111 protein-coding genes and 1 pseudogene (1 of these 112 running past the window's edge) are annotated in these 115343 nt (G+C 64.3%); 60 read left to right on the forward strand and 52 right to left on the reverse strand.

The genetic code is table 11. The annotated features are described in order from the left end of the window. Window positions 1-276 (forward strand): annotated as a pseudogene (locus H290_RS31670) (IS3 family transposase); the annotation flags it as partial. Between the two features lie 54 nt (window positions 277-330). On the opposite strand, the gene disA reads toward H290_RS31670, so the two are convergent. After that, window positions 331-1413: a DNA integrity scanning diadenylate cyclase DisA gene (gene disA, locus H290_RS0115670; RefSeq protein ID WP_020107764.1), complete on the reverse strand. Its 1083-nt coding sequence runs from the start codon at window positions 1411-1413 to the stop codon at window positions 331-333. A 47-nt stretch (window positions 1414-1460) separates the two neighbouring features. Between disA and H290_RS0115675 the strand changes: the two genes are divergently transcribed. Next, on the forward strand, window positions 1461-2027 hold the full coding sequence (locus H290_RS0115675) for a PaaI family thioesterase (RefSeq protein WP_028463254.1): 567 nt from the start codon (window positions 1461-1463) through the stop codon (window positions 2025-2027). Window positions 2028-2036: 9 nt separating this feature from the next. Here H290_RS0115675 and radA read toward each other — a convergent pair whose 3' ends face one another. Both radA and H290_RS28710 read right to left on the reverse strand, forming a co-directional pair. Next, window positions 2037-3434 carry a DNA repair protein RadA gene (radA, locus tag H290_RS0115680; RefSeq protein WP_028463255.1) on the reverse strand — a complete coding sequence of 466 codons (1398 nt, stop codon included), beginning with the start codon at window positions 3432-3434 and terminating at the stop codon, window positions 2037-2039. Between the two features lie 88 nt (window positions 3435-3522). Then, window positions 3523-4206 (reverse strand): hypothetical protein, encoded by a 684-nt coding sequence (locus H290_RS28710; RefSeq protein ID WP_231373712.1) that lies wholly within the window; start codon window positions 4204-4206, stop codon window positions 3523-3525. A 195-nt stretch (window positions 4207-4401) separates the two neighbouring features. On the opposite strand from H290_RS28710, the gene H290_RS0115690 reads away from it, so the two are divergent. The 6 genes from H290_RS0115690 to rlmB all read left to right on the forward strand — a co-directional run bounded on the left by H290_RS0115690 (window position 4402) and on the right by rlmB (window position 9655). Then, window positions 4402-5319 (forward strand): hypothetical protein, encoded by a 918-nt coding sequence (locus H290_RS0115690; protein WP_231373713.1) that lies wholly within the window; start codon window positions 4402-4404, stop codon window positions 5317-5319. Window positions 5320-5563: 244 nt separating this feature from the next. Beyond that, window positions 5564-6052 (forward strand): CarD family transcriptional regulator, encoded by a 489-nt coding sequence (locus H290_RS0115695; RefSeq protein ID WP_020107769.1) that lies wholly within the window; start codon window positions 5564-5566, stop codon window positions 6050-6052. Between the two features lie 19 nt (window positions 6053-6071). Beyond that, the gene (gene ispD / locus H290_RS0115700) at window positions 6072-6740 is read left to right on the forward strand and encodes a 2-C-methyl-D-erythritol 4-phosphate cytidylyltransferase (protein WP_028463256.1); all 669 of its coding nucleotides are present in this window, start codon (window positions 6072-6074) and stop codon (window positions 6738-6740) included. After that, window positions 6737-7201 (forward strand): 2-C-methyl-D-erythritol 2,4-cyclodiphosphate synthase, encoded by a 465-nt coding sequence (gene ispF / locus H290_RS0115705; RefSeq protein WP_028463257.1) that lies wholly within the window; start codon window positions 6737-6739, stop codon window positions 7199-7201. Before ispD ends, ispF begins: the two co-directional genes overlap by 4 nt. Window positions 7202-7212: 11 nt before the next feature. Then, window positions 7213-8625: a cysteine--tRNA ligase gene (cysS, locus tag H290_RS28715; RefSeq protein ID WP_020107772.1), complete on the forward strand. Its 1413-nt coding sequence runs from the start codon at window positions 7213-7215 to the stop codon at window positions 8623-8625. Window positions 8626-8689: 64 nt separating this feature from the next. Then, window positions 8690-9655, forward strand: coding sequence for a 23S rRNA (guanosine(2251)-2'-O)-methyltransferase RlmB (gene rlmB / locus H290_RS0115715; RefSeq protein WP_028463258.1), 966 nt, complete (start codon window positions 8690-8692; stop codon window positions 9653-9655). A gap of 83 nt (window positions 9656-9738) precedes the next feature. Here the strand turns inward: rlmB and H290_RS0115720 are convergent, their stop codons facing one another. After that, window positions 9739-10509 (reverse strand): alpha/beta fold hydrolase, encoded by a 771-nt coding sequence (locus tag H290_RS0115720; protein WP_020107774.1) that lies wholly within the window; start codon window positions 10507-10509, stop codon window positions 9739-9741. A 91-nt stretch (window positions 10510-10600) separates the two neighbouring features. Here H290_RS0115720 and H290_RS0115725 point away from each other — a divergent pair, with 91 nt between their 5' ends. Genes H290_RS0115725 through H290_RS28720 form a run of 3 tightly spaced genes read left to right on the forward strand, consistent with a single transcriptional unit; the run spans window position 10601 to window position 13148 of the window. Further along, window positions 10601-12163, forward strand: a complete 1563-nt coding sequence (locus H290_RS0115725) for a carboxylesterase/lipase family protein (RefSeq protein ID WP_028463259.1) — start codon at window positions 10601-10603, stop codon at window positions 12161-12163. Then, window positions 12160-12618 carry a MaoC family dehydratase gene (locus H290_RS0115730; RefSeq protein WP_020107776.1) on the forward strand — a complete coding sequence of 153 codons (459 nt, stop codon included), beginning with the start codon at window positions 12160-12162 and terminating at the stop codon, window positions 12616-12618. The genes H290_RS0115725 and H290_RS0115730 overlap by 4 nt, the downstream gene beginning before the upstream one ends. After that, window positions 12615-13148 carry a DUF2599 domain-containing protein gene (locus H290_RS28720; protein WP_231373714.1) on the forward strand — a complete coding sequence of 178 codons (534 nt, stop codon included), beginning with the start codon at window positions 12615-12617 and terminating at the stop codon, window positions 13146-13148. Before H290_RS0115730 ends, H290_RS28720 begins: the two co-directional genes overlap by 4 nt. A 19-nt stretch (window positions 13149-13167) precedes the next feature. Here the strand turns inward: H290_RS28720 and H290_RS0115740 are convergent, their stop codons facing one another. The 7 genes from H290_RS0115740 to H290_RS0115770 all read right to left on the reverse strand — a co-directional run bounded on the left by H290_RS0115740 (window position 13168) and on the right by H290_RS0115770 (window position 23071). Then, entirely contained in the window at window positions 13168-14559 is a 1392-nt protein-coding gene (locus H290_RS0115740) for an FAD-binding oxidoreductase (protein WP_020107778.1), read from the reverse strand. A 138-nt stretch (window positions 14560-14697) separates the two neighbouring features. Further along, complete coding sequence (locus tag H290_RS0115745; RefSeq protein ID WP_020107779.1) at window positions 14698-18147, reverse strand: BTAD domain-containing putative transcriptional regulator; 3450 nt, start codon at window positions 18145-18147, stop codon at window positions 14698-14700. A 141-nt stretch (window positions 18148-18288) separates the two neighbouring features. Then, window positions 18289-19182 carry a metal ABC transporter permease gene (locus H290_RS0115750; RefSeq protein ID WP_020107780.1) on the reverse strand — a complete coding sequence of 298 codons (894 nt, stop codon included), beginning with the start codon at window positions 19180-19182 and terminating at the stop codon, window positions 18289-18291. Continuing rightward, window positions 19179-20090, reverse strand: coding sequence for a metal ABC transporter ATP-binding protein (locus tag H290_RS28725; protein WP_020107781.1), 912 nt, complete (start codon window positions 20088-20090; stop codon window positions 19179-19181). The genes H290_RS0115750 and H290_RS28725 overlap by 4 nt, the downstream gene beginning before the upstream one ends. Before the next feature lie 16 nt (window positions 20091-20106). Then, window positions 20107-21129 carry a metal ABC transporter solute-binding protein, Zn/Mn family gene (locus H290_RS0115760; RefSeq protein ID WP_020107782.1) on the reverse strand — a complete coding sequence of 341 codons (1023 nt, stop codon included), beginning with the start codon at window positions 21127-21129 and terminating at the stop codon, window positions 20107-20109. Between the two features lie 104 nt (window positions 21130-21233). Further along, entirely contained in the window at window positions 21234-21848 is a 615-nt protein-coding gene (locus tag H290_RS28730) for a TetR/AcrR family transcriptional regulator (RefSeq protein WP_020107783.1), read from the reverse strand. Beyond that, on the reverse strand, window positions 21845-23071 hold the full coding sequence (locus H290_RS0115770) for a cytochrome P450 (RefSeq protein ID WP_020107784.1): 1227 nt from the start codon (window positions 23069-23071) through the stop codon (window positions 21845-21847). The genes H290_RS28730 and H290_RS0115770 overlap by 4 nt, the downstream gene beginning before the upstream one ends. A gap of 391 nt (window positions 23072-23462) precedes the next feature. Between H290_RS0115770 and H290_RS0115775 the strand changes: the two genes are divergently transcribed. Beyond that, complete coding sequence (locus H290_RS0115775) at window positions 23463-24518, forward strand: DUF222 domain-containing protein (RefSeq protein ID WP_020107785.1); 1056 nt, start codon at window positions 23463-23465, stop codon at window positions 24516-24518. A 154-nt stretch (window positions 24519-24672) separates the two neighbouring features. On the opposite strand, the gene H290_RS0115780 is transcribed toward H290_RS0115775, so the two are convergent. Further along, window positions 24673-25968 carry an aspartate aminotransferase family protein gene (locus tag H290_RS0115780; protein ID WP_020107786.1) on the reverse strand — a complete coding sequence of 432 codons (1296 nt, stop codon included), beginning with the start codon at window positions 25966-25968 and terminating at the stop codon, window positions 24673-24675. A gap of 55 nt (window positions 25969-26023) precedes the next feature. Then, a complete protein-coding gene (locus tag H290_RS0115785; protein ID WP_020107787.1) occupies window positions 26024-27007 on the reverse strand; it encodes a pirin family protein in 984 nt (327 codons plus the stop codon). A 214-nt stretch (window positions 27008-27221) separates the two neighbouring features. Here H290_RS0115785 and H290_RS0115790 point away from each other — a divergent pair, with 214 nt between their 5' ends. Genes H290_RS0115790 through H290_RS0115805 form a run of 4 tightly spaced genes read left to right on the forward strand, consistent with a single transcriptional unit; the run spans window position 27222 to window position 31721 of the window. Then, window positions 27222-28088: an alpha/beta fold hydrolase gene (locus H290_RS0115790; RefSeq protein ID WP_020107788.1), complete on the forward strand. Its 867-nt coding sequence runs from the start codon at window positions 27222-27224 to the stop codon at window positions 28086-28088. Further along, window positions 28085-29455: a D-inositol-3-phosphate glycosyltransferase gene (mshA, locus tag H290_RS0115795; protein WP_020107789.1), complete on the forward strand. Its 1371-nt coding sequence runs from the start codon at window positions 28085-28087 to the stop codon at window positions 29453-29455. The genes H290_RS0115790 and mshA overlap by 4 nt, the downstream gene beginning before the upstream one ends. Then, window positions 29452-30066: a YbjN domain-containing protein gene (locus H290_RS0115800; protein ID WP_020107790.1), complete on the forward strand. Its 615-nt coding sequence runs from the start codon at window positions 29452-29454 to the stop codon at window positions 30064-30066. Before mshA ends, H290_RS0115800 begins: the two co-directional genes overlap by 4 nt. 56 nt (window positions 30067-30122) lie before the next feature. Further along, window positions 30123-31721 carry an AMP-binding protein gene (locus H290_RS0115805; RefSeq protein WP_028463261.1) on the forward strand — a complete coding sequence of 533 codons (1599 nt, stop codon included), beginning with the start codon at window positions 30123-30125 and terminating at the stop codon, window positions 31719-31721. 63 nt (window positions 31722-31784) lie between these two features. Here the strand turns inward: H290_RS0115805 and H290_RS0115810 are convergent, their stop codons facing one another. The 7 genes from H290_RS0115810 to H290_RS0115840 all read right to left on the reverse strand — a co-directional run bounded on the left by H290_RS0115810 (window position 31785) and on the right by H290_RS0115840 (window position 37470). Beyond that, window positions 31785-32324 (reverse strand): hypothetical protein, encoded by a 540-nt coding sequence (locus H290_RS0115810; protein WP_020107792.1) that lies wholly within the window; start codon window positions 32322-32324, stop codon window positions 31785-31787. A gap of 89 nt (window positions 32325-32413) precedes the next feature. Next, window positions 32414-33169, reverse strand: a complete 756-nt coding sequence (locus H290_RS0115815; protein WP_020107793.1) for an SDR family NAD(P)-dependent oxidoreductase — start codon at window positions 33167-33169, stop codon at window positions 32414-32416. Between the two features lie 42 nt (window positions 33170-33211). Next, window positions 33212-33412: a ferredoxin gene (locus tag H290_RS0115820; RefSeq protein ID WP_020107794.1), complete on the reverse strand. Its 201-nt coding sequence runs from the start codon at window positions 33410-33412 to the stop codon at window positions 33212-33214. Beyond that, entirely contained in the window at window positions 33409-34701 is a 1293-nt protein-coding gene (locus H290_RS0115825) for a cytochrome P450 (protein WP_020107795.1), read from the reverse strand. The genes H290_RS0115820 and H290_RS0115825 overlap by 4 nt, the downstream gene beginning before the upstream one ends. Continuing rightward, window positions 34698-35171 carry a hypothetical protein gene (locus tag H290_RS0115830; RefSeq protein ID WP_020107796.1) on the reverse strand — a complete coding sequence of 158 codons (474 nt, stop codon included), beginning with the start codon at window positions 35169-35171 and terminating at the stop codon, window positions 34698-34700. Before H290_RS0115830 ends, H290_RS0115825 begins: the two co-directional genes overlap by 4 nt. Before the next feature lie 35 nt (window positions 35172-35206). Next, entirely contained in the window at window positions 35207-36553 is a 1347-nt protein-coding gene (locus H290_RS0115835; protein WP_028463262.1) for an SRPBCC family protein, read from the reverse strand. Window positions 36554-36858: 305 nt separating this feature from the next. Then, window positions 36859-37470: a TetR/AcrR family transcriptional regulator gene (locus H290_RS0115840; protein WP_020107798.1), complete on the reverse strand. Its 612-nt coding sequence runs from the start codon at window positions 37468-37470 to the stop codon at window positions 36859-36861. A gap of 290 nt (window positions 37471-37760) precedes the next feature. On the opposite strand from H290_RS0115840, the gene H290_RS0115845 reads away from it, so the two are divergent. Further along, window positions 37761-39134 carry an ABC transporter substrate-binding protein gene (locus H290_RS0115845; protein WP_231373715.1) on the forward strand — a complete coding sequence of 458 codons (1374 nt, stop codon included), beginning with the start codon at window positions 37761-37763 and terminating at the stop codon, window positions 39132-39134. Between the two features lie 47 nt (window positions 39135-39181). Here H290_RS0115845 and H290_RS0115850 read toward each other — a convergent pair whose 3' ends face one another. Together H290_RS0115850 and H290_RS0115855 are read right to left on the reverse strand one after the other, a co-directional pair. Next, complete coding sequence (locus tag H290_RS0115850) at window positions 39182-40642, reverse strand: MFS transporter (protein WP_020107800.1); 1461 nt, start codon at window positions 40640-40642, stop codon at window positions 39182-39184. Between the two features lie 81 nt (window positions 40643-40723). Continuing rightward, entirely contained in the window at window positions 40724-41494 is a 771-nt protein-coding gene (locus tag H290_RS0115855; protein WP_155976869.1) for a tyrosine-protein phosphatase, read from the reverse strand. A 53-nt stretch (window positions 41495-41547) separates the two neighbouring features. Here H290_RS0115855 and H290_RS0115860 point away from each other — a divergent pair, with 53 nt between their 5' ends. The 4 genes from H290_RS0115860 (at window position 41548) to H290_RS0115875 (ending at window position 44872) form a co-directional block, all read left to right on the forward strand. After that, window positions 41548-42294, forward strand: coding sequence for a phosphoglyceromutase (locus tag H290_RS0115860; RefSeq protein WP_020107802.1), 747 nt, complete (start codon window positions 41548-41550; stop codon window positions 42292-42294). A 124-nt stretch (window positions 42295-42418) separates the two neighbouring features. After that, window positions 42419-42718 (forward strand): GNAT family N-acetyltransferase, encoded by a 300-nt coding sequence (locus H290_RS0115865; RefSeq protein ID WP_028463264.1) that lies wholly within the window; start codon window positions 42419-42421, stop codon window positions 42716-42718. A 151-nt stretch (window positions 42719-42869) separates the two neighbouring features. Further along, entirely contained in the window at window positions 42870-44186 is a 1317-nt protein-coding gene (locus tag H290_RS28735) for a sensor histidine kinase (RefSeq protein ID WP_369758826.1), read from the forward strand. After that, window positions 44183-44872 carry a response regulator transcription factor gene (locus tag H290_RS0115875; RefSeq protein WP_028463265.1) on the forward strand — a complete coding sequence of 230 codons (690 nt, stop codon included), beginning with the start codon at window positions 44183-44185 and terminating at the stop codon, window positions 44870-44872. The genes H290_RS28735 and H290_RS0115875 overlap by 4 nt, the downstream gene beginning before the upstream one ends. A 48-nt stretch (window positions 44873-44920) precedes the next feature. Here the strand turns inward: H290_RS0115875 and H290_RS0115880 are convergent, their stop codons facing one another. Beyond that, window positions 44921-45796 carry a hypothetical protein gene (locus tag H290_RS0115880; protein ID WP_020107806.1) on the reverse strand — a complete coding sequence of 292 codons (876 nt, stop codon included), beginning with the start codon at window positions 45794-45796 and terminating at the stop codon, window positions 44921-44923. Window positions 45797-45809: 13 nt separating this feature from the next. On the opposite strand from H290_RS0115880, the gene H290_RS0115885 reads away from it, so the two are divergent. The 9 genes from H290_RS0115885 (at window position 45810) to H290_RS0115920 (ending at window position 54250) form a co-directional block, all read left to right on the forward strand. Next, window positions 45810-46766, forward strand: a complete 957-nt coding sequence (locus H290_RS0115885) for a Ppx/GppA phosphatase family protein (protein ID WP_028463267.1) — start codon at window positions 45810-45812, stop codon at window positions 46764-46766. Window positions 46767-46783: 17 nt separating this feature from the next. Then, window positions 46784-48298 carry a hypothetical protein gene (locus H290_RS0115890; RefSeq protein ID WP_155976870.1) on the forward strand — a complete coding sequence of 505 codons (1515 nt, stop codon included), beginning with the start codon at window positions 46784-46786 and terminating at the stop codon, window positions 48296-48298. 6 nt (window positions 48299-48304) lie between these two features. Then, the gene (locus tag H290_RS0115895; RefSeq protein ID WP_020107809.1) at window positions 48305-49174 is read left to right on the forward strand and encodes a sugar phosphate isomerase/epimerase; all 870 of its coding nucleotides are present in this window, start codon (window positions 48305-48307) and stop codon (window positions 49172-49174) included. Window positions 49175-49199: 25 nt separating this feature from the next. Further along, the gene (locus tag H290_RS0115900) at window positions 49200-50042 is read left to right on the forward strand and encodes a thioesterase family protein (protein ID WP_020107810.1); all 843 of its coding nucleotides are present in this window, start codon (window positions 49200-49202) and stop codon (window positions 50040-50042) included. Window positions 50043-50082: 40 nt separating this feature from the next. After that, the gene (proC, locus tag H290_RS0115905) at window positions 50083-50919 is read left to right on the forward strand and encodes a pyrroline-5-carboxylate reductase (RefSeq protein WP_020107811.1); all 837 of its coding nucleotides are present in this window, start codon (window positions 50083-50085) and stop codon (window positions 50917-50919) included. Between the two features lie 246 nt (window positions 50920-51165). Beyond that, window positions 51166-51381, forward strand: coding sequence for a helix-turn-helix domain-containing protein (locus tag H290_RS0115910; RefSeq protein WP_020107812.1), 216 nt, complete (start codon window positions 51166-51168; stop codon window positions 51379-51381). A 257-nt stretch (window positions 51382-51638) separates the two neighbouring features. Continuing rightward, complete coding sequence (locus tag H290_RS30695) at window positions 51639-51740, forward strand: 30S ribosomal protein bS22 (RefSeq protein WP_003402602.1); 102 nt, start codon at window positions 51639-51641, stop codon at window positions 51738-51740. A 155-nt stretch (window positions 51741-51895) separates the two neighbouring features. Continuing rightward, on the forward strand, window positions 51896-52957 hold the full coding sequence (locus H290_RS0115915) for an NAD-dependent epimerase/dehydratase family protein (RefSeq protein WP_020107813.1): 1062 nt from the start codon (window positions 51896-51898) through the stop codon (window positions 52955-52957). 138 nt (window positions 52958-53095) lie between these two features. After that, on the forward strand, window positions 53096-54250 hold the full coding sequence (locus tag H290_RS0115920; protein ID WP_028463269.1) for a lysophospholipid acyltransferase family protein: 1155 nt from the start codon (window positions 53096-53098) through the stop codon (window positions 54248-54250). Between the two features lie 100 nt (window positions 54251-54350). Here H290_RS0115920 and H290_RS0115925 read toward each other — a convergent pair whose 3' ends face one another. The 5 genes from H290_RS0115925 to H290_RS0115945 all read right to left on the reverse strand — a co-directional run bounded on the left by H290_RS0115925 (window position 54351) and on the right by H290_RS0115945 (window position 58877). Further along, entirely contained in the window at window positions 54351-54668 is a 318-nt protein-coding gene (locus H290_RS0115925; protein WP_020107815.1) for a hypothetical protein, read from the reverse strand. Window positions 54669-54738: 70 nt separating this feature from the next. Further along, on the reverse strand, window positions 54739-56430 hold the full coding sequence (locus H290_RS0115930) for an alpha/beta hydrolase (protein ID WP_020107816.1): 1692 nt from the start codon (window positions 56428-56430) through the stop codon (window positions 54739-54741). Further along, on the reverse strand, window positions 56423-56899 hold the full coding sequence (locus tag H290_RS0115935; protein ID WP_028463271.1) for a MaoC family dehydratase: 477 nt from the start codon (window positions 56897-56899) through the stop codon (window positions 56423-56425). The genes H290_RS0115930 and H290_RS0115935 overlap by 8 nt, the downstream gene beginning before the upstream one ends. 284 nt (window positions 56900-57183) lie before the next feature. After that, window positions 57184-57603, reverse strand: coding sequence for a helix-turn-helix domain-containing protein (locus tag H290_RS0115940; protein ID WP_020107818.1), 420 nt, complete (start codon window positions 57601-57603; stop codon window positions 57184-57186). 86 nt (window positions 57604-57689) lie between these two features. Next, complete coding sequence (locus H290_RS0115945; protein ID WP_020107819.1) at window positions 57690-58877, reverse strand: HAD family phosphatase; 1188 nt, start codon at window positions 58875-58877, stop codon at window positions 57690-57692. 62 nt (window positions 58878-58939) lie between these two features. Here H290_RS0115945 and H290_RS28740 point away from each other — a divergent pair, with 62 nt between their 5' ends. The 10 genes from H290_RS28740 (at window position 58940) to H290_RS28755 (ending at window position 67424) form a co-directional block, all read left to right on the forward strand. Further along, window positions 58940-59197, forward strand: coding sequence for a glutaredoxin family protein (locus tag H290_RS28740; protein ID WP_020107820.1), 258 nt, complete (start codon window positions 58940-58942; stop codon window positions 59195-59197). A 164-nt stretch (window positions 59198-59361) separates the two neighbouring features. Next, on the forward strand, window positions 59362-60132 hold the full coding sequence (locus H290_RS0115955; RefSeq protein ID WP_020107821.1) for a redox-sensing transcriptional repressor Rex: 771 nt from the start codon (window positions 59362-59364) through the stop codon (window positions 60130-60132). Further along, window positions 60129-61475: a glutamyl-tRNA reductase gene (locus H290_RS0115960; RefSeq protein ID WP_020107822.1), complete on the forward strand. Its 1347-nt coding sequence runs from the start codon at window positions 60129-60131 to the stop codon at window positions 61473-61475. Before H290_RS0115955 ends, H290_RS0115960 begins: the two co-directional genes overlap by 4 nt. Before the next feature lie 4 nt (window positions 61476-61479). Then, window positions 61480-62418, forward strand: a complete 939-nt coding sequence (hemC, locus tag H290_RS0115965) for a hydroxymethylbilane synthase (RefSeq protein ID WP_020107823.1) — start codon at window positions 61480-61482, stop codon at window positions 62416-62418. Window positions 62419-62465: 47 nt separating this feature from the next. Continuing rightward, on the forward strand, window positions 62466-64157 hold the full coding sequence (locus H290_RS0115970) for a bifunctional uroporphyrinogen-III C-methyltransferase/uroporphyrinogen-III synthase (RefSeq protein WP_020107824.1): 1692 nt from the start codon (window positions 62466-62468) through the stop codon (window positions 64155-64157). A 10-nt stretch (window positions 64158-64167) separates the two neighbouring features. Then, entirely contained in the window at window positions 64168-65148 is a 981-nt protein-coding gene (hemB, locus tag H290_RS0115975; RefSeq protein ID WP_020107825.1) for a porphobilinogen synthase, read from the forward strand. Between the two features lie 73 nt (window positions 65149-65221). Further along, window positions 65222-65776, forward strand: a complete 555-nt coding sequence (locus tag H290_RS0115980; RefSeq protein ID WP_155976871.1) for a hypothetical protein — start codon at window positions 65222-65224, stop codon at window positions 65774-65776. Between the two features lie 24 nt (window positions 65777-65800). Further along, entirely contained in the window at window positions 65801-66511 is a 711-nt protein-coding gene (locus tag H290_RS28745) for a DUF308 domain-containing protein (RefSeq protein WP_020107827.1), read from the forward strand. After that, entirely contained in the window at window positions 66508-66900 is a 393-nt protein-coding gene (locus tag H290_RS28750) for a hypothetical protein (protein WP_020107828.1), read from the forward strand. The genes H290_RS28745 and H290_RS28750 overlap by 4 nt, the downstream gene beginning before the upstream one ends. Then, window positions 66897-67424, forward strand: a complete 528-nt coding sequence (locus tag H290_RS28755) for a hypothetical protein (RefSeq protein ID WP_020107829.1) — start codon at window positions 66897-66899, stop codon at window positions 67422-67424. Before H290_RS28750 ends, H290_RS28755 begins: the two co-directional genes overlap by 4 nt. A 206-nt stretch (window positions 67425-67630) precedes the next feature. Here H290_RS28755 and H290_RS0116005 read toward each other — a convergent pair whose 3' ends face one another. The 3 genes from H290_RS0116005 to H290_RS0116015 form a co-directional block, all read right to left on the reverse strand. After that, the gene (locus tag H290_RS0116005) at window positions 67631-69631 is read right to left on the reverse strand and encodes an acyl-CoA dehydrogenase (RefSeq protein WP_020107831.1); all 2001 of its coding nucleotides are present in this window, start codon (window positions 69629-69631) and stop codon (window positions 67631-67633) included. A 94-nt stretch (window positions 69632-69725) separates the two neighbouring features. Next, the gene (locus tag H290_RS0116010; RefSeq protein WP_028463273.1) at window positions 69726-70703 is read right to left on the reverse strand and encodes an isopenicillin N synthase family oxygenase; all 978 of its coding nucleotides are present in this window, start codon (window positions 70701-70703) and stop codon (window positions 69726-69728) included. Continuing rightward, complete coding sequence (locus H290_RS0116015; protein ID WP_020107833.1) at window positions 70700-71167, reverse strand: nucleoside deaminase; 468 nt, start codon at window positions 71165-71167, stop codon at window positions 70700-70702. The genes H290_RS0116010 and H290_RS0116015 overlap by 4 nt, the downstream gene beginning before the upstream one ends. 116 nt (window positions 71168-71283) lie before the next feature. Here H290_RS0116015 and H290_RS0116020 point away from each other — a divergent pair, with 116 nt between their 5' ends. Further along, on the forward strand, window positions 71284-72813 hold the full coding sequence (locus H290_RS0116020) for a PucR family transcriptional regulator (protein ID WP_020107834.1): 1530 nt from the start codon (window positions 71284-71286) through the stop codon (window positions 72811-72813). Here the strand turns inward: H290_RS0116020 and H290_RS0116025 are convergent, their stop codons facing one another. From H290_RS0116025 to H290_RS0116050, 6 genes are all read right to left on the reverse strand, one after another. Continuing rightward, window positions 72814-74229, reverse strand: a complete 1416-nt coding sequence (locus H290_RS0116025; RefSeq protein ID WP_020107835.1) for a cytosine permease — start codon at window positions 74227-74229, stop codon at window positions 72814-72816. A 139-nt stretch (window positions 74230-74368) separates the two neighbouring features. Then, complete coding sequence (locus H290_RS0116030) at window positions 74369-75382, reverse strand: agmatine/peptidylarginine deiminase (protein WP_020107836.1); 1014 nt, start codon at window positions 75380-75382, stop codon at window positions 74369-74371. A gap of 81 nt (window positions 75383-75463) precedes the next feature. Further along, window positions 75464-76936, reverse strand: a complete 1473-nt coding sequence (locus tag H290_RS0116035; RefSeq protein ID WP_020107837.1) for an NAD-dependent succinate-semialdehyde dehydrogenase — start codon at window positions 76934-76936, stop codon at window positions 75464-75466. Beyond that, complete coding sequence (locus tag H290_RS0116040; RefSeq protein WP_020107838.1) at window positions 76923-78884, reverse strand: primary-amine oxidase; 1962 nt, start codon at window positions 78882-78884, stop codon at window positions 76923-76925. The genes H290_RS0116035 and H290_RS0116040 overlap by 14 nt, the downstream gene beginning before the upstream one ends. Continuing rightward, window positions 78881-80254: a 4-aminobutyrate--2-oxoglutarate transaminase gene (gabT, locus tag H290_RS0116045; protein WP_020107839.1), complete on the reverse strand. Its 1374-nt coding sequence runs from the start codon at window positions 80252-80254 to the stop codon at window positions 78881-78883. The genes H290_RS0116040 and gabT overlap by 4 nt, the downstream gene beginning before the upstream one ends. A gap of 2 nt (window positions 80255-80256) precedes the next feature. Further along, window positions 80257-81657 (reverse strand): aminobutyraldehyde dehydrogenase, encoded by a 1401-nt coding sequence (locus H290_RS0116050; protein WP_020107840.1) that lies wholly within the window; start codon window positions 81655-81657, stop codon window positions 80257-80259. Window positions 81658-81845: 188 nt separating this feature from the next. On the opposite strand from H290_RS0116050, the gene H290_RS0116055 reads away from it, so the two are divergent. Then, window positions 81846-83345, forward strand: coding sequence for a PucR family transcriptional regulator (locus H290_RS0116055; protein ID WP_028463275.1), 1500 nt, complete (start codon window positions 81846-81848; stop codon window positions 83343-83345). Between the two features lie 21 nt (window positions 83346-83366). Here H290_RS0116055 and H290_RS0116060 read toward each other — a convergent pair whose 3' ends face one another. After that, window positions 83367-84329: a triacylglycerol lipase gene (locus tag H290_RS0116060; protein ID WP_020107842.1), complete on the reverse strand. Its 963-nt coding sequence runs from the start codon at window positions 84327-84329 to the stop codon at window positions 83367-83369. 109 nt (window positions 84330-84438) lie between these two features. Here H290_RS0116060 and hemL point away from each other — a divergent pair, with 109 nt between their 5' ends. The 6 genes from hemL (at window position 84439) to ccsB (ending at window position 90560) form a co-directional block, all read left to right on the forward strand. Beyond that, on the forward strand, window positions 84439-85755 hold the full coding sequence (gene hemL, locus H290_RS0116065) for a glutamate-1-semialdehyde 2,1-aminomutase (protein ID WP_028463277.1): 1317 nt from the start codon (window positions 84439-84441) through the stop codon (window positions 85753-85755). Then, window positions 85755-86381, forward strand: coding sequence for a histidine phosphatase family protein (locus tag H290_RS0116070; RefSeq protein WP_020107844.1), 627 nt, complete (start codon window positions 85755-85757; stop codon window positions 86379-86381). Before hemL ends, H290_RS0116070 begins: the two co-directional genes overlap by 1 nt. Before the next feature lie 72 nt (window positions 86382-86453). Continuing rightward, window positions 86454-87050, forward strand: coding sequence for a TlpA disulfide reductase family protein (locus H290_RS0116075; RefSeq protein ID WP_020107845.1), 597 nt, complete (start codon window positions 86454-86456; stop codon window positions 87048-87050). After that, complete coding sequence (locus tag H290_RS0116080) at window positions 87047-87865, forward strand: cytochrome c biogenesis CcdA family protein (RefSeq protein WP_020107846.1); 819 nt, start codon at window positions 87047-87049, stop codon at window positions 87863-87865. The genes H290_RS0116075 and H290_RS0116080 overlap by 4 nt, the downstream gene beginning before the upstream one ends. Then, window positions 87862-89589, forward strand: coding sequence for a cytochrome c biogenesis protein ResB (locus H290_RS28760; protein ID WP_020107847.1), 1728 nt, complete (start codon window positions 87862-87864; stop codon window positions 89587-89589). The genes H290_RS0116080 and H290_RS28760 overlap by 4 nt, the downstream gene beginning before the upstream one ends. After that, on the forward strand, window positions 89589-90560 hold the full coding sequence (gene ccsB / locus H290_RS0116090) for a c-type cytochrome biogenesis protein CcsB (protein WP_020107848.1): 972 nt from the start codon (window positions 89589-89591) through the stop codon (window positions 90558-90560). Before H290_RS28760 ends, ccsB begins: the two co-directional genes overlap by 1 nt. A gap of 64 nt (window positions 90561-90624) precedes the next feature. On the opposite strand, the gene H290_RS0116095 is transcribed toward ccsB, so the two are convergent. From H290_RS0116095 to H290_RS0116105, 3 genes are all read right to left on the reverse strand, one after another. After that, the gene (locus H290_RS0116095) at window positions 90625-91047 is read right to left on the reverse strand and encodes a helix-turn-helix transcriptional regulator (protein WP_020107849.1); all 423 of its coding nucleotides are present in this window, start codon (window positions 91045-91047) and stop codon (window positions 90625-90627) included. A gap of 217 nt (window positions 91048-91264) precedes the next feature. Beyond that, on the reverse strand, window positions 91265-91510 hold the full coding sequence (locus tag H290_RS0116100; RefSeq protein WP_020107850.1) for a hypothetical protein: 246 nt from the start codon (window positions 91508-91510) through the stop codon (window positions 91265-91267). Window positions 91511-91656: 146 nt separating this feature from the next. After that, complete coding sequence (locus tag H290_RS0116105) at window positions 91657-91923, reverse strand: BldC family transcriptional regulator (protein WP_051122075.1); 267 nt, start codon at window positions 91921-91923, stop codon at window positions 91657-91659. Between the two features lie 212 nt (window positions 91924-92135). Here H290_RS0116105 and H290_RS0116110 point away from each other — a divergent pair, with 212 nt between their 5' ends. The 8 genes from H290_RS0116110 (at window position 92136) to H290_RS0116140 (ending at window position 99084) form a co-directional block, all read left to right on the forward strand. Next, a complete protein-coding gene (locus H290_RS0116110; protein ID WP_028463278.1) occupies window positions 92136-92507 on the forward strand; it encodes a DUF4229 domain-containing protein in 372 nt (123 codons plus the stop codon). 2 nt (window positions 92508-92509) lie between these two features. Next, entirely contained in the window at window positions 92510-93667 is a 1158-nt protein-coding gene (locus H290_RS0116115; RefSeq protein WP_028463279.1) for a PLP-dependent cysteine synthase family protein, read from the forward strand. Between the two features lie 82 nt (window positions 93668-93749). Further along, on the forward strand, window positions 93750-94382 hold the full coding sequence (locus H290_RS0116120; protein WP_051122085.1) for an ABC transporter ATP-binding protein: 633 nt from the start codon (window positions 93750-93752) through the stop codon (window positions 94380-94382). Beyond that, the gene (locus tag H290_RS0116125) at window positions 94379-96919 is read left to right on the forward strand and encodes an ABC transporter permease (protein WP_020107855.1); all 2541 of its coding nucleotides are present in this window, start codon (window positions 94379-94381) and stop codon (window positions 96917-96919) included. Before H290_RS0116120 ends, H290_RS0116125 begins: the two co-directional genes overlap by 4 nt. Before the next feature lie 135 nt (window positions 96920-97054). Continuing rightward, window positions 97055-97519 (forward strand): hypothetical protein, encoded by a 465-nt coding sequence (locus tag H290_RS31675; protein WP_020107856.1) that lies wholly within the window; start codon window positions 97055-97057, stop codon window positions 97517-97519. Then, window positions 97509-97934, forward strand: a complete 426-nt coding sequence (locus H290_RS31680; protein WP_231373717.1) for an endonuclease domain-containing protein — start codon at window positions 97509-97511, stop codon at window positions 97932-97934. Before H290_RS31675 ends, H290_RS31680 begins: the two co-directional genes overlap by 11 nt. A gap of 101 nt (window positions 97935-98035) precedes the next feature. Beyond that, window positions 98036-98251 (forward strand): hypothetical protein, encoded by a 216-nt coding sequence (locus tag H290_RS0116135; RefSeq protein ID WP_020107858.1) that lies wholly within the window; start codon window positions 98036-98038, stop codon window positions 98249-98251. A gap of 62 nt (window positions 98252-98313) precedes the next feature. Further along, a complete protein-coding gene (locus H290_RS0116140) occupies window positions 98314-99084 on the forward strand; it encodes a Clp protease N-terminal domain-containing protein (protein ID WP_369758827.1) in 771 nt (256 codons plus the stop codon). An 82-nt stretch (window positions 99085-99166) separates the two neighbouring features. On the opposite strand, the gene H290_RS0116145 is transcribed toward H290_RS0116140, so the two are convergent. Further along, complete coding sequence (locus tag H290_RS0116145; protein ID WP_020107860.1) at window positions 99167-100036, reverse strand: 1,4-dihydroxy-2-naphthoate polyprenyltransferase; 870 nt, start codon at window positions 100034-100036, stop codon at window positions 99167-99169. Window positions 100037-100185: 149 nt separating this feature from the next. Here H290_RS0116145 and H290_RS0116150 point away from each other — a divergent pair, with 149 nt between their 5' ends. Continuing rightward, window positions 100186-103419 carry a BTAD domain-containing putative transcriptional regulator gene (locus tag H290_RS0116150; RefSeq protein ID WP_020107861.1) on the forward strand — a complete coding sequence of 1078 codons (3234 nt, stop codon included), beginning with the start codon at window positions 100186-100188 and terminating at the stop codon, window positions 103417-103419. Between the two features lies 1 nt (window position 103420). Here H290_RS0116150 and H290_RS0116155 read toward each other — a convergent pair whose 3' ends face one another. Together H290_RS0116155 and H290_RS0116160 are read right to left on the reverse strand one after the other, a co-directional pair. Beyond that, a complete protein-coding gene (locus H290_RS0116155) occupies window positions 103421-104245 on the reverse strand; it encodes an ABC transporter permease (RefSeq protein ID WP_020107862.1) in 825 nt (274 codons plus the stop codon). After that, the gene (locus H290_RS0116160; RefSeq protein ID WP_020107863.1) at window positions 104242-105240 is read right to left on the reverse strand and encodes a daunorubicin resistance protein DrrA family ABC transporter ATP-binding protein; all 999 of its coding nucleotides are present in this window, start codon (window positions 105238-105240) and stop codon (window positions 104242-104244) included. The genes H290_RS0116155 and H290_RS0116160 overlap by 4 nt, the downstream gene beginning before the upstream one ends. 229 nt (window positions 105241-105469) lie before the next feature. Between H290_RS0116160 and H290_RS0116165 the strand changes: the two genes are divergently transcribed. Then, window positions 105470-106384, forward strand: coding sequence for a hypothetical protein (locus tag H290_RS0116165; protein WP_020107864.1), 915 nt, complete (start codon window positions 105470-105472; stop codon window positions 106382-106384). 104 nt (window positions 106385-106488) lie between these two features. Here H290_RS0116165 and H290_RS0116170 read toward each other — a convergent pair whose 3' ends face one another. The 6 genes from H290_RS0116170 to H290_RS0116195 form a co-directional block, all read right to left on the reverse strand. Continuing rightward, on the reverse strand, window positions 106489-107157 hold the full coding sequence (locus H290_RS0116170; protein WP_020107865.1) for a DNA-binding response regulator: 669 nt from the start codon (window positions 107155-107157) through the stop codon (window positions 106489-106491). Window positions 107158-107321: 164 nt separating this feature from the next. After that, a complete protein-coding gene (locus tag H290_RS0116175) occupies window positions 107322-107645 on the reverse strand; it encodes a hypothetical protein (RefSeq protein ID WP_020107866.1) in 324 nt (107 codons plus the stop codon). 123 nt (window positions 107646-107768) lie between these two features. After that, on the reverse strand, window positions 107769-108917 hold the full coding sequence (gene menE, locus H290_RS0116180) for an o-succinylbenzoate--CoA ligase (protein ID WP_020107867.1): 1149 nt from the start codon (window positions 108915-108917) through the stop codon (window positions 107769-107771). Beyond that, window positions 108910-109260: a DUF3349 domain-containing protein gene (locus H290_RS0116185; RefSeq protein ID WP_020107868.1), complete on the reverse strand. Its 351-nt coding sequence runs from the start codon at window positions 109258-109260 to the stop codon at window positions 108910-108912. The genes menE and H290_RS0116185 overlap by 8 nt, the downstream gene beginning before the upstream one ends. A gap of 99 nt (window positions 109261-109359) precedes the next feature. Next, complete coding sequence (locus tag H290_RS0116190) at window positions 109360-109641, reverse strand: hypothetical protein (RefSeq protein ID WP_020107869.1); 282 nt, start codon at window positions 109639-109641, stop codon at window positions 109360-109362. Further along, window positions 109638-110987 carry an inorganic phosphate transporter gene (locus H290_RS0116195; protein WP_020107870.1) on the reverse strand — a complete coding sequence of 450 codons (1350 nt, stop codon included), beginning with the start codon at window positions 110985-110987 and terminating at the stop codon, window positions 109638-109640. Before H290_RS0116195 ends, H290_RS0116190 begins: the two co-directional genes overlap by 4 nt. Window positions 110988-111199: 212 nt before the next feature. Here H290_RS0116195 and H290_RS0116200 point away from each other — a divergent pair, with 212 nt between their 5' ends. Next, window positions 111200-112252 carry an LLM class F420-dependent oxidoreductase gene (locus H290_RS0116200; protein ID WP_020107871.1) on the forward strand — a complete coding sequence of 351 codons (1053 nt, stop codon included), beginning with the start codon at window positions 111200-111202 and terminating at the stop codon, window positions 112250-112252. A gap of 74 nt (window positions 112253-112326) precedes the next feature. Here the strand turns inward: H290_RS0116200 and H290_RS0116205 are convergent, their stop codons facing one another. Further along, complete coding sequence (locus tag H290_RS0116205) at window positions 112327-113256, reverse strand: hypothetical protein (protein ID WP_028463280.1); 930 nt, start codon at window positions 113254-113256, stop codon at window positions 112327-112329. A gap of 231 nt (window positions 113257-113487) precedes the next feature. Here H290_RS0116205 and H290_RS0116210 point away from each other — a divergent pair, with 231 nt between their 5' ends. Beyond that, complete coding sequence (locus H290_RS0116210) at window positions 113488-114519, forward strand: alpha/beta hydrolase family protein (protein WP_155976873.1); 1032 nt, start codon at window positions 113488-113490, stop codon at window positions 114517-114519. A 94-nt stretch (window positions 114520-114613) separates the two neighbouring features. Here the strand turns inward: H290_RS0116210 and H290_RS0116215 are convergent, their stop codons facing one another. Next, window positions 114614-115343: the 3' portion of a 1,4-dihydroxy-2-naphthoyl-CoA synthase gene (locus H290_RS0116215; RefSeq protein WP_020107874.1), read on the reverse strand. 206 nt of this gene lie beyond the right edge of the window; only the last 730 of its 936 coding nucleotides appear in the window; the start codon falls outside the window, past its right edge; the stop codon is at window positions 114614-114616.

Here is a 115343-nt window from a genome sequence, read left to right on the forward strand (position 1 = left end):
CTGTCATGCCCCGATCGATTCGACACCATCGACCATGCTCGCACCTGGACAGCGCACTTCCTAGGCGCCTACGCCACCGAGCACCGCCACAGCGGCCTGAACTACTACACCCCAGAACAGGTCCACACCGGCAGCGCTGCCGCTACCCACAAGCAACGACAGCGCCACCTCGCCAACTACTACAACGAACATCCCGAACGGTTCCGGCAACCACCGAAACCACCACCACTACCGACAACCGCCGGTATCAACCCACACCTGTCTCAGACAGGTTGACAACTACCGTGCAACGTGTGGATTTGGCTGGAACGGGTGGTTTTATGTCGGGAGTCAGTCGAAGCGTTCGATGCTGGATTCGGCCAGCCGGGACAGGCCCTCGCGGATGTGGCGGGCCCAGATGCTGCCGATGCCCTCGACGGCCTGCAGGTCGGCGGCGGTTGCGGCGAGGAGCGCCTGCAGGGTGCCGTAGCTGCGGACGAGTCGATCGATGTGGGCGAACTGCAGGCGGGGGATCCGGGCCAGCAGCCGGTATCCGCGGGGGCTCATCGCGGTGTCCTGTGCGTCAACGGTATTCGGGTAGCCGAATGCACGGGCCAGTGCCGTCAGGTCGAGAAGGTCTGCGTCGGTGAGTTTTTCGATGGCGGCCAGGGCCTGCTCGACCTCCTGGGTGCTCGCGGGCTCGGGACTTGCGAAGTAGTCGCGGACCACCAGTTCGCGCGCAGAGTCGTTGTCGCCCACGAGTTCTTCGAGCTGCAGGCTGAGCTGGCGGCCGTTCACACCGAGTTCGACTACGTAGTACTCGATCTCCTCGGAGACGCGTCGGACCATTTCCAGGCGCTGGGCCACCGTCATCGCATCGCGCAGCGTGACGTAATCCTCGATCTCCGAACGGGACAGCTGTGTGCTGACCTCGTCCAGTCGGGTCTTGTACCGCTCGAGTGTTGCCACCGCCAGGTTCGCGCGCGAGAGGATGGCGTCCGAACCCTCGACCACATAGCGGATTCCGTCGACGTATGCGGACACGATCGACATCGACGCACTCACCGAGATCACGGGGTATCCGGTCTGGATGGCGGTGCGCTCGGCGCTACGGTGCCGGGTACCCGATTCCTCCGTCGGGATCGACGGATCGGGAACCAGCTGCACATTGGCCCGGACGATCCGCGCGCCGTCGGTCGAAAGAACAACCGCACCGTCCATCTTCGACAGCTCACGCAGCCGGGTCGGCGCAAATGCCACGTCCAGATCGAAGCCACCCGCACAGATGCTCTCGACCTCGGGATCGTGCCCGATGACGATGAGAGCGCCGGTCCGGCCACGCAGGATGCGTTCCAGGCCATCTCGAAGGGGTGTGCCGGGTGCGAGCCGGGCGATCGTGGTGCGGAGCAGATCGGAGGCCGGAACCTCTGGCATGAGGCGCCTTTCTGTAGTAACGCAAGTGGTGACTAGATTAGCTGTCTGTGAAAACCTCCTTTGTTTTGCCCGACGAGCTCGTCCCGGCAGTCCGGTCGCCCAAGGCTCCACCGCCCGGGGAAAGCGTGCGCGCGCACAATCCGATGTGCTTCGGATGCGGGGAGCAGTCCGAGGGTGGACTCCACGTGGTCGCGATCGCGGGCGAGGGCACGAACGCCACGGTCCGCATGCAGGTCGACAAACGTTTCGAGGGTGGTCCGGGCACGATCCACGGCGGCATTCTCTCGACCGCATTCGACGAGGCGATGGGTCTGACCCACTACATCGTGGGCCAGGTCGCAGTGACCGCGCATCTCGAGATCGACTTCGCCAAACCGATCCCACTCGGTTCGGAACTGCGGATCGAGGCCGAGACAGTCGGGACGGTCCGGCGCAAGCTGTACTCCCGTGCAGTCGCGTATCTCGGCGACAGCACTGAAGCGGTTGCCGCGGCGCATGCGATCTTTGTCATCATCAAACCGCTCGAGCACTACAGGGACAGCTATGCCGTCAGCGGTGCCGCAGAGTTCTACTCCGAAGCCATCGCACGCAAGGAGCGCAGCGGCGGCGTCTAGCGCCGCGAGTCAGAATGAGAAGGGGCCCGCGGGGCCTTTGAGTGCGGCGCGCATCGCCGTCTGAAGGTCGGCGACCTGGGTGATCTTGATGCCCGATGGCAGGTCCAGCGATCCGGCCGGAACGATTGCGTGCTTGAACCCCAAGCGCTTTGCCTCGGCGACCCGGCGGCCGACCCCGGCCACCCGGCGGACCTCTCCGGCGAGTCCGATCTCGCCGATGGCCACCATCGACCCCGGCAGCGATCGCTGGGCGAGGATGGAACTGAGCGCCAGTGCCACCGAGAGGTCGGCGGCGGGTTCGCTGATCTTCATGCCGCCGACGGTGGCGACGTAGACGTCCTGATCGTGGGTGGGCAGGTTCGCCCGGGCTGCGCAGACGGCCAGAATCATTGCCACCCTTGCCGAATCGAGCCCGACCACCGCGCGACGGGGGTTTGCCAGACTCGATTTCGAGACCAGCGCCTGGACTTCGCCGAGGAGTGGACGTTTACCGTCCAGCGCCACGGTGATGGCGGTGCCGGCAACCCCGATGTCGCGGTGGTGCAAGAAGAGTTCGGAGGGGTCGGTGACTTCGTGGATGCCGTCTTCGCGCTGTTCGAAGCAACCGACCTCGTCGGCAGACCCGAAGCGGTTCTTGATCCCGCGGACCATGCGCAGGGGTGAATGCTTGTCGCCTTCGAACGACAGGACGACGTCCACCAGGTGTTCCAGCGAGCGTGGGCCGGCAACGGTGCCGTCCTTGGTGACGTGGCCGACGAGGATGACGGCGATCCCGGCGTTCTTGGCCAGGGAGGTCAATGCTGTTGTCACCGCGCGGATCTGGGTGACGCCGCCGTTCACGCCATCGACGTTCTGGGCGATCATCGTCTGTACCGAGTCGACCACCATCAGCGATGGCATGACTGCTTCGGCGTGGCCGAGGACCGCGCCCAGGTCGGATTCGGCGGCGAGGTAGATCTCGTCGTGGACGGCTCCGGTGCGTTCGGCACGGAGCCGGACCTGACCGGCCGACTCTTCGCCCGTGACGTAGAGGGCCCGACGGCCTTGCAGCGCCCATTGTTTGACGGCCTCGAGCAACAGGGTGGACTTGCCGACACCTGGTTCGCCGGCGAGGAGCATGACCGAGCCGGGGACTATGCCCTTGCCCAGTACCCGGTCGAATTCGCCGATGCCGGTGGGGAAGGCGGCGGCGTTGGTTGCATCGATCTGCGTCATCGGACGCGCCGGCCGGCTGGGAATCGTTGCGACGGTGGCGGATTTGCCCCCGCCGATTCCGGATCCGCCCACGGTTGCCAGGGCGGCTTCGGTCACCGAGCCCCATTCACCGCATTCCGGGCAGCGGCCAACCCATTTCGCGACTTGATATGCGCAGGCACTGCACCGGTACGTCGACTTCTGTTTGGCCACTGGATGACTCTAGCCAGCGGGTCTGACAGCGAAGTGCCGGCAGCGCCGCGAGGGGTGGGTTCCGGCGTCGGCCAGAACCCACCGGCGACTAGTGGTGCTCTTCGACGTGGTCCGCGTCGACGCCGCGGGGCTTGTCCTGACGGGGCAGGACTGTGCCGGCGTCGATCGGGACATCGACGGTGGTCTCGCCGGCGTTCTCGAACGAGAAGACCATCGGGACGGTCAGGCCGGGTGTGAGCTTGTTCGGTGCATTCGTCACGGTCACGGTGATTCGCTCTTCGACCGGATCCGGGGTGTGCTCGACGTCGACTTCCAGCAACCCGGAAGGCTCACCCGCATGCAGCGCCCGGGCGGGGCCGATCGTGGTGTCACCGTCGATCGTCACGGTGCCCTTGCCGTCGGCGAAGGCGATGCTCTTGAGCTTGTCGCCCGTGTCGGGCGACGTGTTGGCGATCACGAACCCCATTTCGAGCGGCCCGCCGTTGACGAACTCTTCGGTGCTGCCGTCCTTCGGGAACATGATCTGCACGTTGCGCAGAGCCAGGGCTCCGGCGTCGATCTCGGTTCCGTTGATGGCCGGTGCCTGGTTGGCGGTCTGGCTGATCTGGCCGGCGCCGCACGCGGTGGTGCCGATCAGCAGGCCTGAGGCGATGGCTGCGGCGGCGAGGGTCGATGCGACTCGACTTCGCCGGACGGTCCGCGCCGACGAAAAGGCCTTCGGCCGGGCCGGCCCGAAGCCCGTGGGCTGGGCCGATTCTTTCTGCACTGACACCGGTTTTCCTCCGAGGTAGGTCCTGATGCGACGACGCGCGCGCCGTGTCGTCGGGCGGCGCAGGTACTCGACCAGCGCACACCGGACACACAATGCGTGCACTACGCAGCGTAGTGGGCGACCCTCGGGAATTCCCGATGGGGTCGCGAAAACAATCTGTTTCGCATCCACCGGCCAGCTGGCATGATGATTCTCATGAGTGAGAATCTGATTTCCGCCGCACCTCCTGTTCAGGTGGGCGGTCGGCCGGGAATGGTCCTGCCGGGTCCCGTGTCGTTTGCATCGGACTTCGGGCTGACGTCATTTCAGCCGACGCCGCAGCGTTCGGTGATGACGGCGATGCTGACCGACAAACTCCGGGACTCCGGTGGGGCGGCCGCGACAGGGGTTCTCATGACGGTGGTCGACATCGTGGCCTCGGATCCGGCGCTGGTCGCCGCGGCGCCCGACTGGACCGCAACCCAGGATCTGTCGCTGTATGCCGCCGATCCGATCACCCGCGGGCCGATTGTCGCCGACGCCAAGCTCATCCGGGCAGGCAAAAAGGTGGTGGTCATCTCCGTTGATGTCTATGACGGAAATGGTGCGACCGACCTCCGGGCGCTGGCCGATGCCATCGACTCCGGAGCCCACGGCCTGACCCGGGCCGGTCGGGCCCTGGTGGTGTTCGCCCGCATCCCGCGGACCGCGGCCGTCGACGCCGATCTGTATTCGCCGGCGAAGACGGTGGGGACGATCCAGGAGCGTAAGCCGACTCCTGTCGACGGGACGGTGTACTCCCGACTCGCCATGCGCGTGATCGATCCGGACGCCGGCGTGCTCGAACTCGACCTTTCCCCGTTTGTCGTCAACCAGATAGGCACCATCCTGGGCGGTGCGCAGGCGGTGCTCGCCGAGTCGGCCGCCTGCGCCATGCGCCCGGGAATGGTGGCCTGTGACATGCAGATCCACTACCTCTCGCAGGTCCGGGTCGGTCCGGCGCGGGCGAGCGGAGTGGTCGTCCGGGATGCCGGTGACCACAGTGTTGTGGATGTCCAGTTGGTCGACGCCGGTACCGGCGACACCGTGCTCGCCCTGACGACCGTGACCCTGCGGCGCGAGGTGACGGCCTAGCGGTGGTCGCGGCGGTCCGGGCCGCATGCCATCTGGTGGACAGTTGTCTGAACCGGTGCCCACAATCTGCCCGTGGCGGGGGGCCTCGAGTGCTCGGGCCTTCGGACTTCGGGCGCTGTGCCAGCACACATTTCAGTTGCCGTCAAGGTTTCGGATCCGGTCGCTATGCCGCTGACCTGCGCCGTTGGCTGATGACGCGGAATGCCCCGTGCTAGACTGGAGAAATCGAAAGGGGCATGGAACATTGAATTTCAAAGTTGGTGACACCGTTGTCTACCCCCATCACGGTGCCGCACTGGTCGAAGACATTGTGACCCGGACCATCAAGGGCGAGGCAGTAGAGTACCTCGTTCTCAAGGTGGCTGATGGTGACATGACAGTTCAGATTCCATCGACAAAGCTCGAATATGTAGGAGTCCGCGACGTAGTCGGGGAAGAGGGTTTGGGCAAGGTTTTCGACGTCCTCCGGGCGCCGCACACCGAAGAGCCCACCAACTGGGCTCGCCGCTTCAAGGCAAACCAGGAGAAGTTGATCTCCGGGGACATCATCAAGGTCGCCGAAATCGTTCGCGACCTCTGGCGTCGTGAGCAGGATCGTGGTCTGTCCGCAGGCGAGAAGCGGATGCTGACCCGCGCCCGCCGTGTCCTGGTCGACGAGCTCTCGCTGGCGCAGAACACCAACGACGAGAAGGCTTCGATCATTCTCGACGAGGTTCTCGCCGCAGCTTCCTGAGCACGCCGGCTCGATTCTGGTGTCTACGGTCGCATTGATCCCGGCTGCAGGTCGTGGAGAGCGACTCGGCATGGGTTTACCAAAAGCGTTTGTCGACCTCGCAGGTCAGAGCATGTTGCACCATTGTGTGCAGGGTGTTCTGTCCAGCGGGGTCGTCGACCGTGTCGTCATCTCGGTACCTGTAGATCTGGTTGACCAGGTCCGGTCCGAGTTCCCCGAGTCCACTGTGGTGGCCGGTGGTTCCAATCGTTCGGATTCGGTGAAGGCCGCCTTGCTGGCGGCGCCGTCCGACTCCGAGGTGGTGCTGGTGCACGACGCCGCCCGCTGTCTCACTCCCGCATCGTTGTTCGCCGATGTGGTCGACGCTGTCCGATCGGGCGCGTCCGCGGTTGTTCCCGCACTGCCGGTGGTGGACACCATCAAATCCGTCGACCCCACCGGCATCGTCACCGGAACCGTCGATCGCGCGTCGCTACGTGCGGTGCAGACCCCGCAAGGATTCGACTACTCCGTGCTCAAAGCCGCCTATGCTGCCGCCGCCACCGATTTCACGGACGACGCCGGTCTCATCGAATCCCAGGGGATCGATGTGCAGACGATCCCGGGCGACCCGATGGCCTTCAAGATCACCACAGCGTGGGATCTGAACCTGGCCACGTGGCTGCTCACGGATCGGGCTCACGCATGAGGGTGGGTATCGGTACCGACGTTCATCCCATCGAGAGCGGCCGGCCGTGCTGGATGGCCGGGCTGCTCTTTGCCGACGCCGACGGCTGCGCGGGGCACTCGGACGGTGATGTGGCCGTTCACGCGCTCTGTGACGCGCTCCTGTCGGCAGCGGGCCTCGGTGATCTCGGGTCGGTGTTCGGTACCGGGCAACCACAATGGGAGGGCGTCAGCGGCGCCCGGATGCTCGCGCACGTGCGCGAACTGTACGAAGCACAAGGATTTGTCATCGGCAACGCCGCAGTGCAGGTGATCGGCAACCGGCCCAAGATCGGCCCTCGCCGTACCGAAGCGCAGGGGGTCCTCAGTGCCCTTCTCGGAGGGCCGGTCTCGGTCTCCGCCACCACCACCGACGGTCTCGGATTGACCGGACGAGGCGAGGGCATTGCTGCCGTGGCCACTGCACTGTTACTTGACCAGTAAGATTGCCGATCGTGACCCTGCGCCTTTACGACACCGCCGCCCGAGAGCTGCGTGATTTCACGCCGATCCGACCCGGACATGCCTCGGTGTACCTGTGTGGCGCCACCGTCCAGGGAATTCCGCACATCGGGCACGTCCGCAGCGGTATCGCCTTCGACATTCTCCGTCGCTGGCTGACGCACAAGGGCCTCGATGTGGCATTTGTGCGCAATGTGACCGACATCGAAGACAAGATCTTGCGCAAGGCGGCCGATGCCGGCCGCCCCTGGTGGGAATGGGCAGCCACCCACGAACGTGCGTTCACCAAGGCATACGACCAGCTCGGGGTGCTGCCGCCGTCGGCCGAGCCGCGCGCCACCGGGTTCATCACTCAGATGGTGGAGTACATGGAGCGTCTGGTCGAACGTGGCCACGCCTATGCCGCCGACGGCAACGTGTACTTCGATGTCCAGAGCCTGCCCGACTACGGATCGTTGTCGGGACATCGCCTCGACGACGTCCATCAGGGCGAGAGCGCCGGGACCGGCAAACGCGACCCCCGCGACTTCACCTTGTGGAAGAGCGCCAAACCCGGTGAACCGTCCTGGCCGACCCCGTGGGGTCGCGGTCGTCCCGGTTGGCATCTGGAATGCTCGGCCATGGTCACCTCGCTCCTCGGTCCCGAGTTCGACATCCATTGCGGCGGAATGGATTTGATCTTTCCCCACCACGAAAACGAGCAGGCGCAGAGCCACGGCGCCGGCGACCCGTTCGCCCGGTACTGGATGCACAACGGCTGGGTCACCATGGGTGGCGAGAAGATGTCGAAGTCGCTCGGCAATGTCGTCGCGATCCCGGCGATGCTGCAGCGGGTCCGGGCCGTGGAGCTCCGTTACTACCTGGGCAGCGCCCATTACCGATCGATGCTCGAGTACACCGAAGGTGCCCTCCAAGATGCCGCCGAAGGCTATCGACGGGTGGAATCCTTTGTGCAGCGGACGGTTTCGCGTGCCGGAGCGGTTCCGGTCGGCGAGATCACAGCCGAGTTCGCCGCCGCCCTCGACGACGACCTGGGCGTCCCGGCCGCACTCGCCGAGATCCATGGTGCGGTGCGGATCGGCAACACGGCACTGGAGTCGGGCGATCACCAGGCGGCAGTCGCCGCGGCCGCCACGGTGCGCGCGATGATGGGTGTGCTCGGCGTCGATCCGCTGGCCGAGAACTGGGCGGATTCCGCTTCCGATTCCGACACCACCGCCGCGCTCGACGTACTGGTGCGGGCCGAGTTGCAGCGCCGGACCACTGCACGGGCCGAGAAGGACTGGGCCACCGCAGACGAGGTTCGTGATCGGTTGGCACGCGCCGGGATCGAAGTCACAGATACTCCGGACGGCCCGCAGTGGTCGATGTCCGAACCAAAAGAAACCGTAGAGACGGACCGATGAACGCGATGCCGGGTGTCCCGGCGATCGAAGATTACAGCGCATTTCGCGTAAGGTGGGTGGCCTGATGGCCGGCAATTCAAAACGTAAGGGTGCAGTTCGCAAGGGCAGCACCAAGAAGGGCCAGACCGTGGGTTCGGGCGGACAACGCCGTCGCGGACTCGAGGCCCGGGGTGCGACCCCGAAAGCAACGGAGCGTACGTACCACGCGGCGCACAAGCGTGCCAAGGCGGCGGCCAAGAGTTCAGGTGGACCCTCCGGCGGACGTCCGCAGCGCGGCAAACCGACAACCGATGGTCCGGAATACGTACTCGGCCGCAATCCCGTCGTCGAATGCCTGCGCGCCAAGGTGCCGGCCACCGCGCTCTACGTGGTCCTCGGAGGTGAGGCCGACGAGCGGGTGACCGAGTCCGTGCAGCTCGCCGCCAACGCCGGTATCTCGATCCTCGAGGTGCAGCGTCCCGAACTCGACCGGATGAGCGCCAACGGCATGCACCAGGGCGTGGCCCTGCAGGTGCCGCCATACCGCTACGCCCATCCCAGCGACCTGATGCAGCTGGCGATCGACAGTGGTCGTCCGCCGCTGCTGGTGGCCCTCGACAACATCACCGATCCCCGCAACCTCGGTGCCGTGATCCGCTCGGTGGCCGCGTTCGGTGGCCACGGTGTGGTGATCCCGGCCCGGCGCAGCGCTTCGGTCACCGCGGTCGCATGGCGGACCAGTGCCGGTGCGGCAGCGCGTCTGCCTGTCGCCCAGGCCACGAATCTGACTCGGACACTGAAGGATTGGGCCGAGTCCGGCGTCCAGCTGGTTGGTCTCGACGCCGATGGTGACGTGACCCTCGACAACTACGACGGCTCCGGACCCACGGTCATCGTGGTCGGATCCGAGGGCAAGGGCCTGTCACGTCTGGTCCGTGAATCGTGTGACTCGATCCTGTCGATCCCGATGGCCGGTGACGTCGAAAGCCTCAACGCCTCGGTCGCCGCCGGTGTGGTGCTCGCCGAGTTCGCTCGCCAGCGCCGTTCCTAACTCACCCCCCAACCCCGATGGTGTGGCCTTTTGGCGAACAAAACCCCAGGTGGGGCCGCCAAAACGGCACATCATCGGGTGAGTCAGGCGGGGTCGCCCTCGAGGAAATTGATGATCACCGGATTCACCACCGCGGGTGTCTCGATCGGGATGAGATGGGTTCCGGGCAGCACCGCCAAACGTCCGTTCGGCAGCTGATCGACGATCGCCAGGCTGTGCTCGACGAGCACTTCGTCGTGGTCGCCCTGCATCACCAGAGTCGGCGCGGTCACGGCTGTCAGATCGGTGAGATCCATTTCGGGCTCGCTCGCGACCATGGCGTTGGTCTTCTCGAACACCACCGGGAAGTGGTCGTCTCCGTCCGGTGAGGCCGAGGCGTAGTCGGCCCGGAGGAACTGCACGATGTCGGAGTCGATGTCGCCGATGTCGTCGAGGATTCCGCCCGGCGCCCGGCCCGACGAATTCAGATACTGGCCCAGGACGACCATGCGGTCGACCAGGTCCGGTCGTTTGAGGGCGACGAGGAAGGCGATGACCGCACCATCGCTCCATCCGACGATGTGGGCCCGGCCGCCGACGACCTCGTCGAGATAGACGATGGTCTCGTCGGCCATCGTTTCGTAGTGGAACTCCTCGGTCACGTCTGCGCTGTGCCCGTGTCCGTGGCGCTCCGGGACATAGACCCGGAAACCGGCGTCGACAAACGGCTGGAACTGACCGCCCCAGTCCGCGGCGCTCGAGAACGCGCCGTGAAGCAGGACCACCGGGGTGCCCGCGCCGGCCACCTGATGCCAGATCTTTGTGCTTGGCACGGGATGGCTGATCTCGACGTATCCACTGAAGTCGGTGGTCATGGCCTCGAGGATTCCAGATCGTGGCCTGCCCGGCGCGGTGAATCGTCCGATGGCGGGCAAGCGCCCGCTAAGTGCCGCTAGGGTCGGGTGCATGGCCATAGCAAGCACACGAGTGACACTGTCCGACGGTGTTGTCGCCGGCGTCCGCGACGGCGACATCGTCCGCTGGCGGGGAATCCCTTTTGCCGCACCGCCGGTGGGCGACCTCAGGTTGCGCGCCCCGCAGCCCGCCATCCCATGGACCGGGGTGCTGGAGGCGAACAGTTTCGGTAACGCATCGCCGCAGCACCCCAGGTACGCGATCGCCGAGCGTGGCAAGAAGCAGCCGGTCAGTGAGGATTCGCTGATCCTGAACGTGGTGGCGCCGGCGAAGGCGTCGACCGAGCCCCGCCCGGTGATGGTGTTCATCCACGGCGGTGCCTACATCCTCGGCTCGACGGCCACCCCGCTCTACTACGGTCACGATCTCGTCCGGCGCGGGGATGTGATCTTCGTGTCGATGAACTACCGCCTCGGCCCGCTGGGATACGGCGATTTCACCGCACTGTCCACACCCGAGCGGCCGTTCGAATCCAACCTCGGACTGCGTGATCAGGTTGCCGCACTGCAGTGGGTGCAGGACAACATCGCCGAGTTCGGCGGAGACCCCGGCAACGTCACCCTCTTCGGCGAGAGTGCCGGCGGGAATGCCGTGACGACGCTGATGGCCACGCCCGCGGCCGCGGGTCTTTTCCACCGTGCGATCGCCGAGAGCTCGGCGCCGATCCTGACGCTGCACCAGCATTTTGCCCGGAAGTGGGCGGGCAAGCTCACCGAACTCCTATGCGCCGACATGGGTGTGGATGATCCGGCCGAAGCGCTGGTAAACGCCTCGCTCGCCGAGATCGGCCGGGCCGGACACCGGCTGGCCCGCTGGGTCACGGAGGACACCCCTGGACTCCTGCCCTTTGGTCCGGTCGTCGACGGCGACTATCTGCCGGAGTCACCACTGGACGCGTTCGCGGACGGGACGGCACATCGGGTTCCGATGATCATCGGCACAAACCGCAACGAGGGAACACTGTTCAAACGGTTGCCTCAGGGCATGTTGTCGACGGAGGAGTCGATCACGGCGATGTTCGCCGCCACCGATCCCGATGCGCAGGACCGCATTGTCGGCGCCTATGGCGGGTTCCCGAAGCCGAGGTCGATGGTGAAGTTCGGCGGGGACTACATCTTCTGGGTCGGCACGATCGCCGCAACCGAAGGCCATTCGCAGCACGCGCCCACCTACGCCTACCGGTACGACTACGCCCCCCGACTGCTGAAGTGGCTGGGGCTGGGCGCCACGCACGCGACGGAATTGTTCGCTGTCTTCGGAATCTACCGGGGTAAAGCGGGCCGTTTGCTCGCCCGGGGGAGCGATCGGCGCAAAGCGCTGGAGGTCACGTCCGAGGTCCAGGATCAGTGGTTGGCGTTCGCCAAAACCGGCGAGCCGCTGGAATCCTGGCCGCGATACACTCCGAAGGTCCGCGCCACCAGGATCTTCGACAAACACTCCTATGTGGAAATCGACCCCTATCGCGCCCGTCGCGAGGCGTGGGCGGGATTCGGCGATTATGTGGCCGCGATTTCGGGACTCGAACCGGCCACGGAGACATTGGAGAACATATGACGCGCGTATTCACATCGGCCGCTGAAGCCCTGGCGGCGGTGGGTTCTGAACTCGGTAAGAGCGATTGGCTGGAGATCACGCAGGAGCGGGTCAATCTGTTCGCCGATGCCACCGGTGACCACCAATGGATCCACGTCGATGTCGAGCGTGCCAAGTCGAGCCCCTTCGGTGGGACGATCGCACACGGCTTCCTGTCGTTGTCGCTCCTCCCGATGCTCGGCGCCCAGATCTACGGCTTCGAGAACGTGAAGATGGCGCTGAACTACGGCAGTAACAAGGTTCGCTTCCCGTCTCCGGTGCTGGTCGGATCGAAAGTCCAGCTGACCACCACCCTCGCCGAGGCGACCGAGTTGCCCGACGGCGCCGTTCAGCTTGTCTTCGGCCACAGTCTGGCCATCGAGGGCGGCACCAAGCCGGCTCTGGTCTCGGAGATGGTAGTCCGGGTTCTTTTTTGACGCTCACCCGTCACGTCAGTTCACTGTGCCGCGGGTCAGCAGCAATGCTGCTGGCCGCGGCACTGCTGGTCGGTTGCGGCGATTCCGCCGATGGGGCCTCGGACGACGACGGCGTTGCCATCACGACGTCGCCGACCACAACTCAGGTGATGTCCACCGCGTCGAGCACATCGGGGCGATCGCCGGTTTTGGGGTCCGCGGCGCCGGTCTATCTGCCGCCGTTCATCAGCGAGGCGGCGTGGGCGCAGACGGATCAGGGCCCGAGCTTGCAGGTGTTTCCCACCGAATCGGGCCGATACACGCCCGGTGGCAGTGAACTGGATGCGGCCTGGTCCGAAGTTGTTGCCATGGACCTGACCGCAGATACCCCTGGTATGCGCGACCAATTCGCCTGCCATTGGCGGTTTGCCCGGATCGTGGCGCCCGAGAAGACCAGCTGGAACCTCGAGCCCTGGCGACCGGTGGTCTCCGAGGCCCAGATGATCGCCGCCCAGTGCAACCCCGGCGCGCCGGAGGAACAGATTCCCTAGTGCGCCAAGTGATGCGGTGTCAGACCGGGGTGGTTGTCCGAACGACCTGGCCGACCCGCAGCACACCTTCGGGATCATGCCGCTCGGCGAGCGCACTGAGCCAGGCCAGGGTGTCTTCGTCGTAGCTGCCGGCAATCCGGCCGGCCGTGGTGCCCGGATTGAAGTTCGGTAGTTCGCCGATCGCCCATGGTGCCATCGCGCCCATGATCGAGGCGGCGTGGGGTGCCACGTGTTCGGCGACAGGCGGTGCCAGTACGCCGACGGTGAACAGGTGGTAGCCCGCATCCCGGTGGCAGAACGCGCTTCGATGGGTGGCCGGGCGGGCCATCGCGCCACCGAATCGGCGGACTTCGACTACCACCTGCGGTGACTGCGAACCGGGACCGGCGAGCGCGAGCAGGGTGTCCAGAACGGTGTCGTTGAACTCGCTGAGCAGGGTGGCGCTTTCGAAACTCGGCATCGGATCAACCGGGTCCGCATGGATCGCACCCATTGCGGCATAAGGCATTACCGCGACCGCATCGATTATCGGGGTGGCAACGGCGCGCAGCGGGGCGATGAGCGCCTCGGCGGTTTCGGGGTCGGCGAGGGATGCGTAACGGACCGCCACCGTGAGCTTGCCGGCCAGCGGCGGTGGTACCTCCGGAAGCGGGGGCAGCTGGAGCAGCGCGATCGAGGTGTTGGCGTGCTCGGGCAGATCGAGGCTCCAGTCGCGCCAGGCGAGGAAGACCGCGGCCGCGTCAGCTCCGTCGAAGTAGAGCGCACCGCCGTAGAACTCGGAGATGGGCAGGAGATCGATCTCCACCGATGTGACGATACCGAGGGTGGCTTTGCCACCGCGCAATCCCCAGAACAGTTCGGCATGGCTCGCGGGTGTGACGTGAAGGATGTCGCCCTGGCCGGTGACCAGTTCGAATGAACGCACGTGATCGGAGGACAGACCGAGGGTGCGAACGAATGGTCCGATGCCGCATCCGGTGAGGAATCCGACGACTCCGGCGTCGGGTGCGGAACCGCCCAGCCCGGCCAGTCCGTGCGGCGCGGCGGCCTCGATGACCCGTTGCCACTTCACCCCTGCGCCGACCTTCGCGGTACGGGCCTGCGGGTCGATCTCGAGTCCGTCCAGCGCGCTGGTGTGTACGAGGATGGTGCCCTGATCGAGCGGCAGTGCGCCATGGCCGGTGGCGTTGACGCCGACGGTGAATCCGTGTCGTGCCGCGATGCGCAGGGTGGCCGCGACATCGGCTGCGGACTCCACGAACACCGCTGCATAGGGGTCGGTCGGGACCGCAACGTTCCACGGGATCGCCCGTTCGAAGCCAGGCTCTCCCGGTCGGACAACCACGCCGGCGACGGCTGCCCGGAGATCCGTGAGCGGATCGGTACCTGTACTGGGGGTGATGACGGTCATCGTGATGGTTCCTTCGATAGAAGTCCGGAGTTGATGGCGTCAGCATGCGCGCGAGTACTTGGGAGGTTCTTGGTGCCGGCGTTCAAGAATGTTTCAAGGAGCCCCGGGCGGGGGTCGGATCCGGGGAGAACTGGCTGATCAGCGCGCGGTGCGCAAGCAGCGAACCTCGCTGAGCACACCGGCCATCCCGAGCTTCTCGGCCTGACGTTCGAGGTCGAGCTCGGTGGCCAACAGGCCGCCGGCAGGGCGTAGCCGCATTTCGAGAACTCGGCACCGCAGGAGCGTGGGAAGTCCACCGGTTCGTTCGGCGATGCCCGCTGCCACCGCGACCGATTCCTTTGCCGCGGTGAGATTGCCGGTGAGCAGGTACAGCCGGCTCAGCGCCAGGGCCACCGGGCCGACGTTGCCGAGTTGCCCGATCAGGCCGATGTGGTCGCTGAAGGGTTCGAGTTCGGTGATGAATTCTTCTGCGTACTCGGTTAATTCGAAGTCGGCGACCACGTGGGCGAGGGCCACGGCGTGACCGAGCGTGTGCCACACATGTGCACCGCAGGTGGCCTGCCGTTGCGCGACCAGCGCCGCTGCGAGCGCGCGGTCCACCGGTGCGCCGGGTATACCCGCCGTTCCGGCGGCGATCACCCCGAGCATGTTGGTGTCCTCGGTGCTGGTTGCCACACCGGTGATCGTCTCCAGGGCCCGGTCTGCACCGATTTCGGCGATACTTCCGAGCTCGCGGCTCAGTGACATCAGCGACATGTCGGCTTGCCCGGTCACATACAACTCGGTCTGTTCGTGAACGCGTTTGGCGATCGCCTGATGTTGTTGTGCCCGTTCGAAATCACCGATCCACACCGCGACAACGACTTCCATCCAACGCAATTGGGCGCGCAGGATCGGCAAGTTCAGTTCTTCGCTGCCCGCGATGGCCAGCTGCAGATGACTGCGGGCGGCCGCGACGTCTCCCAGGGTGAAGGTGGCCATCGTCCCGATCGAGTGGGCAATGACCGCATCGAAGCGGGCCTGGCGATGATTGAGCGCCAGGAGGCTGTTGATCAGCGCGACCGATTCACGCGCATGCGTGGCGACTCCGGAGAATGTGATCAGCCGGGCCATCATCACCTCGGCGATGATATCGGGGTCGTGGGAGAACTCTGCGAATCCTTCTGCCCGCCGGATCAATTCCGGGGCGATCGTCGGATCGGGGTCGTAGCTGTGCCCGACGCTCAATGCGCCCAGAACCTGTGCACGCTCGCCGGGATCATCGGCGACGGTTTCCTCGGTCCGGGCCAGCAGTGCCAGCAGTGATGCGGGATCCTCTGCGGGTGACACCCATGGCCATCCACCCCCCGACCGCAGCAGCGAACCGGCAAGTTTGCCGATAGTGGAAGACTTTTCGGCCTGGACAGCGGTCGTGAGCGCGGCCTCCACCGTCTGCATGACGGTCTGTCCCTTGCCGGCCCGAGACAGCGACTCGAGCAACAGCACGGTCAGTTCATCGCGTCGTTCGTCGACCTGTTCGGCCATCGGAAGCAGGGCATAGGCGATCATCGCCTGCTGCCACCAGTGTGCGGCGACCTCTGAATGCCACTGTGCCGCAGATGCTTCCGCCGCTGCCATGCAAGCGTCGACCGCCAGCTCCGGATCGACGAGGGGAAGTGCGGCCATCAGATGTTGTGCTCGTCTGCCGAGGGCGTCGGATCCCTCTGCATCGGCGAGGATCTCGGCGACCTTCGCATGCGCACGCTTGCGCCGCAGTGCCGGTATCTGGACCAGGACCTCTTCCCGGAGCAGGCCATGGGCAAACGCGTAGCTGTCACTGCCCGGTGTGGCGGTGACGATGCGGTCATCGGCGGCGGCATCAAGCTGGTCGGCGAGTGTGTCGATGTCGAGTCCGGTGGCCCGTGACAGCAGCGCGATGTCGATGGTGTCGCCGATGACCGCTGCCATCCGGAGGACCTGCAACACAGCGGGATCCAGCCCGGCAAGGCGCAGTCCGAGTACCGACCGTACGGCCACCGGGAGTTCGCCGGTACTGCGTTCGCCGGCCGGCAGCCGGGCGTATTCGGAGACGAACAGCGGATTGCCGCCGGTCCGCTTGGCCAGTCCGGCGACCTCGTCGGCGGTCAGCTCTTCGGTGGCGATCTCGTTGGCAAGTGCGCCGACCTCGGCTTCGTCGAGTACCGGGACGACGATCTGCCGGTTGCCGGTACCGCGCGCGACCGCGCTGAGCAGTCGGGCTATCGCGGGATTGTGTTCGCCCTCGCGCAGTGTGATCACAAATGCGATCGGGTGCCGGTGCACTGCGGTTGCCATCGAGGCGAGAGCGCCGACCGACATCGAATCCGCCCACTGGGCGTCGTCGACGATCACTGCGAGTGGGCTTGTCTCACTTGACTGTTCGATGATTCGCTGCACCCGATCGTAAACAGTGAACCGGGCGGTGTCCGCATCGACGGCTCCGGTGGTGAGGAATACCTCGCCGGGGTTGGAGCCGAGGGATTCGACCAACTGCCGCGCCGGCCACCACGACGGTGCACCTTCTTCCGGGTTGCGTGCCCAGACGGCCCGCCCACCCGCCGAATGCATGAGGTGGGCCACCTCGTCGGCGAGCCTGGTCTTGCCGATTCCGGGCGGGCCGATGAAGATCAGCCAGCGCGTATCGCCGGCCAGGACGTCCTGCAGCACCGCGGCGATGTGGTCGAGTTCGCGAACCCGTCCGATCAGCCCACGGTGCGTGGGGATCTCGGCGTCGGTGGAAACCTGAGCGGGCGGGTTGTCGGGCACACGGAGTTCGCCGGCACCGGACCAGATCGGTTTGCGTGGCCAGGCGATCAGTTCGGGGTCATGGCGGAGGACGGCGCCTTGCAGATCGCGGAGTTCGGTGCTCGGCTCCAGGCCGAGATCGGTGTCGAGCCGGCGGGTGTGGTCGCCGAAGACGTCGAGCGCCTCGGCGGACCGGCCGGCGCGGTGCAGCGCGAGCATGTGCAGCCAGCAGCTGTGGTCGCGGTACGGTTGCCGGTTTCGCAGCGCGACAACGTCGGCCAGGGCCTCCGGCAGCCGGTTCAGCGCAAGCAATGCGGTGATCCGGTTCTCCATACCGCCGCTGCGGATCTCCTCGAGTCCGGCCGCCTCGGTGCGCACCCAGTTCTCATCACCCTGCCCGTCGAGCAGCGGCCCGCGCCACAAGGCCAGTGCGCGATCCGCGGAATCGAGCGCAAGCGCCCATTCTTCGTTGTCTGCATGCTGCTGGGCGTCGCCCGCGTGGGCGAGAAACTCGCTGACGTCCACATCGCCGTCGGCGACGTCGAGGATGTAGCCGGTGGACTGTCGCCGGATCGGAGATGTTCCCGCATCATTTCGGAGTGCGCGGCGCAGATTGGAGATGTATGCCTGCAGGCTCGACGTGGCACTCGGTGGTGCCTCGTCGCCCCACAATGCGTCGCACAGCCGGTCCGTGGACACCACTTTGCCGCGGTGGATCAGCAGTATTGCCAGAATGATCCGCTGTTTGGGGGAGCCCAGGTCGATCCTGGTTGCACTGCCGTCGTTCCGGAGTACTTCGAGCGGCCCGAGTATCTGATAGCGCATACCCGTCCTTCGCCGCTCGTCGAACACACACCGATTCCGCTCGGTGTGAACCCGGCCCGGGTCATGAGCGGTTGAACCAGAGCTTAGGTGACTGGTGCGTTCGAAGGGTACGTCCGATCAGTCTAATTTTTTCCGATTGCCCTAATTCTTGACGAGCGTCCTGTCCGCGTCCGCATGCGAAGTCCGCCGGCCGGCGTTGCGGGAACGCCGGGTGCCGATCACTCGGCACACCATGTAGATCGCAAATGATATGGACGTGACGAACACCGACGGCGGCAAACCCGGTGCCAAGGACAGGATGATCCCGGCTATTGCGGCTATCTCCGCGAACAGGATCGACAGCGCGAGCACGGTGGTCGGATTCGACGACACCCGCATCGCTGCGGCGGCGGGTGTGATGATCAGCGACATCACCAGCAGCGCGCCGATGATCTGGACGCTCTGTGCCACGGCCGCACCGAGTAGGACGGCGAAGACGACGGACAGCAGCTGCATCGGGACACCGCGCGCCTCGGCCACCCGTGGATCGGTACTGGCGAAGAGCAGCGGACGGTAGATGATCGCCATCACGACAACCACCACGACGGTCGTGACGACCACGGCCCCGACACCCTGCGCTCCGGCGTTCACGACCTGGCCGGTGAGCAGGTTGAAGCCGGCGCCGGTGCGTCCGTACAGGGCGATGAACAGCACACCCAATCCGAGGCCGAAGGCCATGACCACACCGATGACCGAATCACGTTCGCGCACGCGGTTTCCCAGCAGACCGAAGATCACCGAGGCGATGACCGCGCCGATCAGACCGCCGAGATTCACGCTGATCCCCAGCAACAGCGCGGCGGCAGCACCGGTGAATGTCAGTTCGGCGGTGCCGTGCACGGCAAATGCCATCTGCCGGCTGACCACCATCGGTCCGAGGATCCCACCGAGAATGCCGAGCAGTGCGGTGGCGAGCAGCGCCTGTTGCACAAAGCCGTAGGAGAGGAGATCGGCGGTCTCGGCGAAGTCGAAGAAGTCGGACCAGCTGCGGTTCACTCGGTTACCTCGATTGACGGTGTGAACGAATGGTCACCGTGGCAGGCCGATTCGTCGGCGCCGACGACCACGAGCCGGTCCTGGACCCGCAGCACATCGACACGGGTCTGATACAGCTCGCTCAGCGTTTCCGATGTCATGACGTCCGCGGGTGTGCCGATCCGGAAGCGGCCGTCGACGAGGTACACGACCCGGTCGACGTACGGCAGGATCGGATTGATCTCGTGGGTGACGAACAAGACGGCTGTGCCGTGATCGCGGCGGCGACGGTCGATGAGTGCGGCGACGCGACTCTGGTTGGCCGGATCCAGGCTCAGCAACGGCTCGTCGCAGAGCAATACCGCGGGGTTGCCGGACAGCGCCTGCGCGACCCGAAGACGTTGCTGTTCACCACCACTGAGCAGACCCAGTGGTGCGTCGGCGAAGTCGCGGGCATCGACCTGCGCGATGGCATCGTCGACAAGTGCGTTGCGACGCTTGCGATTCCGGAATCCCAGGCCCCAGGCCTGGCCGTCGACTCCGAGACCGACGAGGTCACGGCCACGTAGTGGCACGCCCTCGTCGTGGGTCTCCTGCTGCGGGATGTATCCGACGTTGCTGTCACCGCTGCGCAGTCCGCGGCCCTCGACGGTGACAGTGCCGGAGTCCAAAGTGTATTTGCCCAGAAGGGTTTTCAGCAGCGACGTCTTGCCCGAGCCGTTGGGACCGAGGACGGCGATGAACTCGCCGCGCGCGACGGTGAGGTCGAAGTGATCCCACAGGACCCTGCGGCCGAACGACAATCGGGCGCCCACGATTGTGATCGCGGCTCCCCGGCCTGCGGTTTGGTGCACGGTTTTCAGACCGTCGGCAGCTTGGTGGTCAGCTGTTTTCGACGGTGGCGCTGTTGCCGGTTCGGGCTGGGTCATGTGGTGGATTGCCTCATCAACGAGTGCTGTTTGCGCTGGCCGCCAGGGCAGACGTCAGCGCCTCAACATTAGCCCGCTGCCAGTCGATATAGTTCGTGACGCCGTTCGATGGTCCAGCTCCGCCTTCGGCTCCGTGTCCTGCCGGGAATGTTTCGGTGAGATTTACTACAGGCACACCGGCTTTGTCGGCGATCGCGAGTAGGGCTTTTGTGCCGTCGTCCACGGCCTGGGTGTTGTAGATCAACGCCCGCACCCCGCGGCCCGAGATCAGTTCCTGTGTCGCGGCGACGTCGCGCGCCGACGGCGACTGTCCGGCCTCGACCGCATCCTGCAGTCCGGCGGGTGTGACGTCGTCGAGCCCGGCCTCGGCCAGGAGGTAACCCGCCAGCGGTTCGGTCTGGGCAACTGTTGCGCCCGGGTTTGCCGCCTTGATCGCGGCCAGCTCCGCGTGCAGTTCGTTGATCTGGTCGTTGAACGCCCCGGCGTTGTCGCGGAAGTACTGTTCGTTGGCGGGGTCCTTCTCGGACAATGCATTTGCGATTCTGTTCGCGACCTCGCCGACAGCGGTCAGGTTGTAGAAGACGTGCTCGTTGACCGCGCCGGGGGCGTGGCTGTGGTCGCCTTCCTCGTGGTCGCTGTCGTGATCGTGGCTGTCGTGGTCATCGCTGTGTTCGTCACCTTCCATGATCTCGTAGGCGTTGATCACGATCGCGTCCGAGTTCTTCGGAGCGGATTCCATGTACGCGTCATAGTGACCGCCGTTGAGGACGACAACACCGGCGTCGGCGACCTTGGCGGTGTCCTTGGCGTTGGCCTCGAACTCGTGCGGATCGCCGTCCGCCGAGGTGTAGAGCGCGCTCACGTCGGCGTGTTCACCGCCGACGGCCCCGGCCACCGAAGCCCAGACATTGGTTGATGCGACCACGGCGACCTTGCCGTCCGAGGTCATCCCGCTGTCATCGGAGGAACACCCGGCGGCCACGCCGATGGCCAGGGTCAGGGCTGTGGTGACCCCAAGAAGCCGGGACCAGGTTGCCATTACAGGACCTTTCGCATCAAAGGATGGTGTGTCCGCGCGGGGCTGAATCGCGAGGAACCATCTAACAGATGCTAATGATAACCGTTACCGACAACTTGTGAAAATCAATATCGCTGCAGGATCGCAGGCGTGACGAATCGGGTCACGATCTCTCGTTCTTCGGCCGCATCGGAGCCGGGCGTCATCAGCAGCGATATGACCATGCGGACGATGAACCGGGCTTCGAGGGTGAGCTCGGCCTCAGGGGCGGTGGTCTCGCCGGTGATCAATGCGATGGCGGCTTTGTTGACCGATTCCGACGTTGTACCCATGGCACCCGCCAATCCGGCTGCTTCCGGACTGAACCAGCTGCGCATCACCGGATCGGAGCGGACGCCGGCCACCGCCGTCAGGATCGACTCGGTGATGCGTTCGCCGGGATCAGTCATATCCGCGGTGGCCGCACTGACCGCGGTCGACAGCCGGCGCGCCTGCCGTTCCACGTAGGCCAGGTGCAGTTCGGAGCGCGACGCGAAATATCGATAGAGGGTGGCCCGAGAACATCCGGCCGCGGTCGCTATCTGATTCATGTTCACCGCGGTGACCCCGTGGGTGACGAACAGGTCGCCGGCGACATCGAGGATGCGGGAGGCCGCGGACTCGGGCCGATTGGTGCCGAGCCAATCCGGGGCTTGCGTGGTCCCGGAGTGTCCGGTGGTTGCCGGAGACCGGCGGCTCATGGGCCGACAGTCAGGTGCATGGTGGTCGGCCGGCGCACATAGTTGCCCGGTGCGTAGGTGATCGATTCCGGATCGACGGTGAACTCGGGGCAGCGGGCCAACAGTTCGGTGAGTACGACCCGCGTTTGCATCCGCGCCGCGGCGGCGCCGAGACAGTAGTGGGCGCCGCGACTGAACGTCAGGATCTGCCGTGGGCGACGGGTGATGTCCAGGCGGTCGGCATCGTCACCGAATGCTCGCGGATCCCGGTTGGCCGAGCCATAGCTGAGCAAGACTTTGCGTCCCGCCGGAATGGTGTGATCGCCGAACGTGGCCTCGACAGTGGTGGTCCGGGCGAGACCCTGGACCGGTGAGGTGAGCCGCAGGAACTCGTCGACCGCGTCGTCGACGAGTTCCGGATCCTCGACCAGCGCCGCCCGTTGCTCCGGATACTCACCCAGCAATTCGGTCGCACCGCCGAGTACCCCGGTGGTGGTGTCGTTGCCACCGGCAACCATGGTGAAGGTGAAGGCGAGGAGCGACAGCATCCCCTCAGTGCTGTCGTCCTCGCCCACGCCTGCCTTCACCAGGTGGGAGATCGTGTCGTCTCCCGGGTGTGTGCGCCGGTACTCGATGAGCGTGCCGAAGTAGGCCATCATCTCGAGTACTGCGGCGGTGGCGGTGTCGCCGGCCTTGCTCAGGTCGGACGTGTCCGCGCCGACTATCGCCTCGGTCCATCCGTCGAATGCCATCCGATCTGATTCGGGGACACCGAGGTAGTGAGCAACAACCATGGATGGCAACGGCTTATAGAGCTCGGTCACGATGTCACCGGCACCGGCCTCGACCAGCGCGGCGATCCTCGCACGGACGAATTCTCGAACGGCGGGTTCGACCTCGGTCACCTGCTTGGGTGTGAATCCGCGGGACACCAGCTTTCGAAAATGGGTGTGTACCGGCGGATCCTGCATCACCATCGGCGGGTTGTCGGCCAGCCCGATGCTTTCCAGCTCGCCATAGGTGGTGGTGAGTCCCTGCGACGACGTGAACGTGCGCCAGTCGTCGGCGGCGTGCGATACGTCGGCGTGCCTGGTCAGAACCCAGAAGTCGTGGTCGGGATTGTCCGATCGAACACGGTGAACCGGGTCGTGGTCACGCAGATCTTCATACATCTGCCACGGATCGCGCCAAGTGTCGCCTGATCGCAGCTCGTATGCTGCTCCGTGCGACACTTTCGTTGACATGTCTCAATCGTGAGACATAAGTCGACTTGTGTCAACCATCAATTGACAGGTTGCCTATTTGGCGGCCCCAGCTGCGGTCAACGCAGTTCGCGTGGTCAGCGCAATTCGCACCGTCGGGGCAGTCCCAGGCAGTGCATGATCAAACTCGCCGGACACCACCCGCCCGTGCTGAAGAGCATCACGTTCAGTCCCACACACGCGGTCAGCAGCAACCCCCCGGGGCCGCATCGAGAGTCGCGGTAGGTCTTCACCCGTGATTAGTTCCCTTGTCGGACCGCCTTGGTAGCCTGAGTGGTTTGCCTCCCTCCTTCTGGTGAAAAGGATTGCAGCACAACAGAAACAGCCCTCTCGAACACTTGTGCGGATCAGGATTTGCGGGTACCTTGGAGTCATGGACTTCGGGGGAATGTTCGCCAGACTTTCTGATCTGGTCGGGGATGCGGCTCTGGTCGCGGGTGATGACGCTGAGTTGTCGTCGCGGGTTGTGATGGTACTTCGTCTCAATCATGTTGTGGAACAGATACTTTTCCGGCTGGTCGGCGAAGCTGAGACACGTGGAATCGCCAAGAAATCGGGCGAGAGATCAATGGTGACGTTGCTGCGGCAGGCGGGGATGGCGCCGGCGGTGGCGCACCGCTACGTGCGGGTCGGTACCGCGCTGGACGATATTCCGTCCGTCGCGTCGTACGCGGTCGACGGTGCTTTGTCAGGCGAACATATGGATTCGATTGTGAAGGGCCTCAACCACATAGCGCGGCGCAATCCGGATCTGCCAGAGGATGACCGTACGGACTGTGTGCGCGGCCTATTGGCGGAAGCATTGACAGCCACGCCATCCTCGGTATCTGCTCGGGCACGGCATATGGCACTGGTGTTGTCGCCGCCGGACAAGCCGATACCCGACGCCGAGAACCACGAGCTCAACGAGTTCTCTCTCGGGACCGGTGACGACGGACGCAGTCACGGCACGTTGGATCTGGACAACTTGCTGGGTGAGAAACTGCGGGTGGCGCTCGATCCGTTGTCGAAGCCGGTGCCTGAACCTGATGGGTCTCCGGATCGTCGTTCCAATGCGCAGGTTCGCGCCGACGCGCTCGAGCAACTATTGGATTCCTATCTCGATCAGGAAGACCGACCCACGCGTGGTGGCGCGAAACCGCATGTGGTCATGACGCTTTCACCTGAGGGCCTGCAGGCCTTCCAGCTACGCGGCCTGAGCGGCGTCACGCCGCCGGCGTTGGCTGCCTCGTTTGAATGGACCGGCCCGGCCTCCGCATCGACCGCGCAGATGGTGGCCTGCGATTCGGTGATCACGAAGATCTTGGTCGACAACAACATGGTCGGTCTCGATGGACATCCCTGGTTCATCAATCCTGACGACGCAATGCAAACACCTGTGCGGTCTCACGCCCGCAGGACCATGACTTCCGACCTCGCCGCCGCATAACCAGGCGAAGCCGGAACCGCAAGACCAGAAAACTACGACGACATATTCCAAGTTACCCCAAGCAACACAGCAAATGCTGTGTACTGCAAGACCTTTGAGAACTTAATAGTGTGAGTCGGCCGGTACCTGGACTTCAGGGTGATGCTCGTGCGGGCTACGTGGTCTCCGTCAAGGCGGTGTCGAGGATGTCCATTCCGCGGTCGAGGTCGGCGTCGCTGATGGTCAGTGGCGGAGCGAGCCGGAAGATCCCACCCATGCCGGGAAGCTGCACGATGTTCATGTGCAAGCCGTGTGACAGGCAGGCGTCGGTGACGGCCTGGCCGAGTTGGTCGGCAGGTGCTTTGGTGGCACGGTCGGCGACCAGTTCGATGCCGCAGAACAGGCCGCGGCCGCGGACGTCGCCGATGACCTCGTGTCGCGACTGCAGTTCGAGGAGGTGGTCACGCAGGCGCTTGCCGGCGGCGGAGGCCCGCGAGACCAGATCATCGCGGAGCACGATGTTCAGGACGGTACCGGCGACGGCGGCAGCCAGTGGATCTGACACGTGGGTGGTGAAGAAGAGGAATCCGCGTTCGTGGCAACGGGATTCGATCCTCTCGGACGTGACCACAGCTGCCACGGGTAATCCGGCGCCGAGAGTCTTCGACAGGGTCAGGATGTCGGGCACGGCGCCGTCTCGCTCGAAGGCGTACATCGTGCCGGTGCGACCGAGCCCGGTCTGTGCCTCGTCGGCAATGAGGAGCATGTCCCGTTCGAGGCACTTGGCCTTCAGCGCGGTGAGATAGCCGACGGGTAGATCGATGAGCCCGCCGGAGGAGACGATCGGCTCGACGATGCAGGCGGCGAGGCTACCGGTGGACTGCTGGTCGATGAGGTCGAAGCCGTAGTCGAGTTCGGTCCGCCAGTCGTGCTCGCCCGATTCCGTGCGGAAGATGGAGCGGTAGGCGTTGGGGGTCGGCAGGGTGAAGTTGCCGGGTATCGACGGGCCATAGCCTTTGCGGCCGGCCGAGTAGGTGGCCGCGGCCGCGCCGGAGGTCATCCCGTGCCAAGACCGGTCGAACGAGACGATCTCGTACTTGCCGGTGTAGAGCTTGGCGATCTTCAGTGCCGCCTCGTTCGACTCTGCGCCGGTGGACAGGAGCATCACCTTGTCCAGGCCGCTGGGCAGAGTGTCCGACAGCGCCCGGGCGAACTCGACCACCGGACGGCTGAGCATTCCGCTGAACAGGTGATCGAGGCCGGTCATCGACGCGGCAACAGTGGCTGCGACCTCCGGGTGGCAATGTCCCAGAACGGAACTCATCTGCCCGGAGGTGAAGTCGAGGATGGCGTTGCCATCGCTGTCGTAGACGTAGCTGCCACTGGCCCGCTCGATGATCCGGGGTGTGAACGCCCCGCCGTAGCGGATCAGATGCTTGTCGACGGTGGGCCAGAACGCGGCGTCGTGCACTTGATTGCCTCCCAGAGATCGTGGAACTGGTTGGTTCCACGATCTCATCAAGGTCTCAGTTCTGTTGGGTTACCGACGTGTGGGGCATCAGGGCGCCGGGTGGTATCTGACCGAACTTGCCGGCGTTGAAGTCGTCCATCGCCTCGATCAGCTGCGCCTTGGTGTTCATCACGAACGGCCCGTACTGGAACACCGGTTCACGGATCGGCCGTCCGCCGAGGAGCAACACCTCGAATGCGGGCCGGTTCGAATCCTGATGTGCCGCTGCGGAGAGCGAGATCCGGTCGCCGGGTCCGAGGACGGCCAGTTGGCCTTGCTGAATCGGGTTGTCGACCGGGCCGACGGTGCCGCGCCCGGACAACACGTACACCAGCGCGTTGAAGTCGCGGTTCCACGGCAGGTCGAGCTCGGCACCCGGTTGGAGGGTGGCGTGCGCCAGGGTGATCGGGGTGCGTGTCGACCCGGGGCCGGCATGCCCGTCGATGTCACCCGCGATGATGCGCACCAGCGCGCCGCCGTCCGAGGAACTGAGCAGTGTGGCCTCGGTGCCCTCGATCGACTGGTAGGCCGGGTCGGTCATCTTCTCGGCAGCGGGCAGATTCACCCACAGCTGGACGCCGTGGAACAAGCCGCCGCTCTCGACCAGCTCGGCCGGCGGGGTCTCGATGTGCAGGATGCCCGATCCGGCGGTCATCCACTGGGTGGCGCCGTCGGAGATCAGGCCGCCTCCGCCATGCGAATCCTGATGCTGGAAGCGTCCGTCGATCATGTAGGTGACGGTTTCGAACCCGCGGTGAGGGTGCCAGTTGGTTCCGCGCGGCTCACCGGGCTGGTACTCGACTTCGCCCATCTGGTCCATGTGGACAAACGGATCGAGGTCGGCCTTGGTTGCGCCGGCAAACGCCCGGACAACCGGGAAGCCCTCGCCCTCGTATCCACGGGGTCCGGTGGTCACCGACCGAACCGGACGTTCGGTGTCGGTGGCGGTGGGTCCGGCGATGCGGGGCAGGGTCAAGGTATCTGCGGTCACGGCTGTCATGACTGGCTCCTTCGAAGCTGGTGGGCGATACAATTGACATAACCGGACCGCGGTCCGAATAATTCCCGAAGGTGAAGTTCCGCGTGAGTCATTGTCCCACCGGTTGTTCACTTTCAAATCCCTGATGGCCGAACGTGCCGGTGGGAGTGGCGGGCAGGCCCGCGAGCGAGTCGGCGGGCGGAACCCGGTAGGACCGCACGATTAGTGTGGACCCATGGGTACTTCCACGGGCCACGTCCTTGCAGGCGACGGCACCCAGATCAGCTACCGCACGACTGAGTCTCCCGGTGACAATTCCCCGGTTGTCGTGCTGATCCACGGTTGGGCGCAATCGTCGCGATCGTGGGGCGATGTGCTGGTCGACGAACTGTCCAAAGACTTCCGCGTCATCGCGATCGACCTGCGTGGTCACGGAGATTCCTCGGTGCCGCCCGAAGGTCACCTGACCGGCGGCGACTTCGGTGGCGACATCGCCGCGGTGCTGTCGGCCGAGGTCACCGGAGAACAGCCGGTCTTCCTGCTCGGCTGGTCGTATGGCGGACTGGTGATCGGTGATTACCTGAAGTACCGCGCAGAAGGCGCCTCGCCGGCTGCGGGGAATCTGGCCGGGCTGATCCTGGTCGATGCGATCACCTCGATGGGACGTGGTGAGGCCGGTGGCCGGGTCGGGCCGGCCATGCGGGCGGCACTGCCCGCCGCCTATTCCGACGATCCCGCCGTCGCCACTGCGGCACTGCAGTCGTTTGCCGACGCGTTGGTCCCGGCGCAACAGGGGCCCCTCGCGCAGCAATTCCTCGGAACGTCACTGACCGTCCCGCCCGCGGTCCGGGCCGGACTGTTCAGACGCACCGCCTCCTACGACGACCTGTTCGCCGGGTTCGGTGGTGCGGTGATGGTCATCCACGGAACCTCGGACACGGTGGTCGACATCTCCTGCGCGCAGCACGTCGAGACGCTGGTCCCGAACGCCCTCACCCGATACTGGGATGGCGCCGGCCACGCACCCTTTGTCGAAGACCCGCCCCGGTTCGCCGCCCAGGTGCGCGAGTTCGTGAGCGCCACCGCAGGAGCGTTACGGTGAACGCGGCCAACGACTTACCCGTCCCGCACCGGGTGGCACTGATCTCGGTGCACACCTCGCCGCTGGCCCAGCCGGGGGTCGGCGACGCCGGTGGGATGAACGTCTACGTCTGGCAGACGGCCAAACGCCTCGCGCAACGCGGTGTCGAGGTCGAGATATTCACGCGTGCAACATCATCGACCGATGAGCCGATGCTCACGGCCGCACCCGGCGTGACCGTCCGCAACGTGGTGGCCGGGCCGTTCGAAGGGCTCGACAAGCGGGATCTACCCACTCAGCTGTGTGCATTCACAGCCGGGGTGCTGCGAGCCGAGGCCGGCCGCCCCGCCGGGTACTACGACCTGGTGCATTCGCACTACTGGTTGTCCGGGCAGGTGGGCTGGCTGGCCCGCGACCGGTGGGCGGTGCCGCTGGTACACACCGCGCACACCCTGGCCGCGGTGAAGAACGCCGCGCTCGCCGAGGGGGACACACCCGAGCCCCCGATGCGTCAGATCGGTGAGCAGCAGGTGGTCGACGAAGCCGACCGCCTGATCGTCAACACCGAAACCGAAGCGCAGCAACTTGTTTCGATCCATCACGCGGACCGCTCGCGCATCGATGTGGTGACGCCGGGCGCGGATCTGGACTGCTACACCCCGGGATCGCGGACCGAGGCGAGGTTGTCGCTCGGCATCGATCCCGACGAGGTGGTCGTGACCTTCGTCGGTCGCATCCAGCCTCTCAAGGCGCCGGACATCCTGGTGCGGGCGGCCGCGCCACTGATCCGTCGCGGACTGACCGGCGGCCGCAAACTCCGTGTCCTGATCGCCGGGGGTCCGTCGGGTTCGGGCCTCGAGCGCCCGACCTCGCTCATCGAATTGGCCCGCGACCTGGGTGTGGAATCATCGGTGACCTTCATTCCGCCGCAATCGCCTGAGCGACTCGCCGGGGTGTACCGCGCATCGGATCTGGTTGCGGTGCCGAGCTATTCGGAGAGCTTCGGTCTCGTCGCGATCGAGGCGCAGGCGGTCGGTGTGCCGGTGATCGCCGCCGACGTCGGTGGTCTGGGGGTGGCGGTGGACAACGGTGTCACCGGAGTTCTGGTGTCCGGTCACGACGTCGATCACTGGAGCGCCGAACTCGGGCGTCTGCTCGATGATCCGGACCTGTTGGCCACGATGGGCGCGGCCGCGCGGATCCATGCCCGCGACTTCTCCTGGGACCACACCGCGGACCAGTTGCTCGACAGCTACAGCCGGGCCATCGGGACCTTCCACGGGCATTACCCGTTGACACCACACCCAGACGTGGCAGAAGCCGACACCAGGCCACTGTCCCGGATCGCCAGACGTTTTGCCGGACGACGAAATGGAGTACGTGCGTGACCACCGAAGCTGTTTCCCACCTGGGTGTTGTGGTTGACGAGTTCCTGAGCAGTCGCGAGTTCACGTATGGCCGTAAGGATTCCGGCGGCAGCGACGTCGAGCATTTTGTGGTCGAACTGCCGGGGGAGAAGAAGCTCAAGACCGGGGTGCTGCTGACGGCCGGGACACACGGGCTCCGGTTGGAGGCGTTCGTCTGCCGCCAGCCCGACGAAAACCACGAGGGCGTCTACCGGTGGATCCTCAAACGCAATCGCCGCCTGTACGGGATGGCATACACCTTGGACAATTCCGGCGACATCTATCTCGTCGGTAGGCATTCGGCCGAATCGATCAACGCGGACGAACTGGACCGGTTGCTCGGTCAGGCGCTCGAAGCCGCGGACGGTGACTTCAATGTGCTGTTGGAGATCGGGTTCGCAACCTCGATCCGGCGCGAGTGGGCCTGGCGGGTGTCGCGGGGCGAATCGCTGAACAATCTGAAGGTTTTTGAACATCTCATCCGCGAGGAAGACCTGTCCGGCGATGGCGCGGCCGGTGACAGTCAGGGTGGCGAACTGGCGAATATCGCTGAACCGACCGATCGCGAACTATTTGGATCCATCGAGGGCTGAGTCGAATCATTGGTAGGTTGTTCACCGCCAGGTAACACACTGTGGAGGTCGCACACATGAGTTTCAAAAGCCCTTACCCGCCTGTCGAGATCTCAGATACGTCTGTCTACGACACGCTGTTCGGATCGATCAGCGAAGAGGACCTCGATCGGGTTGCCGCAATCGATGCCGGTGCCACCGAGGGCACCACCTACCGCGAATTGATCGCCCGCATCGACGGTTTCGCCGGTGCCCTGGCTGCCCGCGGAATCGGTGTCGGCGATGTTGTGGGGCTGCTCTCGGCCAACACGTCGGCGTTTGCCTTTGTGTTCCACGGCATCCTGCGTGCCGGTGCGACCGCGACCACCATCAACGCGCTGTTCACGGCCAAGGACATCGCGAAGCAGCTGACCGATTCCGGCGCGAAAATGATTGTCACCATCACGCAACTCGAAGAGCAGGCAAAGATTGCCGCCGCCGAGGTCGGCATCCCCGAGAGCGCGGTGATCATCCTCAACGGGCCCGGTGAGAAGGCCGGCCCCAACCCCAACGCGATCGACCTGCTGGCCGCCGGTCTCCCGGCCCCGGATGTCAGCTTTGATCCGGCGACCCATCTCGCGGTGCTGCCGTACAGTTCCGGCACGACGGGCAACCCGAAGGGTGTGATGCTCACGCATCGCAACCTCGCGGCGAACATCGCGCAGATCAGGCCGTTGCTCGAGATGAAGGCCAGCGATGCGATTCTCGCGGTGCTCCCGTTCTTCCACATCTACGGAATGACGGTGCTGCTCAACGCCGCTCTGCTAAACCGGGCAAAGCTTGTCGTGATGCCCCGCTTCGACCTCGAGCAGTTCCTGTCGTCGATTCAGAACTACAAGTGCAGCTATATCTTCATCGCGCCGCCGGTGGCTGTGGCTTTGGCCAAGCATCCGATGGTCGACGAATACGACCTCTCATCGGTCAACACCATCATGTCGGGTGCGGCGCCGCTGGACGAGCAGCTCGGAAACGCCGTCGCGAAACGTCTTGGCACGCAGGTGATCCAGGGCTACGGCATGAGTGAGCTCAGCCCGGTCAGCCATGTCATCCCGGTCGACAACCGTGGGGGTCCGCAGGCGCCGCTCAACTCTTGTGGATGGCCCATTCCCAACACGGTCAACAAGATCGTCGACCCGGTGACGGGTGAGGACATCGAGATCCCCGCCGAGGGTATGAGCGAAGCGGGTGAACTGTGGGTGTCCGGTCCCAACGTGATGGTCGGATATCTGAACAACGACGCCGCGACCGCGGAGACCATCGACGCCGACGGGTTCTTGCACACCGGTGATATGGCGACCGTCGACTCACATGGATTCGTGTACATCGTCGACCGGCTCAAGGAACTGATCAAGTACAAGGGCTATCAGGTGCCGCCCGCCGAACTCGAGGCGCTGCTGCTGACACACGCCGACGTCGACGACGTCGCCGTCGTCGGTGTCATCGAAGAGGAGACCGGCGAGGAGATCCCCAAGGCGTTTGTCGTCAAGCGCGAGGGCAGCGACCTCACCGGTGAACAGGTCATCGAGTTCGTCGCTTCGCAGGTGTCCCCGCACAAGAAGGTCCGTGCGGTCGAGTTCATCGAAGCGATCCCGAAGAGTGCTGCCGGGAAGATCCTGCGCAAGGATCTGCGTAAGTAGTCCTCTCGCCTCGCACCGCACCACCAACCGTCACGACGCTGACGGTTGGTGGTGCGGGTGTGATCAGGCGGTGACGCTCGCCTTGTCCAGGCGCCGGTGGAGGGCATCGAGGTACTCGGTAGTGCCCTGGAAGGGCCCGCTCACGCCGATCGCGACCTCGAGAAAGCGACTGTATTCGTCGTTGCAGTGGGTTTCCCAACGGGTGACGTCGCCGTCCTCATTCGTGTTGACGAAGCTGTACGAGTAGAAACCCATCCCCGTGCCGTCGACGGTGTGGCCCTGCCATCGGGTCATCATCACGAAACCATCACCTGCGGACCAGTACTTGAAACTCTCTGGCTTCCAGTCGGGAAAGGTCAGCGAATACACTTTCGCTTCCAGCGTCGCGGAATTAGCTGTGTCGGTGGGGAAATCGCTCATCAGGAACTCTTGATCGCCGGTGAAGTACGGCGACATATACACGGCATCGGCCGCGAACTTCCACGCCTCATGCCCTTCGTCATCGGTGTATTGTTCGCCGTCCTTCACCCCTTGACGCAGGTATGCGTTCCGGTAGCTTTCGGCCATCTGGCGGTGATGGGCAATGCGTTCTTCGAGATTCATGCGAGTGGTCTCCTTCGTGGGACTTGGTCTCTCATCTACAAGGTGCTGAACGCGCTGGTGTTTGATCACCTTTCTGTTTAATTGGTCCGTCAGGTCCGGCGTCCACCGTTGACGCCGATGACTTGCCCTGTGATGTACGAGGATTCGTCCTGGCACAGGAAGACCGTCGCGTTGGCGATGTCCTCGGGACGGCCGGCTCGTTTGACCGGGGTGATCTTGGCGAAGTGTTCAAGGGAAGCGGTGAAACGACCCTCGGCGATGGCCTTCTCCAGCAAGGGGGTCACCACCATTCCCGGCGGAACAGTGTTGACGGTGATCCCGTACCGGCCGAGCTCGAGAGCCAAACTCTTTGTGAGGCCGATCAATCCGGACTTCGAGCTAACGTAGGCCGCCATCTGGGACTGCCCGCCCTGCGCACTCGACGACGATATGTTGACGATCCGGCCCCACTGTGCGGCCTTCATGTCCGGCAATGCTTCCTGCGTGCAGATGAACGGCCCACGGAGGTTGATCGCCATGACGCGATCCCAGAACTCGTCCGAGATCTCATCGAACTTTCCGAACTGCTCAATTCCGGCGTTGTTGATCAGGATGAGCACCGGGCCGAAGTCGAATCGCACGTGCGCCATTGCACTTCGGACCTGTGCACGATCGGAGACGTCGACCACGTAGCCGTTGACCACTGCGCCATCGGCCCGCAATCGTTTCACCTCGAGTTCGAGCTGTTCGGCATGGATGTCGAAGATGGCGACCTGAGTGCCACGTGCGATCAGTCCTTCGGCGATGGCCAGGCCGAGTCCTGACGCGCCACCGGTGACAACCGCGGTTGTTTTCTCAAAGGGCATGACGGTGTCCTCTCACAGGAGTGGATAGGTTGGTACTGGCCGCTATTCCGCGGGATCCGCGGTGCGGATGGCCTGTTCGGGGCAGTGACGGATGGATTGGTCGACAAATCCGGCGAGGTCGTCGGGAACGGTGGCCACCAGCACTTCGGCAAATCCGTCGTCGGTGAACCCGAATACCGCCGGGCAGGTTGCGACGCAGGCCCCGTGTCCGGCGCAGCGATCGGGGTCGACGAACAGACTCACCCATCGCTCCCCGACAAACTGAATCCGATGTGCAGCTTCGTCAGCCCCCGTAAGACGAAGGTCGGCAGGTATTGGTATCGCCGGTTGTCGACCGGACCGTGCTTCTGCTCGTCGATCCAGATGTCAGTGGTTCGATCCAGGAGCAGTTGCAGGCTGATCAGGGCTTCGGCTCGCGCCAGGGGCGCGCCGGGGCAGCTGTGCACACCTCGGCCGAATGCCACGTGACTCCTGGCGTTCGGCCTATCGATGTCAAAAACATCGGGTTCGGCAAACTTTCGCGGATCCCGATTGAGCGCGGCATTGATCAGCATCACCGTCGTCCCGGCCGGCAGATCCACATCACCGACTGTGACCGGGACCTTGGAGAGCCGGAAGTCGCCACGCACGGGACTCTCGAAACGAAGGGTCTCCTCGATGAATGCCGGGAGCAGGCTTCGATCGGCGCGAAGTCTAGCCTGGAGTTCGGGGTCCTCTGCGATGTGTTTCACCGCAAAACTCAGGAGCCGAACCGTTGTTTCCTGACCGGCCGCAAACAGATTCGCGGCCACCGCAACTGCGTCCGACACCGCCGGGATACTCCCATCCGGAAAGGTTGCCGAAGCGACACCCGTCAGGACGTCACCACGCGGGGTGCGCCGGCGATCCTCGATGTACTCGGCGAACTTCGCATAGAGATATCCCAGGGGTGAATGGTCCATCGCCGCACCACTGCTACTGCCGATATCGGTGCCGCTCAACAGCGCGGTGCGGAACTCCTCATGTGACGACTCCGGCACGCCGAGGAGGTCGGCGATGACCAGCATGGCAAAGGGTGTCGCGAACTCGCCGTTGAACTCGCACCGATCGCCGGTCAGTATCGCGTCGAGCTGCTGATCGGCCAGACGCCACATGAATGTCTCATTGTCTTTCAGGCGCTTGGGCGTGATCATCCGCAACAACAGTGCTCTGTGAGCGGTGTGCATCGGTGGATCCATCGTCGGCAGTTGATCATTCATGATCAGTTCACTGCGATGCTGCTCGATCAGCTCGGAGATGTCGTCGCCCTCGAGAGGGACAGGGAACCCGGGGAATGGACCTCCCACCGAAATACACGATGAGAACTTCGCTGGATCGTTGTAGATCGCAAGGGCCTCATCGTATCCCGTGATCATCACGACATCATGGTGGCTTTCGCGCCGGACCGGGCATTCACCGCGTAGCGTGGCGAGGTACTCGTAGGGGTCGGCGAGCACGTCGTTGTCGATGAAGAAGTCGACCTCGTCGACGTTCACCTTCTCTGGTGCACTCATCCTGAGATCGTCACTCCCTCATAGCTACCGAACATGTCCCCCTCCGGCATGGCCATCTGCAGGTACACGTCGACATGGCGTACCTTGCCGGCTTCGGTGAATTCGTACACCGATACCGAATTGACCACGCTGTTGAAGTCTCCGACGGTGCTGCGCTCCTCGAGTTCGAGAAATACCGTATTGCCACCCTCGGTGACCCTTTTGAACGAGCAGTCCCACGTTGCCGAACTCGCCCATGCGGTGAGGAATCCGACGTACTCCGACCAGTTCATGACCTCTTTGAAATTGCCGATGCGCTCGAATTCTTCAACAGCGATCAGTTCTGCCAAGGGAGCCCAACTTGCGGCCGAAAACCCGGGCGCCTTGGCAGGCCCTTCCACAATGCTCTTTGTGACGAGGCCGTATTGCAGAGCTTTTCGCGAAAGTCCGGTGTAGTTGTCGAGAACTTCGTCGAGCGGCTTGAGTGACATTTGTCGATTCTCCATCTGATCGTTTCGGTGTGAGTTCACAGTCCGGCGATGTGCTTGTTGAGGACATGGTGGAAATGCGAGACGACGATTTCCTCTTTCACCAGCGACATGTACTTGAGCCCGGTGTTGCGGAGCCCGCGCTGCTGGCGCGGCATCTGCTCGTAATCCTGTTGCAGCGCAAGGAAATACTTGTAGCTTCCCGGCTCATCGACCTCGACCAGGTCGGCCTTGTACACATCCCGCAATTCCTCTGGAAGCCACATGAAGCTCGCCACATGCCAGATGCACCGGTTGGGGTCGCCATCGGGGTCGGGCACCGCCATCACGATGTGCGCCTCGCCGGCGCGGATGGTCATGAAGAGGTTGGGGAACAACACCCAGCCGTGGTTGTCGCTCATCTGCGCATCCGTCAGTCCGCTGACATCGAGCCCCATCCCGGTGAGGGTGTCGCGGGTCGCCTGCTGCAAGATCGTTCGTCCGGTCACACCGTCGGGGAACGCGACTCGTCCGTCGTCGGTCTGGTACTCGCTCACCAGCTCGTCAAAACGTGGCATGACCGCAGCAGTGCCCGGGAACGTCTCAGGGAGCGCCTTGATGCCCAGGATCTCGTCTTCGGGGGAGAGCGAGTTCGCAACATCGAAGGGCGCGCAGGCCACACTGTGGTTGTCGAAGAACTGAAACTTGCTGGTGGTCGGATCCAGCGCGATCACATTGAGCAACTCTGGATGGATCCCCGAGATGTGGTATCCCTCTTCGAAGGCATCCATCACAACTTTCCAGTTGCATGCGATGTTCTCCCGGACATTCATGACCGTGGTCATTTCCTCGAGTCGATAGGGCGCCAACAGTCGGTTGACATCCTCGCCGAGATAGACGGACAGCGGTTGCGCATCTGGGTCTGGATTGAGAAATATGAAGCCGCCGAAAGTGTCCACTGGCACCGGGATCAGCGAGAGATCATCCTTGTCGAGATCGCCTTGCGCCTTTTCACGTAGCATTCCGAGCAATTTCCCCTCGAGATCGTACGACCACAAGTGGTATTGGCAGAGAAATCCGCGTTTGGCAGTACCGCTGCCCTGGCACAGCACATTTCCGCGATGCCGGCAGGCGTTCACGAATCCGCGAATCGTGCCGTCCTTGCCCCGGACGATGATGTAGGTCTGGTCAAGGATCTTGTACTCCTTCCAGTCGCCGGGACCGGGGACTTCGCTCTCGCGACCGGCGAACTGCCAGACTTTGTTCCAAATACGTTCTCGCTCAAGCTGTTGGAACTCGTGAGACGTGTATTCGGAGTTCGGGATCTGCGTCGGAAATCCTTGTTGTTGATACTCGTCGAGTCCTCGGGCTTCCTCGACCCACTCTCCGGTACGTGCTGTTTCCATCGGGTTCACACTCTCTTTGTAGGCGGCAGGATCGGATCGATAGGGCCCATGGATCTCCCTCGGGGCCGACCATGCGGGCCGTTGGTTACCGGGAGCGGGGGGCAGTGGTCGAGGCCAAACAAGGGGTGACCTGTTCCCAGGATCGACGGGGCTGTGATCCATGCCACTAGTGTACAACAATGTACATTAAGTGCAAGGATGTACTTTAGATGTTGTTTCTGCAGGTAAGCGCGATAAACATAGAAAAACACCACCGACGGGAAGCCCGTTGGTGGCGCTGGCGGATCTCATGATCGAGCGGTCGATCAGCCCTCGCGTGGCACGATGCTCGACACGATCAGCTGGAGGAAGGGGCTGTAGAGGTCTTCGTCGTCGAGGTGGCAGTTGAGGGTGACCGCATCATTGGTGGCGATGATGACGTGTGCCAATGCGTCGGCCGGGATCGTCAGGGTGGCGCCGATGCGGGCCACATCGTTGGTGATGTACTCGCCGAGCCGGCGAATGGCCTCGGCCCGTTGGGCTCTGACCCGCTCGCGCGCCTCCGGGTTGCGCAGTAGGAACAACGTGAACTCGTATCCCAGTGCGGCGCGATCAGGCCCGGCTTCCCGCATGCTCAGTTCGCGCCAACGATCCGCGAGAACATCGAGTTCTAGGTCGTCGAGGCTTCGTAGGGAGGCGACGAGATCGGTGAATCCGCCGAGGAAACGTTCCCGGCTACGTTCGATGACGGCCAGGAACAACTCGGATTTGGTGCCGAAGTGGGAGTAGATGGCACTGCGGGTGTAGCCCGCGGCCTCGGCGATCTCTTCTAGGGGCGTTGCTCCAAAGCCGTTGCGGGCAAATGATTCCTCCGCTGCGTCCAAGAGGAGTCCGCGAGTGTGCTCCAGTCTTCGCTCACGTGTCCACCGTTCGGCCATCCGCCCATCTTTGCACATGGCTGCCATCGTTCGATTGCGCACGTTGGCGTCGATTTTGGGTACACCCTTGATCTTTATGTACAAACTTGTACAGTTAGCGAGATCACACAGCGCGCCGCGAATTGCGTATGTCAATCGTTGGATTGGTGGACCGCCTGCCTTCGGGTGCGCATGCGACGACCAAACGGAGTCGCTTGTGCGAGAGCGCTATTCGCATGAGATCTGGCCAAGAATAGCGATATCCCCGTCCCGTGATGTCGGGCGGAGGCCACGAAAAGAGGGGCAGGAACTTGAAACCACAACGTTTGCTCATCGCTCTGACGGCGATCGTGCTGGTTGTTGCCGGCTGTGGTGACCGCGGAGGAGGTGGCGACGAAGGTGGCGGCGGCTCGACATCGGCGGAATCAGCCTCGAGTTCCTTTGGCGACCTGACCGACGTCTGTCAGTCGGGTGATGCGAAAGGATCTCCTACGCAAGGGGTTACGGATGGCGAGGTCCGGGTCGGTGTGTTCTCTGATGTGGGGTTCAACAAGAACTCGGAGTTCATCGATGCGGCGAAGGTCTTCACCTCATGGTGCAACGAACTCGGCGGCATCAACGGGCGCAAGATTGTCGCGAACACCCGCGATGCGAAGCTGATGGAAACGCGTCAACAGATGATCGCCGCGTGCCGTGAGGATTTCGCGCTGGTCGGTGGTGGTAGTGGTTTGGACGGGCTGGGTGTCAAGGAACGCCTCGGTTGCACGTTGCCCAACTTTGTGGCGCAGACGGTGCAGCCGGCATCGACGGGCTCCGACTTGCAGATAGCTGCTTCGCCGGCCTCGACTGCCGGCTATGACCCGTTCTTCGGCTTCCGGAGTTGGCTGATGAATGAGGCCTATCCGGACTCTCGGAATGCGGTGGGAATCATCAATGGAGATTCACCGCTGACCAAGTCCATCGGTAAGCAGGCCGTCGAGGCCACCGAGGCGGCCGGCGGGACGTTTGTTTACAACGATGTGTACCCGGCGATGGGCATCTCGGATTGGACTCCGTATGCACAGGCCCTGAAGAACGAGGGGGTCAAGGGCCTGATCTTCTACGGCCAGTTCCAGCAGCTGGCCAAACTCGAGAGTGTGCTGAGCGGTATGGATTACAAGCTCGACTGGATCGATTCGAACAACAATGCGTACGGACAACAGTTCATCGAGTTGTTGGGTACCTCCGCCGACTCCCAGAACAACTACGTCGACCTCGGCGGGGTGAGCCCCATCAGCAGCACGGAACCGGCGATGAAGGATCTGACTGCGCTGTACGCCGAGTACGCTCCCGATGCCGACATCACACTGCCGGCGATCCGCGCGATATCGTCGTGGTTGTTGTTCGCCAAGTCAGCTGCGAGTTGCGGTGATGACCTGACGCGGACGTGCCTCTACAACGCAGGCAAAGCTGAAACTGCTTGGACCGGAGGTGGATTGACGGCACCGCAGAATCTTGCCGCGCCCGCTCCACCATCACCGTGCTTCAACGTGCAGAAGGCGACCTCAAACGGCTGGGAGGACACCGACTTCCGACCCGACAACGGTCAATACCGTTGCGACAGCCCGCCGTACAAGTACACCGGTGACTATGGTGCCCCGATGACCCTCGCCGACGTCGGAAAGAGCATGAACGATGTGAAGTAACCCGGCGGTTCGATTCGACTCGCCATCGAGGCCGGGAGCGGGCGTGACTAGACCTTTGCGGCGATCGTGTTGGACTCGATCACGCCGCTGCCGGCGCTCTGACGGACGAACTTGTACGGGATGCTCAGCGCGATCAGCGCTGCCAGCAGCGCCGCGCCACTGCCGATGATGAACACCAGCTGGAAGGCCGATTCGGTCGGGACGTGGTGGCCGCCACCGAGATCGATCACCGAACTGGCGAGAATTGTGGCGAGAAGCGCGGACGCGATCGCGGTACCGATCGACCGCATCAACGAGTTGAGGCTGTTGGCCGCCGCCATCTGATGCAGCGGTGCGGCCGACATGATGAGGGCCGGCATGGCCGAGTAGCCGATACCGACACCGATACTGACGACGATGTTGCAGACGAAGATCTGCCACGGCTCCGTCATCATGAAGACCGACATCACATAGCCCAGGGTGATGACCACGCCACCGATCAGCAGCGTGATCTTGGGGCCGATCTTGATGTTCATGCGCGCCGAGACCGGCGAGAAGAACATCATCATCAGCCCACCGGGTGCGAGGATCAGACCGGTCGCCAGGATGGTCTGCCCCATCCCGTAATCGACGACCCCAGGGATGTTCGGGATCTGCAGTAGCTGAGGCGCCGCCAGTCCGATGGCCATCAGCGAGAAACCGAACAGGACCGACGCGGCGTTGGTCAGCACGATGACGGGTTGCCGCGAGGTGCGCAGGTCGACGAGCGGTGTCTTGATACGGAGCTCGAACCAGCCCCACGCGGTGAGTGTGACCAGTCCAAAAGTGGCCAGGCCCACGGTCAGGGCACTGGCCCAGCCCCAGGTCGACCCCTTGGACAACGCGAGCAACAGGCTCACGAGCGCCGCGGTGAGTCCGGTAGCACCGACGAAGTCGAAGGTGCCGGGCGAACGCGCGTCGGATTCGCTGACCAGGGTGAAGACGAGAGCGAAGGTGAACACGGCGAGTCCGGCGGCAACCCAGAAGATCACGTGCCAGTCGAAGGTCTGGGTGATCCAGGCCGCCACGGGCAGACCGATCGCGCCACCCACACCGAGGGTCGCGGACATGGTGGCGATGGCGCCGGGGATCCGCGCCGGATCCAGCTTGTCGCGCAGCAGGCTGATGCCACAGGGGATTACTCCCATGGCCAGGCCCTGGGTGCCGCGCCCGATGATCATCGGGACGACCATGCTGGTCATCGCGCAGATGATCGAACCGATGATCATCGCGCCGATGCAGGCGAGGATGATCCGGCGCTTGCCGAACATGTCGGCGAGCCGGCCGGCGATGGGCATTGCCACAGCTGCCGTCAACAGGGTGGCTGTGATCACCCAGGAGGCGTTGTCGGATGTGGTGTCGAGATACGCCGGCAGTCGGCCCACGATGGGGATCACCAGGGTCTGCATGAACGATGCAAGCAGGCCGCCGAAGCACAAGACCGCGATCAGTACCCGCGGTTTGACCGGCTTGGCTTCTAAAGTTTTCATTACTTGCATCATGCATGCATGTGGGGGCTACAAACAAGTCGGGCGGCGGGCCGGATTATCCTGCCAGACGACAACGGGACCTCAGACGAGTAGGCGGTCCCGCAACACCTCGAGTTGGGCTTCGCCGACCTGGCATGCCGTCAGGTAGTCGGCGATCGAGCCGAAGCCGTCGGTCATCGCTCGGTAGGAGACGTCCAGGTACTCCTCGCGGACACCGAGAAGGTCGGTCGAGATCTCGAATGGTTTCCCGTCCGTGGCGGCTGCGCCGTAGACCTTCATCAAATGCGTCCGAAGCGCTTCGACATCGTTGTTGCTGGCCAGGTAGTCGGCGACGATCTCGTCGCGACGCACGCCGAGGGCATCGAGGACGACGGCGGTCACCCAGCCGGTGCGGTCTTTACCGGCCGCACAGTGGGTGAGCAGGCGCCGATCGGGATCAGTCAAAACCTCGATGGCCGATCTGACGGCGCTCATCGCGCCCGGAAGTGCCGGCATCCGCTCGTAGACGTCGAGCATGTAATGGCCGCGGTGGGCCTCGTATTCCTCGGCCGTCATCTCGTGCGGTGCCTTGCCACCACCCTGGCTCAGGCCGAAGGGAAACGAGTGAACCGTGACGTCGCCCGGAACCCGATCGGATCCGCTGCGCTCGACCTCGGTCGGATCACGAAGGTCGAATACGTCGGTCACACCCAGTTCGGAGAGTTTCTGGGCCCCGGCGTCCTCGAGGCCGCTGAGTTCGGAGCTTCGGAACAGCAAACCTGCACCGACGTAACGCCCTTCGTAGGTTTTGAGGTCGGATACATCGCGGAAGTTCCAGGCGCCGGGGAGCATGGCGTCAGTGTAAATGGTCACTGCCGCAAGGTGATGACTGTGTGACCACCGGAGCTGTGGAAAACTATTGCCTCATGAGCAACGGAACCCTGATCCTGATGCGCCACGGCGAGAGCACCTGGAACGCCTCCAACCAGTTCACCGGTTGGGTCGATGTGGCCTTGACCGAGAAGGGCGAGGCCGAGGCCGTCCGCGGCGGAGAGCTGCTCGTCGAGCACGATCTACTGCCCGACGTGCTGTATACCTCGCTGCTGCGGCGCGCGATCTCCACGGCTCAGATCGCACTCGATGCGGCCGACCGCCACTGGATCCCGGTGGTCCGGGACTGGCGCCTCAACGAGCGGCACTACGGCGCGCTGCAGGGTCTCAACAAGGCCGAGACCAAAGAGAAGTTCGGCAACGACCAGTTCATGCTGTGGCGCCGGAGCTACGACACCCCGCCGCCGGCCATCGAAAAGGACAGCGAGTACAGCCAGGACGCGGATGTCCGGTACGCAGAACTTCCGGAGGTCCCGCTGACCGAATGCCTCAAAGATGTTGTGGTGCGGCTGATCCCGTACTTCGAGGAGACCATTGCCGCAGACCTGCGAGCCGGAAAGACGGTGCTCGTGGCCGCACACGGCAACTCGCTGCGGGCCCTGGTCAAGTACCTCGACGGCATCTCGGACGAGGACATCGCCGGACTCAACATCCCCACCGGCAACCCGCTGCGGTATGACCTCGACGAGAACCTCAAGCCGCTCAATCCGGGTGGAACCTACCTCGATCCCGAAGCCGCCGCTGCCGGTGCGGCAGCGGTTGCGGCGCAGGGCAACAAATAGCCGATGCCGGGAGGCGATGACCGCATTGAATTTCATGCGGTTGTCGCAACTCGGACGGATCCGACGATGCGCGGTCTACTCTGGTTCCATGGTGGGCAAAAACACATCAAAGATGGGGGCAGAAATGCGTACGCCCAAAATCAGAGTGTCGCATTCGGTGCCTCAGGAGCGTTACGAAATCTACGTCGACGAGCTATACGTCGGCTATCTCGACTACGTCAACGAAACCGAACAGGTTGTGTTGACCCATACCGTGGTGCACGACCAATACAGCGGCCACGGATACGCTGCGCACCTGGTCAAGTACGTTCTGGACGACATAGCAAAGACCGGAAAAGACGTGGTTCCACTCTGCTCCTATGTCGGCTATTACATCGAACAGCACCCCGAATACGCGGCGATGGCCACAGAAGTCACCCGTTGACTGTTCCGACCTGAAACGAGCTCCGCGGGTGAGGGGCTCGCACGAAGTTCCGGTGAACAGCGCCCGAACACTCGCGTACCGGCTTGTTATCCGGGGTAGATGCCGCGCATCCTGCAGAGGTGGAGTACTGCGCTGCCCGTAAGATTTCCCTGTGACCGTAATCGTTGTCGCAGGGGTGGCTTTGCTCGCGCTTCTCATCGGCGGGCTGGCCGGATGGTTCCTCCGCGCTCACCGATCAGGTGTGCGTGTCCTGCCGTCGGCGACGGTCGTGCATTCGCAGTCACCACCGGAATCGTTGGTGCTGCTGTCGAACACCGACCGTCTCCCCATGACCCGCGCGACCCTGCTCGACCTCATCGTCGAGGGCGGTGAAACAGGACTGGCAGTGGTCGACGTGGTGCGCGACGTCGTGTTCTACAACGAGCGCGCGGTCTATCTCGGAATGGTCCGCGATCATCTGCTCGACGACGACGTCTGGGAACATGCTCAGTCCACCTTGGAGACCGGCGGCGTCGAACGATTCAGGTTCGTCCCGACGCAGAGTGCCGGTGCCTTCGTGTCCACCGGAATCAGCCCCGGACGTAAAGTCCTTGCCGTGTCCTGCCGCACTGGTCTGGTCACCGACGGCATCGAACGCTACGCGGTGGTCTACGGCCAGGACGACACCGAAAACGCCCGCGTCGAGGAAACCCGGCGCGACTTCGTGGCGAACGTGTCCCACGAACTCAAGACTCCGGTCGCCGCGATCGGATTGCTGGCCGAAGCACTGATGGAATCGTCGGACGATCCCTACTCCGTCGAGCATTTCGGAGAGCGCGTCCGCATCGAGTCCCAGCGGATGGGCGCCATGGTCTCCGAACTGATCGCACTGTCACGTTTGCAGGGTGCCGAACGCCTGCCGGATTTCGAGGACGTCGAGGTCGATCCGCTGATCGATGAGGTCATCGACCGGGCGCACATAAACGCCGAGGCCGCCGGGATCAACTTGACTGCCGATGACAATTCCGGGCTCCATGTCCTCGGCGACCACACGTTGCTGCTGACCGCATTGAACAACTTGGTCGCCAATGCCATTGCGTATTCACCCAGCGGTACCGCGGTGTCGGTGAGCCGTCGGACGACGGACGTCGGTGATCAGAAGATGGTGGCGATCGCGGTGACCGATCGTGGCATCGGAATCGCGCCGGAGCACCAGAAGCGGGTCTTCGAGCGATTCTTCCGCGTCGACAAGGCTCGATCCCGCACAACCGGTGGTACCGGGCTCGGACTCGCGATCGTCAAACACGTCGCCTCCAACCACGGTGGCTCCATCAATCTGTGGAGTGCGCCGGGTACCGGCTCCACCTTCACTCTCACCATTCCGCTGGCCGGCGAAACGCCGCCGGCGGGCCGCCATGCCGTTTCCACAGCCACCAAGGCCGAACCGACCGCCGTCGCGGTCTTTGAAGAGAGAGAACTGAGCCGTTGACACATGTGCTGATCGTCGAGGATGAGATGTCCTTGGCGGACCCGCTTGCATTCTTGCTCCGAAAGGAAGGGTTCGACACCACGATCGTCACCGACGGGGCCAGCGCGCTACCGGAGTTCGAGCGCGTCGGACCCGACATCGTGCTGCTCGACGTGATGCTCCCGGGCCTCTCGGGTATCGAGGTGTGCAAGTCGATTCGCGCGCGTTCGTCTGTGCCGGTGATCATGGTGACCGCCCGCGACGGTGAGATCGACAAGGTGGTCGGTCTCGAACTCGGCGCCGACGACTACGTCACCAAGCCGTATTCGGCGCGTGAACTGATCGCCCGGATCCGTGCCGTGCTCCGGCGCGGTGCGGTCGAGGGCGACACCGACATATACGACAGCGGATTGATCGAGGCCGGACCGGTCTCGATGGATGTCGAGCGCCACACGGTGACCGCGAGCGGTGATCCGATCACGTTGCCGCTCAAGGAGTTCGATCTCCTGGAGTATCTGCTGCGCAACTCCGGGCGGGTCCTGACCCGGGGCCAGCTGATCGACCGGGTCTGGGGCGCCGATTACGTCGGCGACACCAAGACCCTCGATGTCCACGTCAAGCGGTTGCGGTCGAAGATCGAATCAGACCCGGGCAATCCGAAGCATCTCGTCACGGTCCGCGGCCTGGGCTACAAGTTCGAGCCCTGATCGCACCCGGCGCGGCTCCGAAGTCCGGAGCCGCGCACAGCAGATCGTTCAGGCGTGCTCTTCGGGATGCTGCGCGTACTTGATGTCGCCTTCGGTGCGTTTGGTGGCGGCAGCAGTGGCCGGATGCACCGCGATGAGTCCGAGCGCGCCACGTCGCTTACAGATCTTGGCCAGTTCGTCGTACGCGGGCTCACCGATCAGTGCGATCAGCTCGGGTCGATATGACTCCCACACCTGCTTTGCGCCGATGTGCGCATCAGGTGATCCCGAGCAGTACCACTTGAGGTCGGCGCCGCCCGAACCCCAGCCGCGCCGATCGAACTCGGTGATCGTGGTCTTCAGGATCTGTTCACCGTCCGGACGCTCGACCCACTGCTGTTCCCGCCGCACCGGTAGCTGCCAGCACACCTCCGGCTTCACCTCGAGCGGCTCGATGCCCTTGCGCAGTGCCATCGAGTGCAGCGCGCAACCCTGACCGCCCGCAAAATCGGGACGGTTGAGGAAGATGCAGGCACCCTTGTACTTGCGTGTCTTGAGCGCGGGCTCACCGTCGAGGTCGTCTTCTTCGAGATAACCGCGTTTGCCCAAAGGGTTTCTGCCCGAACCCTTTTCATAGAACTGCCAGTCGTCCGGCGTGAGCATGGCCATGCCCTTGGCCAGGATCTCGCGGTCCTCGTCGTCGGAGAGATAGGCGCCGTGGCTGCAGCACCCGTCGTCCTCGCGGCCCTCGATGATGCCCTGGCAGGCGGGGGTGCCGAAGACGCAGGTCCAGTGCGACAACAGCCACGTCAGGTCGGCATTGATGAGGTGCTCTGGGTTCGTTGGGTCGACGAACTCGTACCACTCACGTGGGAAGTCGAGAGGAACTTCAGGTTTCGGCGCGATTTTGGAGGCTGCGTGCACAAACGCCAACGGTAGACGCATTAGGTTGTAGAGCGTGCGTTTAGGAGTGCTAGATGTCGGCAGCAACACAGTCCACCTATTGGTGGTCGATGCTCATCGTGGCGGTCACCCGACCCCGATGAGTTCGACCAAGTCGACCTTGCGACTTGCCGAGCAGATCGATGGCGACGGCAAGTTGACGCCGTACGGCGCCGACACGCTGGTCGAGGCGGTCGACGAGTTCACCAAGATCGCCTACACCTCGGGCTGCAAACAGGTCATGGCGTTTGCCACCTCAGCGGTGCGGGACGCGACCAATTCTGACGAGGTGCTCGATCGGGTGGAGTCCGAGACAGGTGTTCGTGTCACGGTGCTCTCCGGTGTCGACGAAGCCCGTCTGACGTCGCTGGCGGTCCGTCGCTGGTACGGCTGGGGTGCGGGCCGGATCCTCGCCCTCGACATCGGTGGTGGCTCCCTGGAGCTCTCCAATGGCGTGGATGAGGAACCTGATGCGGCGTTGTCGCTGCCGCTGGGCGCAGGCCGGCTCACCCGGGAGTGGTTGTCGGAGGAACCGCCCGGTCGCCGGCGGGTTGCTGTGCTGCGGGATTGGCTCGACGCGGAACTGGTGGTCCCATCCAAACAGCTCCTCTCACCGGGACGACCGGACATGGCCGTGGGCACCTCGAAGACCTTCCGTTCGCTGGCGCGACTCACCGGAGCGGCGCCTTCCAGCGCAGGACCCCGTGTCAAGAGGACACTGACCAGTAACGGTTTACGACAGTTGATCGCGTTCATCTCACGGATGACCGCATCGGACAGGGCCGAGCTGGAGGGAGTGAGTGTGGACCGGGCTGGACAGCTGGTGGCCGGCGCACTCGTGGCCGAGTCCACCATGCGCGCTCTGGGCGTCGATACCTTGGAGATATGCCCCTGGGCCCTGCGTGAAGGTGTGATCCTGCGCAGACTGGATCTCGAGTCCAGTGATGCCGAATTGCCGGCAGGTCAACGCTAAGGATGGTGAAGTAACTCATGGCCAGAGGAATGGATCCCGAATCGCGTCCCATCTCGGTTGCCGAGTTGTTGGCTCGTGCGAAGGAGCAGGGAGCCGACGATGTGGCCGGGGCGGTCGGCAGTTCGCCTGCGGCGACCGGACGTCGCCGTCGCGGTGGCAAGGACGGGGTGTCGGTTGCGGAGCTGACCGGTGAGATGCCGCGGGTGACCGCCCAGCCGAAGGCTGACGAGACATCCGAGCCGAAGGCTGACGACGCGCCCCAGCCGAAGGCTGACGACGCGCCCCAGCCGAAGGCTGACGAAGCACATGAGCCGAAGGCTGACGAAGCATCCGAGCCGAAGGCTGACCAGAAGGCTGACGAAGCGCAGCAGTCGAAGGACAAGCCCGCAGAGGCCGAGGTGAAGGCGGCCCCGACGACACCGCCCTCGACGACACCGCCACCGACCCGGGACTTCAGCAGCGCGTCGGTGTCGAAGCGCACGACAGCGGAAGCCGAGCCCGCAGTCAAGCCGACACCAGGTGCGCCCGATAGGCCGGCTCCCTTCGGGGCGAAGCCGGCGGCGGCCGAACCGCCATCCGATTCCGCCGATGCGCCGGCCGACCCGGACGAGGAGACGACCGGGGTCATCCCGTCGATGCAGGCCTACTCGCAGGTGGACTCCGCCGGTGACGACGATCATCGGGTCCTCAGTGCCGCCGAGCGGGAACGAGATTTCGAGCGCTACCGAAACTTCGAAGACGTCGAGACCGAGGGCGATGCCGCGACGGGCACCAAGAAGAAGAAGAAGCGCGGTCTGTTCGGATTCGGTCGCAAAACAGAAGAAGCGTCGACGCCGGATGCCGGTGGTGATCCCGGCGAAAACTCGGATCACACTGCGACACAGTTCATCCCGAAGGTTGCCGACGATGCTCGGGCGCCCGAAATCTCGGCACCGGCGGAACCGGAACCCGCATCCGAGCCGAAAACCACACCGGCACCCCCGCCGGTGCCGGCCCCGCGGGAGCAGGCCGGCGTAGTGGCCGCGGCGACCGACCGGTACCTCCGGTTCGATCTGGACGACGACGCCGACACCGAAACCGCAAAGTCGGTTGAGGTCGCGGACGAGTCCCCGACGTCGCAGCTCGGAAGGGTTCGCGACACCGACGCACCGGATGCGCCGGTGGTCGACCTCGACAAGAACACCGGCGATGCCCCGATCTCGCTCTCCAAACCGGTCGCCGGCTCCTCGGATTCGGGGCGCGACACGGGCACCGAGGGGGAGCAGTCCCCGACGGTGCAATGGCTGCTGCTCATCGGTCAGGTGCTCGCCGGGCTGGCCGTCGGCGTGGCCCTGTTCTGGGGTTTCACCGAGTTGTGGCGCTGGAATGTCCTGTTTGCGCTGGTTCTCTCGGTGGCGGTGATCTTCGGTCTGGTGACGCTGGTCCACGTCGTACGTCGCAGCAATGACCTGATCAGCACGTTGTTGGCGCTGGGCGTGGGATTGCTGGTGACGATCGGTCCGCTGGTCCTACTTCTGATTGCCGGGGACTGACCCGAGGTGTCGACGGGTCCGGAACTTCCACCGGGTGAGATAGCGATCGGGCTCTCGACGGCCTCGGTTTATCCACAGAACACAGAGGCGGCGTTCCAGTACGCCCTCGAATTGGGGTACGACGGCATCGAATTGATGGTGTGGGCAGACACCGTCAGCCAGGACATCACCCGTGTCGCGCGTCTGTCGGAGCGCTACCACCTGCCGGTCCTGTCTGTGCATGCGCCGTGTTTGCTGATCTCGCAACGGGTTTGGGGTCGAGATCCGGCAGCGAAGCTGGCTCGTTCGGTGGCCGCCGCCGAGGATCTCGGTGCCAAGACCGTGGTGGTGCATCCCCCGTTTCGGTGGCAGCGAAAGTACGCGAACGGTTTTCGGGATCTGGTGGAAATCCTGGAGGACGACTCAGACGTCGACATCGCGGTCGAGAACATGTTCCCGATTCGTACCGATCGGTTCTTCGGCAAGTACGACGAGGCGGCGGGCCGGATGCTGCGTCGCGGTGGGGGCCCGGGCACAGCGGTGTCGGCCTTTGCGACCTCGATCGATCCGACCGACGACGGTTTTGCGCACTACACCCTTGATCTGTCCCATACGTCGACCGCGGGAGTCGACGCGATGGGCATGCTGGATCGGATGGGGTCGGGTCTGCGCCACCTTCATCTGGCGGATGGATCGGGCGCCGCAGTTGACGAACACTTGGTCCCCGGTGAAGGTTCTCAACCCTGTGTGGAAGTCTGTAGGCGACTGGCCGACACCGATTTCTCCGGTTCGGTCATTTTGGAAGTCAGCAGCAGTGCGGTGAACACCAAATCTGAGCGCCGCGAAATCCTTTCCCGCTCACTGGATTTCGCAAGAGAAAACCTAGAGCGAGCGTAACCACAGGAGTATTTGTACGTTGTCTGTGCCCAGCCTTGACGTTGTCAACACCCTGCAGCAGGTCGGAACCGGGGAATCGGACCGGATCGAGTACACCGCCCAGATCGACCCCGTCTTCACCATCGGTCCCAAGGTTCATGGCGGCACCCTGCAGATGCTCACCGCCAACGCGGCGCTGGCCGGGTTCCTCGCGACCGCACCAGCTGACAAGCCTGCCGCCGAGGGGCTCGCGCCGATTGCCGTCGCCACGAATTTCCTGGGTGCACCGGACCCCGCCGAGATCACCCTGCAGGTCTGGGTCCGCAAGCGTGGACGCCGGGTCTCGCTCGTGGACGTCGAGGTCCATCAGAACGGGCGCAATCTGGTCCATTCGACGATCACCATCGGCACCCCCGACATCGAGAGCCACTATTCGGCGCCCTCGTCGCTGACCGAGCTGCCGGCCGAACCCAGCGGCGACGTGGTCTACATCGAGAACAGCCCGATGGGCGACATCATGCACCTCGGCGCCATCCTCGACATCGCCATCGAGGAGAAGTCCATAGCGTTCGCCCGCGGTCAGAAAGGTGACCCGGTCTTCCGGATGTGGGTGCGCCCGAAGACCACCACACCCGACGGCCTCTTCGCGATACTCGCCGGTGACATCAGCGCTCCGGTCGTGATGAATCTGGGACTGTTCGGCTGGGCGCCGACCATGCAGTTGACCACCTACCTGCGCCGCAATCCGGCTCCGGGCTGGCTGCGGATCGAATCCTCGAGCACCGAGGTCGGCCACGGCTGGTTCGAAGAAGACCATGTCGTCGTCGACTCGACCGGCAATGTTGTTGTGCAGTCCCGTCAGCTGGCGCTGATCCCCGACGCCAGCTGACGCACCCCTCCATCGATCTCAGCGTGAGAAAGTGACTTCCATGACCCAGCGAATCGCAATCGTCGGCGGCGGCAACATCGGGGAATCCCTGTTGGCCGGTCTGATCCGGACCGGCAAGCCGATCAAGGACCTCGTCGTGGCCGAGAAATTCGCCGCCCGGGCCAAAGAACTCTCCGACGACTACGGGGTCCGCGTCACAGACATCGCTGACGCCGTGGAAAGTGCCGCGATCGTGATCCTGGCCATCAAGCCGGGTGACGTCGACGACGTGCTGTCGGTGATCGCCGAGGTCGAGGACCAGGGCGATCAGGAGCGCCTGACCGTCACCCTCGTCAGCGGGCTGCCGACCGCGAAGTACGAGAACGCGCTGCCCGCCGGCACCCCGGTTGTGAGGGTGATGCCCAACACCCCGATGCTCGTCGGCGAGGCGATGTGCGGTGTGTCCGGCGGACGTTATGCCACCGACGAGCATGTGGCGACCGTGGTGTCGCTGCTCGAGACCGTCGGCAAGGTCGTGGTCGTTCCGGAAAAGCAGATGGACGCCATCACCGCGCTGTCCGGGTCCGGTCCTGCCTACTTGTTCCTGATGGCCGAGGCGATGGCAGATGCCGGTGTCAGCCTTGGGCTGACCCGGGCGATGGCAAGCGAACTCGCCGCCCAGACGATCCGCGGCGCCGGTGTGCTGCTCACCGATTCCGGGGTTTCGCCGGTGGATCTGCGGGCCGCGGTCACCTCGCCGGCCGGCACGACGGCAGCCGCACTGCGCGAGTTCGAGCGGTACGGATTCCGGCATGCGGTCTCCGAGGCCGTCCTCGCCAGCTCGGCCAAGAGCGAAGAAATAGGCAAAGCCGTGCTCTCGGCGATCGAATCCGACTGATCCGGAGCCCCGCACAGACCCGACACGCGGGCGGCGGCCGCAACCGAAGCGAATGCTTTGGACGGTCACCGCCCGTTTTTTGTTGGGAGAATGGCCATTTTCGGGCCATCGATTGGAAACAATTGCCCACTCACGTCGCATTAACCCCACCCGCCACGCTAAGCTGCGTGAAGCACGTGCGTGTCTGGAGTCCGCAGGAGGGGAAGCCTGCGGCCGCGACGCGTGCACCGGAGGTATGAAATTTTCATGGCATCTGCAAACAAGCCAGGTGACAACGCCGGTGGTGGAACCCAGTTCCTCACCGTCGCCGAGGTCGCAACATTGATGCGGGTCTCCAAGATGACGGTGTACCGCTTGGTGCACAACGGTGAGTTGCCTGCAGTTCGTGTGGGTCGCTCATTCCGCGTGCACGCAAAAGCGGTTCACGACTATCTCGAGACGTCGTACTTCGACGCCGGTTAGGCCCCGGCCGCAGTAATCGCCAGGTACGGTCGCGGAGAACATCTGCGGTCCGTAGAGTGCTGACCTGCCAACATGCGCACCAACCACTGGTTCGCGGATCGAAGGATCCGGGTGGATTTCGTCACCGGTCGCTCTGGCGGTAAGGTTTGCAGGCGACCCGTTCGCCGGTGTTCTGGCGCACGAAAGTAAGTGAGCCAGCCTGTGTGGACGGCCAAAACCTGTAGGACCATCAGGTCAGATCGTGAGGAAGTTCCCAGATGGGTTCAGTAATCAAGAAGCGCCGCAAGCGTATGTCGAAGAAGAAGCACCGCAAGTTGCTGCGTCGCACGCGAGTGCAGCGCAGGAAACTTGGTAAGTGAGTTTTCTCGCTCTTTACAAAACCCGCCGCATTGTCGGCGGGTTTTGTCATTTCTGAGGTCGTGACAGTGACAATCTGAACTTTTGGTTCAGATTATCGAGATGTTAAGGCTTTGTACCCTGTCCGGTCCGGAAGCAACTTCCGTACGCTGGGCGCATGGTGGAGCGTGAAGGCGGGGTGGAGTCGGCACCGAAGGTGGTGCTGGTGACCGGGGCATCGACGTTTCTGGGTGGCTATCTCATCACCCGCCTGGCCCAGAACCCGGCCATCGACCGAGTTATCGCGGTCGATTCCCTCGTTCCGTCCAAGGACATGCAGCGGCGATTCGGCCGGGCCGAGTTCATTCGCACCGATATCCGCCGGTCGAGCATCGCCAAGATCATCGATCAGGCCGGGGTCGACACGATCGTGCACGCCGCGACCTCTGTGATGGACACCGTCGGGCATTCGGCCGCGATCAAGGAGTTCAACGTCATCGGCTCGATGCAGCTGTGCGCGGCCGCGCAGCGCAGCCCCACGGTCAAGAGGTTCATCGTCCGGTCGTCCGGGATCGTCTACGGGGCCAGTTCCGCGGACCCGGCGCATTTCTCGGAAGAGACATCCGCGCGCGTGGAACCCACCAAGGGGTACGACCGCGACCTCATCGACGTCGAAGCGTACGTCCGCGGGCTGGGCCGTCGCCGCCCCGACATGACCGTCACCATTCTGCGGTTGTCGGCGGTGCTCGGTCCGAAGATCTCGACCCGGATGAGCAAGTACTTCTCGTCGGCGGTGATCCCGGTGGTGATCGGGCATGAGCCGCGGTTGCAGTTCCTGCACGAGGAGGACGCGTTGTCCGCTCTCGAGCACGCCACACTCGCCGCTCGTCCCGGGATCTTCAACGTCGCCGCGGATGGGGTGCTGACCCTCACCCAGGCGGTGCGTCGGGCCGGCCGGATCGGACTCCCGGTACCGGCCGCGATGCTCGGCACCGTGGCGGGTGTGTACCGGGGGTTGCGGGTGTCGTCGATGCAGTTCGATCAGGCCGACTATGTGACCTTCGGCCGGGTTCTCGACACGACGCGGATGCGGACCGAACTCGGGTTCGTCCCGGCGTACACAAGCATCGAGACGTTTGATGATTTTCTGTCGCGAAAACCGCTGGAACCGGTGATCTCGCCGGACGCCTGGTACCGCTTGGAACGGCGGGTTCGGAAGGCCGCACTCCAGTTGACATGAGTTCGCTCCGGATTTGGTATCACCGAACTTTCCCGTCGACTGGCGCATAACAGGTCGAGGCGGGGACAATCAAAGATGTTGTGTATTGAATGCGACATCCAGGGGTGGGAATCCTTAGCTTGAGGGAGGTGTGTGCTGTTGTCGGGTCGGGACCGAACGTCTGATGCGCGGACGGCAAAGGTGATCCAGCTGTATTCGAGTTCACCGGGGCCTAATGGTCGCGAGCGCCGCCGACATCCATCGCAGGCGACTGCGAGCGGGATCAAACCCAAACCGGCGCAACAGAATTCGAAGACCAACGGCCACTCCGTCAACGGGCATCCCAATACTGACGACTTCCATCAGGCGCCGGTCACGCCGATCAGCGCCGATGTCGGTGCGAAGCTGGCGGCGGGGGAGTTCGACGACCAGGACCAGTCGTCGTCGCTGCTGAGCTTCGACGGCGTGCGCGGCGCGGTGGCCGACACGATCACCGGTGCGGCCGGATATGTCCGGCAGCGCGTCACCGGCGACTACGAGGTGGACGACTTCGGGTTCGATCCGCACTTCACCGAATCGGTCTGGCTGCCCGCCTTGCGCGTGCTCTTCGACAAGTGGTTCCGCGTCGACGTCAGCGGCATCGAAAACCTTCCGATGGACGGTGGGGGACTGCTGGTCGCGAACCATGCCGGGACCATCCCCATCGACGCCCTGATGACCTCGGTCGCCGTGCACGATCATCACCCGGCCAAGCGGCATCTGAAGGTGCTGGCCGCCGACCTGGTCTTCGACACCCCGTTCATCAGCGAGATCGCCCGCCGTACCGGGTCGACCCTGGCCTGCACCGCCGACGCCCAGCGTTTGCTGCGCGGCGGCGAACTCACCGCGGTGTGGCCCGAGGGATTCAAGGGCATCGGCAAGCTCTACAAGGACCGCTACAAGCTGCAGCGGTTCGGGCGCGGCGGGTTCGTCACCACCGCACTGCGGGCGGGTGTCCCGATCATCCCGGTGTCGATCGTCGGCTCCGAGGAGATCTACCCGATGCTCAGCGACCTCAAGCCGCTGGCCCGGCTCCTGGGTCTGCCGTATCTCCCGGTCACCCCGACGTTCCCGCTGCTCGGCCCGTTGGGACTGGTGCCGCTGCCGTCGAAGTGGAAGATCCACTTCGGGACACCGATCGAGACCGGTCACTACGACGAGCAGGCCGCGGACGATCCGATGGTCGTCTTCGACCTCACCGATCACGTCCGTGAAGAGATCCAGCAGACCCTCTTCAAGATGCTCAGCCGCCGCGGCAGCATCTACTTCGGCTGAACTCCCCTAACCCAATAATGTGCCCTTTTGGCGCATCCCACCTGGGGTTTTGTTCGCCAAAAGGGCACATCATCGGGGTGCGGGCACCCGTCGGTCAGATCTACTTCAGAACGTCGCGCGCTGCCGACGTCCACGCGCTGCTGAGCCCGGTGACGAAAGATGCGTGAGCCTTGGTCAAGGTTCCGACCCACTCGAGCTTGGTGGCGGCGCCGACCTTCTCTTCGAAGTCCGCGACACTGCTCAAAGTCTGCTCGTATGTGTCGAGCGAGAGGTTTCCGGTCTGCTTCACGGCGCCGACCAGCTTCTCGTTGAGGGACTGGATCCGCTCGCTGGTGCCGTCGAATGCGTTGCTCAGACTTGCGGTAGCGGCGGTTGCCGCATCGGTCGCGGCGTCGGTGGCGGTTTTTGCTGTTGTCATTTTGGCTCCTTCGAGTGAATTGCACACCTCATGTGTCTGTTAGCAAGTTAGCACGATCATTGCTAACAGGCTACTGCAGGACGTAGGTCCCCGGAGCGTCGCAGACGACGGCGTGCTTGTTGCTGCCGACTGCCGGTGGTGCGATCAGGTCGCCGGCACGCGCGTTCGACCAGGCCGCCCAGTCTTCCCACCACGAACCCGACTGCTTCTCCGCCTTCGCGCGCCACACTTCTGGATCAGACGGCAGGGTCGGACTCTTCCGCGACTGGGGTGCGCCGACGGAATGGAAGTAACTCCTGGGATTGGGCGGGTTGACCGCACCCGCGATGTGTCCGCCGTTCGAGAGGACGAAGCGGACGTCGCCGCCGAGCAGGTGCACGCTCTTGTACGAGGCCGCCCACGGCACGATGTGGTCGTTCACGGCGCCGACGATGTAGGTGTCGCAGGTGATGGCGCCGAGATCGAGTTGCTGACCGGCCAGGACGTACTCTCCGCGAGCGAGTTCGTCGCGGCCGTAGAGCGAGCGCAGGTATTGCGAATGCATCTTCGCGGGCATCCTGGTGTTGTCCTCGTTCCAGGCGAGGATGTCGAAGGTGTCGGGCTTCTCGCCCTTCATCCAGCGCGACACCCAGTAGTTGAAGATGAGGTCCTTGGCCCGGATCACATCGAATGTGTCTGCCATCTCGGCCCCGGACAGGAACCCATGCTTCTGCATGCGGATCTCGACGCGGTCGAGGGTGTCGGGGTCGACCAGCAACCCCAACTCGCCGACCTCGCTGTAGTCGAGCAGCGTGTTGAGCATCGTCAGCGCGCTGACGCGTTCGTCTTGTGTGGCCGCCAACCGTGCCGCCGACATCGCCGCGATCGCGCCGCCGAGGCAGATCGAGAGCACCTCGATCTTGGGCGACCCGGTGATCTCTTCGACGACGTCCATGGCGGTACCGAAGCCCTCGACGAAGTAGTCATCCATGGTGACGTCCTTCATGGATTCGTCGGGATTGCGATACGAGATGACGAATACCGTGCGACTGTGCTTGACCGCCCACTCGATCAGGCTGCGGTCGGGTGCGAGATCGAGAATGTAGTACTTGTTGATCCACGGCGGCGAGACGAGGATCGGGATTGCATGGACGGTCGGGGTCTGCGGCTCGTACTGGATGATCTCGATCAGGTCGTTGCGGAAGACGACCTTGCCTGGTGTGGCAGCCAGATTGACGCCCACTGTGAAGGCGTCCCGATCCACTTTCACCGGTTGCCCCTTGCGTTTGACGATGTCGTGCGCGAGAAATCGCGCGCCACGCAGCAGGCTTGCACCGCCCGTATCGAAGGCTCTGGTGATCACGCCCGGGTTGGTGAAAGGGAAGTTGGTGGGCGCCACGGCGTCCATGAGCAAGTTGAGGAATTGCCGAGTCTTCGCATCTTGCAACTGGTCTCCGGCACCCGCCGCGGTCAGGTCGTCGACGAGTGCTCGCGTGGCGAAGTAGCTCTGGCACAGGGCGAAAAACGCCGCGTTCTCGCGCCACGCCGGATCGGCGAACCGCTTGTCGCGGAGATCAATCGGCAACGGTGGATTCGGATCGTCGTCGTTGAACACACGCGCTGCAGCAAGGGGAATACGTGCGAGGCGGCCGGCGTAGGTCGTTGATGCCGTGGCCAGCGCCTTTGGATTTTTTACTGCGCGGCCGGCGACAGATGCGGTGGCGGGACCCCAGCCGATCGGATCGACCGTGGACGCGAACTTCTTCTGTACGTTCTCAAGCACCGGTGGCCCCCAGGAAGCGAATGATGATGTCGGCGACGCACGCGGGTCGTTCGGACCCGTCGACGATGAAGGTCAGGGCCGAGGTCAATTGATATCCGCCCTTGCACGGTTCCACCGTGGTGATCTCGGCAGACAGGCGTACCAGGGATCCGACGGGAACGGGAGCCGTGAACCGCGCCCCGCCGATGCCGCAGTTGATCACCTGGTCGGTGCCGGTGACGTCCAAGAGCTGCCAGAACAGGCCCGGTGCCAGCGACAGGGTGAGGAAACCGTGGGCGATCGTCGTCCCGAACGGTCCCTCCTTCGCGCGTTCGGGGTCTACGTGAATCCACTGGTGATCGTTGGTCGCATCGGCGAACTGATCGATTTGGTGCTGGGTGATCTGTAAGGGCTCGGAAGTGCCGAGCGCGGTGCCGGCAAGCCGGGGGAGATCCTTGAGGCTGACGATATGGGAGGCGGTCTGTGTCATGAGTGCGGTTTCCTCGACCAGAAAGGTCATTTTTCGTTCGGGGAATCCGCCTGGCCGTGGTGCGCGGACTCCTGTGCGAGTGGCCGGGACGAACGCTAAGACACCAAGAATTGATTTTTCACCTTACCGAGGGGTACCTCGGTCATCCGATTTCTGGAAGCCGCGTGCAGTTTCGTGCTATGCTCCGCGCTCTACCAGCAAATACGCTGAGTTACATATACGCTTTGCCACTGTTATGTGACTTGAGACACATGCGGGTGCCGAACCTGAAACACGTCACGTGATCAGATGACGCGATCGTCATTCGGATCGTCATTCGGATCGTCCGTCGGACCGTCATTTCGTGGTCGCTTACGCCTCGCGATCGTGACTTCCCGGAATGCCTCATACATTTCCTCAACGGCTTTGCGTTGCGAATTGGTGAGATCCGGATCTTCGCGGATTGCCTTCGTCACGGCAGAGAGTCCTTCACTCTGTGACCGCGAGGACTCGGTGAGGAGTGCGTCTGCCGACAGGTGGAGTTGGTCGGCGATGGCATTCAGAACCCGATCGCTCGGCTCACGCAGATTACGTTCGATCTGGGAGAGGTACGGATTCGAGATTCCTACCAGCGTGGCCAGCTGGCGCATCGGCAGCTCGGCGAGCTCCCGCTGGCGCCTGATCAGCTCACCCAGGGTCAGGCGGCTCGATTCGTCCTTATCCATGTGTCAAATATAATTGCCGACCCATACCGGGCCGGGCTGTCGGCGACAGACGTGCCGATGCCCGGGTGCTTGGAGCTGAGAGGGCGTCAGCGGCGCATGTGTTTGACCGCGGCCACGGCGCCACCGCCGGCGGCGCCGAGGACCACTGCGGTCGGCAACCCGATTTTCGCGGCCTTGCGGGCCGTGCGGTAGTCCCGGATCTCCCAGCCGCGGACCCGGGCGACGTCCCGTAGGTCGGCGTCGGGGTTGATGGCCACGGCGGTGCCACAGAGCGACAGCATCGGCACATCGTTGTGTGAATCCGAATACGCGGTACATCGCTTGAGGTTGAGGCCCTCGCGGATCGCCAGGGTCCGCACCGCATGGGCCTTACCGAGTCCGTGCAGGATGTCGCCGACGAGCCGTCCGGTGAAGACACCGTCAACGCTTTCGGCCACGGTCCCCAGCGCCCCGGTCAGCCCCAGGCGGTCGGCAATCGTCTGAGCCAGCTCCACCGGGGTCGCGGTGACGAGCCAGACCTGTTGTCCGGCGTCGAGGTGCATCTGGGCCAGCGAGGCGGTACCCGGCCAGATCTTGTCGACGATGTACTCGTCGAAGATCTCCTCGCCGAGCCGGACGAGCTCGTCGGTGGGACGACCGGCGATGAACGACAGTGCCTTCTCGCGGCCCTGGGCGACATCTTCGGAACTCTCGCGGCCGGTGATGCGGAACTTCGCCTGGGCCCAGACGAACTCCATGACGTCGCGGTAGCTGAAGTAGTCGCGGGCGGCGAGGCCGCGGGCGAAGTGGATCATCGAGGCACCCTGCACCAGGGTGTTGTCGACGTCGAAGAACGCGGCGGCGGTCAGGTCCGGCGGTACGTCGGTGGGTACACCCGGTTCGTCGACCTCGACGGTGGCGACGATTCCCTCGTCCGGGACGCGCAGTGATCGTTCCCGGAGGTTCGAGTAGGCGGCGTGCGCGCTCGCCTCGCCTGCCAGCGACTGGCGCAGCTCGGCGGCGGACTGCCGGAAGCGTCCGACCCGGCTGGTCAGCGGTGACAGCGGCCCCGACGGGGTGGCCGGCTTCCCGGGGAAGTCGTTGTCGGCAGAGTTGTCCTCGTCCTCGTCGCCGTTGTCGGGCCCGAGATCGTGGAGGGCGCCGTCATGGCGCGTTCCTCCGCGGGCGGGCTCCGTTCCGCTGACCTCGTGGGTGTCGTCGCCGTTGCTCTCGTCGTGGGGGGCGGTCGCTGAATCCTCGTCGCCGGTGTACCCGTCGCCTGGAATTTGAGTCACTCCTTCGCCTCCCTGATCGGTCCGCTTCAAGCGTAGTCGGTGCGCGGTGCAACACTGGTTGTGTGACGATCACGCTGCTCTCCCGGGCGGGTTGTGCCGCCTGCGCCCGTGCTTTGGCCGATCTGCAACCGCTCCTCGACGAGTTCGGTGCCGAGTTCGAAGAAATCGACGTCGACGCGGCCTCGGCCACCGATCCCTCACTTCGTGCCGAATACGGCGATCGCCTGCCGGTGATCCTGCTCGACGGTCGTGAGCACAGCTATTGGGATGTCGATATCCCCAGGTTGGAAGTGGATTTACGGTCCCTTGCTGGACAGTAGTCCAGACTCGTGGCCAGAATTCCGGCAGCCAAGTTTGTGAATCGATTCACAAGCGGTACCGTGGACCGTCGAGTGGTTACGTTCGCGTAACCGAAGGTTTCGGGGGCCGGGCTTCGGTCCGTGATGCCCCGAACAACGCAGCCCAGATCAGAAAGACGGTCGGCATGGCAAAAAGTCCCACGTTGGGGCAGCCCGACATCCCGGGTGCCTCGGTGGCCCGGCTTGCCACCTATCTGCACGTCCTGCGCTCGATCAGCGAAAGCGGCGACCTCGTCGTCTCGTCGAACCAGCTCGCGGCCGCGGCCGGCGTGAACCCCGCAATCCTTCGCAAAGACCTCTCCCATGTGGGATCGAGCGGCGTGCGCGGTGTGGGTTACGACGTGAGCCGTCTGATCGCGCGGATCGCACTGACCCTCGGCGTCGAGCACAACCACAACGTGGTGCTCGCCGGCGCCGGACATCTCGGCCGGGCGCTGGTCAGCCGCGCCGGGTTCGACCGCCGCGGTATCAAGATCGTCGCGCTGGTCGACGCCGATCCCGAACTGGTCGGGACCAAGGTCGCGGGCAACGAAAGTGAGATGGTGGTCGGCGACCTCGCAGAGATCGCCCAGATCTGTGTGGAACACGGCGTCAAGATCGCGGTGCTCGCCACCGCGGATGCCGACGCCCAGGTCACCTGTGACGCGTTTGTGGCTGCCGGGGTGCAGCAAATCCTGAACTTCACCGCCGTCACCCCGCAGGTTCCCGAGCACGTGTTCGTGCGTCCGGTTGATCTGGCCCTCGAACTACAGGTGATGGCTTTCAACGCGGCGCGTCGGCACAGTGCCGAGAATGGAAGCGGCGCCGAAAGTGAAGTGGCGCAACCAAATGAGTTGCAGCGCGGACGGGCTCAGGGGCCCCGGACGCAATCGAACAAGAGGTCGGTGGGCGTGTGAGTATCTTCCTGTTCGGCGTATCGCATCGCAGTGCACCGGTATCGATCCTGGAGCAACTGACGGTCACCGAATACGACCGGCCCAAGCTCATCGACGAGCTCCTCGAGAGCTCGCAGATCAGTGAGGCCATGATCGTCTCGACCTGCAACCGGGTCGAGATCTACGCCGTTGTCGACGCCTTCCACCCGGCTCTCGAAGCCGTCGGTGAGGTGATGGGCCGGCATTCGGGCATGTCGGTGAACGAGATGACCCGCTACGCCTACGTCCGCTACTCCGAGGCCGTGGTCGAGCACCTCTTCTCGGTGGCGGCCGGACTCGACTCGATGGTGGTCGGCGAACAGCAGATCCTCGGTCAGATCCGCTCGTCGTATGCCAGCGCCGACGCCAACCGTTCGGCGGGGCGCGTTCTGCACGAGTTCGCCCAGCAGGCGCTGCGGGTGGGCAAACGGGTCCACAGCGAGACCGGACTCGACCGGGCCGGTGCCTCGGTGGTGTCGGTGTCCCTCGATCGGGCGCGTGCTGTCCTCGGCCGCGACATCGAGTCGGCGGTGGTGCTCGGTGCCGGTGCGATGGGCGCTCTGGCCGCCGCACACCTGGCCCGCGCGGGTGTTTCCGACCTCGCGCTGGTCAACCGGACGCACGAAAAGGCCCAGCATCTGGCCGGCAACGTCATCAAGAATCACGGGGTCGATGCGCGTGCGGTTCCGATGGACGATCTGACCGACGCACTCGCGGATGCCGATGTCCTGGTCACCTGTACCGGCACGATCGGCGCGGTGGTGGGAGTCGGGCAGGTGCACTCGGCACTGGCCAAGCGGACCGCTCGGAGCCCGCTGGTCATCTGTGATCTTGGTCTCCCCCGCAACGTCGATCCGGCGGCCGGGCGTCTGCCGAATGTGCACATCATCGACATCGAGGGTTTGCGCGGCGACGAGGCGACCAAGGCCGCCGACGCCGACGAAACGGCTGCCCGCGAGATCGTGCTGGCGGAGCTGGCCGACTACATGACGAATCAGCGTCAGGCCGAGGTCACGCCCACGGTGACGGCGCTGCGCCAGCGTGCGGCCGAGGTCGTCGAAGCGGAGATCCTGCGGCTGGAAAGCCGGTTGCCGGGCCTGGACGATCCGCAGCGCGACGAGGTCGCGAAGACGGTCCGCCGCGTTGTCGACAAACTTCTGCACGCGCCAACAGTGCGCGTCAAGCAACTTGCGAGCACTCCGCAGGGTGATCAGTACGCCGAGGCGCTGCGTGAGCTGTTCGAGCTCAAACCTGGTGCAGCAGAATCGGTTTCCATCCCCGAAGTTGGTCTTGGTGAGACCGACGCCCCCCGAAAGGGTCACTGAGAAATTGAGTTCTGACAAGCGCCGAGATCCGATCCGGATCGGCACCCGTGGTTCCCTGCTGGCCACCACCCAGGCGGGGACCGTTCGCGATGCGCTGATCGCCGCCGGGCATCCGGCCGAGCTGGTCATCATCAAAACCCTCGGTGACCTGTCGGCCGCGCCGGTGCAGGAGATCGGGGTCGGGGTGTTCACCACCGCGATCCGCCAGTCGTTGTCGGCCGGCGAAGTGGACGTCGCGATCCACTCCTACAAAGACCTCCCGACCGCGCCCGAACCGGGCTTGGTCATCGCCGCGATCCCGCCCCGTGAAGATCCCCGCGATGCGCTGGTCGCAGCGGGTGGCAAGGTGCTCGGAGAGCTTCTTCCCGGTGCCACCGTCGGTACCTCGGCGCCGCGGCGGGCCGCGCAGCTTAGGGCATTGGGTCTCGGTTTGGAAATCCGCCCCCTTCGAGGCAATCTAGATTCTCGGTTGGGCAAAGTCGCCAGCGGTGAACTCGACGCGGTGGTGGTAGCCCGGGCCGGACTCGTACGAATAGGACGGACCGATGAGGTCACCGAAGCGTTGGATCCGGTTCAGATGCTGCCGGCGCCTGCACAGGGCGCCTTGGCCGTGGAGTGTCGCGAAGACGATGCCCAACTGGTGAGCATTCTCGCCGAGTTGGACGATCCGTCCACCCGTGCGGCGATTGACGCCGAACGTGCGGTGCTTGCGGCCCTGGAGGCCGGATGCACGGCACCGATCGGTGCGATGGCCGAGGTGGTCGAGTCGATCGACGAAAGCGGGCGCATTTTCACCGAGCTGTCGCTCCGCGCGACGGTGGTGGCCGAGGACGGATCTGATTCCGTCCGGGCCTCGGTGGTGGGCCCGGTCTCGCGAGCGACCGAACTCGGCCGAGAACTTGCCGCAGAACTGCTGGAACTGGGAGCGAAAACGCTCCTCTAGGACCGGCGGGCCGAGCTACAGCCCCGAGCGGGGCAGGAGAGCTGAACATGAGCCGAACCAAAAAGGTCATCACGCCCGGACGAATCCTCTTCGTCGGGGCAGGACCCGGAGACCCCGGGTTGCTGACCGTCCGCGCACGCGCCGCGATCGAGAACGCCGTCACGGTGTTCATCGATCCTGACGTGCCGTCCGCGGTCGTCGAGCAGATCGGTGCCGGATCCGGTGCATCGACTTCGTCGAAGACGGGATCGTCGCGTTCAGGTGCCGCCAAACCGAGCAAGCAAGACATTAGCGCCGGGGTCGAGGGTGCGGATCAGCAGGGTGGGCAACAGCCTGACGCCGATGCTGCCGACGACGACAACACCCAGGTCAACAACGTTCGGCCGGCTCTGGGTGACCCCAACGAGGTCGCCAAGACGTTGGTCGCCACCGCGCGGGAGGGTCACGATGTGGTCCGCCTGGTCGCCGGTGATCCGCTGACCACCGACTCGGTCCTGGCCGAGGTCAACGCCGTGGCCCGCACGCAGGTCACGTTCGAGGTCATCCCGGGATTGCCCGCCACGGCCGCTGTGCCGAGCTATGCGGGTATGCCCCTGGGATCGGGCCATGCCGTGGCCGATGTCCGCGGAGTGGTCGACTGGGCGGCTCTGGCCGCTGCTCCCGGTCCGCTGGTGCTGCACGCGACGTCGGGTCACCTCGCCGAGACCGCCAGCGCCCTGACCGAGAACGGACTGGCCCCGCAGACGCCGGCCGCGATCACCGTCAACGGCACCACCTGCCAGCAGCGCACCATCGAGGCCACGCTGGCCACCCTGAACGAGAGCGGCAGCGCCCTGACCGGGTCGCTGATCGTCACCGTCGGCAAGGTTGTCTCCCAGCGCGCCAAGCTGAACTGGTGGGAGTCGCGGTCGCTGTACGGCTGGACCGTCCTGGTTCCGCGTACCAAGGATCAGGCCGGCGACATGTCGGAACGGCTCGTGACACACGGTGCCATCCCGATGGAGGTCCCGACGATCGCGGTCGAGCCGCCCCGCAGCCCCGCTCAGATGGAGCGTGCGGTCAAGGGTCTGGTCGACGGCCGCTACCAGTGGGTGGTGTTCACCTCCACCAACGCGGTGCGTGCAGTATGGGACAAGTTCGCCGAATTCGGTTTGGATGCAAGAGCTTTCAGCGGCGTGAAGATCGCCTGTGTGGGTGAGGCTACCGCTGACAAGGTTCGTGGTTTCGGCATCAACCCCGAACTGCTGCCCTCGGGCGAGCAGTCGTCGCTGGGGTTGCTCGAAGACTTTCCGCCGTACGACGACGTCTTCGATCCGGTGAACCGCATCCTGTTGCCGCGTGCCGACATCGCCACCGAGACCCTGTCCGAGGGCCTGCGTGGCCGCGGCTGGGAGATCGACGACGTGACCGCGTACCGCACCGTTCGGGCAGCGCCGCCCCCCGCCGAGACCCGCGAGATGATCAAGACCGGCGGTTTCGACGCGGTCTGCTTCACCTCGAGTTCCACCGTCCGCAACCTGGTCGGTATCGCCGGCAAGCCGCATGCGCGCACCATCGTCGCCTGCATCGGCCCGAAGACCGCGGAAACCGCAACCGAGTTCGGTCTGCGCGTGGACGTGCGTCCGGAGAACGCCTCGGTGCCGGAGCTCGTGGACGCGCTCGCCGAGCATGCTTCGCGCCTGCGGGCCGAGGGCGCACTGCCCCCGCCGCGTAAGAAGGCTCGTCGCTCGCGCTCGTAGGCTTGGGCTCATGAACGCACCATTCGATCGACCCCGTCGGTTGCGTAACACTCCGGCCATTCGCCGGCTTGTTGCCGAGACATCGCTCGAGGCACGCCATCTGGTGCTGCCGATGTTCGTGGCCGACGGGCTCGACGATCCGCGTCCGATCAGTTCGATGCCCGGCGTTGTCCAGCACACCGTCGACTCGCTGCGGTCGGCCGCCGAAGCGGCTGTCACCGCCGGTGTGGGCGGCCTGATGCTGTTCGGTGTTCCGAAGCCGGAGGACAAGGACGCCGTCGGAACCGTCGGCACCGACCCCGACGGCATCCTCAACGTCGCACTGCGGCAGTTGCGCGACGACCTCGGTGATTCGACCGTGTTGATGGCCGACACCTGTCTCGACGAGTTCACCGACCACGGTCACTGCGGTGTCGTGCGCCCTGACGGCGCGGTCGACAACGACGCCACCCTCGCTCGCTACAACGAGATGGCCGTCGTCCAGGCGCGTTCGGGAGCGCACATGGTCGGTCCCAGCGGAATGATGGACGGCCAGGTCGCAGCGATTCGCCGCGCGCTCGACGACGCCGGTTTCCTCGACACCGGGATCCTGGCGTACACCGCGAAATACTCGTCCGCTTTCTACGGTCCGTTCCGCGAAGCGGTCGGGTCGTCGCTGCAGGGCGACCGTAAGTCCTACCAGCAGAATCCGGCCAACCTGCGTGAGGCCACCCGCGAACTGCACCTGGATCTGTCCGAGGGCGCCGACATCGTGATGGTGAAACCGGCGATGCTGTACCTCGACGTCCTCCGCCGGATCGCCGACGAGTCCGACGTCCCCGTGGCCGCGTACCAGATCTCCGGCGAATACTCGATGATCACCGCTGCTGCCGAGCGGGGATGGATCGACCGGGATGCCGCCATCGCGGAGTCCCTGCTCGCCATCCGCCGGGCCGGAGCTGACATCGTGCTCACGTATTGGGCACACGAAGTTGCAACTGCGCTACATTGACCTTCGCAAGCAATTGATGAGCGTTCATCGGGGTGGGGCCTGATGGCGTGACCGGGGTTCTGGGGGAACATCTGTGTCGGACCAACCGAGTCGTCTTGAAGTGGCTTTCGCCAGATCCATCGAACGCAGGCGTCGGACCGCCGGTCCCTTCGGCAGCCGAGATGACCTGTACCACTTCGTGAATCGTCTTCGCGGTGACGGCATACCGGTGGAGGCGTCCGCTGCCGTCCTCGACTTCGATCCGATGGATTTTCGTAGGTGGCTGGCCGACGACACCGTATTGCGGTATCCGTCGGACCGTGCCCGACACGCTCCGCCGCCGGCGGCACCCGTGGGCCGGGCCCGGCGTCCGGCATCGAATCGGAACGGTCGGCAACCTGCGCCGAGCGATCAGATGCGGCGAGCTTTTGAGGGTCGGGTCCGGAATCGGGCAGCCGAACTGATGCCCGAACCACCCGGTGACGACGAGGGCTGGTTCCCGCTGGTGCGGCTGCTGGCCGGCGAGGGGGTCCCGGTCGACGTCAGTACCGCGATCCTGGGCGTCGATGTCGATGCCTACCGGTCCTGGACGACGGACGGCCGACGCCAGATCTCCAGCTCCGTCGGCGACTCGGGAAGGCCGGCGTGAGGCGCGCCAACTAGGCTGGGTGGCATGTCCGTGCCCCCTACGCCCTATGGCCAGAACCCGTATAGCGGGCCCCCGGCCGGCCAGAGTCCTGGCGCCGGGCCGGAGCTATCGTCCACCAAACCGGCGCTGCCGAATGCCACGGCGATCGCCACCGAGCTGTGGATCCTGGTGATCGTGGCCCAGTGCGTCGTCTTCGGGTCGCAGTACACGCAGTTCTTCGACACTGCGGACGAGGTCGCCAAAGACAATCCGGATGCTCAACTGCCCGACGGAGTGGTCTGGGCGGTCATCGTCGTGACCGGCATCGGGTTGGCGGTGGCATTCGCGGCGCTCACCTGGCTCACCCGGATCGGGTTCAACTGGGCGCGACTGGTCCTGGGATTCTTCAGCTTCTACCTCGTCGTGCAAATGGTGTCGGCGTTCTTCACCGACGGGTCCGACACCTGGGTGATGGTCCCGCATGTGATCGGCGGTGTTGCCGCACTGGGTGCCGGCGTGCTGCTGATGCACCGCGATTCGGACAAATACTGCAAAGACACGGCGCGGTGGCGCAAACAGAAGAAGCTGCAACCGCCGTCGTACTTCACCACCCCGTATCCACCCCAGCAGCCCTATTACGGGCAGTACGGCCCACCGCAGTACGGCCAGTACCCGCCGGCGGGATATCAACCGCCTGCCGGCCCGGATGGCTACAGTCCAGAACACAACAGACCTGAACCAGGAGACCGAACGTGAGCAGCAAGCCTGTCGAGCCGGCCGCACGTCCGGCGCTGGTCACCCGCGCCTACTGGCTGTGGACGATCAGTGGCGCTTTGATCGCCGTCTACGGGGTGGCGTTCGTCATCGTGAGCCTGATCGAGGGTGTCGGCGGAACGGTGGCCCTCGGTGTCTTCTACGTGGCCATCGGCGGCGCGCTCATCGCCGCGGCACGCAGGGTGGTCTCCGGCGATTCGCGATGGCGTTCGGCACTGGCGGTGTTCACCCTGATGCTCGTGTTCCTGGGGATACTGGGGTCGTTCCTGACCAAGGGCGCAGCGCTGCCACTGTTGTTCAGTCTCATCGCACTCATCGGGTCGATGATGGCGTACCGACCCTCGTCGGATCCCTGGTTCGAAGACAAATGAGCGACGAACACGAGTTGGACCCGGCGGAGGGCGAGACGCTCTTCTACGAGTCCGGCGGCGCCTGGTGGGTTGTCGCCATCGGCCCGGTGTTGTGTCTGACCGTGTTCATCATGGAGATCTTCGGCGGCGGCAAGCTGCACTGGCCTGCGCTGCTGGTCTTCGGGCTCCTCATCGGCGGGTTCTCGCTGGTGCAGGTCTATGCCGCACGTGCGCACGTCAGTGTCCGGCTCACCGAGGGAACACTGCGCCAGGGCGCCCAGACCATCCGCCTCGACGAGATCGAAGAGATCTTCCCGGAGAACCACGGCTCCGAGCACGCGAAGTGGGAGAGCGCCCCGGCCCTCGGTGAATTGTCCGCGGTACCCCGGCGCCGCAGCGGTGTGGGCGTCAAACTGGTCGGCGGCCGTCTGGCACAGGCCTGGGCCCGGGACGTGCACCACTTCCGGTCGGAATTGCAGCAGGCCCACCAGGCCGTCCAGATGGGCCTGGGCCCCAAACGCCGCGACACCGACACCCCCGACTGACCCCCGTCGAGCGGGCCGAACGCACCGCCGACCGTGCCAACGGACCGCCGACCGTGCCCAACGTGCCGAACCGTCCGTCGACCGTGCCGAACGAACCGCCGACCGTGCCCAACGGACCGCCGACCGTGCCGAACCGTCCGCCGACCGTGCCGAACGGGCCGTCGACCGTGCCCAACGGACCGCCGACCGTGCCGTAAATGTCGTGGTCAGGCGCTCTGGTCGTCGATCATGGTGGTTCGGAGCAGTTCCTCGGGCACCGCGAATCCATCGACCAAGGTGCGGGCGTGTGGACGTAGCGCGGCACACAGGTCGTTGACACCACGCCGGATTGACTTGGCGCGTTCGACGGAAACGTGACGGTGCATCAGGAACCAGTCGAGGTCGGCCTCGAGGGTCGAATAGACGAACAGATCGCAGACCTTGCCGAGCAGTTCGGTGCCGGCCTTGCTGTCGCAGCGGTCGATCGCCTCGATGAACGCTTCGAGCACGACCCGTTCGGTGTGGGCGCTCCCGACCTTGATCAGGTGGTCCTGCGCGTTGTTGAACACTTCGAACGGGTCGTTGTCCTCGTCGGTGGCGCGGCGTAACCGATTGGCGCAGGTGCGCAGCAGGTGATCTTCGCGGTTACGCAGGAGCCGGATCTGGGTCCCGCGGTTGGTGAGGTCGGATTGCTCGGGATCTTCGTCGCTGCCGTCCATCAATGACTGCACGACCTGGCGGGCGGCGGACTTCTCGAGGAAGACGTCGCGGGCCATCCCGGCGATGAACCGGGCCCAGCCCACCGCGTTGAGGCCGCGCACGTCTTCGGCATAGGCCGAGAGCAATTCCTTGGCAACCAACTGGGTCAGGATGGTGTTGTCACCTTCGAAGGTGGTGAACACGTCGATGTCGCCGCGCAGGATCGACAACTGGTTCTCGTCGAGGTATCCCGCGCCGCCGCAGGCCTCGCGGCAGACATTGATGGTGTTCGATGCATGCCAGGTGGTCATCGCCTTCAAACCGGCTGCCGCGGTCTCGAGTTCGCGTTGCCGGTTTTCGTCGGCGGCCTCGGCCGACTGCACTTCGTGGAGTTCTTCGATGATCTCGTTCTGGGCGAACGCCAGTGCGTAGGACTTCGCGATGAGGGGGAGCAGCTTGCGCTGATGCCCCAGGTAGTCCATGACGAGGATCTCGTCGGTGGAGTCGGGTGACTCGAACTGCCTGCGCGCCAGACCGTATCGGGTGGCGATGGTCAGTGCCTTGCGGCCGGCCGCGCCGGCGGTGGCCGCGACACTGACCCGCCCGCGGATGAGGGTGCCGAGCATCGTGAAGAAGCGGCGGTTCTGATTCTCGATCGGCGAGGTGTACGTGCCGTCCTCCGCGACGTCGCCGTAGCGGTTGAGGAGGTTCTCGCGCGGCACCCGGACATGGTCGAAGGTGATGCGCCCATTGTCGACTCCGGCGAGCCCGCCTTTGTAACCGCAATCGCTCGTGGTGACGCCGGGCATGTCTTTCCCGTCCGCATCGCGGATCGGAACGACCAGACAGTGCACCCCGCGGCCGGTCGGATCCTCGCCGGGACCGCCCGTGATCAGCTGGGCGAACACTGCCGCGACCCTGGCATGTTCGGCGGCGCCGCCGATGTAGTCCTTGCGTGCCAGATGGGATTCCGAGTGGATGACGAACTCGTCGGTGGCCGCGTCGTAGGTGGCGGTGGTCTGCAGGGCCTGGACATTGGAGCCGTGGCCGGTCTCGGTCATGGCAAAACAACCGAGGACGTCGAGGTTGATCAGACCCTCGACGTACTTCTCGTGGTGCCGCTTGGTTCCGAGGTTCTCGATGGCACCGCCGAACAGGCCCCATTGCACGCCGGCCTTGACCATCAACGACAGGTCGGCGTAGCCGAGTAGTTCGATGGCGGTGATCGACGCACCGACATCGCCACTGCCACCGTGATGTTCCTGGAATCCGGCACGGGCGAAACCGAACTCGGTCAGCTCTCGCATGATCTCGAGCGTCCGGGCCCGGGCCTGATCCAGTGTGCGAGACGGATCGGGGAGCAGATCGGCGCGGTTCAGATGTTCCCGGACATGCTCCCTCGTACCCCGCCATCGACCGTCGAGAGCGATCCGGAGATTTTCGACGAGCAACGCGTCGTCTTCGTCGGGAGTCTCCGTTCCCGGGAGATCGGCGGGGACATCGTCAGAACTGGCTTCGATGGCAGTCATGATTTCGAGGCTACCCAGGCAGCCCCACCACCCAAACCGAAATTGGTGGGTTCCGGTGAGGGAACCGGCAGAGCGGCCTCACCGGAAACCACCATCATGGAGTGGGTGCAACCGTGATGGCGTCCAGGCGCTCGAGAATGAAATCGCCCGAGATCACCGGCGATCGCCCGGATTCCGTGCCGATCGGTTTTTCCAGGGGTGTCACCACAGCGTCGTGATTGGCCTCATAGAAGAAGATCAGCGAGACAAGATCCTCATCGGGGGCATCGACCTGTGGCGGCAGGACGCGGTGGCGCCCGGCGGGCCAGCGACCTCCGGTCCAATACTCCAGGAGATCTCCGATGTTGATCGTCAGGGCTGTCGGATCGTAGGGAGCGTCGGCCCATCCGCCCTGGGTGCTGTAGACCTGCAGGCCGCCGGCACCCGGCTCACGGTCGAGTACGGTCACCGTGCCGAAGTCGGTGTGTGGTCCGATGCGGTACTGGCCGTCCTCGACGGGACCGGTTTCGGTGATCGCGGGATAGTGGTTGATGTTCGAGGTCCAGGTCGCGCGATCGGTCAGGCCGAGAAATGGATTGGACTCACCGGTCAGGCCCAGTGACGCGGCCATCAGATCCAGCAGGTCATCCGAGAGGGCTTGCATCTGTCGGCAGTACTCGACGAACAACTCATGCAGGCGCGGGACTTCGGCGGGCCACACGTCGGGAGGGAACCACAGGGCGTCGACGTCCGGATCGCCGACCGGAGTCTGCGCGCCACAGTTGTAGGTCTCCTTCAGATCAGGTGGCGTCTCGGTTCCTTCGGCGTATCCGTTGGCCTCCATACCCGGACCGATCCAGCCGCGGCCACCGACGGCCACGGCGTACTTCTCCTTCACTTCGGTTGGCAGCGCGAAGAATTCCCGTGCCGCCGCCCGCAGCGACGCGGGGAGTTCCGGGTCGATGCCGTGCCCGGTGACCAAGAGGAATCCGGCCTGCTGCAGGCTTTTGTCCACGGCCGCACAGAGTGCGCTCGCGGCCTCGCCGCCGGTCCGCCACTGCGAGATGTCCACCGTCAGAATGGGACCACTCACGACTCCACCACCCCGATGTCCTCATTCCACAGCAGCGGATTGCGGTCGATGAACTCGGTCATCATGGACACACATCGTGGATCGTCGAGAACGGTCACCGAGACGCCGTTCTCGATGAGCCAGTCCTCGCCGCCGTGGAAGGTGGTGTTCTCCCCGATGATCACGGCACCGATGTTGAACTGACGGATCAGGCCGCAGCAGTACCAGCAGGGTGACAGGGTGGTGACCATGATCGTCGACCGGTAGTCGGTCTGCCGTCCGGCGTTGCGAAACGCGTCGGTCTCGCCGTGGACGCAGGGATCGTCGTTCTGGACCCGCCGGTTGTGGCCGCGTCCGAGCAGCGTTCCGTCGGCCGCGAACAACGCCGCGCCGATGGGAATCCCGCCTTCGGCCAGGCCGGCCCTGGCCTCGGCGTATGCGATCTCGAGCAGGGTGGTCGGGGAAACATCGATGGATGCCGTCATGCCAGTAACGGTGCCTGGGAAGCGGTGCCGCGGCAACTGACATAGTGTCGCAGCAGCATTGCTGAGCGACGTGCATTTCGTCTGGTCGCTGACAGTTGATTCCGAAAGGGGACACGATGGTGCTGACGTTGCGCGACGTCCTCGAACAACACCTCGTGTCGGCCGATCCGCAGGTTCTGAGCGGTTATGACGGGCTCGACAACGAGGTCCGCTGGGTGCATTCGAGTGAGATCTTCGAGATCGGCCCACTGCTGTCCGGTGGTGAGCTGTTCCTGACCACCGGCCTCGGACTGGCCGGGGTCGATGCCGGAACGCGGCGGCATTACATCCGCGAACTCGCGCAGCGCAACGTCGCCGGGGTGGCCATCGAGATGGGCCGGACCTTTGACGAGATGCCTGACGAGATGGTGCGAGAGGCCTCGGCGGTGCACTTTCCGCTCATCGCGCTGCGTACGGTGGTCCCGTTCATCGACTTGTGCCGCTCGGCCAACACCGATCTGGTGTCGGGCGAAGTGGAACTGCTGCGTCGACGCAGTGATCTGAGCGCGGCACTGCACGCGGAGATGGCCGCGGGCAATGGTGCACCATCGATACTGAAACGCCTTGCCGCTGCGGTTGATTGCCCGCTGGTACTCCTCGGGAGCGGCAACGCATTGATGGCCGCCGAGGGTGTCGACGACGACCATTCGGCGTGGCAGGCAGTGGACGCGCAGGTGGCCGCGGTACCGGTGGGGATGCGGGGTGAGCTCGTCGCGACGATGGTGGCCGGGCCGGGTTCTCCGCTGGACCCCGCGGCGCTGGTCGGCATGCTCGAGGTCGGGGCCGGACCGCTGGGGGTGACGCTCTCGTTGTCGCGGGAGCTCGGTGGTCTCCCGCATCGGGCCGCGTCATCGTTGGTCTCAGATCTCCTCGACGCCCGCATCGATCGCCGGTCGGATCTGGTGATGAGGTTGGGGGCCGCCGGGTTTCGGCCGTCGAAGACAGCGCGGATCGTGCCGGTCGCGGTGGACGTACCGATACCGCGGATGGCGTCACAGCTCAGTGCATCTGCGGCCAAACGTATTTCGGCGCAATCGATGCATGCCCGGGTTCATGCGACCTCGTACGCCCTCATCACTCCGTCGAGATCCGATGTTGATGCTGTCACCGAGATCGTGGCCTCCTATGCCAGCGGATCCGGGGAAGCGACTGTGGTGGTGGGGGATCCGTGTCGCCTCGATGCGTACGAGCTCTCTGCGGGGCTGGTTCGGGTTCGTCACGCATTGTCGTTGGCGGTGGCCGATCGGCGATCTGGTAACCATGCGGATGCGGTGACCTCGGTACGGGCACTGGCCGCCGATCTGGCGGTGGAGACACTGCCGGACGCGGTGCGGTCGGAGTTGGCCGCCGCCGCGATCGGCCCGGTGATCGCCTGGGACAAGGAGCACGGCTCCGAGTTGACGCACACGCTGGAGGTTCACCTTCGAAATGGTTGCAGTGCAACCCGTTCAGCGGCGGCTTTGAATCTGGGGCGGCAGAGTCTGTATCAGCGCCTCGACCGTATCCGCGGGCTGATCGGATTCGATTTCACCGCGCCACAGACCTATCCGGGATTGCTGATGGCCCTGTGCGCACATCGCGCACAGGGCCGTCGCAGCGCTGGTTGATCAGACGCTCTGGTAGTCCTTGCTGATCTTCTTGCTGCACAACAGGATATAGCCGACGAAAGCGATCACGAAGCCGACGAAGAAGGCGATGTCACCCAACTGTGGCACCGATTCGGCGACGTAGCCGACCCATCGTTCCTGGTTGCCGAACAGCAGCACCGACGTGACCAGCGCGACCAAGAAAGTCACGAGCCCGCCCCAGTTGGAATAGCCGGTGTTGTAGAGGAATCCGGCGATCGGTCGGTCGCGGCGCAACAGCTGGTCGGCGAACATGATGCCCAACCACGGTCCGATCCAGTAGGCCACGACCAGCAGGAATGTCTCGTAGTTCGCGGCTGCATCGGCCAGCGCCCACCACGCCACCAGGAATCCGACCACGCCGAACACCGCGGTGACCAGAGCCCGCTGCATGCCTACCGAGAACTTGAATCCCATGGTCACAAAGGCCATGGCCCCCGAATAGAGGTTGATCGCGTTGGCGGCCACGGCACCGACAGCGATCGCCAGCAACGTCAGGTTGGCCACGACCGAGGGCATCGACGAGGTGAACGCGTCGGTGTAGTTGAGGTCGGCGTCGAACCCGATGGTGACCGATGCCGCACCGATGGCCATCAGGGCGGTGGTGGAGATGAACAAGCCGCCGGAGGCGAACAGTCCGGTCTGGATCTTCGAGACGTTCACCGGGAGGTAGCGCGTGAAGTCGGCGGCGTACGGCGTCCAGCCTGCGGTGTATCCGAAGGCCGCACCAACCGTCAGCAAGAACCCGCCGATGGATCCCCCGCCCTCGTCCAGCGAGGCCATCCCGAGATCAGCCTTGCTGAAGATGAAGATGCCACCGACGACGAAGATGGCCGCGAGGACCGGTGCCACGGCCCGCTCAAAACTCTGGACCAGGTTGTGGCCGAAGAACGCGAAGCCTGTCTGGAGGAGAACGATGATGAGCAGCGCGATCACCGACGGCACACCGATCAGGGCGTTCAGCGCCAGAGCACCGCTGACACTGTTGGTGGCAAACCAGCCGACACCGCACATCACCGCCATGAACGTGGCCGGCACGATGTTGCCGCGGTACCCGAAACCCAGCCGGCCGAGCACCATCTGCGGAACACCGTGCAGCGGACCCCGTGCCGACAACACGAAGTGGGCCGCGGCGCCGAGCAGGTTGCCCAGGGCCATCGCGGCGATGGCCTGCCAGAAGCTCAGACCGAAGTAGAGCACCGCCAGGATCCCCAGGAAGATGGTCGCGAATTCGAGGTTGGGGGCGGTCCAGGTCCAGAACAGGCCTCGGGGCTTTCCGTGGCGGGCATCGAGTGGGATGAACTCGTTGCCGCCGGGTTCCACTGCGAGAACCTTGTCGCCGTAGGTGCCCGATGCAGTCTCCGGTTCCGGAGTAGTGCGGGGAGTCGTGGATGTCATTGCGTAACAGTCTCCTGTGCCGTTGCCTTGCTGCAACTGACATTCCGTCCACTGACTTGGGGACGTCAACGTTCGATCTGTCCGAAAGTGGTGGGTCTTGGTGAGCAAACTCCCAGGTCGGCCTCACCCGAACCCACCACTATCGGGAGGCGGGTTGATTCTGGGTGATGCAGTGGATTCCGCCGCCACGTTCGAAGAGCGGGCGGGCATCGATGGTGACCACGGTCCGGCCGGGATAGACCTCGGCGAGGATGGCGGCGGCCTGCCGATCGTTGGGATCTCCGAAGCTGCAGGCGATGACACCACCGTTGACGACCAGGTGGTTGATGTAGCTGTAGTCGACGGGTCCCTCGTCGTCGGTCAGCACGGTGGGCGCCGGCACGCCGATGATCTCCCAGTCGGGTTCGGCGGCGGCGATGATGGCTTTGATCTGCTTGCTGACGTCGAAGTCGGGGTGGTCCGGGTTCCGCTGATCGTGCACCAGCACCACGCCCGGCGACGGCATCGCGGCCACGATGTCGACGTGACCCCGGGTGCCGAACTTCCCGTTGTCGCGAGTCAGGCCGTAGGGCAACCAGATCGACCGGTCGGCCCCGATGGTCCGGGCGAGCTCGGCCTCGACATCCGCTTTGGTCCAGGTGCTGTTGCGGCCGTCGCCGAGTTGCACGGATTCGGTCACCAGGACCGATCCGGCCCCGTCGACCTGGATGCCCCCACCCTCATTGATCATCGGCGAATCGATGAGTTCGGCGCCCGACAACTCCGCGATGAGCTTTCCGATGTGCTGGTCTTTGTCCCAGCGGGCCCACTGGGCCGCACCCCAGCCGTTGAAGACCCAGTCGACCGCTCCGAGATTGCCGTTGCCGTCGAGGACAAATGTCGGCCCGATGTCGCGGGCCCAGGCGTCGTTCAGTGGCGCCTCGACGAGCTCGATCCCGGACGAGAGGTACTCCCGGGCGGGCCCGATCTCGCCGGGATCGACGATCATCGTGACCGGTTCGAACTCTGCGATGGCATGGGCAACGGCGGCCCAGGTACTGCGGGCCTCGTCCCGTGCCGCCGCGGTGTCGCCCAGCGAGTAGCCCTCGACGGGGAACGCCATCCAGACCTTTTCCTGCGCAGCGCTTTCCGCGGGCATCCGCCAGCTGCTCATGTGTGCTCCTCGCCCCCGATCATGTGCCCTTGTGGCGACCATTTACGCAGGTGGGCACCGCCAGAAGGGCACATTATCGGGTCAGGTGAGCGCTATGTACTTGGTGGTCAGGTACTCGTAGATACCTTCGGAGCCGCCCTCGCGTCCGATCCCGGACTGCTTGACGCCACCGAACGGCGCGGCGACATCGGAGATCACACCCCGATTGATACCGACCATGCCGGACTCGATCTTGTCGGCCACCCGGAGCGCGCGGTCGAGGTCCGTGGTGTAAAGGTAAGCAGCCAAACCGAATTCGGTGGCATTGGCGGCGTCGATGGCCTCGGCCTCGGTGGTGAAGGTGCTGATCACGGCGACGGGCCCGAAGATCTCGTTCTTGGCGATCTCGGCATCGGCGGCAACCTGGTCGAGCACGGTGGCCGGGTAGTAGCAGCCGGCATCGTCAGATGGATTGGCGCCCAGTCGAACCCTGGCGCCGCCCGCGACCGCATCGGCGACCGCGGTGGCGATCGACTGCTGCTGTTTGCTGTTGACCATCGGACCAAGTGTCGTCTTCGGGTCGTAGCCCGGGCCGAGCACCATGGCTTTCATCTTCTCCGTCAGGGCGGCGGTGAACTCCTCGGCGATATCTTCGTGTACGAGAAAGCGATTGGCGGCGGTGCAGGCTTCTCCGCCGTTGCGGGTCTTGGCGGCAAAGGCGCCTTCGACCGCCAGATCGATGTTGGCGTCGGCGAAGACCAGGAACGGAGCGTTGCCGCCGAGTTCCATGGAGGTCCGCTGCACGTTCTCGGCGGCATCGCCGAGCAGGGTGCGCCCGACCGGGGTCGAACCGGTGAAGCTGATCTTGCGGACCCGTGGGTCGGCGATCAATGGTTCGGTGACGTCCGTCGCCTTGCTGGTCGGCAACACCGCGAGTACCCCGTCGGGCAACCCGGCCTCGCTGAGCAGCTTCGCGAGGTACAGCATCGTGAGCGGTGTTTCTTTCGCGGGCTTGACCAGCATCGTGCACCCGGCCGCGAGTGCCGGGCCGATCTTGCGGGTTCCCATGGCCAGCGGGAAGTTCCACGGTGTGATCGCCAGGGCGACTCCGACGGGGGCATGCTTCACGAGGATGTTGCCGGTGCCGGCCGGGGACTGGGTGAACCGTCCGGCGATCCGGACCGCCTCTTCGGCGAACCAGCGCAAGAACTCACCGCCGTAATTGATCTCGGCCTTCGAGTCGGGCAGGGCCTTACCCATTTCCAGCGTCATGATCATCGCCATGTCATCGGCGTTCTCGCGGATCAACTCGAAGGTCGATCGCAGGATCTCAGAGCGGACCCGCGGCGCGGTCTGGGCCCACTCGTCGGCAACCGAGAGTGCGCTCTCCAACGCGGTTTTCGCGTCCTGTGGCGTCGCGTCGGCGATCTGCAGCAGCGAGGTGCCGGTGGCCGGGTCGTCGACGGAGAAGGTGTCGTTGTTCGACGAGTTGACGGACTTGCCGTTGATCCACAGCCCGTTCGGAACTGTGCCCAACAGGTCGCGGTACTCGGCGATGGGATCAGGGGTGGTCATTGCAAGGTCCTCCTGCGGATTCGGTTGAGCAGTGCGAGTTCGGGCTGGGTTCGACGTCCAGTGACGGGTTGCGGTCAAAGAAGCCAAAAGGTTTGAGCCAGAACGACACCGTATCGGCCGGCATGATCGGCCAGTCCTCCGGCCGGGTGATGTGGTGGACACCGAAGGTGTACCAGAGCACAACGTCGGTGTTGTCGATGTTGCGGTTGGCCTTGGTCCATTCGCCGAGCCCGGTGTCCGTGGCCGACTGGTTCACGAACTCGCCTGCCGGCCAGCGCTCGTCGGGATGGTTGGGCGTCACCCACACCGTGTGCCCGATGACCTGCGCGCGCTGAAAGATCGGGGACGCCGGATCGAACATCGCCGGGATCGCGCCGCCGGGAACGAGTTTGTACGACGGATGGGTTCCCAACCCGTTGGTGGTGTTGGTGTTCACCACCTTCCAGGCGCGCTGCGTCGCCCAGTTCATGTCCTGCTTGCCTTCTTCTTCCGTGCGCAGTGGGGTGTTGCGCTGGACCAGCGAGAGGCCGTAGGCGTTGCCCGGGCCCATCGGCTCGATCTCGGTTTCGCTGGCGTAGACCGTGTTTTCGGTGCCGTCCACGTCGAGGTCGAGCCGGGCGGTCAGGAAATGCTGGTGGTACGGCGCGTATGTCCGCTCGTCGACGAGGGTGCCGTTGGGGTGGGCTGCGCCGGCCGCGATCGGTGTGGTCACCATGATTCCGGTGGCGCGGACCTCGCATTCGATGTTGCCGTCCTGGTAAAATCGCCAATAGATCAGGTATTCGTAGTTCGCCACGGTGACATGGAACGAGACCGTGAGACGGCGCATCCGCCGGACCTCGGCGCCCACGTCATGGTCGACATGCTTCCAGAGCACGGCGTTGTCTTCTTCATGGATGCAAATGGCGTTCTTGATGGTGTAGGGCTCGCCCTTGCTGTTGTGCAGGACGGCGTCGAGGTACCGGATCTCCCCGAGGCAGTCGCAACCGAGTTCGAGTGAGGTGGTCATGAAACCCAGACCCCACTCACCGATGTCGAATGCTGTTCTGCGGTAGTGGTCTTCGGATGGGTCCCGGTAGGGGACCATCATCTCTGCGAAGGAGAGCCGATGCGCCACCGACCGCACCCGACCGCCGTCGTTGTAGCCCACGGTGTGCAATGTCATGCCTTCGCGGTGGTTGAATCCGACCCGCAGCGACCAGTTCTGCCAGCTGATCAGATTGCCCTCGAGGGTGAACGACGGACCTTCGGGCTGGGTGATCTCCAACGGCTTGAGCGGTTCGCGTGTTGACTTGGCGCGCAGGCGTTCCGGGATGCGGGCCGGAACGTATTCACCCATCACCTCCGGTGGCTGCACGCCGCCGGTGTCCTCGATCTCGAGGAGTTCCATCGTGTTCAGGTCGATGACGCAATGAAGTCCGCTGACCGGATGTGCATAGGGATTGGCACCGGCTTCGCTCTTGACCCAGGTGTCGGACCACCCGATCCGGCGATCCCGGTACTTTTCCGGAGCCACCGCATCGCCGTACGTCCAGGTGTCCATGAACACCAGGTCGAGGTCGGTGATACCGCGACTCGCCAGTGCCGCAATCACATCGGGGTGTTTGCGCAGAACCTCATCACATTCCTCGAACTCGTCGACGGTGAAGTTGGGCTGGACACCCGGGATGTGGGTGAACGACTCGACGGTGTCGTCGGTCAGGGAGACAACCGCCTTGTAGGTGGCGTTGCGACTGCTGTCCAGGCACGTGACGATGGCCTTCCGGGCGGGCGCGGGACCACCGGCTGCATGGTCGGCGAGCGCAGCCTTGCTGGGTTCGAGTAGTTCGATCGACGCGAACCGCCAGCCCTCGCCGACCCCCTGATCACGTTGCACCAGAGCAACAGTGGCCCGGAACTCGTCTTCGTGCAACGGATCAAGGGGATGGGACGGCGAGTAACTGGTCACAAGCCTCCCCTGACGGCTGTGAGCTCGTTCAGGGCGTCCTCGAGGACATCGAGACCGTCGTGCAGGAGTTCATCGTTGATGACCAGCGGTGGGAGGAGCCGGATCACATTGCCGTAGGTGCCGCAGGAGATCAGCACCACGCCCTTGGCCAGGCACGCGGCCACCAGCGCTTTGGTGAGCTCCGGATTGGGTTCCTTGCTGTCGCGGTGGACGAGTTCGATGGCCAGCATCGCACCGCGCCCGCGGACTTCGCCGATTTCCTCGGTCACCGCGGCCATCGCGTGCAATCGTCCACCGGCCTTGACTTCGATGTCGCGGGCCCGTCCGGGCAGATCGAGTTCTTCCATCACCTTGAATGTCGCCAGTGCCGCCGCGCAGGCCACCGGGTTGCCACCGAACGTTCCACCCAGTCCACCGGCGTGGACGGCATCGAGCAGGTCGGCGCGACCGGTCAACGCGGACAACGGCATACCGCCGGCGATGCCTTTGGCCATCGTGACCAGGTCGGGGATGAGGTCCTCGTGTTCGCTGGCGAACCACGCGCCGGTGCGGGCGAAACCGCTCTGGACTTCGTCGGCGATGAACACGATCTCGTTGGACCGGGCCCACTTCGCGATCGCGGGCAGGAAACCCGGTGCCGGAACGATGAATCCGCCTTCGCCCATCACTGGCTCGATGATGATCGCGGCGATCTGGTCCGCCCCGATCTGCTTGTCCATCTGGGAGATCGCCAGAGCGGCCGCGGCGGGTCCGCTGAGTCCGTCGCGGTACGGATATGACGTCGGCACCCGGTAGAGCTCCGGTGCGAACGGTCCGAAACCGTACTTGTACGGCATGGTTTTGGCGGTCAACCCCATCGTCAGGTTGGTGCGGCCGTGGTAGGCGTGGTCGAACGCCACCACCGCGTCACGGCCCGTTGCCAGGCGGGCCACCTTGATCGCGTTCTCGACGGCCTCGGCGCCCGAATTGAAGAGCACGGTGCGCTTCTGGTGGTCCCCGGGGGTCAGGTGGTTGAGGCGTTCTGCCACTTCGACATACGCCTCGTACGGGGTGATCATGAAACAGGTGTGTATGAAATGCCGGGCCTGCTCGGCAACGGCATCGCCGACCGCGGCGTTGCTGGCCCCGACGGTGGTCACGGCGATACCGGAACCGAAGTCGATGAACGAGTTGCCGTCGATGTCGACGATCACCCCGCCGTCGGCGTCCGCGGCGTACACCGGCAACGTCGAACCGACTCCACCTGCCACGGCCATGGCCCGGCGTCCCTGCAGTTCAATCGATTTCGGACCGGGGATGGCGGTGACGATGTCCCGCTTTTGGGGCAATCGGTACTGTGGCGAACTGTCTTGTGGATTCACGTTTGTCATCCTCATTCCACCGAACTCATGACGTGCTTGATCCGGGTGTAGTCCTCGACGCCGTAGCCCGAGAGGTCTTTGCCGTAGCCGGAATTCTTGAAACCACCGTGTGGCATCTCCGCGACCAGTGGTATGTGACAGTTGACCCAGACGCAACCGAAATCGAGGCCCGCACTCATCCGTCCCACCGTCCCGTTGTCGGTGGTCCAGACGCTGGAGGCCAGACCATAGCTGACGTCGTTGGACAGTTCGAGTGCCTGTGCTTCGGTGTCGAAGGCCTGCACGGTCACCACCGGCCCGAACGTCTCTTCCTGGACGAGTGAGTCGCTCTGGTGCACACCGGTGATGACGGTGGGTTCGACGTAGAAGCCTTTGTCGCCCTTCCGCTTTCCACCCGTGACCACGGTGGCATGTGGTGGCACCGCGTCGAGGATCGACGTCACCTTGGTGAAGTGATTGATGTTGTTGAGCGGGGGAACGGTTGTGCCCTTGGCCTTTTCGATCAGAGCGTCGACGAACTTGTCGTGGATCGACGAGTGCACCAGGATCCGGGTGACGGCGGTGCAGTCCTGGCCCGCATTGAAGAACGACGCGTCGCCGATACCGTCGACGGCCTTGTCCAGGTCCGCGTCGGCGAAGACCACGGCCGGGGCTTTGCCGCCCAATTCGAGGTGTGCGCGTTTGAGGTTCTGTGCCGCCGAGACCGCCACCGCGATGCCGGCCCGCACCGATCCGGTGATCGAGACCATGCTCGGCGTCTTGTGCCCGACGATCCCGGCTCCGGTGGCCCCGTTGCCGAGAACCACGTTCAGGACTCCGTCGGGCAGGATGCCCTTCGAGATCCGGGCCAGCTCCAGAGTCGATTCGGGTGTGGTGTCTGACGGCTTGATGACCACGGTGTTGCCGGCCGCGATCGCCGGACCGACTTTCCACAGCGCCATCATCAGTGGGTAGTTCCACGGCGTGACCTGTGCGACGACACCCACCGGTTCGCGCCGGACGTAGGAGGTGTAGCCGTCCATGTATTCGCCGGCGGACTTGCCTTCGAGCAGGCGTGCGGCACCGGCGAAGAAGCGGATCTGGTCGGCGCCGACAGTGACCTCTTCGTCGGCGATCTGATCGTCGGGCTGTCCGGTGTTGCGGGCTTGCGCGGCCACGAGGGCATCGGAGTTGGCCTCGATGGCGTCCGCGAGGTCGAGGAGTGCCTTCTGCCGGACCTTGGGAGTCGTCTTGCCCCAGGTTTCGAACGCCCCGGCGGCGGCCGCCATCGCTGCATCGATGTCGGATCGGGTCGAGATCGGCGAGACTCCGACCACTGACTCATCGGTGGGGTTGACGAGGTTGATGGTTTCGGTCGAATCCGAGGCGACAAACTCGCCGTTGATGTAGTTCTTCAGGGGCTCGTATGCCATTTCACCAGGTCACTCTCGGTTGCGGGTGGATGGAAACTCCTACGCTCTCCAGTCTTCGCTGCCGGGTTGGCAGTGTGATCCTGACAAGTTGTCCAACCTGGTAGCCATAGATGGACAATCTGTACAATCGGGCCACGGTTGTCACAGGTCGAGGGCGAAGCCGCGGGACAGAAATCAGGGGGCGCGGAGTGAGCACAACAGTTCGATGGTTGCTCGCCCAGCGTGAACTCGATCTGACGCTCGTCGGGGGCCATGCCGACATCGACCGCGACATCGACTGCGCCTTGACGTCCGAACTCCCGGCGCCGCAGGAGTGGCTGGCCGGCGGCGAACTGCTCCTCACCACGGGTCTTCGGCTGCCGGCGTCGCGGGCCGGGCGTTTCGACTACCTGCGCGGCTTGCGTGGGATCGGTGTCGCCGGCGTCGGCTTCGGGGTGGGGTTCGGGTTCGATGCCGTGCCTGGCGATCTGATCGATGCGGCCGACGAGCACGGGATCGCGTTGCTCCGGGTTCCGCTGCCGGTGCCGTTCTCGGCGATCGCCCGGGCGGTGCTCGATCGGATCGCGGAGCAGCGATTCGACCAGTTCGTCCGCGCGTCCCACACGCAGCCGCGGATCACGAGGGCCATCATCTCCGGCGGCATGCCGGCAGTGGTCCGGGAGCTGGCCGACGCGATCGACGCCACCGTGGTGCTGCTCGATCATGAACTGGCACTGGTGAGTTCCCGGCCCGCCGCCCTCGATCCCCAACATCTCGCATTGGTGCAGAGCGAGATCGCGCGTGATCCGAATGCCGCCAGCGGTGTCACGATGACCGGCGAGCAGACGATCACGATCCAGCGAATCAGTGTCGGTGGCAGCGTGTTCGGCCACCTGGCCGTCCTGAGTGAGAAATCGCTCGGCGACCTCGAACGGGTCCTGCTCGGGCACGCGACCTCGCTGTTGAGCCTCGAGCACGCCAAACCGCTTCAGGTGCAGCGTGATCAACATTCGCTGCACGCCGATGCCCTGATGATGGCGATGGCGGGGCCACCGCCGGCCGCGGCCCGCAACATCGTGTTGCGCGCGGCCGATCGGGACGGGCGGGTGCGCGTTGCGACCGCCACATTCGACAGTGTCGCGGCGGCGAAGCAGGCGGCGATGGCGGTTGGCGTCGAACTGCAGTCGCGGTGGCGGCCGGTGTTCGTGCACCACGTGGGTCAGGAGATCGTGGTCCTGGTGCGCGGGGAGGATCAGCGACGGTTTGCCGAATCCGTCCTCGGTGTCGTCGGGGCCAGGGGTTGCCGCGGCGGGCTGGGTTCGGTTGTGCCAGTGGATGAAATAGCCGAATCAACACGGCACGCCAGGTTGGCCGCAGACGTCGCGGCAGAGGGTGAGGTAGTGGACTTGCTGGCCCAGCGGTCGCTGCTGGCGCTCGACCCGGTGCGAAAGGCACTGAGCGGGGCGCGCGTATCGCGCCTGGGCCCACTGGCCGACCACGATCGGGACCAGGGGAGCGACCTCGTTGCGACCCTGCAGGCCTATCTACAGGCCAACGGTCAATGGGAACCGGCGGCACTGGCGATCGGAGTCCATCGGCACACACTTCGCAACCGGATCGACCGCATCGAACGCCTACTTCGCGTCGATCTCACCGATGCCCGGACCAGAGCCGAACTCCTGTTGATTCTGCTCTCCGGCCCCCGCTGACCAGGCCGAAACCGACCGCGGTCAGGCCCCGGTGTAGGGCGGTACGGCCAGGCACGGCACAGCGCGCGGATGTTCCGGATCGAGCGCGTTCAGGACCATCGCGGCCGATCGCTGATTGGCGACGATCGACAGATGATCGGATCGATCGACCGGACAGGTGTCCTGGACAACGATGTTCGTGACCTCGATGCCGACCGGTCCGGCCAGGATCCCGCTGGTGTACGGGCTGATCACCTGGTCGTTGCTGGTGACGATATTGGTGTAGGTGATGCCCTCGACATACGGTCCACCGCCCGCATTGATCGCCTCTTTGAAACTCTGGTCAGCGGGCGCGTCGACACAGCCGGGGCAGGTGGTATCCGGGACCACGTCCGGTGACAGGCCCAAGCCCTCGACAAACGCCGACGTGACATTTGATTCGTCCGAGCCGTCGTCCTGGCCCTGCCAGTACGGCGCCAGCGACACGTACTTGTCGATCTGGGGAGCCCCGCCGTAGTACTTGGCCCAGTATGTCGGGATCTGGGTGCCCTGCGAATGACCCACGATGTCAACCTTTTCCGCGCCGGTTTCCGCCAGCACGTTGTCGACGAACAGCTTGAGCTGCCAGGCACTGACATCCATCGGGCCGAGCCCGCCGATCCGGGACACCGGCCATACCGACGAGAGCTCACCGTAGGTCAGCGCAAAGGCGCAGTAACCCTCGTTCTTCAGTGTCGGGACCATCGAGACCCAGTTGGTCTGTTGACTACCGCCGGTTCCGTGGACCAGGACCACCGGATTCGGATGACTCCTGGAGGGTTTGCAGGTGTAGTCGTTCGATCCGGGCAGCGATCCACCGTGATCGGAGAGTTCGGCCGAGATACCCGCGAAGAAGTTGTAGGTCACGGGCAGCGGCGCCGAACGCGGTGCGGCGCCCGCCACACCGAGCGCCACCCCAAGCGCCAGGACGGTCGCCACCAACATCGAACGCCACGTCCACCGCATGCTTTCATCCTCCCGCTCGCAGCCGGAGGAAGCCAGCAAAACCCCAGGTCGTGGTTACCAGAACCGACCATTTTCGGTTCACGGGTCGGTGTTTGCCACACTGGAGGTCGTGTCGCATGCCACCGATCAGTCAGCGCAGCTCTTCAAGCGCGCATCCCTTGTCATTCCGGGTGGCGTGAATTCGCCGGTCCGGGCCTTCAACTCCGTCGGCGGAACGCCCCGGTTCATCTCCAGTGCCTCCGGCTACCGGATGACCGATGCCGACGGCAACAGCTACGTCGACCTGGTCTCCAGCTGGGGTCCGATGATCCTGGGCCACGCCCATCCGGCTGTCGTCGAGGCGGTCCAGACGGCGGCGACGACCGGTTTGTCGTTCGGTGCTCCCACCGAGGCCGAGATCGAGCTGGCCGAGGAGATCATCAAGCGGGTCGCCCCGGTCGAGCAGGTTCGGTTGGTCAACTCGGGTACCGAGGCGACGATGTCAGCGGTCCGCCTGGCCCGTGGATTCACCGGCCGCACCAAGATCATCAAGTTCTCGGGCTGCTACCACGGTCACGTCGACGCATTGCTCGCCGACGCCGGCTCGGGTGTGGCGACGCTGGGACTGCCGACCTCACCCGGCGTCACCGGCGCCCAGGCCCAGGACACCATCGTCCTGCCGTACAACGACCTCGCTGCCGTCCGGGAGACCTTCGCCGCGTACCCCGGGCAGATCGCCGCGATCATCACCGAGGCCGCCGCCGGCAACATGGGTGCCGTTGCCCCGGTCGAGGGTTTCAATCAGGGCCTCAAAGACGTCACCAGTGCCGACGGTGCACTCCTCATCATCGACGAGGTCATGACCGGCTTCCGCGTGAGCAAGGCAGGCTGGTTCGGCCTCGAGGGTGTCGCCGGCGACCTCTACACCTTCGGCAAGGTGATGAGCGGTGGACTGCCGGCCGCGGCATTCGGTGGTCGCGCCGATGTCATGGCCTACCTGGCCCCGGCCGGTCCCGTCTACCAAGCCGGCACCCTGTCCGGGAACCCGGTGGCGGTCGCTGCCGGACTGGCGACTCTGCGCCACGCCGACGACGCCGTCTACGCAGCCCTCGACGCCAACTCCAAGCAGTTGGGATCCCTGATCGGGGAGGCCCTGACCGCCGAGGGTGTCGGCCATCGTGTGCAGTACGCGGGCAACCTGGTCAGCGTGTTCTTCACCGCAGAGACCGAAACGCCCATCACCGACTACGCAGCGGTGAAAAAGACCGAGACCTGGCGTTTTGCGCCGTTTTTCCACGCTTTGCTCGATGCCGGCGTCTACCCGCCGCCGAGTGCCTTCGAAGCCTGGTTTGTGTCCGCGGCCTTGGACGGGGATGCTTTCGGTGTTATAGCCGGAGCACTCCCGGCTGCTGCGACCGCCGCTGCGCGGGCCCAAAAGGAGAACTGATGCGCACAATCGTGCACATGATGCGGCACGGGGAAGTCCACAACCCCGACGGCATCCTCTATGGCCGACTGCCTGGCTTTCACCTGTCCGAGCTCGGTGTGACCCAGGCGCAAACGGTTGCGCACACACTGGCCGACCACGACATCACCCACGTCTTCGCCTCCCCGCTGCAGCGCGCGCAGGAGACCGCGACCCCGATCGCAGCCGCGCACGGCCTGAAGATCACCACCGACGAAGGCCTCATCGAGGCCGACAACACCTTCGAAGGTCTGAAGGTCTCGGTGGGCGACGGTGCGCTGCGGCGCCCCCGGCACTGGGTCAAACTGCGCGACCCGTTCACCCCGAGTTGGGGCGAGCCGTACATCCAGCTCGCGCACCGCATGCTCGCGGTCGCGAACAAGGCCCGCGAAGAGGCCAAGGGTCACGAGGCGGTGTGTGTCAGCCATCAGCTTCCGGTCTACACGCTGCGGAGATTCCTTGAAGGGCAACGTCTTTGGCACGATCCGCGCAAGCGGCAGTGTTCACTGGCGTCGCTGACCAGCCTGTTGTACGACGGGGATGCATTGGTGGACATCGTCTATTCGGAACCTGCCGGTGCCTCTGACCCGCTTGCCACGGGAGCCTGAGGTAGCGACGTAGTGAATGAGCTCGGCCCTGAACGTGGAATGACCCGCGCGTTGGCACCCCTTGGTTGGCGGATGTTGTCGCTGCTGTTCCTCGGGATCGCGACACTGTTGGTGATCGCCGGTTGTGGAACCGGCGACGACGCGGTGGCGCAAGGTGAGAACTTCGAATTCGTTTCTCCCGGTGGTAAAACCGAGATCTTCTATGATCCGCCGTCCGAGCGTGGCAAGGTCTCCGACCTGACCGGACCCGATCTGGTGGCCGACGGCAAGACCATCAACCTCACCGACTTCGAAGGCGAAGTTGTGGTCATCAACGTGTGGGGCTCGTGGTGTGGTCCGTGCCGCGGCGAGGCGGCCGCACTCGAAGAGGTCTACGCCGACACCAAGGATTCGGGTGTTGCATTCCTGGGCATCGACTTTCGGGACCGCAAGGATTCGGCCCGGGACTTCGTCACCGACCGCGCGGTCACCTATCCGTCGATCTACGACTACGACGGCCGCACCCTGTCGAAGCTGACCACCCCGACCTCGGTGGTCCCGACAACTCTCGTCCTCGATCGTCAGCATCGTGCCGCGGCGGTGTTCCTCAAAGCCGTCACCGCCGACGAGCTGCAGCCGGTCGTCGAGCGAATTGCCGCTGAAACACCTGAGACACCTGATATCCCATGACTTTTGTAGCCCAGAGTTCAAGCCACGTCGCCGGAGTCGGTGACAGCTTCGCGGACACCGTTTCCACCGGTCCGCTGTTGCTGGCGCTCGGCGCGTGCATGCTCGCGGGGCTGGTCTCGTTCGCCTCGCCCTGCGTGGTGCCGTTGGTTCCGGGCTACCTGTCCTACCTCGCCGGACTGGTGGGTGCCGAGGCGCCTGCGATGTCTGACATGGAGTCGAAGAAGGCCGGGCGCCTTCGGGTCACCGGGGCCGCTTTGCTGTTTGTGCTCGGATTCACAGTCGTGTTCGTGCTCGCCACCGCGTCGGTGTTCGGGATCACGAGTGCCTTCGTGGTCAATCGAGAAATGCTGCAACGCGTGGGCGGCGTCATCACCATCATCATGGGCCTGGTGTTCATCGGCCTGATCCCGATGCTGCAGCGCGACGCGCGGTTCCATCCGCGACTCGTATCGAACCTGGTCGGAGCCCCACTGCTCGGTGCGGTCTTTGCCTTGGGCTGGACGCCGTGCCTCGGACCGACCCTGGCTGCGGTCATCACCACCGCCAGCGGGACGGAAGGCTCGACCGCGGCCCGCGGTGTGACACTCATCATCTTCTACTGCCTCGGTCTGGGGCTGCCGTTCATCCTCCTGGCCTTCGGATCTGCCTGGGCTTTGCGCGCGGTGGGCTGGATGCGCAGAAATGCTCGGGCCATCCAGATTTTCGGAGGTGTACTACTGGTTGTCGTGGGTGTGGCGCTGGTGACCGGTTTGTGGGATCAATTCATCGTTTGGGTCCGGGACATGTTCGTCTCGGACACGGTGCTGCCGATATGACCGCCACCGAGACCAGAACTCCGCCACCCGTCCCGAAGGCCGGTCCGCTCAAGCGCTACCTGCTGTGGCCCGCCCGGAACACCTGGCGTTCGCTGACCTCGATGCGGACCGCACTGGCGCTGCTGTTCCTGCTGGCCCTGGCCGCAGTGCCGGGAGCGCTCCTGCCGCAGCGGTCGCTGAACGAGTTCAAGACCGAGCAGTACATCGCCGATCACGGCTTCGTCGGCCGGCTCTTCGACAAGATCCAGATGTACGAGGTCTTCTCGAGCATCTGGTTCACCGCCATCTACGTGCTGCTGTTCATCTCGCTGGTCGGATGTCTGACACCCCGCATGATCGAACATGCGAAGGCGCTGCGGGCCCGCCCGGTCCCGGCACCGCGCAACCTCGGCCGACTGCCCCGGCACGAGAGCCACGAGGTCGACGGCACTCCCGACGAGATCGCGTCGAAGATCAACTCCGGCCTGCGGGGATGGCGCAAGACCACCCGCACCGTCGAGCGCACCGAAGCCGATGGCTCGGTGGCGACCGTCGTCGAGGTCTCGGCCGAGAAGGGCTACCTCCGCGAAGGCGGCAACCTCCTCTTCCACTTCGCATTGCTGGCCCTGCTGGTCGCGATCGCGGCGGGCAAGATGTTCGGCTACGAAGGCACCCGGATCCTGGTCGCCGACGGCGAGGAAGGGTTCTGCAACACCTCCACCGCGGTGTACGACTCCTTCCGCGCCGGCAACCTGGTCGATGGCACCAACCTCAACGAGTTCTGCCTCCAGGTGGAGTCGTTCGACGCGGAATTCCTGCCGACCGGGCAGCCCGAGATGTACAGCGCTGACGTGAAATATCAGGTCGGCAGCGAGATCGACGGCGAGCAGTGGAATCCCAGCGAAGTGAAGGTCAACCACCCGCTGCGGATCGCCGGCGACCGAATCTATCTGCTGGGCAATGGTTTTGCCCCGACGTTCACCGTCACGTTCCCGGATGGCGAAACCCGTACCCAGACGGTCCCGTTCCGGCCGGATGAGCTGCAGACGATGATGTCGAGTGGTGTGGCCCGCTTCGACACCCCGGCCGGGATGTATCCCAACGAGGACGAGCGCCGGAAGAATCAGATCGCAATAGAAGGCCTGTTCGCTCCGACGGCCACGTTCCACGGCGGCCTGATGACCTCGAGTTTCCCGCTCCCGGAAGCCCCGGCAGTCGCGATCGACATCTACAAGGGCGACACCGGTCTCGACACCGGGCGACCGCAGAACGCGTTCGCGCTCGATGTGAACCTGGTCAACCAGGGACGTCTGCTCAAGCAGGACCGCGTCAACCTGAATCAGGGCGAATCGACCACGCTCGAGGACGGAACGACCGTCTCGTTCGACGGCTATCAGCGGTGGGTGTCGTTGCAGGTCTCGCACGATCCCGCCCAGAAGTGGGTGCTGGTCTCCGCGATCGCGATGCTCGCCGGACTTCTGGTGTCGCTGCTGATCAAGCGTCGACGGGTCTGGGCCCGGATCACACCCCTGACCGGGTCGCCGGGTGATGGCACCGCCACGGCGGATGTGCGACGCTCTGTAGTAGAAATGGCGGGTCTGGCACGTACAGATCAGGCTGGTTGGGGCGAGGGCTTCGGCGATATGGTCGCCGATTTGTTGGACCTCGCACCTGCTGACAAGAACCGCCCTGGTGGCAAAGAGCAAGGTGGACGCAAAAAATGGACGTTGGGAAAAGGTAACTGATGAACGTCGATGAGACACTCTCCCGGTTTTCCGACCTGACCTTCGGCACGGCGCTGACCGTCTACGTCCTGGCGATGATCATGTTCCTCATGTCGTTGGCCACCAAGAGCCAGACCGTCGCGAAGTCCGGCCAGCTCGTCGCCGCGGGTGGCGCGCCGGTGGCGGATGCCGATGACGTGCGGACTCCCGGCAAGGTCCAGACCGCCGGGAAAGCGCCGCTTGGAGACCGGTTGGCGAAGATGGCCTACGGCGTGGTCATCCTGGCGACGGCGCTGCATATCACCGCGATTGTGTTGCGCGGCCTTGCAACTGGCCGCGCGCCATGGGGCAACATGTACGAGTTCGTCTCCATCGCCTGCGCCGCCGGCATGATCGCGGCGCTGGTGGTGTTGCGCAAGCGTGAGTACCGTCCGCTGCTCGGATTTGTTCTGCTGCCGGTGGTCATCCTGCTGTTCATCGCCGGTACGTACCTCTACACCAACGCCGCACCGGTGGTCCCGGCGCTGAAGTCGTACTGGCTGGCGATCCACGTCTCGATCGTCGCCATCGGCTCCGGCGTCTTCCTGGTCTCCGGTGTCGCGAGCATGCTCTACCTGCTGAAACTGAAGTTCCCCGAGCCCGGTGACCGATACTGGGGCCGCGTCCTGCAACGCGTGCCCCCGGCCCAGACGCTGGACCGGATCGCGTACACGACCGTGGTCTTCGCGTTCCCGCTGTTCGGTCTCGGTGTCATCTGCGGTGCCATCTGGGCGGAAGCAGCGTGGGGCCGGTTCTGGGGATGGGATCCCAAAGAGACGGTGTCGTTCATCGCGTGGGTGATCTACGCGGCGTACCTGCACGCGCGGGCCACTGCCGGTTGGCGGAACACGGCAGCGGCGTGGATCAACATCGCCGGATTCACCGCGATGTTGTTCAACCTCTTCATCATCAACCTGGTGGTCTCCGGCCTGCACTCGTACGCCGGACTCTGATCACAACGTCAAAGGCGCCCTGACCGATTGGTTCAGGGCGCCTTTGCTGCCTAAAAAAGTGAGGTCAGATAGCGCGATCGTTTTGCTGCTTCTTGACGACCTTCAGGAGTTCGATCACGACATCGAGCGTGTCGGTGGAAATGGCCTCGTGCCGGAACGCCGCCAGGTGCGCGCCGGTCTCCGCTGCCATCTGGACGTATTCACGCTGTTGCTCGACGCGTTTGAGATCTTCATCCGGGTCGGTCAGGAAGTACGTCACGCTGATTTCGAATGCCCGGGAAATTGCTTCGACGGTTCGAAATGACGGAGTTTTGGCCTTGCCGGTCCGGAGCTGGGAGATATAGGCATCGCTCAGTGTGTAGCCGAGTTGGTTCGCCTTCAGGGCAATTTTCTTGCCCGTGTACGGGATTCCGTTCTCGTCACGCACCGTGCTGAATAATTCGTTCAGATGATCGGCAAATGTTTTACCGTCGTGTACAGCAGCCACTATCTAACTCCCAGACCTGTAATTTGACCGCAGCAGTGTGGAGCGGTCGAACTAGAGCGTGACTCTACCGTTAAAGTTCGCAAAGTGTGACGCCGGGATGAGGCACCTTCCGGCAATTCAGTTTAGTTGATGTCGGACTTATGTTGGAAAATTTTGCTGCACAATTGACAGACAATTTCTTGACAATTGCCTAAGAAAAATTGGGCAACTGTGCAGGTCAGTCCGTAGAAGTGGGGCGGTCGTCGCCGTCCGAGTTGAATTTGGGATTCTTGTCGCGGGCTTTCCGATCCAGGTCCTTCAGGAATTCGAGATCGTCATCCGGGCCCACCGGTCCGCGCTTGATCTGGCGGCGTGGGGTGGCCGGTCCGCGGGGGGTCTGTTCGTCCTCGGCGTCCGGCCCGAATGCGCGCCAGGCGAGGTATGTCAGTGCCAACAAGCCGATGATGGCGAGTAGGTAGATCATTTCGGCACCTCCAGAATCAAAGCCGTTGTAGCCAGGCTACTGGAGGCGACAACCAGTCGGTGACGCCTGCGTGGAACGCGTGACCACAGCAGGCGCACGAGGGTCGTCAGGGGTTCGAAAGGGTTCGTCCGTGACGAATCGGTGGATCAGCTGCCGGTGGCAGGTGTGCGGCGATTGAGGAGCTCGACCACATCTTCTTCGCGGAATCGGCGGTGTCCACCAGGGGTGCGGATGGCGCCGAGCAGGCCAGAACTGGCCCACCGGGCGACGGTCTTGGGATTGACGTTGAACATGGCCGCGACCTGCCCCGGGGTCAGCGTGTGCTGGCTTGCTGCCTGGGGCGAGAGGATCGGTGCGGGATTGCTCAAGCCAGGGCTGGGGGTGTGTTGTCCGAGGGGGCCTGCAAACGTCATCGCTGCTCCTATCGAGTGGGGCGTCAACCGCGTGTCGTACATCCGTCCGGACGATTGGCGCGAGGTTTTGCGAAGGATCTCCCCTGGAGCGGGAAGAGCCCACGACTCATGGTTACACCGAAATGCCCATGTATACGAATAGTTAGGTGTTGGTAAAGGGATGGCAAAGGTGGACTTTTCCGGCCTGTGGGGTGCGCAGTAAGGTCTAGTGCGTGAGCACGAACGAGCCAGCTGCAAATAAACGGTCATCTGGGAAAAAAGATCCCGCGCCTTCCGTCGAGCCGACGCCGGGGGCGGGGCGTCGACTGGCCATCGACCTGGTGCTCTACACCGGTGCCCGCATCGCGCTGGTGATCGCGCTGGCCGCCGGGATATACCTGGTCGGCCGGGCCGTGGGGATCGATGTGCCGGTTCTGGTTGCCGCCGTCTTCGCGGTGATCATCGCGCTTCCGGCGGGCATGCTGCTGTTCAAGGGGTTGCGCCAACGCGTGAACGTCGGGATCGCAACGGTCGACGCCGGACGTAAGGCGCAGCGCGAGAACCTCTCGTCGCGGCTTCGTGGTGAAGACGGATCCGACAAGTAGTGATGGCCGGCGGTGGACGTGGGGAGTCCGGTGCGGTCCGGACCCGGGAAGTCGACCGGCGGGCGGATCGCAGTTGGGTGGACAACGCGATCCGGCTCATCGATGCCGATGCCACGCGTAGTGCCGACACACACCTGCTGAGATTTCCGCTTCCGGCCTGGTCCCGGTGGGACACGGGCTCGGGCAGTACCGGGATCTCGCTGTATCTGAAGGACGAGAGCACCCACATCACGGGTTCGCTGAAGCATCGTCTTGCGCGGTCGCTGTTCCTCTATGCGCTCTGCAACGGCTGGATCACCGAGGGGACCACGGTCATCGAGGCGTCGTCGGGGTCGACGGCGGTGTCCGAGGCCTACTTCGCCCAGTTGATCGGTGTTCCGTTCATCGCGGTGATGCCGGCGACGACATCACCGGCCAAGATCGGCCTCATCGAGCGGCAGGGCGGTCGATGCCACTTCGTCGAGCGATCCTATGAGGTGTACGGCGCCGCGCAGCAATTGGCCGACGAGACCAACGGACATTTCATCGACCAGTTCACGATGGCCGAACGGGCCACGGACTGGCGCGGCAACAACAACATTGCCGAATCGATTTTCAGCCAGTTGGCGCGGGAAGAGTTCCCGGTGCCGACCTGGGTTGTGGTGGGTGCGGGGACCGGGGGCACCTCGGCGACGATCGGCAGATTCATCCGGTACCGGCGGCACCACACGTGGCTCTGCGTCGTCGATCCGGAGAACTCCGCCTTCTTCCCGGCCTATCGCGACGGTGACCCGGATGCACCATTTGGGCCGGTACCCGGTTCACGAATCGAGGGCATCGGACGTCCGCGGGTCGAGCCGTCGTTCATCTCGCAGGTGATCGACCGGATGGTGTCGGTTCCAGACGATGCGAGCATCGCCACGGCACGCCGCGCCAGTGACATTCTGGGCCGCCGGGTCGGTGGATCGACCGGGACAAACCTGTGGGGTGCGCTGCGGCTGATTGCCGAAATGCGTAAGGAAGGTACACCGGGCAGTGTGGTGACCCTTCTGTGCGATGGCGGGGATAGGTACTCGGGTACCTATTACGACGACGATTGGGTGACGGGTGCCGGTCTCGACCTGACCCGCGCCGAAGCAACACTGGAGAACTTCTTTGCGACGGGGGAATGGATTGAGTGAGCCGAGTTCGGGTTTGAGTGACATTCGTGAGGCGAGCGGACAACCGATCGTCGAGGCGATCGATCTGGTTCGGGAGTACCAGATGGGGCAGGAGAAGGTCCGTGCGCTCGACGGTCTCAACCTGACACTGGAAGCGCGTCAATTCGTATCCATCGTCGGGCCGTCCGGCGCCGGCAAGAGCACCCTGCTGCATGTCCTTGGGGCACTGGATGTTCCGGACTCCGGATCGATCATCGTCGACGGCCTCGATCTGGCGAAACTCTCCGAGGAACAGCAATCCGAGTTCCGGCGCACACGGGTCGGCTTCATCTTCCAGTTCTTCAATCTGATCCCGACGATGTCGGCTTGGGAAAACGTGGCATTGCCGCGACTGCTCGACGGGAAGTCATTGCGGTCGGCCAAGTCGGAGGCCATTGCCCTGCTCGACCGGGTTGGACTCGGTGATCGATCGAAGCATCGCCCCTCCGAGCTGTCGGGCGGACAGATGCAGCGGGTGGCGATCGCGCGGTCGCTGATCATGAGCCCGCGGATCGTCCTCGCCGACGAGCCGACCGGCAACCTGGATTCGCACACGGGCGAATCGATCCTGGAACTGCTCACCGAGGTTGCCCACGAAGGTGATGGCCGGCTGGTGGTCATGGTCACCCACGACAACAAGGCCGCTGCGCACGCCGATCGGACGATCACCGTGCGGGACGGGAAGATTCAGGAGTGAAGCCGTCGGCATTGTTCGGGCCGGTACTCGCCGGTCTGACGCGGATCAGGCTTGTCAATCTTCGGGAACTGCTCAGCCATCGGCTGCGGGTGACCACGTCACTGATGGTGGTTGTTGTCGCCTCGGCGCTGCTGGTCGCGGTTCTCGGCACGTACGGGTCGCTGACGTCGTCGGTCCAGAAACTCAGTGACACCATCTCGGGGACCGCTGACCTCGAGGTCGCCGGCATCGTCGACTCCGGGGTCGACGACGGGTTGATGGGAGAGATCCGTCGCGAGGCTCCGGCCGCGAGAAGTGTTGTGCCCCTGATCAACAGCCCGGTCTACATCGAGGGTGAGCGCATCACGGTCCTCGGCAGCGACAACAACATCACCGCGCTGAGCGGTGGACTTCGGGACGCCGTCGAAGAGGCGGCGACCGCCGGCGGCACCGATGTCAACGAACTGATGTCGGGGATCAGTGTCGGCAAGGCCACCGGATTGCAGGAGGGCCAACAGGTTTCGATCAACGGTGTCGACACCACGGTCTCGATGGTGATCGATGCCCCGGAGGCGGCGGCCATCAACGGCGGGAAGTTCATCTTCGCCTACCTCGGATTGGCTCAGCAACTCACCGATCACGACGGCCGGGTCGATTCGATCTTGGTGACCAAGGAACCGGGAACGTCGGCCGATGAGCTGCGCGAGCAGGTGGATTCGGTGGTCGACGGCCGGGCAGCGGTGGTGAGCCCGGACTTCCGTGCGAAACAGGTGCAAACGGCAAGCGCAACAACACGTAACTCGACCTTGCTGGTGTCGCTGATCTCGTTGGTGATCGCCGGATTCCTGGTGTTCAACACGATGAACATGGCCGTCGCATCGCGGCGGTCGTCGATCGCGATGATCCGGGCCCTGGGTGGCAAACGTGGACCGCTGGTCGCCGACCTCATCGGGGAAGCGGCGCTGTTCGGTCTGGTGGGTGGCCTGATCGGGGTGCCCGTCGGAATCCTGGCGGGTCGCTGGGCGATCGGGCAGTTGCCCGAGGTAGTCGGATCCTTCGGTGCCACAATCGAGTTCGGATTGCCCGGGTATGCCGCTCCGGCCGCGGTGATCGCCTGTGTCCTCGCCTGTACCGGGGCCAGCGCGCTGGCCGCCCGGTCGGTGTTCACGGTGTCGCCGATCGAGGCAATGTCCGGCGGTGTTGCCGCCGAGCAGCGCGCCGGACGAGGGGTGGCGGCCAAGGTGTCCGGGGTGCTGGGTGTGGTCCTCATCGTCGTTGGCTGGATCATGGCCAACCGCATCCAGAGTGCGGCGGTCGCGACCGCCGGCATCGTGTTCTGCATCGGCATGCTCCTCGTGTGTTACGCCATCACAAGGCCTTTGGTGGCGGCCGTCAGTGCGCTCGCGGCCCGGTTCGGCGGACCGGGCACGTTGAGCGCGGTCAACACCGAACGGGCTCCGCGGCGTGCGTGGGCGACGTTGATGACGGTGGCGGTGGCGATCACGGTCGGACTGTGTACGTCCGGTGTGATGAACAACCTGGTGTCGTCGATCACCGATTCGCTGGATGGCCTGGGCGACACGGACTTCTACGTGTCGTCGCAGGACGGTTCGACGGTTCCGGATGGGCCGATTCTGGATCCGGCGGTGTCGGCGGCGATTGCCGATGTGCCCGGGGTCGAGAGTGTGGTCGGTGGCCAGTGGGCGTCGGTCAACGTCGGTGAGTCGCTGGTGATGCTGCAGGGTCTCGCTCCCGGCATGAGTGCGCCGTTTGTCTCCAAGGGATCCCCCGAAGTGATCGACGAGGTCCTCGCCGGCCGAGGCATCATCATGTCGCGGACGATGGCAGGGAATCTGGACGTCGAGGCCGGTGATCCGGTGGAGTTCGCGTCGCCGACCGGTTTTCACTCGCTGCCCGTCCTGCAACTCGTCGACTACGTGAGCGTCAACTCGGGCACCGCGGCGATCTCCCATGAACTGCTGGCGGACTGGTTCAATCGGCCCGGCGACACCTACCTGCAGGTCACGACCGACCCGGGTGTCGACCAGGAGCAGATCCGGCCCTTGCTCGTCGCCGCCGCCGACGAAGCCACGACGATGCCGACCCACGTCTATACGGGCCAGGAAGGCCTCGATGCCACCAAGGCCTCCGTCGAGCAGTCGGGTGCATTTGCGATCGCCATCCAGTGGATCGTCGCGGTGGTCGCGGCGGTCGCGTTGCTGAACACCCTGCTGCTCTCGGTGATCGAGCGCAAACGCGAACTCGGGGTCCTGCGGGCGATGGGTGCCTCACGCAAGTTCGTCCAGCGGATGGTTCTCGCGGAGGCCGCAGCCGTTGCGGCGATCGGGTCGCTGCTCGGTGTGGTGATGGGTACCGCTCTGCACCTCGTCGGCAACAAGATCCTCACGCAGTCGACAGCCGTGGAGGTGGTGTATTCGCCGCAGGCTCTCATCGGTGTCTACGTGGTCATCGCGTTTGCCCTGTGTTTTGCCGGCGCTTTCTTCCCCGCCGCCCGTGCCGGCCGGATGAACATCAGCGAGTCCCTCCTCACCGAATAACCCCCGATTTGGTGGGTTTTGGTGAGCGTTTCCCCAGGTCGAGCTCTCCAAATCCCACCAAGACCGGCGCCGAGCCTGTGGATAACTCGGGGTTCGCGGGCTCTCCTGCGGGTGGTGGGTCGGCAGACTCTGGCCATGGGGGAACTGCCAACCGGTCCGGCGCGCGCCGCAGACCTGCTCGACATCATGTCTCGACATCAGCTGCGACTCGAGTACCGCTCCATCCTGCGCGGCGTGTGGCTGCGCAACGATAAGGAGGCCGACTTCGGCGTCATGTCGATCGCGGCGGGGATGCTCAATGAACATGCCGTGCTCTGTGGTTGGTCCGCGGCCCATCTCTGGGGCAACCCGTATCGTCCGAAGATCGCCGAGCCGGAAATCGTGGCACCGATCGACGGAAACAAGCGATACGAGGGTGTTTGCGTTCGGCGCGTTCAGATCGATTCCGACGAGATCGTTGACCTCGATGGAGTTCGATGCACGTCCCTGGCGAGAACCGGTATTGATCTGGGTCGCTTCAATCTTCGTGACGAAGCGGTTGCGGCACTCGACGCGATGGCTCGGCTGTGGCCAACCCATGCTCGACGAGATGCGTGCTGAACTCAAGCGCTGGGAGAACCACTGGGGAATCGGCAAGGCGATCACAGCGATGCGTCTGGTCGATCCACTTGCGGAGTCTCCCTGGGAGACCCGACTGCGCCTCATTCTCGTCGACGAGTGTTTGTGCGGGTGGGTTCTGCAGGTCGAGGTGATGAACGGGCGCTACCGCCTCGATATCGCATGGCCGAAACTCAAAGTCGCCGTCGAGTACGACGGCGCACATCACCGCACTGCCGAACAGCACGCCAAAGACCTGGAACGGTGGAACCGCCTACGCGCCGCGGGATGGATCGTGATTCCGGTAACCGCGGCCAACATCCGCGCCAACCGAGCCGAGTTCGTCTCGCAAATACGTGCAGCACTGCGATCGCGAGGCTGGTCCTGCTCCGATTTTGGTGGGTTTTGGCGACCCTGACCTGGGCAAACGCTCACCAAAACCCACCAAATCCGGAATATCCCGGGTGCAGCTGTCAATAAATGTTGACACTCGCCTCGTGTCAGGGTAACTTGACAATCGTGCAAGACAACAAAGAAGACATCACCGCAGCAGTTGCAGATCGTGATCCGGCCAAAGGGCTGGCAGCGGTCAGGGCACTGCGAACGTTGGCCGATCGGCTCGAAGACGTACAGGTCGCCAATGCCCGGCAACAAGGCTGGAGCTGGCAGGCAATCGCCGACGTACTGCAGGTGAGCCGTCAAGCCGTGCACCAAAAGCATTCACGCGGCGAATAGCCGCCGCGTTCCACATCAGGAAGCGAGACAACATGTTTCACCAGTTCACTCGCGAAAACAGGATGACCCTGGTTTTCGCTTATCAGGAGGCAGCCGACCTCGGACACACCACACTCGGCAACGACCACCTCATCCTCGGCATGCTCTGCAACGCCCGGAGTTCGGTGTTCAACATCCTCGGTGAGCAGGGTTTGACCCTGACTCAGGCCCGTGAAGTGGTACGTGAGTACCACGAGGCCAACAAGACCGACGCGGACAAAGATCGCGTCGATGAAGACCGGGACGCCCTCGCGGCCATCGGAATCGATCTCGACAAGGTTCGCGCGGCGGTCAAATCCGCATTCGGCGACGACATCACCGACAACTGGGGCAAACGCCGCGGCGGTCGGGATGGACGCGGACGCGGCGGACCACACGGACGCCGCGGACCACACGAACATGGCGGTCCACACGAACATGGCGGACCACGCGGACGCGGCGGACCCTTCGGACGCGGGGGACCGAACGGACTGTGGTCAGGTCCCTGGGAAGGTCCCGAAGGTGACGGCCCGCCTCCCTGGGAGCGCGAAGGCGATGACCGCGGACCGTGGGAAGGTGGCCGAGGCCGCCGGGGACCGCGGGGTGGCATGCGCCGGCCCCGGTTCTCCCTGGACGCCAAGTCGGCGATCACCCAGGCGGCAATCATCGCCCGGGCCGCAGACCGCGACCTGATCGCAGAGGACGTCCTCCTGGGAATCCTGGCCACCGGCGATGCCGCCTCCAAGGCGCTCATCGAATCGGCCACGACGGCCGACGCGCTCCGCGATGCCGTCCAGCAGGCAGCCACCAGCTAACCCGAAAATGTGCCCTTATGGCGAACAAAAGCCCAGGTGGGCTCCGCAATAAGGGCACATCATCGGGGTGCGGGGTCGGGGGCTAGGCGAGCTGCAGGCCGATGGCGGTGCCGATTGACCAGAGAAGCATCGCGAGGCCGGTGAGGGCGAGTGCGGGAATCAACGCAGGTCCGCCGGCACCGGCGCGGACCGGTGCGTTGGCCTTGTACGCCAACGGAGCCGCGATCAAGCCGAGCAATGCCCACGGGGTGGCCGCGACAAGTGCGAGGCTGACCAGCGATGGAATCACCACGAGTGCAGTGTGAAGTATTCGAGTTCGCTTGTCGCCCAAACGAACCGCAAGTGTCACTTTCCCCGACTCGGTGTCGGTGGGGATGTCGCGGAGGTTGTTGGCCACCAGGACTCCACTGGAGTAACAACCCACGGCCACCGCGGCGAGCAGGCCGACCCAATCGACCTTCTCGGCCTGGACGTACTGCGTACCGAGAACAGCCACCAGTCCGAAGAAAACAAACACAGAAATCTCACCGAAACCGCTGTACCCGTATGGGTTTCGGCCACCGGTGTAATACCAGGCCGCGACGATGCATGCCAGGCCCACCAGGATCAGCCACCAGGCGCTTGTCAACGCGAGCACCAACCCGGCGATCCCGGCCACGGCCAGGGCTGTCATCGCCGCGGTCTTCACCGATTTCGGGGTGGCCACCTTGGAGCCGACGAGCCGCATCGGGCCGACCCGTACATCGTCGGTCCCGCGGATGCCGTCGGAGTAGTCGTTGGCGAAGTTCACGCCGATGATCAACGCCAGCGCCACCACCAGGGCCAGCGCGGCTTTCCACCACACGATGTCACCGACCCAGCCGGCCGCACCGGTGCCGGCGATGACCGGCGCGATCGCGTTGGGATACGTGCGGGGCCGGGAACCTTCGAACCACTGCGCTGCGGAAGCCATGAGAGTCATCCTTGCGCACCGGCTCTCGCCCCTGCCCAGGCCCCTGCACTTGGTCTGGCTCCGCTCCGTGTCGCATGAGAGATAGGCTGTTGCGAGTAATACTGACCTGCAGTTTTGCATCGAATCTGCCCACGAGTTGTGAGGAAAATGTGCCGCCTGCCGCAGGAGTTCCGATCATCGGACTACTCGGACCGGTTTCGATAGCCGACGAAAACGGACGAATGCGACCGGTACCCGGAATCCGGGCTCGGCGTCTGCTGGCGGTCCTTGCGCTGACTCCGGGCAGTCAGCGGTCGCAGTCTGCCCTCATCGATGGAGTCTGGGGCGACGATCTTCCGCGATCGCCTCAGTCGGCGCTGCACACACAGATATCCCGACTTCGGCCACTGCTGCCCGAGGGCGCCATCGAGGCCGGCCCGGCCGGTTATCGGCTGACGCTACCGGCGGTCGCCGTCGATGTATTCACTGCTCAGTCGTTGCTCGCCGATGGTTCGGCGCAGTCGCTCGAGGCGGCCGCCCGACTCTGGCGCGGGGCACCCGGTGACGATCTCGGCGACGACGACCTCGCCCGTGATGTTCGGCAGGCCGCCGACCGTGTTCAGGTCGAACTCGACGAACGCCGGTCGCAGAAGGCACTGGACGACGGAGATTTCGAGACCGCGCGGGCCTTGGCCCAACGGAGAGCCGATGCCGACCCGCTGGACGAGTCGGCGCACGCCACCCTGATGCGGGCATTGTCGGCGCTGGGGCGAAGTGCCGAGGCGCTGGCGGTGTTCGCGCGTCTGCGCCGGACATTGTCCACCGAACTCGGCGCCGACCCGGGGCCGGAGGTTGCGGCCCTTCACGAACAGTTGTTGCAGCCGACGCCGGTCGAGCGGCCACGTGAGGTCGGCCGTGTGATGTCGGTCGGGTTGTCCGCCGAGCCGAATGAACTCCTGGGTCGCGAAGCCGACATCAGCCGCATCTGTTCGCTGCTCCGCACATCGAGAGTGGTGACGATCCAGGGACCCGGAGGTGCCGGTAAGACGCGCGTCGCCAATCTGATCGGGCATCTGATCGCCGACGACGGTGTGCGGGTGTTCTTCGTCGAGCTCGCTTCTGTGCGGGGTGAGGACGACGTCGTCGCGGCCGTGGCCGCAACGCTCGGTGTCGGCGAATCCGATGTCGGGCTCGGAGGTCGTCCGCGCCTGGCCTTTTCGGACCTGCAGACCCGCCTTGCCGATGCGCTGACGTCGGAGACGTTGGTCATCTTCGACAACTGTGAACATGTGGTCGACGCCTGTGCCCGGGTGGCGTCCGAACTCATCGGTATGTCCGAGAATGTTCGGATCCTGACCACGAGCCGGTCACCGCTTCGCGTCAATGCTGAGGTGATCCATCAGCTTCCGCCGCTGTCCATCGACGAGTATGGCTCGGCTGCAACGGATTTGTTCACCGCGCGGGCCCGGGCGATCCGGCCGGACGTGACCATCGACAACACCGAAGTCGCTGACCTGTGCCGAGCACTCGACGGGTTGCCGCTGGCCATCGAGTTGGCTGCGGCGCGGGTCCGGACGATGAGCGTTGCCGAGATCTCGCAGCGGTTGTCGCAACGATTTGCGTTGCTGCGCACGGGGGATCGTTCGTCACCGGTCCGGCACCGGACCCTGCACGCTGTCATCGAATGGAGCTGGGAACTCCTCGACGAACCCGCCCGGATCGCGTTGCGCAGATTGTGCCGCTTTCCCGGCGGGTTCTCGCGTGCCGCGGCCCGCGACGTCGTGGGAGTCACCGACCTCGAACTCGACGACGACCTCGACGCCCTCGTGGACCAGTCGCTCCTCCAGGTTTTTGAACACGGCGGTGTCCGGTACCGCATGCTCGAGACCGTGCGCGAGTTCGGTGAAGAGCAGCTGATCGCATCGGGTGAAGGGCCGCAGGTCAATTCGTCCATCGCACGGTGGGCACGAACATTCGCCGGCGATGCCCGCCAGCCCTTCGAGAACGGTGAGCAGCCGGCGGTGCTGGCGGCGGTATCGGCGGAGGTGGACAACCTGGTCTGGGTGTTGCGCCGCTGCATGGAACCTGATGTGGCTGCGCGCCCGGCGGATTGGGAACAGACGATCGTCGCGTGTTTCCCGGTGATCGCGGGGTTCTGGGCAGTCCGTGGGTTGCACGGCGAGGTGATGGCTTGGGCCCCGAGAGTTGTCGCGGTCCTGCCGTATCTGGATCAGGCGGCCGCGGACGGGCTGGCCGACACCGAGCGTGAATACCGACAGGCCGTGTACCTGATCGCCGGTGGTCACCTGTTGATGGCCCGCAGCCATCGTCTCGTGGCGATCGCCCGATGGCAGTTGCGCCGGCTCTTCCGCGCCGACCTCGCCGATCAATACCAATTCGACTTCATCTCTTCGATCATGTTGGCGCATCACAAGTTCGGTGCATTGCGCCGGATGGTGATCGGTGCCAGATGTACCGATTCGCGGGTCCGGATGATCGCGGCGTTGCTCACCGCAAACACTCGGGAAAACATGTCCGACCGGCGCGGTGCGGTGCAGGCGGCGGACATCGCTCTGGGTATTGCGGAATCCCACAATGACTCGTGGATCGCTGCCAGTGTCCTGATGCAGATCGGTAGTTTTCATGGCCAGACGGCTCAGTACGAGATGGCGATCGAAAGCTATCGTCGCGCGATGGGTCTGCTCGAGATGATCGGCTCGGACCAGGATGTCCGGCAGACCCGTGGCTACATCGTGGCTGCATTAGTCGGCATGGGACGTATCGAGGAGGCGCGCAAGGAGTTCGCCGTTTTTGCGGAGGGGTGGGTGCCGGCGGATCCCGACCCCCGCGCCCATCCCGAGATCGCCGCGGCGATCCTGGTCGGCGCCGCAGAGTTGGAATGGCAGGACGACAATGCCGATGAGGCCGCCGACCTCTTCGAGCGCTCGGTGCGTTTGTTGCTGTCTGAGCATCCGTCGCCGGCGCAGGATCCCTTTGTCGGCATGGTGATCAGCACCGGGGTCTGTGGAATGGCATTGGCGGGACGTACCGCGGTATCAGGTCGATATTTGTCGAACGTCGGATCGATTGCCGCAGCCATGTTCAGCCGCGGCGGCCTCGCGGACCTCCCGCAATTGGGTGCGATGGCCATGGCTTTCGGAGTGGCGCTCAGCGGCCGAGATCCCGGATCAGTGTCGGGAGCCCGGTTGTTGCTGCTCGCCGAGCGGATCGGCTGCCGGCTCGACTACACCACCTTGGTGGTCGTGCGTGAGCGGAGTCAGGAGATTGCTGCCGTGCCGGACGCCCAATGGCAGGAGCTGAGCGCCGAGATCGACAAGATGTCCCGCCGGCAAGCCGTACAGGACATCTTGTCGATCATGGAAAACAGCGTGGCCGCAGTCTGATTCAGGCGTTGCGCATGTAGGACTTGACGGTGATCGGGGCCATGATCGCAATGATGATCGCGGCACCGACCAGCGACCACAGGACGTGGATGCCCACGTGCCCGTTGTTGGTCAGTTCGCGAACCGCCGTCACCAGGTGCGAGATGGGGTTGAACTTGACGAACGTCTGCATCCAGCCGGGCATCGTTGCGGGCTCGACAAAGGCGTTCGACATGAACGTCAGCGGAAACAGGATGAGCATCGAAACGCCCTGTACCGCTGAAGCTTTCTTCATGACGGTTCCCATGAAGGCGAAGATCCAGGAGACCGCGAAGCTGCAGACGATCACCAGCAGGGTTGCCCCGATGACTCCGAGAGCGTCGGGTCGCCAGCCCATCGCGATGCCGACGACAAAGGTGATGGTGGTGGCGATCAGATACCGGATCACGTCGGCGAGCAATGCCCCGGCCAGCGGACTGATCCGGGCGATGGGCAGCGACCGGAACCGGTCGAAGACACCTTTGTCCATGTCTTCACGAAGCTGTGTCCCGGTGACGATGCTGGTGACGATGACCGTCTGAACCAGGATGCCGGGGATGATGATCGGAAGGTAGTCCTGCACACTGCCGGCCAGCGCGCCGCCGAAGATGTAGGTGAACATCAGCGTGAAGATGATCGGTTGCAGCACAACGTCGAACAGCTGTTCCGGGTTGTGGCGGATCTTGAGGAGCCCGCGGTAGCCCATCGTGAACGACTGCTTGATCGCAGTGGTCACGCTGACGCTGGTCGCCGGATGCATGGTGCTGATCGGGGCGGTGGTGATCGGTTTGTCGATGACTGTGGTCATGCTGCATGCTCCTGGGCGCTGGGATCTTTGGCGGTGGCGTCGGCGGGTTTGCCGGTGATGGTGAGGAAAACCTCGTCGAGACTTGGCTTTTGAACGTTCATCGCCTCGATGGCTATGCCGTGTTCGCGCAGGGCGATGAGGACGTCGGGGAGAAGGTCGGGGCGCAGCATCGGTGCGGTGATGCGGCCTGCTTCCGGGCTCAGCGTGGCCGGCTCGGACAGCACACGTTCGACGATCGCGGCTGCGGCCGGAGCCAGGGAGCGGTCGGCGGGCGTGAGCTGCAGGGTGGATGATCCGACGGAGTTCTTGAGTTCGTCGGCGGTGCCGTCGGCGATGACCCGGCCGTGGTCGATGACGGCGATGCGGTCGGCCAATTGGTCGGCCTCGTCGAGGTACTGGGTGGTGAGCAGCACGGTGCTGCCGCCGGCGACCAGTTGCCGGATGGTGTCCCACATCTGCGAACGCGTCCGCGGATCGAGTCCGGTGGTCGGTTCGTCCAGGAAGAGCAGCGGGGGAGTGGCGATCAGGCTGGCCGCGAGATCGAGCCGGCGGCGCATACCGCCGGAGAACTCTTTGAGGGGACGTTTGGACGCCTCGGTCAGACCGAACTCTTCGAGCAGTTCGGTGGATCGGATCCGGGATTCGCGGCGGGACTTGCCGAGCAGCCGGGAGAAGACGATCAGGTTCTCGGTTGCCGACAGATCCTCGTCGACCGATGCGTACTGGCCGGTGACCCCGACCATCGATCGCACGGCGACCGAATCGGTGGCGACGTCGTAGCCGAAGACCTTCGCCTGACCGGCGTCGGGCCGCAGGAGGGTGGCGAGCATTCGGACGGTTGTTGTCTTTCCGGCCCCGTTGGGGCCGAGCACGCCGTAGACCGATCCGGTGGGAACAACCAGGTCGACGCCATCGACGGCCTTGGTGGAACCGAAGTGTTTTACCAGTCCGTGGGCCTCGATGGCCGGGGCACCGGTATGCAGTGGTGTGTTCATGGAACACACAATGCGCCGGCCCGCTGTCGTCGGGCTTACAGCTGCTGTCGTGGGATGCCAGGTCCCCGTCCACCCGAATTTGCGTCGTCCACCGGCAATTGCCGCTGGGCGGTGCAAAAACGGGTGGGTGGGGCGGCGTCTGCGCAGGTTATCCACACTTTCCGCGAGTATCCACAGATGACCCGCGGTAGGGCCCGGTTCTGTCCGACCCCGTTTTCACGGTGGATCCATGACACCTCAGGAGCCACGCCATCTGCTCCGACGCGCAGAACTCGTGCCGGCCGGTGCGCTCAGCGATCAGGCCGTCCGTACCGGGCTTCGGTCCGGCACGCTGATCCGCCGTTGCGCCGGCGTCTACGTCCCACCCGATCCAGATCTGTCGGCTCCTGCCGAGTACCTCGAACGCGTGTATGCCCGGGCCGGTAAGTCGAAGGTGCGGGTCATCAGCCATCGATCGGCCGCCGCTGTGCACGACCTGCCGATGCTCAGACCGGACGACGGCAAAGTGCACTTCATCGTCCGCCGGGGTGGACGCGTGGCCAAGGGGATTCACCTCCATGAGGCGGAGGTCGATCCCGGCGACGTGGTGATGGTGAACGGGCATCGAGTGACATCCGTGGTGCGAACGGTCGTCGATGTCGCGCGCGAGGGCGACTTTCTCGAGGCGTTGGCGATACTCGACTCCGGTTTACGCGCCGGTGTGCCGCGTGCGGATGTCGAGGCCATGGCTCAGCGGTTCCACGGCTTCGTCGGGGGAGCGACGCTGCGTGACGCGGCGCAGGCGGCCGACGGGCAGGCCGCGAATCCGGGAGAATCACTCAGCCGCGGGCTGATGCTCGGCTTTCCGGAGGTGCCTGCGCCACGACTGCAACACGCTTTTGTCGACGACGACGGCCTCATCGGGTTCACCGATTTCGACTGGGACGGCCGCGTGGTGGGGGAGTTCGACGGGCGATACAAATACCGGAAGCACCTACGGCCGGGCGAGTCGGTCGAAGATGCCGTCATCCGCGAAAAGTATCGGGAAGACCGCCTGCGCGCGTTGGGTATTCACGTCATGCGTTGGACGTGGAGTGACCTGATGAATCCACAGCGCTTTCGGGCACTGCTCAACCGAGGCCTGCAGTTGGGCGGTGTGCTGTGACCCCAGATGGTCCCCCGCCACCCGAATTTGCATCGTCCACCGGCAATTGTCGGTGGACGGTGCGAAAACGGGTGGGGCGGGCCGCGGGCCGCAGCGGCTAGCTGTCAGCGCTGGTACAACGGGGGAATCGGCAGCCACCCGTCCTCCAATGCCCGTTTGTAGAGGTCGGTCTTGGTGGGGGCGGGGCGGCCGGCGTCGGCATACTTGCGCCGGATGCGGGTGAGATATGCGTTCACGGTTTCGATCGAGAGTCCGGTGATCGACGCGACTCGCCCCGCGGGCTCGCCGGAGGCGTAGAGCACAAGAACCTCGCGTTGGCGGGGGCTCAGTTCGACGGCCGCGAGGTTCAGGTCTGCGTCTATCGCGGTTGCCCAATCCATGGTGGCCACGGTTCGTCCTTCAGCGGCAAGTCGGATGGCTTCCACCACCTCTGAGTTGCGGGCAGATTTGCGCAAGACTCCGGCAACTCCGGCGGCGATCGCCGACCGGACCAGTTCGGGATGGTCCCCGGTGGTGAAGGCCAGGACACTGATGTTGTGCGCGTGCAGTTTCTGGGCATTGTGGGCAGGGCAGGATTTGTCGTCGAGGCGCAGGTTGAGCAAGGCAACATCGAGATCGCTGGTTTCGGCGAGCAAGTCGTCAACTGTGGCCCCGCCCGCGGCAAAGACCATCCCATCTGATTCTTCGATGACTGTCTGCAGGCCTTTGAGCAGCGACTCGAAATGCTCGACGACACCTACTCTGTACGCAGGTTCAAAACTGCTGGTATTCAACGAAACCCCCCGGCTTCTCACGTCCGCACATCAATCTCGTATGCGGTACCTACTTCCGTTCCCCGCCGTCGGCAAAGACTGGTGCTGTACAGCTTGCGCTGCTGCTCAGCCGACTTTCTGAGTTGATGTGGAGTTGTTTACCCAGTACTGGATCCTGCGAAACATCAGCCGATCTTGCAGCGGTGGTTGAGGAGTTTGTAAAACAACTTGCTCGGGCGGTGTCGATTGGCCAGATGCTTGCGCACCAATGCGAGCTGTTCGTCGGTCACCGCGATGGGAATCAGGCCGCATCCGCCGTCGAATGGGGCGAGAGCTTCACCGATGACCGTCGAATCCTCGCTTGCACCTACGGCTCTCATGGCATGGCCGAATGTGGTGGTGGACGGGACGAGCCGATCTCCGGGTGCGATCGGTCCACTGCTGTCATCGACTTTGCAGTACACCTTCGACGGCGCGACTGCTCTGGGGGTGAGGTTGATGGAAGTCATGTCAACGACCTTTCGGATGCGACTAGTGCCTGTAGACAGCATGCTGGGGATGGCATAGCGGGGTCTCGGGTAGTCGACTACCCGATATTCGACCCACCCCTACGCGTATTTCCCGGGTGCGGATCAGATGAGGGTCGCGCGCAACGCGGCACGATCGACCTTGCCGGGACCCCGTCGGGGGAGGTCGTCGACGAAGTGCACGTCGCGCGGTACGGCAGTCCGGTCAAGGTGTTGGGCGGCAAAGGTTTTCACTGATTCGACGCTCACCTGTGCTCCGCGTGCGGCGACCACGACAGCGACCACCTTCTCACCCAGGCGATCATCGGGCAATCCGAGTACGGCGCATTCGCTGATCGTCGGGTCTGACAGGAGTACGGCCTCGACCACCTGCGGCACGATCGTCAAACCGCCGGTGGTGATGGCCTCGTCGGCGCGGCCGATGATGGTGAGCAGGCCATGGGTGTCGACCGTGCCGAGATCGTCGGTCCGGAACCATCCGGTGTCGGTGAAAGCCGGATGGTCGGGTAGCCCGCGGTAGCCCGCCGCGACCATCGGACCACCGATGATGACCCGTCCGGGCTCCTCACCGTCGATGCGGATCTTGATCCCGCGCAGGGGGGTTCCGTCGTAGACGCAGCCGCCGCAGGTCTCACTCATCCCGTAGGTACCGACGACGGGGATCCCGGCTTCGATCGCCCGACGACGCAGAGCCGGCGGGGTTGCCGCACCCCCGACGAGCACCGCGTCGACCGCACTCAGGGCGGCGGTCGCGGTGGGGTGTCCCAGGACTTTCATCAGTTGGGTCGGCACGAGCGAGGTGTACCGGCGGCTCGACGTCATCTGATCGATGGCACTCACCAATACGGCGGGGTCGAAGCCGGTGGATACGTCCAGCGTGATCGGGTCGAATCCGGCACGGATGCTGCGCAGAAGCACCTGCAGGCCGGCGATGTGATGCGGGGGAAGGGCCAGCAGCCAGCCGCCGGGCCCACCGAGGTATTCGTGGGTGGCGTCGATGGAGGCGGTCAGCGAATTCACCGAATGCATTGCGCCCTTGGGTGTTCCGGTGGTACCAGAGGTGGCGACGACCAGCGCGACATCGGGGTCGATGGGCTCCCCGGCGCCCAGCGCAGTGCACAGCCGGGCGGTCTCGGTGGGATCGGCGGCCGGGACCGGGAGGTAGCTCACAGATCCTGCCAACAGATCGGTGAGCGCGCCGACATCGGCAGCCGCCGACAACGGCAGGGGTTGTAGAACCCGCCGGTCAGTCACCGGTTTCGGAATTGTCGTCGGGGTCGGTCAGGGGCGCGGGATCGAATGGCCAGCCCATGGATTCGAGGTGCTTGCGGATCCGTTCCACATCGGCTTCGAGAGGAAGTTCGTCGGTGATCTTGGTGATCAGGACCCCGGCGTCGATCGAGGTGATCGGTTCGGGCCGGTTGTCGGTCATCTGGCCGCTCTTGATCAGCTCATGAGAGACAGAAGTGACTTCTTCTTCTGACAGCTGGCGGCGCAGGAGAGCGAACAGAGGCTGATAATCGCTCGACGGGACCCCATTGGGATATCCCTCGCGGAGCCAGCTGACAACCTTGGTGAGGAACTGCGGTCGATCCATGTCGGCTCCTTTCGCAGTGCGAGGCGTTCCGTCGGCAGCCGCTTCCTGACCGCCGGGTCACCCGATTTTGTTGATTCTGACCACGTAGATCTGTCCCGATCAGCCCTCTACGAACGGAAACAGATCGACGCCGAAGTAGTACTCGATGGTTCCGCGCGTAATCCACAGGATACTGATCAGGATCACCGCGCTGATGATCGCGAAAAGCACGTAGGCGAGGCCCTTCATCAGCGGACTCGGCGGTGTCATCGTCCCGTCGGACTGCGCTTCGCCCGATCCGGTTGCGTGGAGGCGGATTCCGATCGCAAAAATCGCCGGCAGCCCGGCGCCGAGGATCAGTCCGACAACAAGCACTCTGAGAATCGCTTCGAACGTGGTCATCGATCAGACGCTTTCTTTTGGCCCAGCCCGGTGGCGGTGTCGTCCGCCTTGTGAATCGGGGTGACGGGGATGTCGGACTTCTTCTCGACCGCAACGACTGAGGCGTCCTGGTGGTGGTGATCGTGCTCGTGGTGGTACGCGGCCGCCACGTCCGCGGGGATGACACTGTCGGTGGTTTCGTCCCAATCGGCGTTGACGTTGTGGCTGTCGACCTTCTGTAGTTGTGCGCGCCAGTACATGTAACCGCAGGCGGCAACGAGGATTACGAAGATGACCACCGCGCCGGCGGCACCACCTGTCAGATTGGCGACCGCGAACGACGCCGCACCCATCAATGCGGCAGAGGGAAGGGTGAAGACCCAGGCCGTGGCCATGCGGCCGGCGACCGCCCAGCGCACAGTGGCGCCTTTCTTGCCGATGCCGGAGCCGAGGATCGATCCGGTCGCGACCTGCGTGGTCGACAGAGCCATTCCGGCTGCACTCGACGTCAGGATGATGGCCGCCGACGAGGCCTCTGCGGCCATACCCTGCGGGGATTCGATCTCGACGAGCCCCTTGCCGAGGGTGCGGATGATGCGCCAGCCACCCAGGTAAGTGCCCAGTGCGATGGCACCGGCGCAGCTGAGGACGATCCAGAACGGCAGACCGTGTTCCACGCTCGAGGCTTCGAGGTGTCCGCTGGCGATCATCGCCATGGCGATCACACCCATGGTCTTCTGCGCGTCGCCGGTGCCGTGGGCGAGTGCGACGAGGGAGGCGCTCGCGACCTGGCCGACCCGGAAGCCCTGTGCCTTCTTGCTTTCGGCGATCGACTTGGTGAGTTTGTAGATGAGGTACGTGCCGCTGGCGGCCACGATGCACGCGATGACCGGGGCCAGCAGACCCGGGATGATGATCTTCTTGGTGAGACCTTCCCAGTTGACCCCGGAAGTGCCGAGTGCGGCGATACCGGCGCCGATCAGGCCGCCGAACAGTGCATGCGATGAGCTGGAGGGAAGTCCGAAGAGCCAGGTGAAGACGTTCCACAGGATGCCGCCGACCAGACCGGAGAAGATGATGAGGAGTGCCTTCTGGACGTCGAGGCCGCCGACCAGGCTGCCGGAGTCGTCACCGCTGGTCTGCTGAATGTTCAGCACGCCCTTGGTGATCGTGGCAGCGACCTCCACCGAGAGGAAAGCTCCGACCAGGTTCAGGAGGGCCGCGATCGTGACCGCGGTCTTCGGCTTGAGTGCGCCTGTCGCGATGGACGTTGCCATCGCATTCCCGGTGTCATGAAAGCCGTTGGTGAAGTCGAATCCAAGTGCAGTGATGACGAGGAGCACGAGGATCAACATTTCTGCACTCATGGTCAATATTCTGCGTGTGGTATGGCGAAATCACCTAAACGTTCACCGGTTTGACATCCGAGCTGACCAGCGGTTTCCTTCGCGCGGCGAAAGTGTTCATCCACTGTTCACTTTGAGAAGGTTTAGGAGTGGTCGGGTCGATGCCGAATCGGGGTGCTGTGGCACACTGCGACCACCTTGTCTCGTAGGCTGTTCGGTCCTTGGGAGGACATATGAAGATCGGCATGGGTATCAACTACTCGGGAGATTTTGCCGAGACGATCAACAACCTGGTCGACTTCGAAAAGGTTGGGCTTGACCGGATCACGGTCCCTGAGGCCTACAGCTTCGACGCTGTCAGCCAGCTGGGTTTCATCGCGGCGAAGACCACGACATTGGAACTCGCCACCGGCATCCTGCCGATGTTCTCGCGGACGCCCACCAACCTCGCGATGACCGCCGCCGGCCTCGATTACATCTCAGGCGGCCGCTTTGTCATGGGCATCGGCGCATCGGGCCCGCAGGTGATCGAGGGGTTTCACGGCGTGAAGTACGACGCCCCGGTCGGTCGAGCGCGCGAAACCGCCGAGATCTGTCGGATGATCTGGCGTCGTGAGCGGACCGAATACAACGGCAAGTACTACAAGCTGCCGTTCTCCAAAGAAGACGGCGGCACCGGTCTGGGTAAGCCGCTCAAGATCATCAACCACCCGGTGCGCGACCGGATCCCGATGCTGCTCGCCGCAATCGGCCCCAAGAACGTCGAGCTCGCAGCAGAGCTGTTCGAGGAATGGCAGCCCATCTTCCTGCATCCCGAGCATTTGACTTCGGTCTTCGGTGAATCGCTCGCCAAGGGCAACGCCAAGCGTGACCCCGCTCTCGGCCAGCTGGGGATTTCCGCCACCGTCACCGCGCTGATCACCGACGACAAGGAAGAGCAGAAAAGGGCGCTCGAACTGGTGAAGCATCACTCCGCGCTGTACATCGGCGGTATGGGTGCACGTGGCAAGAACTTCTACAACGACCTCGCAGTTCGCTACGGCTACGCCGACGCCGCCAAGACGGTCCAGGACCTCTACCTCGATGGAAAGAAAGCCGAAGCGGCAGCGGCGATTCCGGACGACCTCGCTTCGGGCATGTCCCTGATCGGTTCGGCGGGCTACGTCAAAGAGCGTCTCGCCGCATTCGACGAAGTCGGCCTCAGCATGCTGCTCATCAGCTCACCGGCGCCGACCCACGAAGCGCGCGTCGACCAGATCCGTCAACTCAAAGAACTCGTCAGCTGATCTGATCCAGCTCGCTGTTCTCACGCTCGCGCGGTCTGCAGGCCGAGCGAGCGTGAGAACCACGAGCGGCGATGTCACATGATCCCGGTGCGGACCATCGCACGTCGCAATATCGTCGGCAGGTTCCCGTTGACGAGATCGGCCCAGGTCCACCGCACGATCTCGATTCCCATCTGCCGCAACCGGTCTTCCCGGATCTTCTCGGCGATGACAACGTCATTGGGCGTCTGACCCGCCTTCATCAAGCCGCCACCGTATTTGACGAGACCGTCGAACTCGCCGACCAATCGCCCATCCCAGTCGAAATCGACGCGGGCGATGAATCTTCCATCAGCTGAGTAGAAGACGTGCTGTAGGCGGGGTCTCGGAATGTCCGGGCACGCGATCATCTGGGCGCGGCTCCATGATTCTCCAACTGTCTCCGACAACCGATCGGCGGAGGTCAGAGCCAGCCGAGCGTGGGCGATACGCTGTCTGCCGCGTCGTCCGGCCACCATCGAAGTCATCAGGTCGCGGTCTGCCCCGAGACGAAGTGCACTGTCGAAAACGGCCAAACCTTGCTCGAACGTCCCTGTCTGGGCGGTATCGACAGCGGTGCGCTCGATTGTTGTCACTGCGATCCCGTTGACCGCGGTGACATCGCGGGGGAGAAGAAGTCCGGCATGGATATGTCGGCGTGATTCGATACGTCCACCACTCGCCCGGCCATTGGTGAAGTGCACTTTCTCGTGAGACGGCTTCAACAACGGCAGATTGTGTAGGAGAGCTGCCGAGACGTGCGAGACCGGCATGATGCCGTCGCAGCTACGGGCGGCGGCGGTGAGGCGTAGATGTGCCAGGTCGTCGCGCGGGTGTCGATGGGCTGTCAGGACGTAAGCGCCCGGCCAGATTCGGTGCAGGTGTCCGGCACGGACCGCTCGTCTGAGCTCCTCGTCGCTGTGGCCCCGCGCTACCGCAACTGAACGCCAGACCAGGCCGTCGCTGTCTTCCGTGAAATCCCCCATGTGCCGATCGTCGCCGACGAGTGGCGTCACTGGACTCACCGCGGGACCGAATGTGGATCGTCGACAGAACTGTGGAGCAATTCCTCGCTCATTGATCTCACGCTCGCGCGGTCTGCAGGCCGAGCGAGTGTGAGATCACCGTGCGGCTCCGAATGAATTTGGTACCAGGTCGTGACGACCGGATCATTTTCTACCAGGGTGATTACCCGATAGTGTCGCCTGGTGACCCGAATGAGTACAGGTAAGTCCCTGCGTATTGCGCTGGCGGCGACCGTTTCCTCCATGCTGGCCGCGACGACGCTCCTGGTGTCGTCGCCCGCCACAGCCGATGAGCTCCCGCAGATCGGTATCGAATCTCCCGGCGGATCCAAGCTGGTGGCAGTGACCGAAACGGGATCTCAGAAACTCGATCTGCTGGTCTATTCGGCGTCGATGAACAAAAACATCCCGCTTTCGGTGCTCTTGCCGAAGGACCGGTCGGCTCCGCGGCCCACGCTTTATCTACTCAACGGCGCAGGTGGTGGCGAGGACGCGGCAAACTGGGAGGCCAGGACCGACGTCGATGGTTTCTTCGCCAACAAGAACGTGAATGTGGTGACGCCGAACTCGGGTGCGTTCAGTTACTACACCGATTGGCAGAAAGACGACCCGGAGTTGGGCCGCAACAAGTGGTCGACCTTCCTCGGCAACGAACTGCCCCCGATCATCAACCAGGCACTCGGCACCTCGGGGCTCAACTCGATCGCCGGCATCTCGTCGTCGGCGACGTCTGTGTTGAACCTGGCGATCGAGCATCCGGGACTCTACAAGTCGGTTGGTTCCTACAGCGGCTGCGCATCAACGTCCAGCAAGCTCGGCCAGTTCTACATCCAGATCACGGTCGGTGCACGCGGCCGCGGTGACGTGGAAAACATGTGGGGACCGGTGAACGGCCCCGGCTGGGCGGCCAACGACCCGATCATCAACGCCGAGAAGTTGCGTGGCCTCACGCTCTACATCTCGAACGCCACGGGCTTGCCCGGCCAGTACGAGACGCTGGATCGCGCCGACGGTGACGTGGCCCAGTTGGCCGATCAGGTCATCCTGGGCGGTGGCATCGAAGCCGCGACCGGTATCTGCACCGCATTGCTGTACGACCGTCTGAACACGCTGAAAATACCGGCGACCTACGACTTCCCGCCGGCGGGCACACACTCGTGGGGCTACTGGGAAGATCAGTTGCACAAATCGTGGCCCACTCTGGCCGCCCCGATCGGAGCATGACCCGATAGGCGTCGACCACATAGAGTCGACCAAATAGATCAGCCCCCGCCAGTTGGTGGGGGCTGATCTATTTGGACCTGTTGTTCACGTGGACTCAGTAGTAGAACGGGTAGTCGTCCCAGTCGGGTGCGCGTTTTTCCAGGAATGCATCGCGGCCTTCGACGGCTTCGTCGGTCATGTAGGCCAGGCGGGTGGCTTCGCCGGCGAAGACTTGTTGTCCCATGAGGCCGTCGTCGGTGAGGTTGAATGCGAACTTCAGCATGCGCTGGGCGGTGGGGGACTTGCCATTGATGGTCTTGCCCCATTCGATGGCGGTCGCCTCGAGTTCGGCGTGGTCGACCACTTCGTTGACGGCGCCCATTCGCTGCATGGATTCGGCGTCATACGCCCGCCCGAGGAAGAAGATCTCGCGGGCGTTCTTTTGTCCGACCTGCTTGGCCAGGTAGGCGCTGCCGTATCCAGCGTCGAACGAGCCCACGTCGGCATCGGTCTGCTTGAACCGGGCGTGCTGGCGTGAGGCCAGCGTGAGGTCGCAGATCACGTGCAAGGAGTGTCCGCCGCCGGCGGCCCAGCCGTTGACCACTGCGATCACTACTTTGGGCATCGTCCGGATCAGCCGCTGCACCTCGAGGATGTGCAGGCGGCCACCTTCGGCTTTGACTCGTGCGGTGTCGACGGTGTCCGAGGTGTCGCCGCCCGCGTACTGGTAGCCCGAGCGGCCGCGGATGCGTTGATCGCCACCGCTGCAGAAGGCCCAGCCGCCGTCTTTCTCGCTCGGTCCGTTTCCGGTCAGCAGCACCACGCCCACGTCAGGGCTGCGGCGC

It is taken from the genome of Nocardia sp. 348MFTsu5.1 (assembly GCF_000383535.1).
Taxonomy (GTDB): Bacteria; Actinomycetota; Actinomycetes; order Mycobacteriales; family Mycobacteriaceae; genus Williamsia; species Williamsia faeni.

Bases quoted from the DNA above. Each gene is read 5' to 3' on its own strand.
- H290_RS0115925 (WP_020107815.1), bottom strand. From the start codon at position 54,668: ATGACAACAGCAAAAACCGCCACCGACGCCGCGACCGATGCGGCAACC.
- H290_RS0115880 (WP_020107806.1), bottom strand. From the start codon at position 45,796: ATGCGTCTACCGTTGGCGTTTGTGCACGCAGCCTCCAAAATCGCGCCG.
- rlmB (WP_028463258.1), top strand. From the start codon at position 8,690: ATGGCCGGCAATTCAAAACGTAAGGGTGCAGTTCGCAAGGGCAGCACC.
- ccsB (WP_020107848.1), top strand. From the start codon at position 89,589: ATGAACGTCGATGAGACACTCTCCCGGTTTTCCGACCTGACCTTCGGC.
- H290_RS0115770 (WP_020107784.1), bottom strand. From the start codon at position 23,071: ATGTCAACGAAAGTGTCGCACGGAGCAGCATACGAGCTGCGATCAGGC.
- H290_RS0115840 (WP_020107798.1), bottom strand. From the start codon at position 37,470: ATGGCCGAACGGTGGACACGTGAGCGAAGACTGGAGCACACTCGCGGA.
- H290_RS28760 (WP_020107847.1), top strand. From the start codon at position 87,862: ATGACCGCCACCGAGACCAGAACTCCGCCACCCGTCCCGAAGGCCGGT.
- ispF (WP_028463257.1), top strand. From the start codon at position 6,737: ATGAGGGTGGGTATCGGTACCGACGTTCATCCCATCGAGAGCGGCCGG.
- H290_RS31675 (WP_020107856.1), top strand. From the start codon at position 97,055: ATGGGGGAACTGCCAACCGGTCCGGCGCGCGCCGCAGACCTGCTCGAC.
- H290_RS0116015 (WP_020107833.1), bottom strand. From the start codon at position 71,167: ATGACGGCATCCATCGATGTTTCCCCGACCACCCTGCTCGAGATCGCA.
- H290_RS0115805 (WP_028463261.1), top strand. From the start codon at position 30,123: ATGAGTTTCAAAAGCCCTTACCCGCCTGTCGAGATCTCAGATACGTCT.
- H290_RS0116185 (WP_020107868.1), bottom strand. From the start codon at position 109,260: ATGGATCGACCGCAGTTCCTCACCAAGGTTGTCAGCTGGCTCCGCGAG.
- H290_RS0116075 (WP_020107845.1), top strand. From the start codon at position 86,454: ATGTTGTCGCTGCTGTTCCTCGGGATCGCGACACTGTTGGTGATCGCC.
- H290_RS0115865 (WP_028463264.1), top strand. From the start codon at position 42,419: ATGCGTACGCCCAAAATCAGAGTGTCGCATTCGGTGCCTCAGGAGCGT.
- H290_RS0116205 (WP_028463280.1), bottom strand. From the start codon at position 113,256: ATGGGGGATTTCACGGAAGACAGCGACGGCCTGGTCTGGCGTTCAGTT.
- H290_RS0115940 (WP_020107818.1), bottom strand. From the start codon at position 57,603: ATGGATAAGGACGAATCGAGCCGCCTGACCCTGGGTGAGCTGATCAGG.
- H290_RS0115775 (WP_020107785.1), top strand. From the start codon at position 23,463: ATGGACTTCGGGGGAATGTTCGCCAGACTTTCTGATCTGGTCGGGGAT.
- H290_RS0116035 (WP_020107837.1), bottom strand. From the start codon at position 76,936: ATGACCACCCCTGATCCCATCGCCGAGTACCGCGACCTGTTGGGCACA.
- H290_RS0116005 (WP_020107831.1), bottom strand. From the start codon at position 69,631: ATGACTGCCATCGAAGCCAGTTCTGACGATGTCCCCGCCGATCTCCCG.
- H290_RS0116190 (WP_020107869.1), bottom strand. From the start codon at position 109,641: ATGACCACGTTCGAAGCGATTCTCAGAGTGCTTGTTGTCGGACTGATC.
- H290_RS0115725 (WP_028463259.1), top strand. From the start codon at position 10,601: ATGGCCATAGCAAGCACACGAGTGACACTGTCCGACGGTGTTGTCGCC.
- H290_RS28725 (WP_020107781.1), bottom strand. From the start codon at position 20,090: ATGACCCAGCCCGAACCGGCAACAGCGCCACCGTCGAAAACAGCTGAC.
- hemB (WP_020107825.1), top strand. From the start codon at position 64,168: ATGAACGCACCATTCGATCGACCCCGTCGGTTGCGTAACACTCCGGCC.
- gabT (WP_020107839.1), bottom strand. From the start codon at position 80,254: ATGACAAACGTGAATCCACAAGACAGTTCGCCACAGTACCGATTGCCC.
- H290_RS0115760 (WP_020107782.1), bottom strand. From the start codon at position 21,129: ATGGCAACCTGGTCCCGGCTTCTTGGGGTCACCACAGCCCTGACCCTG.
- H290_RS28755 (WP_020107829.1), top strand. From the start codon at position 66,897: ATGAGCGACGAACACGAGTTGGACCCGGCGGAGGGCGAGACGCTCTTC.
- H290_RS0116165 (WP_020107864.1), top strand. From the start codon at position 105,470: ATGACACCTCAGGAGCCACGCCATCTGCTCCGACGCGCAGAACTCGTG.
- H290_RS0116030 (WP_020107836.1), bottom strand. From the start codon at position 75,382: ATGAGCAGCTGGCGGATGCCCGCGGAAAGCGCTGCGCAGGAAAAGGTC.
- H290_RS0115790 (WP_020107788.1), top strand. From the start codon at position 27,222: ATGGGTACTTCCACGGGCCACGTCCTTGCAGGCGACGGCACCCAGATC.
- H290_RS0116160 (WP_020107863.1), bottom strand. From the start codon at position 105,240: ATGAACACACCACTGCATACCGGTGCCCCGGCCATCGAGGCCCACGGA.
- H290_RS0116155 (WP_020107862.1), bottom strand. From the start codon at position 104,245: ATGACCACAGTCATCGACAAACCGATCACCACCGCCCCGATCAGCACC.
- H290_RS0115730 (WP_020107776.1), top strand. From the start codon at position 12,160: ATGACGCGCGTATTCACATCGGCCGCTGAAGCCCTGGCGGCGGTGGGT.
- H290_RS0116175 (WP_020107866.1), bottom strand. From the start codon at position 107,645: ATGACTTCCATCAACCTCACCCCCAGAGCAGTCGCGCCGTCGAAGGTG.
- H290_RS0115890 (WP_155976870.1), top strand. From the start codon at position 46,784: ATGGCCAGAGGAATGGATCCCGAATCGCGTCCCATCTCGGTTGCCGAG.
- H290_RS0115935 (WP_028463271.1), bottom strand. From the start codon at position 56,899: ATGACACAGACCGCCTCCCATATCGTCAGCCTCAAGGATCTCCCCCGG.
- H290_RS28730 (WP_020107783.1), bottom strand. From the start codon at position 21,848: ATGAGCCGCCGGTCTCCGGCAACCACCGGACACTCCGGGACCACGCAA.
- H290_RS0115955 (WP_020107821.1), top strand. From the start codon at position 59,362: ATGGCAAAAAGTCCCACGTTGGGGCAGCCCGACATCCCGGGTGCCTCG.
- disA (WP_020107764.1), bottom strand. From the start codon at position 1,413: ATGCCAGAGGTTCCGGCCTCCGATCTGCTCCGCACCACGATCGCCCGG.
- H290_RS0116060 (WP_020107842.1), bottom strand. From the start codon at position 84,329: ATGCGGTGGACGTGGCGTTCGATGTTGGTGGCGACCGTCCTGGCGCTT.
- H290_RS0116050 (WP_020107840.1), bottom strand. From the start codon at position 81,657: ATGGCATACGAGCCCCTGAAGAACTACATCAACGGCGAGTTTGTCGCC.
- proC (WP_020107811.1), top strand. From the start codon at position 50,083: ATGACCCAGCGAATCGCAATCGTCGGCGGCGGCAACATCGGGGAATCC.
- H290_RS0116070 (WP_020107844.1), top strand. From the start codon at position 85,755: ATGCGCACAATCGTGCACATGATGCGGCACGGGGAAGTCCACAACCCC.
- H290_RS0115915 (WP_020107813.1), top strand. From the start codon at position 51,896: ATGGTGGAGCGTGAAGGCGGGGTGGAGTCGGCACCGAAGGTGGTGCTG.
- H290_RS0116105 (WP_051122075.1), bottom strand. From the start codon at position 91,923: ATGACGTTTGCAGGCCCCCTCGGACAACACACCCCCAGCCCTGGCTTG.
- H290_RS0115785 (WP_020107787.1), bottom strand. From the start codon at position 27,007: ATGACAGCCGTGACCGCAGATACCTTGACCCTGCCCCGCATCGCCGGA.
- H290_RS0115825 (WP_020107795.1), bottom strand. From the start codon at position 34,701: ATGAGTGCACCAGAGAAGGTGAACGTCGACGAGGTCGACTTCTTCATC.
- H290_RS0115830 (WP_020107796.1), bottom strand. From the start codon at position 35,171: ATGTCACTCAAGCCGCTCGACGAAGTTCTCGACAACTACACCGGACTT.
- H290_RS0115810 (WP_020107792.1), bottom strand. From the start codon at position 32,324: ATGAATCTCGAAGAACGCATTGCCCATCACCGCCAGATGGCCGAAAGC.
- H290_RS0115690 (WP_231373713.1), top strand. From the start codon at position 4,402: ATGAGTGAGAATCTGATTTCCGCCGCACCTCCTGTTCAGGTGGGCGGT.
- H290_RS0116080 (WP_020107846.1), top strand. From the start codon at position 87,047: ATGACTTTTGTAGCCCAGAGTTCAAGCCACGTCGCCGGAGTCGGTGAC.
- H290_RS0116100 (WP_020107850.1), bottom strand. From the start codon at position 91,510: ATGATCTACCTACTCGCCATCATCGGCTTGTTGGCACTGACATACCTC.
- H290_RS28745 (WP_020107827.1), top strand. From the start codon at position 65,801: ATGTCCGTGCCCCCTACGCCCTATGGCCAGAACCCGTATAGCGGGCCC.
- H290_RS0116200 (WP_020107871.1), top strand. From the start codon at position 111,200: ATGAAGATCGGCATGGGTATCAACTACTCGGGAGATTTTGCCGAGACG.
- H290_RS0116210 (WP_155976873.1), top strand. From the start codon at position 113,488: ATGAGTACAGGTAAGTCCCTGCGTATTGCGCTGGCGGCGACCGTTTCC.
- H290_RS0115740 (WP_020107778.1), bottom strand. From the start codon at position 14,559: ATGACCGTCATCACCCCCAGTACAGGTACCGATCCGCTCACGGATCTC.
- H290_RS0115910 (WP_020107812.1), top strand. From the start codon at position 51,166: ATGGCATCTGCAAACAAGCCAGGTGACAACGCCGGTGGTGGAACCCAG.
- H290_RS0115850 (WP_020107800.1), bottom strand. From the start codon at position 40,642: ATGAAAACTTTAGAAGCCAAGCCGGTCAAACCGCGGGTACTGATCGCG.
- H290_RS0116145 (WP_020107860.1), bottom strand. From the start codon at position 100,036: ATGGCTTCCGCAGCGCAGTGGTTCGAAGGTTCCCGGCCCCGCACGTAT.
- H290_RS0115970 (WP_020107824.1), top strand. From the start codon at position 62,466: ATGAGCCGAACCAAAAAGGTCATCACGCCCGGACGAATCCTCTTCGTC.
- H290_RS0116115 (WP_028463279.1), top strand. From the start codon at position 92,510: ATGGCCGGCGGTGGACGTGGGGAGTCCGGTGCGGTCCGGACCCGGGAA.
- H290_RS0116020 (WP_020107834.1), top strand. From the start codon at position 71,284: ATGGTGCTGACGTTGCGCGACGTCCTCGAACAACACCTCGTGTCGGCC.
- H290_RS0115815 (WP_020107793.1), bottom strand. From the start codon at position 33,169: ATGCCCTTTGAGAAAACAACCGCGGTTGTCACCGGTGGCGCGTCAGGA.
- H290_RS0116025 (WP_020107835.1), bottom strand. From the start codon at position 74,229: ATGACATCCACGACTCCCCGCACTACTCCGGAACCGGAGACTGCATCG.
- H290_RS0116120 (WP_051122085.1), top strand. From the start codon at position 93,750: ATGGGGCAGGAGAAGGTCCGTGCGCTCGACGGTCTCAACCTGACACTG.
- H290_RS0115720 (WP_020107774.1), bottom strand. From the start codon at position 10,509: ATGACCACCGACTTCAGTGGATACGTCGAGATCAGCCATCCCGTGCCA.
- H290_RS30695 (WP_003402602.1), top strand. From the start codon at position 51,639: ATGGGTTCAGTAATCAAGAAGCGCCGCAAGCGTATGTCGAAGAAGAAG.
- H290_RS0115745 (WP_020107779.1), bottom strand. From the start codon at position 18,147: ATGCGCTATCAGATACTCGGGCCGCTCGAAGTACTCCGGAACGACGGC.
- H290_RS0115860 (WP_020107802.1), top strand. From the start codon at position 41,548: ATGAGCAACGGAACCCTGATCCTGATGCGCCACGGCGAGAGCACCTGG.
- H290_RS0115835 (WP_028463262.1), bottom strand. From the start codon at position 36,553: ATGGAAACAGCACGTACCGGAGAGTGGGTCGAGGAAGCCCGAGGACTC.
- H290_RS31680 (WP_231373717.1), top strand. From the start codon at position 97,509: ATGCGTGCTGAACTCAAGCGCTGGGAGAACCACTGGGGAATCGGCAAG.
- H290_RS0116140 (WP_369758827.1), top strand. From the start codon at position 98,314: ATGACCCTGGTTTTCGCTTATCAGGAGGCAGCCGACCTCGGACACACC.
- H290_RS0116195 (WP_020107870.1), bottom strand. From the start codon at position 110,987: ATGAGTGCAGAAATGTTGATCCTCGTGCTCCTCGTCATCACTGCACTT.